This is a genomic window from Pseudomonas sp. OTU5201, from assembly GCF_038440135.1.
In the GTDB taxonomy this organism is placed as follows: domain Bacteria; phylum Pseudomonadota; class Gammaproteobacteria; order Pseudomonadales; family Pseudomonadaceae; genus Metapseudomonas; species Metapseudomonas resinovorans.
Genome location: NZ_JASATC010000029.1, coordinates 1 through 81,759 on the forward strand (window position 1 = coordinate 1; position 81,759 = coordinate 81,759).

The window sequence follows — 81,759 nt, forward strand, 5'->3', positions numbered from 1 at the left end:
CACCCCGTCGCGCCTTCGGGAGCGACATTGCTTCACCCCGGCACCCGCTCACAAGGCAGGTGCCGGTCGCAACACCGGAGGCCTTGCCTCCAGGCGGACCACCCTTACCGGGGCGGCCTCGCCCACTCTTCTATTCGACGGTTGGCCATCATTCACTGACGGCAAAGGGGGCACGCCACAAGCGTGCCCCCTTCTTTTTGTCCGCCAATTTCCAGCATCTCGACCCTTGTGGTCGCGAATTCATTCGCCCGCCAGGTTTACGTAATGCCCGTCACTCACTTCCCGCCGAGGATCAGGCAGGTGGTGGAGCCGGTCGCGTAGAGCTTGCCATCCACATCGTAGATGCGCCCCTCGGCCAGGGCAGTGGTACGCCCCACGTGGATGATCCGACCCTCGGCGCGTACCGGCCCGGTTTTGGTGGTGAGGGCACGGATGTAGCTGATGCGCAGGTCGGTGGTCGTGTAGCCCTGCCCCCTCTCCAGATTGGCGTGAATGGCACAGCCCATCGCCGAATCCAGCAGCGTCGCAGCGTAGCCGCCGTGCACCGAGCCGATGGGGTTGTAATGCTGCATCTGCGGCACGCCCTGGAAGATGAAGCAATCCCTTGACCATTCGATGGGCACAAAACCCATCAGCTCACCGATGGGTGGCGCCGGCAACTCGCCCTGACCGATGCCGTCGAAGAACTCCAGGGGGCTCAGCGTCGCCACATCCGCGATGCTCATGGTACCGGGCTTGAGGCGGGCACGAATCTCGGCTTCCGCCGCCAGCCAGGCTTGCAGTTTTTCTTCGCGGGTCAGATCACTCATCGGACTACTCCTGGGTCACTCGAACAAATTGAATGTCGACCGTAATATATATGATCCAAAAAAAACTGGAACGCCCATTCGGAAGTTCCGGTCCGGTTCAGAGATTCATCTGCTTGGCGATGATCTCGTTCATGATCTCCCGCGTACCGCCACCGATGGAGAGAATGCGATTGTCGCGATACAGCCGCTCCACCAGACTTTCGCGCATGTAACCCATACCACCGAGAATCTGCACGGCGTCATAGGTGAGGCGGTCAGCGATATCAGTGGCAAAGTTCTTCGCCATGGAGATTTCCTTGATCACGCTCTTGCCCACCGCCATCTTCGCGGCTTGGCGGTAGGTGAACTCACGGGATACTTCCAACTGGGTCGCCATTTCCGCCAGACGATGCTTGAGCACCTGGAACTTGGCGATCGGCTTGCCGAAAGCCTCACGCTCGCAACCCCATTTGAGGGATTCCTCCAGTGCAAGCTGGGCCGTCATGTTGGCCATGATCGCCAGCGCCAGGCGCTCGCTCTGGAAGTTGGCCATGATGCAGGCGAAGCCCATGTTCTCCATGCCGATCAGGTTCTCCACTGGCACCATGCAATCGTCGAAGAACAGTTCGGCAGTGTCCGAGGCCCACCAGCCCATCTTCTTCAACTTGCGGCCAACGGTGAATCCCGGCGTGCCCTTCTCCACCAGCAGCAGGCTGACCCCACCGAAGCCTTCGCCACCGGTGCGCACTGCAACCGTGTAGTAGTCGGCACGCACACCGCTTGTAATGAACGTCTTGCTGCCAGAGACCCGGTAGAAATCACCTTCCCGCACGGCACGGGTCTTGAGACTGGCCACATCCGATCCACCCGAAGGCTCTGTCACCGCCAGCGCCATGATCTTCTCGCCGGCCAACACCTGGGGCACAACGCGCTCACGCAGCTCGGCGCGCCCCCACTTGATCACCGGAGGCAGGCCGATATCCAGGGAGCCCAATCCAGCCACCAGCCCCCCGGAACCACAGCGCATCAACTCTTCGCTGGCTGCCACCTTGGCGAACAAGTCACCTTCATGGCTGCCACCGAACTGCTCCGGGTAGCCGATGCCGAGGATTCCGGCTGCACCGGCCTTGAGGTAAAGCTCGCGGGGAAACTCCTCGGCCTCTTCCCATTCGGCGATGTAGGGCAGGATTTCCCGCTCGACGAAGCGGCGCACAGAGTCCCGAACCAGTTGATGGGACTCGTCGAAGTATTCCTGATAGGCAGGCATGGCAAGACTCCCCGGTAAGATCCGTCGAACTTACCGAGCGCTTGCTTGGTTAGCAAGATGGGAGTTGCGCCATCGATCCGGCCGTATCGGCCTCGACGCCCCGCGGATCAGAGCCCGATTGGACGACGCCCGGCCAACGCATGGGCCAGGGTGCCGCCATCCACCAGCTCCAGCTCGCCCCCCAGCGGCACGCCATGGGCGATGCGAGAAACGGTGATGGACTTGGGCGCCAACAATTGGGCGATGTAGTGGGCGGTGGCCTCCCCCTCCACGGTGGGGTTTGTCGCCAGGATCACTTCAGCGAACTGGCCCGCCTCGATGCGCGCAATCAGCTCCGGGATGCCAATCGCTTCCGGGCCAAGGCCATCCAGGGGTGACAGATGCCCCTTGAGCACGAAGAAGCGGCCGCGATAGCCGGTCTGCTCCACCGCGAATACATCCAACGGCCCCTCAACCACGCAGAGCAGAGAATCATCGCGACGCGGGTCGACGCACTGCGGGCAGAGCTCATCCTCGCTCAGGGTGCGGCACTGCTTACAATGGCCGACCCCTTCCATCGCCGCCGTCAGCGCCTGCGCCAGGCGCAGCCCGCCGATGCGGTCGCGCTCCAGCATCTGCAGCGCCATGCGTTGCGCCGTCTTCTGGCCCACACCGGGCAGGATGCGCAAGGCGTCGATCAGTTGGCGGATCAGCGGGCTGAAGCTCATGGGAGTCTCGGGATGGATGGAAGTGAGATGTAGGGTGCGACCAGCGTAGCCACTGCATCAGAGCAGTGGCTCGCCACATGGCCACTCAGAAGGGCATTTTGAAGCCGGGGGGCAGCTGCATGCCGGCAGTCATGCCGGCCATTTTTTCCTGGTTGTTCTGCTCGATCTTGCGGACCGCATCGTTCACCGCAGCAGCGATCAGGTCTTCAAGGATTTCCTTGTCTTCCTGCATCAGGCTGTCGTCCAGGGAGACGCGCTTGACGTCGTGACGCCCCGTCATCACCACACTCACCAGGCCAGCACCGGACTGGCCGGTGACTTCGGCATTGGCCAGCTCTTCCTGCATCTTCTGCATTTTTTCCTGCATTTGCTGGGCCTGCTTCATCAGGCCTGCCATGCCACCTTTCATCATGGTGATTGTCCTCAGCGGTCAAGTGGTTCAATGGTGTCGGCGCGCACCTGGGCGCCGAACAGTTCGATCATTTTCAGCACCAGCGGATCACTGGCAATGGCCGCTTCGGCCTGGCGCTGACGAGCGGCACGTTTACGAGCTGCGGCCTGGGCCGGGGTTTCCTGCTCGGGACGACGCACTTCAACTTCCAGCTTCAGAGTACGCCCGTGGTACTGGTTAAGCGCGTCGTTCAGACGACGCTGCTGGTTGGCATTGAACAGTGCGCTCTGCGCAGGGTCCAGGTGCAGGCGCCAGACGTCACCGTCCACCGCCACCAGGGTGCAGTTGGCGCCAATGTTGCCGGTCATGCCCGACAGACCAAGACGCGGGAACAGGTCCAGCCACTCGGCGGCCAGTCCCGTGGCCGGCTGCGCTGCAGGCAGGACCTCCGGTACTGCGGCAGGTTCTTCCGACGGGCCGAAGTCGTCCATGTAGGCAATGCTCTCGGCGTCCGACTCGTAGTAGTCCTCGTAGTCACCGAGCGGGGGTTCGTCTTCGGACTCATCAGCCGTTGCAACCACCTCGGACTGAGCGACAGGCTCGGGCACAACGGGCGCCGACTCAGCCACGACCTCCGATTCGGATTCAGGCAGGGGCTCGACAGAGGGCGCCGCTGCCACTGAGGTGGATGGCTCGTCCCAAGGCAGGTCGACCACCTCGGCTGGGACTTCAGCCGCAAGCGTGGGCGCATCTACCGCGGGTTCCGCAGCCGGCTCGGCAGCGGCTTCAACGATAGGCTCAGCAACGGGTGCCGGCGCAATGGCTTCCGCCACGGCAGTCACGACAGGAGCCGCGACCGCCGGAGCGGGCGCAAGCGTTTCGATTGCCGGAGCCGGAGCCGGAGCCGGAGCCGGAGCCGGAGCCGGAGCCGGAGCCGGAATAGGCTGACTGGCCACCGGTGCCGGCGCAACGACGGGAGCAGGTGCTTTTACGGGGGCGGGTTGCGGTGCGGCAACGGCCACCGGAGCCAACGAAGCGGCTCCGGCCACTGGGTTCGTCCGGGGATCAACCGTGGCCTGGCTGATCCCCGGGTCCTTTAGCTGGACCTTGGGTGTGCCCTCGGCATCCGCTGGGCGGAACGCCAGCATGCGTAGCAGCACCATCTCGAATCCGCTACGCGGATCTGGCGCCAATGGCAGATCGCGCCGACCGATCAGGCCCATCTGGTAGTAGAACTGCACATCCTCACCGGGCAACGCCTGGGCAAGCGCCAGCACACGCTCGCGGTCACCCTGGCCGTTGTCGACGGCATCCGGCAGCACCTGGGCGATGGCCACGCGGTGCAGCACATTCAGCATCTCGGAAAGCACGCCATTCCAGTCCGGCCCCTGCTCAGCCAGATGACGCACCGCCTCCAGCAACGCGCGGGCATCGCCCTGCAGCAATGCATGAAGCACACCGTAAACCTGGCCGTGATCAAGAGTTCCGAGCATGGCGCGCACATCAGCAGCCAGCACCTTGCCTTCGCCGAAGGCAATGGCCTGGTCGGTGAGGCTCATGGCGTCACGCATCGAGCCATCGGCGGCGCGGCCCAGCAGCCAGAGCGCGTCGGCCTCAAAGGGCACATTCTCGGCGCCGAGTACGTGGGTCAAGTGCTCGACCACGCGCTCTGGCGGCATGTTCTTCAGAGAGAACTGCAGGCAGCGCGAGAGGATGGTGACCGGCAGTTTCTGCGGGTCAGTGGTGGCCAACAGGAACTTGACGTGAGGCGGCGGCTCTTCAAGGGTCTTCAGCAGTGCGTTGAACGAGTGCGTGGAGAGCATGTGCACTTCGTCGATCAGGTAGACCTTGTAGCGACCGCGGCTGGGCGCGTACTGCACGTTGTCGAGCAGTTCGCGGGTGTCTTCCACCTTGGTGCGGCTGGCGGCGTCCACTTCGATCAGGTCGACAAAACGCCCCTCATCGATCTCACGGCACACCGAACACTGGCCGCACGGCGTGGAGCTGATGCCGGTCTCGCAATTCAGGCACTTGGCGAGAATACGCGCGATGGTGGTCTTGCCCACGCCGCGGGTACCCGTGAACAGGTAGGCGTGATGCAGGCGCTGGTTGTCAAGGGCATTGATCAAGGCTTTCAGCACATGAGTCTGGCCGACCATTTCGCGGAACGAGCGCGGACGCCACTTACGTGCAAGAACCTGATAACTCATTGAAAACCATCGCGTCTGGAGAGCAGAAGGCGCTAATGCTAGCGGAGCGATGCGTAAATTGCATCCGATGCGAACGGCGCCCTGTTCAATCAGCGTGGCAACAGGCATTGTGGAGCACCGCCCAACCAGACGAGGGAGCCCGATGCGCTCATTTGTCCTCGCCCTTCTCCTCTGCTGGAGCACCTTTGGCAACGCCGCACCGGCACCGCTTCGCTTTTCGGCAGTGGACAGCTGGGCCATGCCGCTCGCAGAGTTCGAGGACAACCGCCTGGTCGGCGGCATCATTCATGATGTGATCGAACGCCTGGTTCAGCGACTCGATGTGCCGGCACAAATCCAGGTCCTGCCGCGCAACCGCGTTGAGCTAGCCCTGTCGCAAGGCGAGATCGATGTGCGCTGCTACATCAGCCCGAAATGGATCACCCACAGCGAGAACTACGTCTGGAGCGTGCCTTTCATCCAACAGCGCGATCTGATCGTGGCCCGCAAGGGCAGCCCGCGACTGACCAGTCCGGACGCGCTGTCCGGGCTAAGCGTCGGCACCGTACTGGGTTACACCTATCCGCGCCTTCAGCACCTGATCGACCGGGGCGCCCTGCATCGCGACGAAGCCCGCAATCAGGAACTGGTGCTACAGAAGCTGCTGGCCGGACGCTATCGGTTTGCAATGAGCAACGAACTGGCCCTGAACTGGTTCAACCGGGACCTGCCTGACAGCGACCGCCTTGAGAACGTCGCCACTCTGGAAGAGGAGCCCGTGAGCTGCCTGGTACGCAATGACCCGGACCTGCCAACGCAACGCATTCTGCGCACACTGTTGCAGATGAAGGAATCGGGGGAGATCGAAGGGATTTTGGCGAGCTACCGCTGAGATTCGGTAGCTGGGAAGAATTGGAGGTGACCCCACCAGCCACACCCCGGCACACGATTTCACCGCTGCGGCTGCTCCCTTCCGGGCCTGACCGGGTTCACGGCTGATCGTTGCGGGGGGACCGGCAGGGCCACCATCACGCCGCTCGCCAGATCGGCGAGCCGCGCCATTGTACCGGCTCTTCGCCAACTTACAACCGGTAAAACCGGTTTCCTTACAAGCACTTGCAGATCAGACCCGGAAACGCCCCACCAACTGTGCCAGGCCGCTGAAAAGCTGGGAGAGGTGCTGGCTGGCCTGGGTACTCTGTTCCGAGGTTTGCGCCGCCTCGTTGGAGAGGTCACCGATATCGCTGATGTTACGGGCGATCTCTTCGGTGACACCCTCCTCAGCTCTTCGCAGGCGGTGGCAATCTGTGTAGCCATGTCGTTGATCCGCTGAACCGAGTCGCCCGTATCGGACAACGCCTGGCCGACACCTGCCGCGTCCGCTGCGCTCTGGGCGTTGCGTGCCACCTCATGCACGGCTGCGCTCATTTCAGTGGCGGCGGTGCTCACTTGGTCCACCGCGGCATGCTCACTGCTGATCAGGCGGTCGTTGGCCGCCGCGAGCCCGGCAAGGCTGCGCGCGGAATCGGCCACCTCCCCGGTTACCCGACTGACTTCACGAATCAACGGCTGCAGCTTGTCGATGGCGTCACGCGGCCTCGAACTGGCGCTCGCTGTCGCCGAAGCTGAGGGCGCTGGCCGCTGTCGGGTCCTGGGCCGACAGCGCAACCACGCGCTGTGAGGTGGCCCTCCATTGGGAGTAGCCACGGTCGAACTGGGCGACCAACTGCTGGGCCTCGACGCTGGTGTCCATGGCAGCGTACTTGTGCACGCGATCCTAGGCCTGCTGCAGGTTCTCCGCATGATCCGCCTTGAGAGCCTGCATGCAGAACTGCGGCCATCAGCATCTGTAGACGTCGGATTCGCAGCAACGGTGACGACCTATCGCCGGTTGCGATAAGCGAGTAAAAGTTGCGTCAAATCGACGCAAACCCTGGGTTCGCGCACAGGAGCGCCGCACCTTTTGTGCTAGCTTGCTCACCGGTTGCGGCCTGCCCCCTACAACCTCGGCCGCACTTCCAGACGCACCGCTTGTCTCATCAGGGCCGGCGCGACCGGCCAGGCCACAAGCCAGACACTCATTGAATGGAGCAACACCATGGCACTCACCAAAGACCAGTTGATCTCTGACATCGCAGAAGCTACCGACACCACCAAAGCCGCCGTACGCGCCGTGCTGGAGCAACTGGGCGAGATCGTCAGCGACTCACTGGAAAACAGTGATGAGATCACCCTGCCGGGCATCGGCAAGCTGAAAGTTGGCGAGCGCCCCGCTCGCACCGGCCGCAACCCGCAGACCGGCAAGGCCATCGAGATCGCCGCCAAGAAGGTGGTCAAGTTCGTACCGGCCAAGGCCCTGACCGACGCGGTCAACAAGTAATAAAAAAGGGGCAGGCCCAAGGCCTGCCCCTTTCCTTCCAATCCCGTCTCAGGGCATCGCGACCGGTCGGCCGTCCACACCCGGCACGACGGCCACTGGCTCACTCACCGTCGAGTTGCTCCCTACCCCGCGCAGCCGGCGAATCTGTTGGACCCTGTTGAGGTTGTCCCAGGCGGTGTCGTAATGCGCCGGCGACTGTTCGATAGCAGTGCGGAAGAACTGCTCCGCCTCCTCCAGCTTGCCCTCCACCAGGCAGATATAGCCAACGTCATTGCTCGCCTCGGCCGGTTTCTCCACCTGTTCGAAAGCCGAGATGGCTTCCTCATAACGCCCCATCCGCGCCAGCAGCAGCCCGTAGTTGCGCCAGAGCGACTTGTAGGACGGATCATTGCTGATGCCGCGCTTGTAGGCCTGCTCGGCCTCAGGCCACTTGCCGCCCAGATAGTAGGAATAACCCAGGCTGTTCTGCACCAGCGCCGAGCGGGGGTCGATCCGCACGGCCAGGCGATAGAAAATCTCGGCCTGGGAGAAATCGTTGCGCAGGTCGGCCAGCACGCCGAGCCCGTTGTAGGCCTTGAGCGGCGACTTGCTGTCGACCTTGAGCGTCGCGGCATCGGTCAGACTGACCTCCGGCTTGCCTCCCAGGCGGCGCTGATCCTCACCCACTACCTTGAGCAGAAGTTCCTGGGCCCGTTCGTGTTGCCGCAGCGACAGGTTCAGCAGGCCCAGTTCCGTCATCGCATCGACGTTGCCGGGCTCATTGGCCAGCACCTCGTTGAAGGCCATTTCCGCCAGTTGGTGGTTGCCACGTTCCTTGTGGATCCGACCGACCCAGACCAGGGCCTGATAACGCTTCGGATCCAGTTCGAAGGCACGCAGGTATTGGAACAGGGCCAGGTCCAGATCTCCGCCCTGGTAGGCCCGGCCCGCCATCAGCATGGCCTGGTCGGGGGAGTTGATTTCCTTCTGTACCTGATAGAGCACGGAATTGTCGCCGCTGTAGACCGAGCGCATCCCGCTCACGCTCTCGGGTCCCATGGACTGACATCCGGACAGTACGGCGATCATGACCAACAGCAGGCTGATTCTGTTCATGTCATAGTTTCCCTAAAGCTTTCATAACCCCAATGATTGCGGGACCAATGGCCACCAGGAAAAAACTTGGCCACAGACAAAAAGTTAGCGGGAAGATCAGTTTGGTACCGATTTTCGCTGCTTTCTCTTCCGCCGCCTGGCTCCTCTTGTCACGAAACTCCTCGGCGTAAATGCGCAGGGTATTGGCAATACTGGAGCCGAAACGAATGCTCTGGGCCAGTAGACTTACCAGTCCCTGCACTTCCTCCAAACCGGTTCGGTCGGCCAGCAGGTTGAGCGCCTGGGCACTCGGGATGCCCGCACGAATTGCCGCATTGACCAGTGCCAACTCTTCGGCCAACTCAACTTGGCTCACCGTCATTTCTTCTGCCACCCGCTCGATGGCCTGGGGCAATGCCAGCCCTGATTCCACGCAAACCACCATGAGATCCAGGGCATCGGGAAAAGCAGCACGCAGACGATTCAGCCTTGTCTCTTTGCGCTTATCGACGTACACCGCCGGCGCCAACCACCCAATGCCAGTGGCGCCTGCTGCCAACGCCAAACCAAGCGTCAACGAGACTTTCGGCAACATGGGCAATGCCAGCACCGCAATCACCAGAAACGACAGCGGCAGTATCAGGCGAATAGACCAGTAGATCTGTGCTGCCGAAGGCGAGCGGTAGCCGGCGTGCATCAGCAGGATGCGAGTGGCGGAAAGTTTGCTGTCTTCGACGGATACAAAGCGCTGCCCGACCTGCTCCAGCAAGAGTTGCAGATTGCCGGGAGGGCGCTGGCCAGCGGACTGACCACCATGGCCTCGCTTGAGCAACGCCAGACGGCGCTGCACCGGGTCCCGCAATCCCAGAACCAGCAAGCCCACGGTGACCAAGGCAAGCACTGCACTCAGCCCAATCGCGCTGACGAACAGTAGACGAGCCAGTTCCTCGCTGCCCACTGAACCCCTGATCAAACCAAGTAGGTAGTCCATGACGTACTCCATCCAGCTCGCGAGTAAAACTCACACCTGGATACGAATGATTCTGCGGATCCAGAAAATTCCCAGCAACATGGCAAAGAATGCCGCCATCACCAGTTGCTGGCCTATGTTTTCCTTGATCAGCCTGGGAATGTAATCGGGAGTCGTCAGGATGATCATGATGGTCAAAATGAACGGAATCGAAACCAGCACCCAGGCCGACATACGTCCCTCTGCGGAAAGGGTCTTGACCTTGCGCTGAAAGCGAAAACGCCCGCGAATCAGGCCACTCAGCCGCTCCAGCACCTCAGTCAGATTTCCGCCAGTTTCGCGGTGAATCAAAATCGAGGTCACCAGCATCATCACGGTCATGCTCGGCATCCGTTCCAGCAAACCGAGCATGGCCCGGCGCACATCGTTGCCATAGTTGATATCGGCGAAAGTCAGGCCGAACTCCTGGGCAACCGGCCCCTTATGCTCCTCCGCAACCAGATTCAGCGTCTCGTTGAACGGATGCCCGGCGCGCAGGGCGCGGCACATGGCATCCAGGGCATCTGGCAAGCCTTCCTCGAAAGCGGCGAAGCGCTTGTTCCGGTCGCTGGCGACCTTCAGGATGGGCAGCCAGAACACCACTGAAGCCAGAATCAGCGCCGCCCACCAGAGCTTCATCAGAAACCAGAGGCCGAGACCGGAGCCAATCGCCAAGAGCAAGCCCAGCATCAGCACTTGGTATGCACGGTGGTCAAGGCCCGCCTGCTCGATCATCCGGGCCAGACGCTCCATGAACGGCAGTTGCTCCAGCGCCGCTTCAAAAGGCGACAGCCGCTTCAGGTACTTCCGCCGAAGCACGGTCTGCATGTTCGGCAGGTTGCTGGCATGCTCGAGCAGATCCAGCCGCGAGCGAATACGCTTGCGCACCTTGCTCGCCTCACCGAATACGGGCACTACCAGCCCTTGGCTGAGCAGGAACACGGCAACGAACACCATCCCCAGAAAGGCCAGGATGAACTCGGAGGGAATCTGGCTCATGTTCGCTAGGCCTCCATCCATTCGGGACGAAACAGATTCAATGGCAACTCGATGCCACGCTTGGCCAGCACATCGCGGAACGCCGGAACCATGCCGGTTGGCCGGAAGTCCCCCAGCACCTCGCCATGCTCGCCCATGCCGCGACGCTCGAAACCGAAGATCTCGGTCATGGTGATGATCTCGCCTTCCATGCCGTTGATTTCCTGCACGCTAACCAGGCGTCGCCGACCATCCTCCTGGCGTTCCAGTTGGATCACGACATCGATTGCCGAGGCGATCTGCTGGCGCAGGGCCTTGATCGGGAAAGTGGCGCCAGTCATGGACACCATGTTCTCGATCCGCCCCAGAGCGTCGCGCGCGGTATTGGCGTGGATGGTGGTGATCGACCCGTCATGGCCGGTGTTCATCGCCGTCAGCATGTCCAGGGCCTCGGCGCCACGGACCTCGCCGATGACGATCCGGTCGGGGCGCATCCGCAGGCTGTTGCGCACCAACTCGCGCTGGCTCACCTCGCCGCGGCCTTCGATGTTCGGCGGACGGGTTTCCAGGCGCACTACATGGGGCTGCTGAAGCTGCAGCTCAGCCGAATCCTCGATGGTAACGATGCGTTCGTTGGACGGAATGAAACCTGACAACACGTTGAGCATGGTGGTCTTGCCGGTACCGGTACCACCAGAGACCAGCACGTTCATCCGACCGCGTACGATGGCCTTGAGCACCAGAGCGATGGCCGGCGTCAGGGTACCCATCTGGATGAGACTCTCGGTATTGAGCAGGTCGACCGCGAAACGGCGAATGGACATGCTCGGCCCATCGATGGCCAGCGGCGGGATGATGGCATTGACCCTGGAACCATCCTTCAAGCGTGCATCCACCAGCGGCGATGACTCATCGATGCGCCGCCCCAGGCTGGAGACGATACGGTCGATGATGTTCAACAGATGCTGGTCATCGCGGAAACGCACATCGGTACGCTGCAGCTTGCCTTGGCGCTCGACGTACACCGAAGCATGTCCATTGACCAGAATGTCGGAGACACTGTGGTCCGCCAGCAAGGGTTCCAGCGGCCCCAGACCGAGCACCTCATCGGTGATCTGCTTGATGATCAGCGGACGGCAATTGGAGCTCACCGGCGCCGAGTGCTCATCCAGCAGGCGCAGGCATATTTCGCGAATCTGCCGCGCCGCCTCCACCGGTTCAAGGGAGTCCAGCAGGGACAGATCCATGACCTTGAGCAACTGCTGGTAGATCTTCTCCCTCCACTCCGTCTCCACCGGGTTGAGCTGGGTTCTGGTCTCATAGACTGCGTCTGGAGCAGTGACTTCCCAGGCCATCTGCGCGCTGGCGGCCTTCGGCCCCTCGTCATCTGAGTCCCGCTGGTCACTATCGGCTTTCTTGGCAGCCGGCTGGCGCAGGCGATTACGAAATTCGCTGAGCATGATTTATCCCCTGAACAGTCGGCCGAAAGTACGTTTCAACAGGCCTTGCCTGGCCGCCTCGGTACCGAGCAGTTCCTGGCTGAGTTCACGCATGGCGAGGGCGACCGGCGACCGCGGCGAATGGAGCGCCAGGGGTACACCGGTGTTCTGGCTCTCGCTGACAACTGCATAATCGTTGGGCAACTTCTGCAGATCCGAACAACGCAGCGTCTCGGCGATATCCTTGAGAGTCACAGGCGCAGTCTTGTTGTAGCGATTGACCACCACCTGCAAGCGGTTGCCCTGCACCCCGAGATCGTCACGCAGGATACGTACAAGGCGGTTGGCATCCTTAAGATGGCTCAGGCTTTGCTGCACCACGACGTACACCCGATCGGCCTGTTCCAAGGTGACGCCGGTGATATGGTCGATCTGCCGCGGCAGGTCCACCACTACCCAGTCGTAGGTGCTGCGGGCCAGGCCCAGCAAGGTGTCCAGTTGCTCCAGGCGCACATCCTGAGACAAGCAAAGCTCGCTTGAGCGCCCCCCGAGCACATGCAAGCTGGGACTGAAGTGGCTGCAGAAACCGCGCAACGCCACACTGTCCAGTTCATCGACCTGCTGTAGTACGTCCAGGTGACTGTGCGCAGTTTGCACATCTAGGTAATGAGCCACACTGCCGAACTGCAGGTCCATGTCCAACAGCAAAGTGCCCTTGGACGCCACACTGAGCTGCTGGGCGAGGTTGCAGGCCAGCAGGGTGGCGCCGGACCCGCCCTTGGCGTTGATCACCGCAACCACCTTGCCGCCAGTGCCCGAATTGGTGCGAGCCTCCGTCAGCATGCGCCCGAGGGCCGCCACCAGTTCCTCCTCGGCCACTGGTTCCGGCAGGAAGTCGCGGGCACCAGCCTGCATGGCCAGGCGCATGCCTTCCCTTTCGTTCAACGGGCCGCAGACCAAAAGCGGTGGTCGCTCCTGGGCCGGACGCTGCAAGAGCGCTGCGAGCTCCTCTCGCCACAGGTGGCTGACCCGCAGCAGCAGGAAATCGGGCATCTGCTCCAGCCCATAGAGCGGATCGGTGTGGCCATTGGTCACCAGTCGCGTATTCACCAGCAAGCCGGGAATCCGCTGGCAGCAGCCCTGCAGATGACGCAGGGCGGCCGCGTCGCGGCTGCTGATCAGCAGACGCAGGCCCTGCCGATTCGTAGAAGCGGTAACGGGAACTTCCCGACTGTTCAACATGGCGTGATCCCCGGCGAAACCCCCGATTCTGCGTGGCGGCCAAGGCTTTCACGGGGCAGGATCGACCTGAAGACCGGGAGCGTGATGGTGCCGCCGACCACTGGAATCATCAGATCGAATGTGAAGTTCTCCACCCGCAGTTCCACATAGCGGATGGCCAGAAAGCCGTTGAGGCTGACCAGGTTGTCTGGGCTGACCACTGTCGCGCCATTCTCGTCTAGGTAAGTCAGAGTCAGGTCGGCGGTCCCGAGGTTGCCGATCAGGCTGCTGTCGCCAGCGTCAGTGGCAGCGTTGTAGATTGCCCGGCGCAGGATCACCGGATCGCTGATATCGCACACCGCCGCCAGCCGGGCTCCGCGTCGCACGCTTTCGTTAAGGGCGTTGACGGTGAAATACAGCCGGCCGAACTCCAGGACGGCGAACAGCAGGATGAACAGCAGCAGTCCGATGATGGCGAACTCAACCACGTACACCCCGCGCATGCGTCTCGCGTTCATCACAGGGCCCTCATGACGGTAGTGGCAACCAGGGGAAATCCCAGCGATACACCATCACCTAAAAATGCTGGAATGCCGCCCCCCAGGACGGGCACGAAGCTGTAGCTGGTGCTGACCTGGACATGAGTCGTGCCCACGGCCGTGACCTGTACGTTTCCAGTGGTCAGACCGGGAACCAGCGGCTGGCCGTTCGCAGGAACCACCGGCAGACCGTACACAGCGAGGTTCTTGGCTTCGGTCTGCAGGTCAGTGCTCAGTTCAACGGTGCCCAAGGTCGGATTCCAGGCCTTGCCCGCCACGTAGCGCACCGCGTCGCGATTGGCCTGCAACAGGCTGTTGTACTGGAACAGCAGACGACCGAACTCGGCTATGCCAAACAGCAGCAGCAGCAGCAGCGGCAGGGTGATGGTGAACTCCACCATGGCCACCCCCCGCTGGGACTTCGCCCCTTTGCATGCAAGACGTTCCATGACACCTCCTACGAATCGCTGCTGGGTGTCTGGCTGTTGTCGATATAGGTCTTGTACAGCTGGATGATCTGCGGCCCAACATCGTCGGTCGGGGTCGGGCCGGCCACGTTGTCGCCTTCGCACTCCTCGATGAACTGTCCGAAGATCTGCGCCTCGTTGCCCTGCTGGGCGACCGTCTGCAGCAGGAAGAAACAGGCGAAGCCCAGCACCGGCACCGTGGTCTGTCCACCGGACTCGCCGTCGCAGTTGCCCACCACTATCTTCATCATCCGCCGCTCGAAAACGCCATTGGGCTGGCAACCGCTGGGGCAGTTGGCGACGCTTTCCACCCAATCGTTGTAGTCCTGCAGGGCGGAGGTGGCAGTGGACAGGTCGCCGCCATTGGAGTTGACCGGCTGGCCCTGGTATTCCACCTGGGGCGGCGAAGTGCTGTCGTTGTAGGTCATCTTCGGGTTGCTGAAGCCGGTCACCAGGTCCGGTGGATAGGACGAGGCACTGTTGCCCATGGGGCCGGTGTAGACGCCGAAGCGGGTGTTCAAGCCCTGGGCTACCGGCCCCACGGAATTGCCGGGCTCGGTTTCCACCTCATTGCCAACGGTGTTGCACTGGTCGATGCCGCCGGCCAGCGCATTGCGGATATCCGCCGCCCCGGTGTTATTGCCCAGGCGGATCAACTGGAAGTTGCCCGGGCCTATGGCCGGCGCATTACCGGCAGCGCTTTTCAGAACTTCGACGTCGCCGAATTGGTAACCCCAGAAGAGGCCGGTATCGGGGTCATAAGCGTTTGGGTCGCCGCAGACCATCAGGGGTGCGATATCACAGGGACTGCTGGGACTGGGCCCAGCCGTTGCAATGGCAGCCACCGCCTTCTCCGGAGCGTCACCATCTCCTGTGGCCTGGAGGATGCCCCAGAAGAACCCGGTCAGCGGATAGTCCGGCACGGATACCCGCACGTAACGCGCATTCGCCGGCCCCGGAAAGGCGAAGGGTCCGTATACGCTGCTCGACAACTCCACCACCGCGAACCCGGCGTTGGCACTCATGGCCTCGGCCAGTTCGCCGTTACCCAAAGCCGCTGCGTTCAGACTGAGGGTGGCAAGCGCCGCCTCCTTGGTCAGGGTCGAAGCGTTGCCCGACCCCATTACTTGCTGGAGCGTCTTGGCACCGCTCAAGGCTGCCGCATCCACCGCATTCTGCAGCCGGGTCTTGTTCAGCAGCATATGACTGCCGTCCAGTGCCAGTGCGGCCATGGCCAGTATCGCTAGCAGGGCAACGACCACCAGCACCAGGACCGCGCCCCGTTGACGCCTCGGCGGCGAAGAGAACGACTTTTGGATACGCGGGGACATGGTCAGGCCCTCAGTTGTCGATATTGATCTCGATCGGCTGGCCGATCTGTTTCCCGTCGCCGGACACTCCCCGATAAGCATCCATGGCATTTTCGGTTACCTGGCCGTCCCTGCCGACAGATGACACCTCAGTGCCGGGGTTGGCCGCCCTCTCCTTGTTGGCGATTTGCTGATAGGTGGTCTGGTAAACGCTGTATCCCAGGGTTCCGACGCGACCTTCCTCGTAGCTCATGACGCATCCGCAGGACAGCGCCATCAGGCAGAGCGGAATGATCAGTTTCATGGGCATGCCTCCGGTTACTTGAGATCGTGGCCGAAACGGCCTTCGCTGACGCCGAGGCTGACCGGCACCGGCCTTCCCGGCTCGCGCCCCTTGGTCTTGCCCAGCAGGTAGAAGTCCAGGTCGCTTGGCTCGACGAACTTCTCGGTGGGCAGGCGCACGGTCTTCGCATCCACGGGCTTGGCGAGATGCGGCGTGACCAGGATTACCAGTTCGGTTTCGCCGTTCTGGAAGGACTGACTGCGGAACAGGTGCCCCAGGACAGGAATGTCGCCCAGGCCCGGGAAGCGGCTGACGAAGTCGCGGGTGTTCTCGCTGATCAGGCCGGCAATGGCGATGGTCTGACCATTGCCCAGTTCGACAGTGGACTCGGCGCTACGCTTGGTCAGCGAAGGAATGATCTGGGTGACGCCGTCGCCCAGGACGCTTTCCAGCCCGGTATCCAGAGCCAGGGCGTTGGCGTTGGACAATTCGCTGACCGAGACATTGAGATTCAGGTTGATGCGCCCTTCATCCAGCACCACCGGAAGGAACTTCACACCTACCCCGAATTCCTTGAACTCGATGGTGATGCCGTCATCTTCGGTGATCGGTACCGGGAACTCGCCACCAGAGATGAATTCCGCCTGTTGCCCGCTCAGGGTGGTCAAAGTGGGCTCGGCCAACACCTTGGCCGAGCCGTTGTCCTTGGCCGCCTCGAGCACCACGTTGAAAAGGAAGTCGTCCGAGAGGAACTGGCCGAAGAAACCCTTGCCATTGCCAAACAGCGTGGCCGGGTTGACGAAGCTATCCTTGTCAAAGCCCAGGCCCTGGCCGTTATTGAATCCCCCCGTGGACCAGTTGCCGCCCATATGCAAGGCGTTGAAGCGTACGTCGAGAGTCTTGAGCAGATTGCGCTGAACTTCCGCCACCTTGACCTCCAGCATCACCTGCTGGCTGCTGCCGACGGTGAGCAAGTTGATCACTTCCAGGGACTGGGTAGGTGCGGCCTCAGCCCTCTCCCCTTCTCCCTGCACCACACTGGCCGTCTGGGCGGCATAGCTCTTGGCCACCTTGATCGCGGTATCCATCATTGCAGCACTGCTGACGTGGCCACGCAGAACCAGTGAGCCCTGGGAACTGAACACCTCGATGCGCTCGTTGGGCATGAGCTGGTGCAACTTTTCCTTCACGCCGCCGAGGTCATGCACCACATCCAGGTCGAGGCTGTCGATCAGTCGATCGCTGTTGTCCCAGAGCAGCACGTTGGTGCTGCCGAGGGAACGACCCAGGAGGTAGAGCTGGTTCGGGCTGGTCATGAGCAGGTCGGCCACCTCGGGATTGCCCACCGAAATGCGCTTGACCGGCGCCCGGGTGGTGAGGATGCGTGCCTTGTAGATCGGCACCTGGATGCGGCCGGTGTTGCCGAGCGCCATGGGCGACGCCATCACCGGCGGCTGCCCGGCTTCCAGGGGTGCAGGTTGCAGGGTCCAGGCCAGCAGGAGTAGCGCCAGGAATCCAAGTTTCCGAATGCTTTGCATAACACTCTCCTCGTCTGACTGGTCACTGACTGCGCCATCTTTGCGCCGTCTGGCGAAAGGAATGACCTAGAGCTGAGCCTTCGCTACTTTCACTTCGGTGCCACGGATGATGATCACGCCGTATTCGCCGTTGCTGCGGCGCACCATGGGCCTCGGTGCGACCGGTGCGGGCGCTGGGGTCGCCGGCTTCGCTACAGCAGCGACCTTTGGTTCGGGTTTCTTCTGATCGTCCAGCGGATTGCGCAGGGCCAGTTGCAGACGGCCTTCGCTCATGGCCTTGACCAGGATTTCAGCCTGCTTGGGCGTCATCTCCAGGGTCACGGCACGTACCACCACCGGCTGGGTCTTATCGGTACTGGCGGTCTGGTCGACCGCCAGTACCCGCAAGTCTTCGAGGATGGTCTTGGATTCGGAATCGGTACCGCTGCCACCCACCTTCTTGGTGGCCAGCACATCGACGCGATTGCCCGGCAGCAGGAAGCCGCCCACCCCCACCACATCGTCCACCCGCACCGAGACTGCGCGCTTGTCCGACTCGATGAGCGAAGCAAGGGTGCTGCCGCCCAGGTGCTCGGCCACTCGCGCTTCCCGCAGGATGTCGCCGCGCAGCATGGCGAAGGTGGCGATCTTGCCCACCACCTTGTCGGTGGCATCGAAGGAATCGTCTGGCACCGTGCCCTTTGGCATGCGCACCAGGGTGACCTGTTGCGCCTCGATCATCTGGCCGAAGGGAATCTCCACCGTGGCCACCACCACGGATTGCAGATTGTCGTCGGGGCTGGCATTGAGCCGGGCGCTGAGCCAATTGTTGGCCATCCAGGCGGCGCCCAACCCGAGGATCAGCGACAGGGCAATCAGGGTGAAGGTTCGAGCACTCATGTCGGCGTCTCCTTATCCAAGGCTTTCGAGCTGGACGAAATAGTTGTGCCAGGCCCACTCCAGGTCGCGGGGCGACAGGGGTCCCGATTCGCCCAGGTAGCGCTGGCGATCCTGGGCCATGCCGAGCAGGTCGCGGGGATGACAAGGCACCAGCGGCATCCCCTGATCCTCGTAAAGCCCCTGCAGCACATAGCGCAGCAACACCGGGTCAAAGGCGATGCCCAGGCGCTCGGTTTCCTGGTGCCAGATGCGTCCGTACTCCTCCGGCTGCAGGTAGGTGAAGTGCAACTTGTAGCCAATGCGCCGAAGGAAGGCTTCGTCAGCCAGTTCCAGCGGATTGAGGTTGGTGGAGAACACCAGGATCAGGTCGAAGGGCAGCTCGCAGTGACGCCCGCCGCCCAGGTTGAGGAAGTCGCGCTTCTCTTCCATGGGCACGATCCAGCGATTGAGCAGTTCGGCCGGCGCCATGCGCTGACGACCCATGTCGTCGATGATGAACAGGCCGTTGCTGGCCTTGAGCTGCAATGGGGCCTGGTAGAGACGGGAGAAGGGGTCGTAGCGGATATCCAGCTGCTCCATGCTGAGCTCGCCACCGGTGATCACTATGGGGCGTTTGCAGCACAGCAGGCGGCGGTCGATTCCCTGGTCCAGCAGCAATTTGTTCTGCTCGCCTTCATCCAGGCGCTGGTGGACCTGCGGGTCGAAAATCTCGATCACCGATTCGTTCACGACAATCGCGTACGGGACCCAGATGGCTTCGGCGAAGAGCCGGATCAGGCGACTGCTGATATAGGTCTTGCCGGTACCCGCGGGCCCATAAATCATGATGGCGCGCCCGGAATTCATCGCCACGCCCAACTGGTCCAGCATGCTGTCCGCAAGCACCACGCCATGGAAGGCGGTGTGCATGTCGCGGGCGGTGATGCGCCCGTGGTGGATGGTTTGCACCTTCAGCAGGGAACGATAGGCGCTGACCGGAAAGGGCGCCGCCCCCAGGTAGCCGCTGCGCGAGAGGGCGTCGCGCGCCGACGCACGACCACGCTCGGTGAGCCCGTAGCGCAGGGCCTGCCCACCTGTCTGGCCGAGCACCTCGATGCGGCCATCCTTGCGCAGGAACGCGAGAATCTCCTCCAGCACGGCGCCGGTCAGCGCCAGCCGCTCGACCAGGCGCGCCATGTCCAGTACGCCGGCATCATGCAGGTGCTTGCAGACCAGGTCGCCGAGAAAATTGTCCGCCAGGCCGGTCTCGCGGATGGTACGCGGCTGCGGCGCAAGCCGCTGTACGGCCTCTCGCTCGCTGGGATAAGCATTGCTGTCGCTGATGGCATACATGACTAGGCTCCCTCAGCTACAGAAGAATGGCGAACCACCACAGGCCACTGGCCAAGGTGCCGAGCAGGATCGCAACCGAGTAGGGAAATGCTTGGCCTGCTACTTCGTCCGCCGCTGGCGCGATATAGGCTCGCGTCCGAAACATCACTCCGTAGCGCGCCACTGTCTGCGGCAGTTGACCACGGACCAGGACAATCAACAGACCGCACAACCCTCCAGCCACCAGACAGCTAAGCGCCGCCGAGAGCGCTGCAAAGGGAGTGAGGAACGCACCGACCATGGCCATCAGCTTGACGTCGCCGGCGGCCATTCCTCCCACCGCATACAGAGGTAGAAAAGCGGCGAAACCTATCGACAGCCCCAGCCCTCCATTACCTAGCCCGGCGAGCCCGTCTGCATAGCTCTGGCCGGCCAGCCCCAGGGCGATGCCCAGGAGAACCAGGAGGTTGGGAATGCGGTGGCGGCGAAGATCGCACGCCACCGCTACGCCCAGCAGCCCGAGCAGTACAACTGCAAGGATTTTCTGCTCCATGGACATCGCTGCATCTCCCGCCAACTATGGATGTGCTAGCAGCCCGTCGTGCCGTTGCCACTAATACAAGTAGCAAGCCTGGTGACTTCGGTCGTTACGGCAGTTCCCAAGCCGGTGAAGGCAATAATTACCGCCCCGGCGACCAAAGAACCGGCCACGGCATACTCCACGGTTGTAAGACCGGCTTCATCCTTAACGAACTTCACCACCGATTGTTTAATCGCTTCAAAAGTCATTTCGCCCACCTCACTCAGGTTGTATCCACAGGATCAGCGGGTAGTTCTCGCCCCGCCTGAGTCCACCCTAGTCATCCCCAAAAGTGGGGGGTTAGGAGTTTTTTGCGGATCGCTAGGACTTTCTTGCACGCTTCCGCAGTGCGGGAGGCAATGAGCTCAAGCCCAGCAAGGGCGAGGCTTCCAGCCAGGTAACTGGTCGGGTGACGAACGGTCGCGCGGGTACGGAAGCCGCGAAAAATGGGGCACCCACTTATGGGTAGAACGGTGTTGCAGGAAACAGGGCCTGCTTATAGGGATTGGTTCTTTGGCGTAATGGCACAGTGACAATACTGCAGCTCGGGAAACAACAATAATTGGGCGCAGGGTTAGAACATGCAGTCGAACTCCGCCGTAGAACCAGTGCTGCTCTGGCTCGACCTGACTCGTGACAGGTCGACGCCCGCACTCATGTCACAATTCGGGGGACGCTGCGAATGCCGGCTGGCAGAGGGCCGCGCCGGCGTAACAAAGGAACAGCTGCGCCAGATCGACATGATCTGCGTGCATTTCGACCGCCCCGATGCAAGCGGGCTCAACCTGCTGCTGGAAACCAAGCGCACCCACCCCTCCATCCCGATCACCATGTTCACCGTGCAGCACTCGGAGGAGCTGGCGATCTGGGCAATGCGGGCGCGAGTCTGGGAGTTCGTGGTACTGCCCTTGGCAGTGGAGGAGCAGAATCGCTACCTCGAAAGCCTGCAGCAACTCTGCGAAGTACGCCGAGCCGTCACCAGCCTGGGCCGCAAGCCTCTGCTGGCACGCAACCCGCCACTACCGGGCAGCATTCGCCTGACCACCAGCAACCAGAAGCACAAAGCCCTGAGCAAGGTGATGCCCTACATCGAGCAGCACTTCCGCGAAAGCGTGGACCAGAAGGAGTTGGCCCAGCAATGCGGCATGACGCCCTTCCGCTTCAGTCGGCTGTTCAAGGAGGTCAACGGCGTCGGCTTCATGGAGTACATCCTTGGCAAGCGCATGGACTTCGCCAAGCACCTGCTGGAGAACAGCCAGATGCCGGTGACCAGCATCGGCTACGAGGCCGGCTTCAAGGACCCGTCTTACTTCGCCCGCGCCTTCAAGCAACTGGCCGGCTGCAGCCCCAGCGAATACCGCCAGAGCGTTCGCACGGCCACGGCGACCGCCACGTCCTCCGCCGAAGCAGACCAGACGGCGCTGGGCATCGGCGCCTAGGTCTCAGCCCAGCCGCGCCAGTTCAGCGAGGAACTGCTCCTCGTCCAGCACGCGTACGCCCAGCTCATTGGCCTTGGCCAACTTGGAGCCAGCACCGGGTCCGGCCACCACGCAATGGGTACGTGCCGACACCGAGCCCGCCACTTTCGCCCCAAGCGCCTCCAGCTTTTCCTTGGCAACGTCCCGGCTCATGACTTCCAGGGTGCCGGTCAGCACCCAGGTCTGTCCCGCCAACGGCAGCCCATCCACGGTCTTCTTCTCGCTTTCCCAGTGCATGCCAAAGTCGCGCAGCTGCGCTTCGATTGCGCGGGCACGCTGAACGCTCTCCTCCGCCACGAAGAATTCGCGCAGGGCCTGTTTGGCCTTTTCGTTCAGGCCTTTCATCACACTCAGGTCCAGCCAGTCGCGACTAAGGGCAATCAGTCCATCCAGGTTGCCAGTCTTTTCAGCCAGGTTTTTCGCACCTGTGGTCGCGATACCTGAAATGTTGAGCTTGTCGATGAAGCCGGCGAAGGTTGCGCACGCGGCAAATTCCGGACTCAGATCACCCTCCTCCTGCAACTCGATGCCGCGCGCCATCAAGTCGCCGATCACCTTCTCGTTATGAGCATCGGCGAAGAACGCGTGGATTTCGTGGGCTACCTCCAACCCCACGTCAGGCAGGTAGGTGAGCACGTCAGGCAGTGCCCGCTGAATGCGCTCCAGAGAACCCAGGGCGCGCGCCAACAGTTTGGCGGTTTCCTCCCCCACGTCCGGGATACCCAGTGCGTAGACGAAACGCGCCAGTGCGGGCTTGCGGCTGTCGGCAATCGCGCCCAGCAGGTTGCGGGTGGAGAGGTCAGCGAAGCCTTCCAGCTCTATCACCTGTTCGTACTTGAGGGTGTACAGATCAGCCGGCGAGGCGACCAGCCCGGCGTCCACCAACTGCTCGACGATTTTGTCGCCCAGGCCTTCGATATCCAGGGCGCGGCGCGAGGCAAAATGGATGATCGCCTGCTTCAACTGGGCACCGCAGGCCAGACGACCGACGCAGCGATAGATCGAGCCTTCACTGGTGGTTTCCTTGCCCTTGGCGCGCTTGACCAGTTGGGTACGCTCGACCGCGGAGCCACATACCGGGCATTGCTGAGGAACATGCACGGGTCGCGCATTGGGAGGGCGACGATCCTGAACCACCTGCATCACCTGCGGAATCACGTCGCCAGCCCGGCGGATGATCACGGTATCGCCGATCCTCAGGTCCAGGCGCGCGACTTCGTCCATGTTGTGCAGCGTGGCGTTGGAAACGGTGACGCCGGCCACCTGCACCGGCTTGAGGCGAGCGACCGGTGTCACGGCGCCCGTACGACCGACCTGGAACTCCACATCCAGTAGTTCGGTGAGCTCTTCCCGGGCCGGGAATTTGTGAGCCAGGGCCCAGCGCGGCTCTCGGGCGCGGAAGCCCAACTCGCGCTGCCAGGCCAGGTTGTTGAGCTTGTAGACCACGCCATCGATCTCGTAGGCGAGACTGTCGCGGCGCTCGCCGATATCGCGGTAATAGGCCAGGCAGCCCTGGGCACCCGTGACCAGTTTCAGCTCACGACTGATGGGCAGGCCCCAGCCCTTGAGCGCCTGGAGTATGGCGAACTGGTTATCTGGCAGCTCGCCCTCCACCCGACCGAAACCATAGGTACAGAACTCGAGCGGGCGACTGGCGGTGATCTTCGAGTCCAGCTGACGCAGACTCCCAGCGGCGGCGTTTCGCGGGTTGGCGAAGGTCTTGGTGCCAAGTTCCAGGTTGCGGGCGTTGAGCGCCTCGAAGCCGGCCTTTGACATGAAAACTTCACCCCGCACCTCCAGCACGGCGGGCCAACCCTCGCCCTGCAGCTTCAGCGGCACGTTGCGGATGGTGCGCACGTTGCTGCTGATGTCCTCGCCCGTGGTGCCGTCGCCGCGAGTCGCCCCACGCACCAGCAAGCCGTTCTCGTACAACAGGCTTACGGCCAGGCCGTCCAGCTTGGGCTCACAGGTGTACTCCACTTCCGGGCCACTCCCGAACAGGTCGCCGCCTGGCAGCAACTCACCCAGCCCTTCGCGCACCCGTCGATCGAAGTCCAGCAGATCCTGCTCCTCGAAGGCGTTCCCCAAGCTGAGCATGGGCACTTCGTGGCGCACCTCGCCGAAGGCCGACAGGGCCGCACCGCTGACCCGCTGGGTCGGCGATTCCGGGGTCACCAGTTCAGGGTGCTCAGCCTCCAGGACCTGCAGCTCACGAAACAGGCGGTCATACTCGGCGTCCGGCACACTGGGCTCATCCAGCACGTAGTAACGGTAGTTGTGCGCATCCAGCTCGGCGCGCAGCGCGTAGATGCGTTCGGCAGCGGTTTGGGCATCGATCATGGTTCAGGCTCGTTCTCTTGAAACAAAAAGAGCAGCCGGGGCTGCTCTTTCGTTGACTGCGCGCTGAATCAGCGCTTATGGGTCAGGTGCTTGCGCTCGAATTCGACGATGCGCTGGCGGTAGTGCTCGATGGTCTGGGCAGTCATCACGCTGCGCTGATCATCCTTCAGCTCGCCGTTCAGCTCCTGGGACAGCTTGCGGGCGGCGGCAACCATCACGTCGAAGGCCTGCTTCGGATGGCGCGGGCCCGGCAGACCGAGGAAGAAACTCACGGCACGGGTACTGAAGTGGTCGATGTCGTCCAGATCAAAGGTGCCGGGTTTGACACCGTTGGCCATGGAAAACAGCACTTCGCCATTACCGGCCATGCTTTCGTGGCGATGGAAGATGTCCATGGCGCCAAAGCGCAGACCGCTTTCCAGGATGTTCTGCAGCAGAGCCGGTCCCTTGAAGCCAGCTTCGTCGCGTGCAACGACGTTGATTACCAGGACTTCCTCAACCGGAACTTCCGGGGTCTGCAGCTGCGGATGGGGCTTGCCGTTCTTTTTCCCTTCATCAACCGGGTTGAGCAAGGTCGGCACCGGCTCGTCGAGGTTCAGGTCGCCCTGTTGCGGCTCGCCGCGACGCTTGCCGGCCTCGCGGGCGCTCAGGGAAGGCAGGTCTTCCTCGTCCAGAGACGGCTCCTGATGAGCGCGATCCTTGACCCGCGCCGGGCCAAGCAGGTTCGGATCGTCATCATCGCCAGGGACATTGGAAAAACTGCGATCCAGTCTGAATTTGAGTTTCCCCTTGCCGCCACTCATGCGGCGCCAGCCATCGAACAGAATGCCGGCGATTACGATGATGCCAATGACAATCAGCCACTCGCGCAGACCGATATCCATGTAGTCCTGTGTCCCCTAGTGAAAATGCAAACAATGGTGAAGAAAGGACATCCCGTCCCCTGAAACGTGGCACCCAACTCCATGTTCTGAATGGCGTTTTCCACGTGCGACAAAATTGGGCATAAAGCTAGCACGACCAGCCCAGCAGAGAAACCTCTGATAGAGGCTTACTCCGATGCCAACGCGAATTTGATCTCCAGACCCATCTGGAGTTCGCATTCGACTGGCTACTAGGCCTCAACCATCGACATCGCCTCCTCAACATCCACCGCCACAAGGCGCGAGCATCCGGGCTCGTGCATGGTTACGCCCATCAACTGGTCAGCCATTTCCATGGCGATCTTGTTGTGGGTGATATAGATGAACTGCACCTTCTCGGACATTTCCTTCACCAGACGCGCATAACGGCCGACGTTGGCGTCGTCCAGCGGCGCATCCACCTCGTCCAGCATGCAGAATGGCGCCGGATTGAGCTGGAATATCGCAAAGACCAGGGCCAGCGCGGTAAGCGCCTTCTCACCGCCGGACAGCAGGTGAATTGTGCTGTTCTTCTTACCCGGCGGCCGCGCCATGATGGCCACACCGGTGTCCAGCAGGTCTTCGCCTGTCAGTTCCAGATAAGCATGGCCACCGCCGAACACTTTCGGGAACAGCGCCTGCAGACCGGCATTGATCTGGTCGAAGGTTTCCTTGAAGCGATTGCGGGTTTCCTTGTCGATCTTGCGGATGACGTTTTCCAGCGTCTCCAGGGCTTCCACCAGGTCGTCATTCTGCGCATCCAGATAGCGCTTGCGCTCGGACTGCTGCTGGTATTCGTCGATGGCCGCGAGGTTGATCGGTCCGAGACGCTGGATGCGCGCCGCCAGTCGCTCGAGCTCCTCCTCCCAGGCACTTTCGCTGGCTTCAGCCGGAAGCGTGGCGAGCACTCCGTGCAGATCGTAGCCGTCTTCATGCAGTTGATCCTGCAGCGTCTTGCGACGAACCGTGAGGGCCTGCCATTCCAGACGCTGTTGCTCCAGTTGGCCACGCAGCAATTGCGCCTGCTGCTCGGCCTGGGTGCGGCGTTTTTCGGCGTCGCGCAGCTCACGATCGGCATCCTCAAGGGCCAACCTTGCCAGCTTGAGCTCTTCCTCTACGCCCAGGCGCTTGTCCAGCAATTCCTCCAGCTTCAGGCGCAGCTCCTCCAACGGCGCAGCGCCCTCCTCCAGGTTCAGGCTGAGCTGTTCGCGGCGCTCGTTGAGGCGTTCGAATTGCAACGACAGGCGTTCCAGGGCCTGACGCGTCGAATCATGCTGCGCTCGCAGCGAGCCGACGCGTACCGCCAGTTGATGGGCATGATCCTTGTGCTGGCGAGCCTCCTGGCGAATCCGGTCGAGACGCTCGCGCAGGCTGTCGCGCTCGGCGAGCAGTTTCTCGCGCTGCTCGGTGTCGCTGGCCATTGCGTCCAGGGCGTCCTGCAGGGTCAGGCGCGCCTCGCCCAACTGCTCGAGCTCCAGGGCGCGCTGCTCGTCCAACTCCCGGACTTCGTCTTCCAGGCGACGACGGCGCAAGGTCAGTTGCTCCACTTTCGCCTGCTGGGCGGACAGGCGAGCCTTCAGTTCGCCCAGGCCGCGCGACTCTTCCTGCAACAGACGGCGCTGCTGCTCGCGGGACTCCTCCTGCTGGCGCTGGCTGTCGCGCAGCTGGTGCAGGCGTTCTTCCAGCTGCTCCAGGGCGGCTTCGCGCTCCTCGCGTTCGGCATGCAGACGTTCCAGCTCCTGGCCGCGGGCAAGCAGGCCGCTCTCCGCTTCACTGGCGCGGCGAACCCGCAGGAAGTTGCGACCGACCCAGTAACCGTCACGGCTGATCAGGCTTTCGCCCTCGCCGAGCGTGCCGCGCTGGGCCAAGGCCTGATCCAGGTTCTCCACCGGCAGGACCTTGGCCAGCCAGGGCGCCAGATCAATGGGCGCCTCAACCTTCTCCAACAGACTGCCGGGGGCTCGCACCCCGCCCCTGCCGGCGCTGGCCAGGCGTAGCTCGCCTTGGCTGAAGCCGGATAGATCGAGTCCGGTGAATTCCTCCAGCAACACGGCCTGCAGATCGGCGCCGAGCACGGTTTCCACCGCCAGCTCCCAGCCCTGCTCCACCCGAAGGCCTTCGGCCAAACGCGGACGTTCGGACAGCTGCTGTTCACGAAGCCATTCGGCAGCGCCTTTGCCAGGGTTAAGTGCGGCCTGTTGCAGGGCTTCCAGCGAAACGATGCGTCCATTCAGGCGCTGCAGCTCGCCCTGGGCTTGCTGCTGGGCCTGGTTGGCCTGCTGCAACTCTTCACGCAGCTCGTCCAGGCGTTCCGCCAGGCCTTGTTCGGCGACTTGGAGTTCTTCCAGGCGCATTTCGCCTAACGCGAGCTCCTCGCTCAGCTCCAGCACTGCCGCATCTTCCGGATCAGCGGCCAGTTGAGCACGCTCATCGCTCAGGCGGCGCTCGCGCTCCAGCAGGCGCTCCAGGCTCTGCTCCAGCTGCTGAATACGCGACTGCTGCACCTCAGCCTGGCGACGCGGCTCAGCGCTGCGCTGGTTAAAACCATCCCACTGTTCCTGCCAGGCGTGCATGCCCGTTTCGGCTTCCTCCAACTGGGCGGAGGCTTCCTCCGCAGCGGCAGCGCTCATTTCCTGTTCAGGGCCAAGCGTGTCCAGCTCTTCGCTCAGCGTGGCGAGCAAGGTGCGGTCGTGGCCCAGGTGGGACTCAGTTTCCTGGCGCGCGCGCTCGGCTTCGCGCAGGTCGTCCTGCAGCTGACGCAGGCGCTGCTGGCCGTGCTGGATGCTCTGCTCCACGCGGGCGATATCGCCACCCACGGAGTAGAAGCGGCCCTGCACCAGATTGAAGCGTTCGGACAGTTCATGATGCCCGTCACGCAGACGCTCGATGCTCGCGTCGGCGTTGCGCTGTTCGGCCACCAGGGCCTCGAAGCTGACTTCCTGGTTGCCGATCACTGCCTCGCGCTGGCCGACCTGGTCGTTCAACGCCCGCCATTTCAGGGCGGCGAGCTGGGCCTTGAGCTGACGCTCCTCGGCCTTGTACTCCTGGTACTTCTCGGCGGACTGGGCCTGGCGATGAAGGCGCTCCAGCTGGCGCTCCAGTTCCTCACGCAGGTCAGTCAGGCGCGCCAGGTTTTCCTGGGTGCGGCGGATGCGGCTCTCGGTCTCGCGGCGGCGTTCCTTGTACTTGGAAATGCCGGCCGCTTCTTCGATGAAGTTGCGCAGGTCCTCGGGCTTGGCCTCGATCAGTTTGGAGATCATCCCCTGCTCGATGATCGAGTAGCTGCGCGGCCCCAGGCCGGTGCCGAGGAAGATATCGGTGATGTCGCGACGGCGGCACTTGGTGCCGTTGAGGAAGTAAGTGTTCTGGCCGTCGCGGCTGACACGACGGCGAATGGAAATCTCGGCGAAGGCGGCGTATTCGCCTACCAGGCTGTTGTCGGAGTTGTCGAAGATCAGCTCGATGCTGGCCTGAGCCACCGGTTTGCGGGTGTTGGAGCCGTTGAAGATGACGTCCGTCATCGACTCACCGCGAAGGTTCTTCGCCGAACTCTCACCCATTACCCAACGAACGGCGTCGATGATGTTCGACTTTCCGCAACCATTGGGACCGACCACGGCCGCCATATTGCTGGGAAAGCTGACGGTGGTCGGGTCCACGAAGGACTTGAACCCGGCCAGCTTGATGCACTTCAGCCGCATCGGCGCGCTCCGCTCAACGCTCGGCCAGGGCCGCGAGCACCAGCTCGCAGTTCTGTTTGCCGTAGCCCAGCAGTACTTCGCGAATCTTCGCCTGGTCGCGACCGACCACGGCCATCAACAGGTCGTCGAAAACCGCACCGAACTGGCTCATCTGGCCACGGCGGCGCTCCAGGGCGATGTAGTAGGTACGCGCGATGGCCGGCTGCAGGTTGTCCAGGGTCTGCTGCAGGTAAGGGTTATCAGCGAACGGATAGGCCGCCTGCATGATGGCGAAGCTGGAGTCGACAAACGCCAGGATGTCTTCACGCTCGCGCGCTTCTGCCAGGCGCTGCTGAATAGCTCGAAATGGCGCGAGATCTTCCTCAACGCGCCAACGCTCGGCAACGGCGTAACCCAACAAGATGTAGAGCTCCATCACGAGGGTATAGAGGCTGCGTACATGCTGCTGCGTCAGCTCAGACACCTGGGCACCACGGCGCGGCAGGATGGTGATCAGGTGGCGACGCTCGAGGATCAGTAGCGCCTCGCGCACTGAACCCCGGCTGACATTCATGGCCTGGGTGACTTTCTGTTCCTGGATACGCTCACGCTCTTTCAGCTCGCCGCGAATGATGCGTTCGGCCAAATGGCGGGCAATCTGCTCGGAGAGGCTGTCCGGTGCCTTGAACGTCATGGTTTTCCTTTGAACTGGGGAACATTGTGCGCTGTGTCGGAGCTTTCCAAGCCAAAGCTCCGGCGCTGACAGTACTACGGGTACAGGCAGTGGACGCAAGAGCAAAAAGGGGAAATGTCCGACTCTGCCGCAGGACGCTGGCAGGCGGCGAAGTCTACCACAAGGCATGAGGCAGCTCGTGTAGGGGCGAATTCATTGGCTATGTCGGCATTGCGTGTGCAGGCAGCTGTATCGCCCGTAGAAGCTGGCTTGCCAGCGAATGGCCCCGTTTCGCTGGCAAGCCAGCTCCTAACAAGGCTCTTGGCCGGATGGGGAATTTCTCGCAACAGCTAACGCAGATATAGCGAATTCATTCGCCAAGCAGGCCAAAGGCCTGCCCTGGGACCTGTCGGGGCCGCTTCGCAGGCGTTGGCGCATGAATTCGCCCCTACAATTACTGGTAATACGAATTGCGCTTGAACCTTGAGACAGAGCCGGTACGGCGGGCTAATAACCGAAAGAGATGAAGATTTCCTGACTTTTGAGTCAAATATTTATTGACCCAAAAGTCAGACGCCTCTAAATTTGCCCCCATACGAGCCCTCGTAAAAACAATAAAGTGCCTGGAGGTCGTCCTTGATCCAGTTTTTACTCAATCGGGAGCTGCGCACCGAGCAAGCCCTCGATCCCAATGTCACGGTGCTCAACTACCTGCGTGAGCATGTCGGCAAACCCGGTACCAAAGAAGGCTGTGCCTCGGGCGATTGCGGTGCCTGCACCGTGGTTGTCGGCGAGCTGGACGGGGACCGCGTCCGCTATCGCACCCTCAACTCCTGCCTGACATTCGTGTCCTCGCTGCACGGCAAGCAACTGATCACCGTGGAAGACCTCAAGCACCAGGGCCAACTGCACTCCGTGCAACAGGCCATGGTTGATTGCCACGGTTCCCAGTGCGGCTTCTGCACCCCCGGATTCGTCATGTCGCTGTTCGCGCTGCAAAAGAACAGCAACGGCTTCGACAAGGCGCAGACCATGGAAGCCCTGGCCGGCAACCTGTGCCGCTGCACCGGCTATCGCCCGATCATCGACGCCGCCGAGCAGGCCTGCTGCCAGAAGCAGCCGGACCAATTCGATAATGCCGAAGCGCAGACCGTCGCCCAGCTGAAGGCCATCGCCCCGCGCGAAACCGCCGAGTTGAACAGCGGCGACAAGCGCTGCCTGGTGCCGCTGACCGTGGCAGACCTGGCCGACTTCTACGTCTCCAACCCGCAGGCCCGCCTGCTGGCTGGTGGCACCGACCTGGCGCTGGAAGTCACCCAGTTCCACCGTGAGCTGCCGGTGATGATCTACGTCGGCCACATCGACGCCATGAAGCGCATCGAGGAGAACGGCGACTTCATCGAGATCGGCGCAGCCACTCCGCTGTCCGACTGCTACGAAACCCTGTCCCGCGAGTACCCTGACTTCGGCGAGCTGCTGCACCGCTTCGCCTCCCTGCAGATCCGCAACCAGGGCACCCTGGGTGGCAACATCGGAAACGCCTCGCCCATTGGCGACGCCCCGCCGCTGCTGATCGCCCTGGGCGCCGAAATCGTTCTGCGCAAAGGCAACCAGACCCGCATCCTGCCGCTGGACGAATACTTCCTCGACTACAAGGTCACTGCCCGCCAGGATTCCGAGTTCATCGAAAAGGTGCGCGTGCCCCGCGCCCGCAAGAACCAGGCGTTCCGCGCCTACAAGGTGTCCAAGCGCCTGGACGACGACATCTCCGCTGTCTGTGCTGCCTTCAACCTGGTGATCGAGAACGGTGTGGTACGCAAGGCCCGAGTCGCCTTCGGCGGTATGGCCGGCATTCCCAAGCGCGCAAGCGCCTGTGAACAGGCCCTGATCGGCGCCTCCTGGTACCCAGGCACTGTCGAGCGCGCCTGCGAGGCCCTCGCCAAGGATTTCACCCCGCTCTCGGACTTCCGCGCCAGCAAGGAGTACCGCCTGCTGACCGCGCAGAACCTGTTGCGCAAGTTCTTCCTCGAACTGCAATCCCCAGAAGTCGAAACCCGGGTGACCGCGTATGTCTAACAATCACCATCACAAAACCCAGGAAGAACTGGCGGAACTGTTCCGTGCCGATATCACCACCGGCGTCGGCCGCAGCGTCAAACACGAGAGCGCGCCGAAACATGTGACCGGCGAAGCCGTGTACGTGGATGACCGTCTGGAGTTCCCCAATCAGCTCCACGTCTACGCACGTATGAGCGACCGCGCCCACGCGCGCATCACCCGAATCGATACCACGCCCTGCTACCAGTTCCCGGGCGTGGCGATTGCCATCACCGCCAAGGACGTGCCCGGCCAGTTGGACATCGGCCCGGTGGTCGCCGGTGACCCGCTGCTGGCAGACGGCAAGGTCGAGTATGTCGGCCAGGTGATACTGGCCGTCGGTGCCGACAGCCTGGAGACCGCGCGCAAGGCCGCCATGGCAGCCATTGTCGAGTTCGAGGACCTGGAGCCCGTGCTGGACGTTGTCGACGCCCTGCGCAAGAAGCATTTCGTGCTCGACAGCCACCAGCACAAGCGCGGGGACTCGACCACTGCACTGGCCAATGCGAAGAACCGCCTGCAAGGTTCCTTGCACATCGGCGGCCAGGAACACTTCTATCTGGAGACCCAGATCTCCTCCGTCATGCCTACCGAAGACGGCGGCATGATCGTCTACACCTCCACCCAGAACGCCACAGAAGTCCAGAAGTTGGTCGGCGAAGTGCTGGGCGTGCCGATGAACAAGATCGTCATCGACATGCGCCGCATGGGCGGCGGCTTCGGCGGCAAGGAAACCCAGGCCGCCGGCCCGGCCTGCCTGTGCGCCGTGATCGCGCACCTGACGCGGCGCCCGACCAAGATGCGCCTGCCGCGCATGGAAGACATGTCGATCACCGGCAAGCGCCACCCCTTCTACGTCGAGTACGACGTGGGCTTCGACGACAACGGCCTGCTCACCGGCATCGAGTTGGAACTGGCCGGCAACTGCGGCTACTCGCCTGATCTGTCTGGCTCCATCGTCGACCGCGCGATGTTCCACTCGGACAACGCCTACTTCCTCGAAAACGCCACGATCAATGGTCACCGCTGCAAGACCAACACTGCCTCGAACACCGCCTACCGTGGTTTCGGTGGCCCGCAGGGCATGGTCGCGATCGAAGAGATCATGGACGCCATTGCCCGCAGCCTCGGCAAGGACCCGCTGGAAGTTCGCAAGCTGAACTACTACGGCAAGGACGAGCGCAACGTCACCCACTACTACCAGACCGTCGAGCACAACATGCTCGCCGAGATGACCGAAGAGCTGGAGGCCAGCAGCGAGTACGCCAAGCGCCGCGAAGAAATCCGTGCCTTCAACGCCAAGAGCCCCGTGCTGAAGAAAGGCCTGGCGATGACCCCGGTGAAATTCGGCATCAGCTTTACCGCCACCTTCCTCAACCAGGCCGGCGCGCTGGTGCACGTCTACACCGACGGCAGCATTCACCTGAACCATGGCGGTACCGAGATGGGCCAGGGCCTGAACACCAAGGTCGCCCAGGTCGTGGCCGAAGTCTTCCAGGTCGACATCTCGCGCATCCAGATCACCGCAACCAACACCGACAAGGTGCCCAACACCTCGCCGACCGCGGCATCCAGTGGTACGGACCTGAACGGCAAGGCCGCACAGAACGCGGCCGAAACCATCAAGGGGCGGCTGGTGGAGTTCCTCGCCAATCACTTCAAGGTCACGACCGAGGATGTGGAGTTCAAGAACGAGCAGGTGCGTGTGCGCGACCGCTACCTTTCCTTCGAGGAAATGATTCAGCTCGCCTACTTCAACCAGATCTCACTCTCCAGCACCGGTTTCTACCGCACGCCGAAGATCTTCTACGACCGCGACAAGGCCTCCGGCCGCCCCTTCTACTACTTCGCCTACGGTGCAGCCTGCGCCGAAGTCCTCGTGGACACGCTGACCGGCGAGTACAAGATGCTGCGTACCGACATCCTGCATGACGTGGGTGCCTCGCTGAATCCGGCCATCGACATCGGCCAGGTCGAAGGTGCCTTCGTCCAGGGTATGGGCTGGCTGACCATGGAAGAGCTGGTCTGGAACGCCAAGGGCAAGCTGATGACCAACGGCCCGGCCAGCTACAAGATCCCGGCCATCGCCGATATGCCGATCGATCTGCGAGTGAAGCTGGTGGAAAACCGCAAGAACCCCGAGCAGACGGTGTTCCACTCCAAAGCCGTGGGCGAACCGCCCTTCATGCTCGGCATTGCCGTCTGGTGCGCCATCAAGGATGCCGTGGCGAGCCTCGGGGACTACAAGGCGCAGCCGCAGATCGACGCGCCAGCCACCCCTGAGCGCGTGCTCTGGGGCGTCGAGCAGATGAGGAAGCTGCAGCAGCCGGCCCAGGCCGCCGCTCAGGCGGAGACCGAGCCTGCGTAACCCGTAGGAGCCAGCTTGCTGGCGATAGCGATTCGCCAGCAAGCTGGCTCCTACATAAATAAAACGGTGCAGAACAATGACAACATCCACCGATCGAACGAAGACGACGCAGCCGGAAAACGATCCCGTGCTGCTGGAAACACTGCCGGCCCCGGTGCGTCCCAAGGACGACTGGCGGCTGTCGCGGACCACCAGGCCACTGCGTAGCTGGAGACTGAGCAAATGAGTTGGATCAGCGCCCTCGCCGACCTGCAGCAACGCAGTGAACCCTGCGTGCTGGTGACCATCATCGAGGAGCGCGGCTCGACCCCGCGCAATGCCGGCTCCAAGATGGTTGTCACTGCCGAGCGTATCTTCGAGACCATCGGTGGCGGTCATCTCGAATTCAAAGCGATGGAGATCGCCCGCGAGATGCTCGAAAATCGCAGCCAGGACACCCGCCTGGAGCGCTTCAGCCTTGGCGCCAGCCTCGGCCAGTGCTGCGGCGGCGCCACCGTGTTGCTGTTCGAACCCATGGGCCAGCCCCAGGCACACATCGCCGTGTTCGGCGCTGGCCACGTCGGCCGTGCGCTGGTTCCGCTGCTCGCCAGCCTGCCCTGCAAGGTGCGCTGGATCGACTCGCGGGAAAATGAGTTCCCGGAGCACATTCCGGCCGGCGTGGAGAAAGTGGTCAACGAAGACGTGATCGACGAGATCGCTGAGATGCCCAAGGGCAGCTACTTCATCGTCATGACCCACAATCACCAGCTCGACCTGGAACTGACCGCCGAAATCCTCAAGCGCAACGACTTCGCCTACTTCGGCCTGATCGGCTCGAAGACCAAGCGCGTCAAGTTCGAACATCGTCTGCGCGAGCGTGGCTTCGCCGCCGACACCGTCCAGCGCATGCGCTGCCCGATGGGCATCCAGGACGTCAAAGGCAAGCTGCCGATCGAGATCGCCATCTCCATCGCTGGTGAAGTCGTCGCCACCTACAACGTCAACTTCGGCCAGGAAGTGAAAAAGGGCGAGACAGTCGCCAAGCTGATTCCTTCCTCCCGCCGCGAACAGGCCTGAGTTTTTTCCTCTTCCTTGGGAAGTGGATGACGCGTAGTGCCGGGTGGGGGGAGCCGCGTGACAGGGCGCCCCCCACTTCGGCCCCTCCCCTTGGGCGAGGACGCAAGAATCGTAATGCTAACGAACGAGACTGACATGACCAGCCACGTAACCGCCTACCGCTCCGCCATCCTGCACAGCATCGCCGACCCTGCCCTGGTGGGCGTCGAGCAGTCCTACCAGTATTTCGACGACGGCCTGCTGGTGGTGGAGGACGGTCGCGTCAAGGCCCTGGGCGAAGCCAAGTCCCTGCTGCCAGGCCTGGATGCCAGCGTCGAAGTGCACGAGTATCGCGATGCCCTGATCACCCCCGGCTTCATCGACACGCACATCCACTTCCCGCAGACCGGCATGATCGCCTCCTACGGCGAACAACTGCTGGACTGGCTGAACACCTACACCTTCCCCACCGAAAAGCAGTTTGCCGACAAGGCCCACGCTGCTGACGTTGCTGGCATCTTCATCAAGGAACTGCTGCGCAACGGCACCACCACTGCCCTGGTGTTCGGCACTGTGCACAAAGAGTCGGTGGACGCCTTCTTCGAAGCCGCGCAAGCGCTCAACCTGCGGATGATCGCAGGCAAGGTGCTGATGGACCGCAACGCCCCGGACTACCTGACCGACACCGCCGAATCCGGCTATGCCGACAGCAAGGAATTGATCGAGCGCTGGCACGGCAAGGGTCGCCTGCACTATGCGGTCACCCCGCGCTTCGCCCCCACCAGCACCCCGGAACAGCTGGAGCTGGCCGGCAAGCTATATGCCGAGTACCCGGGCCTGTACATGCACACCCACCTGTCCGAGAACCGCAAGGAAATCGAGTGGGTGAAGGAGCTGTTCCCGGAGCGCAAGGGCTACCTGGACGTCTATGACCACTTCAAGCTGATCGGCGAGCGCTCGGTATTCGCCCACGGCGTGCACCTGTGCGATGACGAGTGCAAACGCCTCGCGGAAACGGGTTCGGCGGTAGCGTTCTGCCCCACCTCCAACCTGTTCCTCGGCAGCGGCCTGTTCGACCTGCAGAAACTGGAAGAGTACGGCGTGCGCGTGGGCCTGGGCACCGATGTCGGCGCCGGCACCAGCTTCTCCCAGCTGCAGTCGCTGAACGAGGCCTACAAGGTCATGCAATTGCAGGGCAAGAAGCTCGACCCGTTCAAGTCCCTGTACCTGGCCACCCTCGGCGGCGCCCGCTCGCTCTACCTGGATGACCGGATCGGCAACTTCCAGAGCGGCAAGGACGCTGACTTCGTGGTCCTTGACTACAAAGCCACCCCGCTGATGGATTACCGCCTGCAGCAAGCTCGCAGCCTCGAGGAAAAGCTATTCGCCCTGACCATCCTCGGCGACGACCGTACCGTGAAGGAAACCTTCGCCGCCGGCCGCAGCGTGCATCAACGCAGCTAATGCTCGCATGATGAAAAGAACCCCGCTTCGGCGGGGTTTTCTTTGCGCTCCTAACAGAGAGCAGAAAGCCCCGCATGTGCGGGGCTCAATCGTCAGGCTGGCTCAGGCGCTGCGAGGCGTATTGCGGCCCGGCTTCTTCTTGGTCTGCAGCAGGTGCGAGAACACTGCGTGCAGGTCATCAGAAGCGCCGCCTTCGTCCAGATTCAACTTGTCATCGATGTGATCCATGTGATGCATCATCAGCATCACGGCGCGCTCAGCGTCGCGCGACTCGATGGCGTCGATCAGACGATTGTGTTCATCGAAGGAACAGTGGGAGCGGCTACCGCTCTCGTACTGGGCAATGATGAGCGACGTCTGGGACACCAGACTGCGCTGAAAACTCACCAGCGGAGCGTTCTTCGCCGCCTCGGCCAGCTTCAGGTGGAACTCACCGGAAAGACGGATGCCAGCACCACGGTCGCCACGAGAGAAGCAGGCCTGCTCCTCGTTGACCATCTGCCGCAGCTCCTGCAACTGCTCGGCCGTGGCATGTTCAACCGCGAGCTCGGTAATGGCTCGCTCCACCAGGCGGCGGGCGTAGAAAATCTGGCGGGCTTCCTCGACGCTCGGACTGGCGACGACTGCACCGCGATTCGGCCGCAACATCACAACGCCTTCATGGGCGAGGCGCGACAGTGCGCGACGGATGATGGTGCGGCTTACGCCGAAGATCTCGCCCAGGGCCTCCTCGCTCAGCTTGGTACCGGGCGCGAGGCGCTGCTCGAGAATGGCATCGAAAATATGCGCATAGACAACATCGTCCTGCGTGCCGCTGCGGGTGCTTTTGGCGGTGCGCGGCTGCTTCTTGAGTGGCTGCAACTGTTCGTTCATGGGGGCTCGCGTCAAAGGGATTCGGCGGTCTTCCAGGGCCCTTTTTGCCCCTCTCCGCCGGGCTGAGCAGGTGTGTCAGCGAGGGAAATCAGGGAAAAAGCGAGTGATATTGTACACAATCATCCAGCCTTGAACAGTTTCGACGCAGCTCAAGCCTCGTTCCTGACCAGTTGCACAGGTTTTTCCGGTACTTCTGGAATGGCTCAGGTCGACGAAGGCTAAGGCGACAAAAAGACAGATTCCCCTACATTTTTTTGTCATAAGCGCGATTGCACCAGTGCCATTCCGTACTTTGGCGCTTCCTTCCCTTTCCTGCTCCCGCACAAGCCACCCTTTCTAACTATTTGTTTTTAAACGTTTTCCTTATTTATCAGATCGCGAATTGTCGCAGCAAAATCCGCCCTTTCGGTCAGCTTTAACGAATTAGTATGATTTTTCGAACATTGAAAACATTATTTGTTTTTTTTGTATACAAAGGCATAATCGCGCCGTGACTTCCTGACCCTGCGGTCAAGTATTAAGGGGAGTGCACCACTCACGCCATCCGCCTCAGTCAGTCCGGAGCCCACTCCAGGCTCTGGGTGAACAAAACAAAAGAGATGAGGAGTACCACGCTGTGGAAAGCATCAAACAACAAGAACAAGGAACGTACGCCGCAACACCGCCCTCCAATGGCCTGCTTGAACGTCTCTTCAAGCTCAGCCTTCACGGCACCACCGTGAAAACCGAACTGGCTGCAGGCCTGACCACCTTCATCACCATGGCCTACATCATTTTCGTCAACCCGAACATCATGGCCGATGCCGGGATCGATCATGGCGCGGCCTTCGTTGCTACCTGCCTTGCCGCAGCCTTCGGCTGCCTCCTCATGGGTCTTTACGCCAACTGGCCGGTGGGTCTCGCCCCGGGCATGGGCCTGAACGCCTTCTTTACCTACACCGTGGTCAACACCATGGGCTACAGCTGGCAGATCGCGCTTGGCGCGGTGTTCCTCTCCGGCGTGCTGTTCATGATCCTCACCTTCTCGCGCATCCGCGAATGGCTGCTCAACAGCATCCCAAGCAGTCTGAGGTTCGCCATGGGCGCGGGTGTCGGCCTGTTCCTCGGGCTCATCGGCCTGAAGACCGCCGGTATCGTGGTTGCCCATCCGGCCACCCTGGTGCATATCGGTGACCTGACCTCCCCCGGTCCGCTGCTGGCCGCCATCTGCTTCCTGATGATCGCCGTGCTGGAATACCGCCGTATCTTCGGCGGCATCCTGATCAGCATCCTCACCGTCACCCTGGTCGGCGTGGGTCTGGGGATCGTCAAGTTCGGCGGCGTGTTCTCCATGCCCCCGAGCCTGGCCCCGACCTTCATGGCCATGGACATCACCGGCGCGTTCGACGTGACGATGGTCAGCGTGATTCTCGCCTTCCTCTTCGTGCACATGTTCGACACCGCCGGCACCCTGATGGGCGTGGCCCAGCGTGCCAACCTGGTACAGGAAGACGGCCGCATCGAGAACCTGTCCAAGGCCATGAAGGCAGACAGCGCCTCCAGCGTGTTCGGCGGCGTGCTCGGCGTACCGCCGGTCACCAGCTACGTTGAGAGTGCTGCCGGCGTGGCCGCTGGCGGTCGCACCGGTCTGACTGCCGTAACCGTGGGCATCCTGTTCATCGCCGCCATGTTCTTCGCCCCGCTGGCCGGCATGATCCCCGCCTACGCCACTGCCGGCGCACTGATCTATGTTGCGATGCTGATGATGGGCGGCATGGCCCACATCGACTGGAAGGAACACACCGAGACCATTCCGGCCATCGTCACCGTGATCATGATGCCGCTGACCTTCTCGGTCGCCGACGGCATCGCGTTGGGCTTCGTGACCTACGTCGTAATGAAGGCCTTCACCGGCAAGTACAAGGATGTGTCGGTAAGCCTGTATGCGCTCTGCGCCATCTTCGTGGCGAAGTTCATCTTCCTGTAACCGATCAGCCACCGCGATACCGAGCCCTGTCGCAGTGCGACAGGGCTTTTCATTTCTACCTGATGAATGATCTGGCGCCAGCCTGGCGGATTTCCGCCTCACGCAGGCAGCAAGCCGGCGGAAACCCGCCATTAAGTTCCCTCATCACCTCCCTTCAGTGCCCACCGCCCCCTGACAGTAGCGGTTTGCAGACTGCTGGCACAGTGCTTGCCGTGTGATCAGCAAGCGAGCCAACAAGAACAAGCCAAGCCGCATTTTCACGATCCAACCGACCAAATCGCGGTTGCCGCCTAGACTCCTTCTTGTTGCCTCGCTCGGACCGCCCGTGGCCGTCCGGACCCGATCAAGAACAACAAGAGGATGCTTCAATGTTCAAACCTGCTCTGAAAGCGCTCGCCTGCGCCCTCGCACTGGGTGCCGCCGGTCTGGCCCAGGCCGCCGATCCCATCGTGATCAAGTTCTCCCACGTCGTGGCCGAGCACACCCCTAAGGGGCAAGGCGCATTGCTATTCAAGAAGCTCGCGGAAGAACGCCTGCCAGGCAAAGTCAAGGTAGAGGTCTACCCCAACTCTTCGCTCTTCGGTGACGGCAAGGAAATGGAAGCCCTGCTGCTGGGCGATGTGCAACTGATCGCCCCGTCCCTGGCCAAGTTCGAGCAGTACACCAAGCAGGTGCAGCTGTTCGACCTCCCCTTCCTGTTCAACGATATCCAGGCCGTGGATCGATTCCAGCACAGCCCCGAAGGCCAGAACCTGCTCAAGTCGATGGAAAGCAAGAACATCACCGGGCTGGGTTATTGGCACAACGGCATGAAGCAGCTCTCGGCCAACAAACCCCTGCGCGAACCGAAGGACGCTCGCGGCCTGAAGTTCCGCGTGCAGGCCTCCGCCGTGCTGGAGGAGCAGTTCAAGGCCGTACGTGCCAACCCTCGCAAGATGAGCTTTGCCGAGGTGTACCAAGGGTTGCAGACCGGCGTGGTCAACGGTGCCGAGAACCCCTGGTCGAACATCTACTCGCAGAAGATGCACGAGGTGCAGAAATACATCACCGAGTCCAACCACGGCGTGCTCGACTACATGCTGATCACCAATACCAAGTTCTGGAACGGCCTGCCGGCGGATGTTCGCTCCGAACTGGAGAAGATCACCGTGGAGGTGACCAACGAGGTGAACAAGCAGGCCGAGGCGCTGAACCAGAGCGATAAGCAGCGCATCATCGATGCCAAGACCAGCGAGATCATCGAGCTCACTCCCGAGCAGCGCAACGAATGGCGCGAGGCCATGAAACCCGTGTGGAAGAAGTTCGAAGCTGAAATCGGTCCTGACCTGATCAAGGCCGCTGAAGCCGCCAATCAGGCCCAGTAAAACGCCCAGTCCGGGGTTGGCGGTTTTCCGCCAGCCCCGAACAAACGACGCTTCTGCCATCGGGAGATGCCATCCATGAACGCTCTGCGGCGCGTCTGGGACCACTTCGAGGAAGGCTTCATCGCCTTCCTCCTGGCGGCCATGACGCTGGTGACCTTCGTCTACGTCATCCTCAACAACCTCTACACCTTCTTCTACAACCTGGCCGACCGCTGGGAAGCCGCCAGCGAAGCACTCTTCGGCATCGGCGACAGCATCCTTGCCATGGCCCAGGCGATGACCTGGAGCAACTCGCTGACCAAGGCGCTGTTCGCCTGGCTGATCTTTTTCGGCCTGTCCTACGGCGTGCGTACCGCTGGCCACATCGGCGTCGATGCCCTGGTCAAGTTGACCACCCGCCCGGTACAGCGAGCCCTGGGAATCATCGCCTGCTTGTGCTGCCTGCTCTATGCGGGACTGCTGGCTGTCGCCAGCTTCGAGTGGGTGCAAACCCTCTTCACGGCAGGAATCGGCGCTGAAGACCTCGGCCACTATGGCGTCCAGCAATGGCACATCGGCCTGATCGTGCCCGTGGGATTCGGCCTGGTCTTCATCCGCTACGCGGAAATTTTCGTTCGTATCCTGCAGAACCGGCAGACCGGTCTAGGCCTCGCCGATGAGGCTGCCGAAGCGCTCAAGCTGACCGAGCACGACGAGCCACAGCACAAGGAAGACAAGCAATGACTGTCCTGTTTCTCTTCTTCCTGCTCTTCCTGTTGATGTTCATTGGCGTGCCCATTGCCATCTCGCTGGGTCTTGCGGGTTCGATGACCATCATCCTGTTCAGCCCGGACTCCGTGCGCTCATTGGCGATCAAGCTATTCGAGACGTCCGAGCACTACACCCTGCTGGCAATCCCCTTCTTCCTGCTGGCCGGGGCCTTCATGACCACCGGTGGCGTCGCACGGCGCCTGATCGACTTTGCCAACGCCTGCGTCGGCCACATCCGCGGCGGCCTTGCGATTGCCGCGGTGCTGGCCTGCATGCTGTTCGCCGCGCTTTCCGGCTCCAGCCCGGCCACAGTGGCCGCAGTGGGATCCATTGCCATCGCCGGCATGGTGCGCTCGGGCTATCCGCAGGCCTTCGGCGCGGGCATTGTCTGCAACGCCGGCACCCTGGGCATTCTCATTCCGCCCTCAATCGTGATGGTGGTCTACGCCGCCGCCACCGAAACCTCGGTGGGCAAGCTGTTCATGGCCGGCGTGGTCCCAGGCGTCATGCTTGGCTTGGTGCTGATGGCGGCGATCTACGTCATCGCCGTAAAAAAGAATCTGCCGGCGCTGCCACGCGCCACATTCCGCGAATGGCTGAACGCCGGGCGCAAGGCCCTCTGGGGCCTGCTGTTGATGGTGATCATCCTGGGCGGCATCTACAGCGGCATGTTCACGCCAACCGAAGCCGCGGCCGTGGCAGCCGTCTACTCGGCCTTCATTGCCCTGTTCGTCTACAAGGACATGAAGCTGAGCGAAGCGCCGAAGGTGCTGCTGGAGTCCGGCAAACTGAGCATCATGCTGATGTTCATCATCGCCAACGCCATGCTCTTCGCCCACGTACTGACCACTGAGCAACTGCCCCAGCAGATCACTGCATGGGTGATCGATGCCGGCCTGACACCAGTAACCTTCCTGCTGGTCGTGAACATCGTGCTCCTGATTGCCGGCGCCTTCATGGAACCCTCGGCGATCATCCTGATCCTGGCCCCGATCCTCTTCCCCATCGCGATGAAGCTGGGCATCGACCCGATCCATCTGGGCATCATCATGGTGGTGAACCTGGAGATCGGCCTGGTAACGCCACCCGTAGGGCTGAACCTCTTCGTCACCTCGGCCGTGACCGGCATGCCGCTGACTTCAACCATCCGCGCGGCGATGCCTTGGCTGATGATCCTGCTGGCCTTCCTCATCCTGGTCACCTACGTACCCTGGATCTCCCTGGCCCTGCCGAACTGGCTGGGCATGACCTGATCCCTTGCGCATCTCCCCGTGATGCGTTTCAGCCCGGCCTTGCGCCGGGCTTTTTTGTTAACACAGTCAGCACTTCCTGCAGACGAAAAAAAGCCCGCAGTGTGAACGGGCTAGAAAGACTCCAGTGAGTCGAGGGTAACGAACTAGCTACCGCGGTAAGTGGAGTAGCTGTAAGGGGAAATCAGCAGCGGCACGTGATAGTGGTCCTGCTCGGAGGAGATGCCGAAGCGCAGCACGACCACGTCGAGGAAAGCCGGCTCGGCCAGCTGAACGCCACGTGCGCGGTAGTAGTCACCCGCGTGGAAATGGATCTGGTAGACGCCGCTCTGGTAGTCGGCACCCTGCAGCAGAGGCGCATCGCAGCGGCCATCGTCATTGGTGGTGGTGGTGGCGACCAGCTCCAGACCCGCGTTTTCTACGCGATAGAGCTCGATCTTGATGTCACGGCCAGGGCAACCGTGGGCGGCATCCAGTACATGCGTGGTCAAACGTCCCATTGCTCGCTGGGCGTTCTTCGGGCCGATGCGCTGGCCGCGATCGAAACGCCACACCTCCTCTGCTTGTTCATATCGGTGCGTGGTCAGGGCTGAGGCCCCGGTACGGTGCGCAGAATAACATGCGCCCGAGAGAATGTAAGACATAAATAAGAAGAATTGTACACAATCACAACACCAAATCCCGCCAAGCCAGCGTTGCACCAAAGCCATTCTGGATTTACGCGTACCGTCCACCCAGCGGGCCTTACATCGAATCTACCTGACCATACGGGCAGGTTTCTTGCTAGATGCCTGGATAACGAATCAGGTGATATTTTGATTTACAAAACACAAGACAGTTTGTATACAATCACCACATCCACGATCGCGCACCATTCCCCAGGCTGTCGCTGATCGTCCAACAGACACGAAAGGAAGACTGCAGTGAGCGCTGAGTACCCACGCGACCTGATCGGTTACGGCAACAACCCTCCCCACCCGCATTGGCCGGGTGAGTCCCGCATCGCCCTGTCCTTTGTCCTGAATTACGAGGAAGGCGGCGAACGCAATGTGCTTCATGGCGACAAGGAGTCCGAAGCCTTCCTGTCCGAGATGGTGGCCGCCCAACCACTACAGGGCGCGCGCAACATGAGCATGGAGTCCCTCTACGAATACGGTAGCCGCGCCGGCGTCTGGCGCCTGCTAAACCTGTTCAAGCAGCACGACATCCCGCTGACCATCTTCGCCGTTGCCATGGCCGCACAGCGCCATCCGGACGCGATCCGTGCCATGGTCGAGGCCGGCCACGAGATCTGCAGCCACGGCTACCGCTGGATCGATTACCAGTACATGGACGAGGCCCAGGAGCGCGAGCATATGCTCGAAGCCATCCGCATCCTCACCGAACTGACCGGCGAACGCCCAGTGGGCTGGTACACCGGCCGCACCGGTCCGAACACTCGCCGCCTGGTGATGGAAGAAGGCGGGTTCCTGTATGACTCGGATACCTACGACGACGATCTGCCCTATTGGGATGCCGCCAGCACAGCTGAGAAACCGCACCTGGTCATCCCCTACACCCTCGACACCAACGACATGCGTTTCACCCAGGTGCAGGGCTTCAACAAAGGCGACGACTTCTTCGAATACCTCAAGGACGCCTTCGACGTGCTCTATGCCGAAGGCGCGGCTGGCGCGCCGAAGATGCTCTCCATCGGTATGCACTGCCGCCTGCTGGGCCGCCCGGCACGCCTCGCCTCCCTGGCACGCTTCATCGAATACGTTAAGGGCCATGAGAAAGTCTGGTTCGCCCGCCGCGCCGACATCGCCCGCCACTGGCACGCCACCCACCCTTTCAAAGAGCAAGCGAAATGAGCCGCTTCCAGACCCTGACCCCGTCCACCCTGTCCCGCGGTGCCTTCGTCAAGGCGTTCGCCGACATCTATGAACACTCGCCCTGGGTCGCCGAGAAAGCCTTCGACCTGGGCCAGGACGCCCACATCGACGACATCGACGGTCTGCACCAGCGCATGGCCGACCTGTTGCTCAGCGCCAGCCATGAAGCCCAGCTGGCACTGATCAATGCTCACCCGGACCTGGCCGGCAAGGCCGCCGTCCGCGGCGAGCTGACCGAAGCCAGCACCAGCGAACAGGCCGGTGCCGGTATCCACGAGTGCACGGCTGAAGAGTTCGCGCGCTTTACCGAACTGAACGACGCCTACAAGGCCAAGTTCGGGTTTCCTTTCATCATGGCGGTGAAAGGCAGTAACCGGCACCAGATCCTGTCGGCCTTCGAGGAGCGGATCCACAACACTCCTGAAGCCGAGTTCTCCAGGGCGCTGGCCGAGATCAACAAGATCGCGCTGTTCCGTCTGCAGCAGATGTAAGCCGCAGGCGCACCGCACCTATTCGAAACAAGGTGGACTGCGGTCCACCCATCGGCTCTCCAGCGGTACCGAGAGCTACGGGGGGAGGATGGAATGACCACCGCCCCCACCCGGCCCCTCCCCCCGGGGGATGGGAACCAGCAACGAACAAGTAGAACAGCCATGCGAACCCTGAAGATCGAGCCCCTGACCAAAGAAGCCTTCGCCCCCTTCGGAGATGTGATCGAAACCGAAGGCAGCGAGTACTTCATGATCAACAACGGCTCCACCCGCCGTTATCACAAGCTGGCAACGGTCGAGACCGCCCAGCCCGACGACAAGGCGATCATCAGCATCTTCAGTGCCGAATCCCTCGAGATGCCCTTGCGCATCCGCATGCTGGAACGACACCCGCAGGGCAGCCAGGCTTTCATTCCGCTGCTCGGCAATCCCTTTCTGGTCGTGGTCGCGCCACTTGGCGATGTACCTGTACCGGGTTTGGTCCGTGCCTTCATTTCCAATGGCAGGCAGGGCGTTAATTACCATCGCGGCGTCTGGCACCACCCGGTGCTGACGATCGAAAAGCGGGATGACTTCCTGGTGGTTGATCGCAGTGGTTCCGGCAACAACTGCGACGAGCATTACTTCACCGAGGACGAACAGCTCCTCCTCAACCCCCACCACTAATAAGAGAAGCCCAACGATCGGCGTGCCGGTCGGCGGGAAAGAGGTAACAACTGTGGAAGCACATTTGACCGAATGGCTGAACCTGGGCATTCGCTGGGTTCACATGATCACCGGTATCGCCTGGATCGGCGCATCCTTCTATTTCGTCTGGCTCGAGAACAACCTCAACCGCGCCAACCCGCGCGACGGTCTGTCGGGTGATCTCTGGGCCATCCACGGTGGCGGCATCTACCACCTGGAGAAATACAAGCTCGCCCCGCCAAAAATGCCCGACAACCTTCACTGGTTCAAATGGGAAGCCTATTTCACCTGGCTGTCAGGCGTCGCCCTGCTGACCGTGGTGTTCTACCTGAATCCAACCCTGTACCTGATCGCCCCCGGCGTGGATATCGCCCCGGCTGCCGCCGTCGCCATCGGCATCGGCTCGCTGGTCGCAGGCTGGTTCATCTACGACTTCCTCTGCGATTCGCCGCTGGGCAAGACCCCCGCCCTGCTCGGCCTGATCCTCTTCGTGCTGGTGATCGGCGCGGCCTGGGGCTTCACCCAGGTATTCAGCGGTCGTGGTGCCTACATTCATGTCGGCGCCCTGATCGGCACCATCATGGTGGGCAACGTGTTCCGCATCATCATGCCGGCGCAGCGCGCCCTGGTTAAGGCGATCGAAGAGAACCGCACCCCTGACCCGACCCTGCCGGCCAAGGGCCTGCTGCGTTCGCGCCACAACAACTACTTCACCCTGCCGGTGCTGTTCATCATGATCAGCAACCACTTCCCGAGCACGTACGGCAGCCAGTACAACTGGCTGATCCTGGCCGGGATCGCGGTGATCGCAGTGCTGGTGCGCCACTACTTCAACACCCGCCATGAGAGCAACAAGTTCGCCTGGACCCTCCCCGCCGGCGCCCTTGGCATGATCTGCCTGGCCTTCGTCACCGCGCCGAACTACAAGGCCGCCGAACCGAGCCTGGCCGTAGAACCTGCACACCAGGAGCATGCTGCTCCGGCAACCAGCACCAGCGCTGCCCCGGCCAGCGCCGAAAGCAAGCCGCAGGCTGCCGCCCCGGCGCAATCCGCTCAGGCCGCCCCGACCCAGGTCAGCGCCAGCGGCAATGACTTCGGCAAGGTCCACAGCGTGATTCAGGAACGCTGCACCGTCTGCCATTCCGCCAAGCCCACCAGCCCGATGTTCACCTCGGCACCGGGCGGCGTGATGCTCGACACCCCGCAGCAGATCCAGATGCTCGCACCGAAGATCCAGGCTCAGGCAGTCGCCAGCCAGATCATGCCGCTGGGCAACATCACCCAGATGACCCAGGAAGAGCGCGACCTGATCGGCCGCTGGATCGCACAAGGCGCGAAGACCAACTAAGCGTCGCCCCTGCAAGCAAGACCACGGCGGGTGGTGACCCCAAGCACCGCCCGCGCTTCAAGCCTGCCCCAGGCAGGCTTTTTTTCTTCCAGTAGTACCCGCAGTACCCCTGCCAGGTGTCACCCACCCGGCCAGCAACATGAATACCCGGCAAGCCGCACCCACGAAGTGCGGTACTGCCAAGCGACTTACAAGAACAAAAGCGCCCGAGGTGTTGCATGACCACTCCGACAGAGCGAGAGATCGCCCTTTCGCCCGCTGACCAGCGCCTGCCCCTGATGCAATTGCTGCTTGTCGGCTTCCAGCATGTCCTGCTTATGTACGGCGGCGCCGTTGCCGTACCCCTGATCGTCGGCCAGGCCGCCGGTCTTTCCCGTGAAGAAATCGCCTTCCTGATCAACGCCGACCTGCTGGTTGCCGGCATCGCCACCATTGTGCAATCCATCGGCATCGGCCCGGTGGGCATCCGCATGCCGGTGATGATGGGGGCCAGTTTCGCCGCCGTCGGCAGCATGGTCGTGATGGCCGGCATGCCCGGCGTCGGCATCCAGGGCATCTTCGGCGCCACTATTGCCGCCGGCTTCTTCGGCTTGCTGCTCGCCCCCTTCATGTCGCGCATCGTGCGCTTCTTCCCGCCGCTGGTGACCGGCACTGTGATCACCTCCATCGGCCTCACGCTCTTCCCGGTTGCGGTCAACTGGGCGGGCGGAGGCAACACGGCCACGCAGTTCGGCGGGCTGGAATACCTGTCCATCGCGGCCCTGGTACTGGGCACCATCCTGCTGGTGAACCGCTTCCTCAAGGGCTTCTGGGTGAATGTCTCGGTACTGGTCGGCATGGCGCTGGGCTATGCCCTGGCCGGCGCCTGCGGGATGGTCAACCTCGACGGCCTGGACGAAACGCCCTGGTTCCAGATCGTGGAACCCATGCACTTCGGCATGCCGAAGTTCGAGCTGGCCTCCGTGTTGTCCATGTGCCTGGTGGTGGTGATCATCTTCGTCGAGTCCACCGGCATGTTCCTGGCCCTGGGCAAGATCACCGGCCGCGAGGTCTGCCCCAATGCCCTTCGTCGGGGCCTGATGTGCGACGCTGGCGCGTCCTTCCTGGCCGGCTTCTTCAACACCTTCACCCATTCGTCCTTCGCCCAGAACATCGGCCTGGTGCAGATGACCGGCGTGCGCAGCCGCTACGTGACGGTCGCAGCGGGCGCCTTCCTCATTGGCCTCAGCCTGCTCCCGAAGGCCGCCTTCCTGGTAGCCTCGATCCCGCCGGCGGTGCTGGGCGGCGCGGGCCTGGCGATGTTCGGCATGGTGGCAGCCACCGGCATCAAGATCCTTCACGAGGCCGACATCGGCGATCGCCGCAACCAGTTGCTGGTCGCCGTGAGCATGGGCATGGGCATGGCACCGGTCGTACGCCCCGAACTCTTCGCACAGCTCCCCCACTGGATGGAGCCCATCACCCACAGCGGCATCGCCATGGCCACCGTTAGCGCCCTCACCCTGAATCTGCTGTTCAACATTCTCGGGGAGAAGGATCGCAGCCGGCAGTGCGTCGCCCACTGACCTGAAGTTGCTCCCATCCGGCCGTTCCCATGAGGTGCAGCCGGACTTCAACAGCCCGCTTACCCGGCGGGCTCTTTTAACCTCCGAACCCTATGACGGCCGCCTTCGCGCGCTGCCGTTGAGGGGAAGGCTTTTCCGCTTTCAGCTCAACAACAAAAAGAAGGAGTACCCGAATGCGTCGTTACACCAGTCTGGCGCTTGGCGCCGCCTTGATGGCCGCGGGCCAAACCGGCTTCGCCACGGAGGACGGCAAGTTCTTCGAGTGGATGAACAACAGCGTCGGCTTCCGCTACGGCCAGCAGTTCACCAATCCGAACAACCCGAACAAGTTTGCGAAGCGGGCCTACAGCTTCACCCATGCCGATGGCTACCGGTACGGCAGCAACTTCTTCAACCTCGATGTATTCCTCTCCGACAGTCGCGACCCGCGCAAGGGCACCGATCACGGAGGCAGCGAGGTCTACGCGATCTACCGCCATCAACTGTTTGCCTCACGGGTATTCGACCAACCGTTGGGGACCGGCCTGATCAAGGACTACGCCTTCACCTTCGGCTTCGACGCCAGCCGCAACAACAACCTGGCCTCGGCCAAGAAGCGCGCCCTGGTGTTCGGCCCGACCCTGAAGTTCAACGGTGCCGGCGTGCTCGACCTGAGCCTGATGTACTACCGGGAGAAGAACCACTCGGGCATCCCCACCGCCAAGCATCCGAACCACACCTTCGACGCCACGTACATGGTCAACCTGACCTGGCTCAAGCCCTTCCAGCTCGGCGAGCACGACGCCAAGTTCCAGGGTTTCGTCAACTATGTCGGTGAGAAGGGCGAGGACTACTTCGACAAGGACACCGCACCGGAAACCCTGATGCGCACATCGCTCATGGTCGCAGCCATGCCGGGCGCCAAGCGCAAGCCGAACCTGTGGTTGGGCGTCGGCTACGAGTATTGGCACAACAAATTCGGCGTCGACGGCGGCCGTGGTAGCCGCACCTCGACGCCGACGGTGAACCTGGAATTCACCTTCTGAACCGAGTCTCGCCGAAAGGCGTTCATTCCCCTTTGCGACCCGGAGGGAGGCCGATCGCCGAGACAGCCGATTGATTCGAGACGAGCCGTACAGCGGCTCCCGGCCCGTTACACCGGGAAATCCGCAGGCCCGAATCGCCATCGATGCAGCTCCCTCTTTGCAGCGAAAGGCTTGTGCCATGGATTGGCTCTCCTCCCCTTTCAACCGTGGGGATGGCGCATTGCGCCTCCCCCGGTCTTTTTTCCTGATGAATCAGAAGTGCACTTTGACCAGCAGGCTGGCGGTGTTCTGGTCGGTGCCATCGAGGATCACGTCACCCAGGAAGCTGTCGTTGTCGATACCGTACTTGTCCTTCCAGTAGTCGTATTCGAAACCGACGTAGAGCTGCTTTTCACCCCAGCCCATGGCCTTGCCCAGGTCGTACTTCACCTGCGGGTTGAAGTGCAGGTTGGCGTGGTAGGTGCCGCGGCTGTTCTCGTCGTTGTCCACCACCCAGTCCATGAAGCCATCGATCAGGATGTCGGAATTGCCCACGGGAATGGTGTAGCTCCACACCGGGGTGATCTGCCAGACGTTGTCACCCGGACGGCTGCCGTCTGTGGTGCGGTTGTAGAAGTTGACCTGGAAGAAGTCGAAGCCAGGAATGGCCAGGTCGAAGCCCGGGCCGATCAGGTAGGACTCGACATCCCCTTCACCGAACTCGTAGGTCATGGCCAGCAGTACGTCGGTAACCGGACCGAACTGGATCTTCTGGTCGAAGATCTTGCCCAGCGACAGTCGCGGCTGGAATTCACCGTAATAGGTGTTGTCGCCAACGAGGTCGTCCTTGTCACCGTTGTAGTAGATCTTGTCGAGGAAGAAGAAGTTATCGCCGTACTTCCAGCCATCCGCGTGCTCGAAGGTCACCGTCTGCTGGATCTCCGGGTTGATCTTGAAGTTCTGGCCGTAGAGGTAGCTCAGGCTGTTGTTCTGCCAGAACAGCAGGTCACCGGCGATCGCCTGGCCGCCACCAAGCAATCCGGTCGTGAGGGCAAGGCAGTGCGGCAGATACTTGGCATTCATGGTTTTTTCCTTGTTGTAGTGGGTTTCAGGTTTTTCCGCCCCGCGCCCACCCAAAGACCGCCCCGGGCATCAGGGCAGGCTGCGGGCAGGTTCGGGATTGGTGGGGGTTGCGCGCGCCGAGCGTCAGCCGGTCAGTTCGAGGCTGGGGTGGCGGGCGGGGCTGGACGGGCTGTCTTCAGCGTTGCGCTGTTCGGCTGCGTCCGGGGCGTTCCGCTGGACCTCGCTCATCGAGGCCAGGGGTTCGAGTACGTCTGCGCTTGCGTCTGTAAGGACGAGGCCGGGCAGTCCGAGCAGGCCGCCAACAATCAGCGTCGACGCAGCAATGCCGGAGAAGCAGGCAGATAGTCGGCCGATAGCTGTGAAGCGGGAGTACCTCGTCCCTGGGCGATCCTCCAGGTAGTGACAGAGGTCGGAGCGAACCCCGGAAATGTCGGATGAACTCATGGGTAAAGCCTGCCTATTGTTCTTGTCGGTCGTTGGCTTACACGGGTGCCGATGAACACCCCATGTAGTTACTTCATCAGAAAAAGCTGATCTTGAGGTCAGGATTTTCCGAATTATATACACGCGGCGAACGTCACAAACAACACTTTCTTTCAGAATTGTGTACAAAACAGCTTGAAGAACTAACCAAACAGCCTTCCGAGCGTTCTGCCGCGGCACTTCCAGGCGAATTGCAGTCAGGGGTTTTCCTTGTCTTTCTGGCGTTTCAAGAAGTCGATCTTCCACTGCTCCATGCCGAGGTATTCGGAGTCCAGGTTGGACTCCACCTGGTAGCGCGCCTTGAGCGCATCGACTGCCTGCCGGTGCTCAGTGAGGAAGCGATCAAAGCGCGCTATCAGCTCCGGATACCTGAGGCTGGAGAGATTGAAGGTTCCACGGGTGTGGGGCAGGTTCGGATCGAACACCAGGGCACCGGGGCGTGCACGGATGTTGTCCAGGTAGTAGGTGGCGACCACGACGTTGTAGTAGGCACCGTCCGCCTGCTGCTTCATTGCCTGCTTGATCATCTGGCCCAGATCGGCGCTGCGCACCACCTGGGTCTGACCGCCATCGATACGGTCCTGGTAGGTCCAGGGCGTCCAGCCATCGACCACCGCCAGCCTCGCCAACTGATCGATTCCCTTGCCCTGCCGCTTGGGCGCCACCAGCACACCGTCAACGTACTGCACCACCGGCAAGCTGTAGGCGATGTCCTTGTTGCCCTTCAGCTCACTGGCCCACTTGGCGTTATCCGGGTACTTGAAGTCGATGCTGCCATTGAGCAGGTGCTGAGTGAGTTGATTGACCGGCAGTGCCTGGTACTGAATGTCCAGCCCGGCTTCGCGCGCGAACAAGTCGAGCACATCACGGGCAAAGCCCTGGTACTCGCCCTGATCGCTGATCCAATAGTGGGGTTGAAAGGACTGCTTTTCGACACCTATTACGTAGGTCTGCGCCAAGGCGCCATTCGCGGACAACAGGCCGGCAGCCAGCCAGCCGAAAACCTGAGGTTTCATGACCTTCTCCTTGTTCTCATGTGGGCACGAACAGAAAAGGGACGCAGCACCCGGCCACGCCCCCATCAGGACGATTTACTCGCCCAGTACCAGTTGCCGCGCCAGTTGGTTGTGGCGTTCCAGCACACGCGGCAGGTCGACGGTGACCAGTTGGCCGTCGCGTACCACGACCTTGCCGTTGATCACGCTGGTGGAAACCTGGGTCGGCGTGCAGAACACCAACGCCGCGAGCGGATCATGGAGGGCGCCGGCGTAAGCGATATGGTTGAGGTCGAAGGCGACGAAGTCGGCCGCCATGCCCGGCGCAAGCGCGCCGATGTCGTCGCGATTGAGCACTTTGGCGCCACCCAGAGTGGCAATTTCGAGCGCCTCGCGGGCGGTCATGGCGTCGGGGCCGAAACCAACCCGTTGCAGCAGCAGTGCCTGACGCACTTCACCGATCATGGTGGCACCATCGTTGGACGCAGAACCGTCCACGCCCAGGCCGACCGGCACACCGGCATCGCGCATGCGACGAACCGGCGCGATACCCGAGGCCAGGCGCATGTTCGAGCAAGGACAGTGCGCAACGCCCGTGCCGGTGCGGGCGAAAAGCTCGATGCCATGCTCGTCGAGTTGTACGCAGTGGGCGTGCCAGACATCGTGGCCGACCCACCCCAGGTCTTCGGCATACTCAGCCGGCGTCATGCCGAACTTCTCCCGGCTGTAGGCAATGTCGTTGACGTTTTCGGCCAGGTGGGTGTGCAGCGATACGCCGTACTGGCGCGCCAGCACAGCGGCCTCGCGCATCAGGTCGCGGCTCACCGAGAACGGCGAGCACGGCGCCACCACCACCCGCAGCATCGAGCCATGGGACGCATCGTGGTAGTCCTCGATCAGGCGCTGGGACTCCTTGAGAATGTCAGCTTCCTTCTCCACCACCGAATCCGGCGGCAGGCCGCCCTGGCTGCGGCCAACGCTCATGCTGCCGCGCGCGGCATGGAAGCGCATACCGATCTCGCCGGCGGCGTGAATGCTGTCATCCAGCTTGCAGCCGTTAGGGTAGATGTAGAGATGGTCGCTGGAGGTGGTGCAGCCGGAAAGAATCAACTCGGCCATGGCGGTCTGGGTCGAGACGCCAATCATCTCTGGGGTCAACCGCGCCCAGATTGGATAGAGGTTGGTCAGCCAGTTGAACAACTCGCCGTCCTGGGCGGCTGGCACCACTCGCGTCAGGCTCTGGTACATGTGGTGGTGGGTATTGACCAGGCCAGGAATGACGACCTTGCCCTTCATATCCAGCACTTCGTCGGCGGCCTGAGGCAGCTCACTGCTCGGCCCGACCTGAACGATGCGATTGTCCTCGATGAACATCCCGCCCTGCCGGATCTCCCGGCGCTGGCCGTCCATGGTCACCAGTAGGTCAGCGTTCTTTACCAGTAGCGTCTTGCCCATGCGTGTTCTCCTTCGCCCTAGCGGGCGCTCTTGTTATCAGGATCTGATCAGAAAGGAATCGAGGCCCCTGGGGCACCCTGGCAAGGCACTTCATCGAACACAGCAGGTTTCCTGCGGCGAGCTGAAGCCACGCAGCCAGGGCTGATCCAGGGAACCCGATCAGCCGCCGGTCATGCTCATGAAGCGCACCACTTGCACCTGCTGGTCCGCTTCGAAGAAATGCCGCTCGGGCTTGAGCCTGAGCGCCTCGATCAGCGCCGCCCGCAGCCGTTGGTGGTCACCGGGATGCCGCCGGATCAGCGACTTGAGGTCCAGCGCGCCTTCGTGGCCAAGGCAGAGCACCAGTTTGCCTTCGGCGGTGACGCGCACCCGATTGCAGTCGCCGCAGAAGTTGCGGCTATGGGGGGAAATGAAACCGACCTGGGTGCCGCTGCCGACCACCTGGTAGTAGCGCGACGGCCCGCCCGTGCGATAGCTGCTGGGCAGCAACTCGAAGCGTTGCTCCACCCGCTCGCGCACATCGTCCGAAGTACACAACGTGACCTTGCGCTCGTGACTGGAAACGCTGCCCAGCGGCATTTCCTCGATGAAACTGATGTCCAGGCCGCGTTCCACAGCGAAGGCCACCAAGTCCTGGACTTCATCGTCGTTACGGCCTTTCTGCACGACAGTATTGAGTTTGATGCGACGAAAGCCTGCTGCGCGAGCCGCGTCGATTCCGGCCAGTACCTGCTCCAGGCGGTCACGGCGGGTGAAGGCGGCGAAGCGTTCGCGCTTCAGGGAATCGAGGCTGATGTTCAGGCGAGTGACCCCAGCCCGGCGCAAGTCGGCAGCCATCTGCCCGAGCTGGGAACCGTTGCTGGTGATGGCCAGGTCTTCCAGTTCCTCACGGGCGCCCAGACGCGCCAACAACGAGGTGAGACCCTTGCGCACCAACGGCTCGCCACCGGTGATGCGGATGCGCGAAACCCCGAGGCCAATGAACGCATCGGCGACGGCATAGAGCTCTTCGAGGCTGAGAATCTGCGCGCGGGGAGCGAAGACCATGTCCTCGCTCATGCAATAGGTGCAACGAAAGTCGCAACGGTCAGTGACCGAGAGGCGCAGATAGGAAATTCGACGCCCGAAGGGGTCGAGCAAGTGGTTGTCTTGCATGGGGTGAAGTCTGCCGCAACACGCACCGGACAGGGCTCCGGTGAAATGGACGGATGCCGAATGTAAACAGAAGATATGAATTTTGTATACAGGAAATTCATCCAGTGTCTCGCTTGAGGGCCTCGCAAAGCGGGTGATAACATGCCCGACCTCTCGCCGGCCGGCCTTCCTGGCGCCCGGGCGAGCCAAAAAAGGAGCCGATGTGAGCAGTATTCGCGAGCGCAACAGAGACCTGATCCTGCGCGCGGCCAGCGAGGAATTCGCCGACAAAGGATTCGCCGCCACCAAGACGAGCGACATCGCGGCCAAGGCCGGCCTGCCCAAGCCCAACGTCTATTACTACTTCAAGTCGAAAGAGAACCTCTACCGCGAGGTGCTCGAGAGCATCGTCGAGCCGCTTTTGCAGGCGTCAGCGCCGTTCAACCAGACCGGCCACCCCTTCGAGGTGCTAACCGCCTACATTCGCTCTAAGATCCGCATCTCCCGCGACCTCCCTTACGCCTCCAAGGTCTTCGCCAGCGAGATCATGCACGGTGCACCACACCTCTCGCCCGAACAGACCGAGCAGCTCAACCTGCAGGCCAAACACAACATCGAATGCATCCAGCGCTGGATCGACCAGGGCCTGATGGCCAAGATCGACCCTCATCACCTGCTGTTCAGCATCTGGGCCGCGACCCAGACCTACGCTGACTTCGATTGGCAGATATCTACTGTTACCGGCAAATCCAGCCTCAGTGATGCCGACTACGATGCCGCCGCGGAAACCATCATCCGCCTGGTGATCAAGGGCTGCGAGGTCGAGGAAAAGGTTAAGGCCAAGAGCGCCTGATACCTCGAAACCCTGTAGGGTCGAATTCATTCGCCAAGGGCTGCGCAGCGGCCCCCTATCCTTCCCTTGCCGACATCCTGACAATCCTGCGGGTTGTTATCGCGAATAAATTCGCTCCCACAAAAAGCATTTCGCCCCCACAGGGTAGGTGCCGCTTGGCACCCGCCCTGTGGGGGCGAATTCATTCGCTGAGGGCTGAGCAGCAGCCCCTGTCTCGTATCAGGCCGCGCCTGCGTCCGCCTGCAGACCCAACGCCTCCACCGCACTCACCGCACACTGCTCATCGATATCCGAAGTATCACCGCTGATGCCGATGGCGCCGATAACGGCCCCCTGACCATCGCGGATCAGCACGCCACCTGGCGCCGGTACAAGATTGCCGTCGGCGAGGTTGTTCACCGCACCAATGAAGGCTGGGCGCTGCTGGGCGTCAGCGGCGATCAGGCGCGACCCCTTACCCAGCGCCACGGCGCCCCAGGCTTTACCGATGGCGATCTGCGGGCGAAGCATGCTGGCGCCATCCTCGCGCTGCAGGGTGATCAAGTGCCCGCCGGCATCCAGCACAGCGATGGTCAGCGGCGCAGTACGCAGCTCCCGACCAACGGCTAGGGCGTGATTGGAAATGCTCACAGCGGTTTCCAGGGTCAGAGTGGTCATTTTCAAGCGTTCCTCGTGAGTGGTTGAACCTTGTGCGGCGTCGTCCGGGCCAGGGCTGGCGCACTCCTGGGGCCACGCGGGCATTTTCCAGCCCGTCCTGCGACGCATCCGAAAGCTGTAGCCCACTATCCCATCGAACACAAAAAAATCAACACATAGATACAATCATATTATTTTTTGTATACAGTATTTCCGTCTGCGCTTTGAGTCTCCATGGTGAGGCCCGTGAAACGGGTGTTTTAAAAGAGTCACCACCCTGCGACCTTTAGCCTCACAAATAGCCTTGACCCTTCAGTCAGGTGCTGAATAGAATCCAGTCACGTAGCTTGTATACAATTTTCACAAGAAAGAGGCACAAAACATGGCCAAAATGAGAGCAATCGAGGCTGCCGTCCTGGTGATGCGCCGCGAAGGCATCGACACCGCGTTCGGCATTCCCGGCGCCGCCATCAACCCGCTGTACGCGGCCCTGAACAAGATCGGCGGCATTGACCATGTACTGGCCCGTCACGTCGAAGGCGCCTCGCACATGGCTGAGGGTTACACCCGCACCAACGCGGGCAACATCGGCGTCTGCATCGGCACTTCCGGCCCCGCCGGCACCGACATGGTCACCGGCCTGTACTCGGCATCCGCCGACTCCATCCCAATCCTCTGCATCACGGGCCAGGCTCCGCGTGCTCGTCTGCACAAGGAAGACTTCCAGGCCGTCGACATCACCAGCATCGTCAAGCCGGTCACCAAGTGGGCGACCACCGTTCTGGAACCGGGCCAGGTGCCTTACGCCTTCCAGAAAGCCTTCTTCGAGATGCGCAGCGGCCGTCCCGGCCCGGTGCTGATCGACCTGCCGTTCGACGTGCAGATGGCTGAAATCGAGTTCGACATCGACGCCTATCAGCCCCTGTCGGTCAACAAGCCGGCGGCCAGCCGTATCCAGGCCGAGAAGGCCCTGGCAATGCTGAACGACGCCGAGCGTCCGCTGCTGGTAGCCGGTGGCGGCATCATCAACGCCGACGCGTCGGACAAACTGGTCGAGTTCGCCGAGCTGACCGGTGTTCCGGTAATCCCGACCCTGATGGGCTGGGGCACCATTCCCGATGACCACCCGCTGATGGCGGGCATGTGCGGCCTGCAGACCTCGCACCGTTACGGCAACGCCACCGTGCTGGAATCCGACCTGGTATTCGGCATCGGCAACCGCTGGGCCAACCGCCACACGGGTTCCGTCGACGTTTACACCCAGGGCCGCCGCTTCATCCACGTGGATATCGAACCGACCCAGATCGGCCGTGTATTCACCCCGGATCTGGGCATCGTTTCCGACGCTGGCTCTGCACTGGACGCATTCCTCGAAGTCGCCCGCGAGTGGAAAGCCGCCGGCAAGCTGAAAGATCGCAGCGCCTGGGTCGAATCCTGCCGCGAGCGCAAGCGCACCCTGCAGCGCAAGACCCACTTCGACAACGTGCCGGTCAAACCGCAGCGCGTGTACGAAGAAATGAACGAGTTCTTCGGCAAGGACACCTGCTACGTCAGCACCATCGGCCTTTCGCAGATCGCCGGCGCACAGTTCCTGCACGTCTACAAGCCGCGCCACTGGATCAACTGCGGACAGGCGGGCCCGCTGGGCTGGACCGTTCCGGCAGCCCTGGGCGTGGTCAAGGCCGACCCGACCCGTCCGGTCGTGGCACTGTCCGGCGACTATGACTTCCAGTTCATGATCGAAGAGCTGGCCGTGGGCGCGCAGTTCAACCTGCCCTACATCCACGTACTGGTGAACAACTCCTACCTGGGCCTGATCCGCCAGGCGCAGCGCGGCTTCGAGATCGACTTCTGCGTGCAGCTGTCCTTCGAGAACATCAACGCACCGGAACTCAACGGCTACGGCGTGGACCACGTCGCAGTGGTCGAGGGCCTGGGCTGCAAAGCGATCCGCGTGTTTGACGCCAACGACCTGCAGGCCGCTTTCGCCAAGGCCAAGCAACTGATGGAAGAGTTCCGCGTGCCGGTCGTGGTCGAGGTCATCCTGGAGCGCGTCACCAACATCTCCATGGGTACCGAGATCAACGCCATCAACGAGTTCGAGGAACTGGCCCAGCGCGGCGTCGACGCCCCGACCGCCATCTCGCTGCTGGATTGATCGCTCTGACTCCCCTCTCCCATTGGGAGAGGGGCCGGGGGTGAGGGATGTTCGAGGCGACTCGGTGCACCCCTCCCCCAATCCCTCGCCTATTCGTGGTGGGAGAGGGAGCTAGATTTGAGGAGACATTCATGCCCCGTTTTGCTGCCAACCTCTCCATGCTGTTCACCGAAGTGGACTTCCTGGACCGTTTCGCCGCTGCTGCCGAAGCCGGCTTCAGCGGTGTCGAATACCTCTTCCCCTACGACTTCCCGGTAGAGGAAATCCGTGCCCGCCTGGATGCCAACAAGCTGGAGCAGGTGCTATTCAACCTGCCCGCCGGTGACTGGGCAAAGGGTGAGCGCGGCATCGCCTGCCACCCCGACCGCGTGGAAGAATTCCGCGCTGGCGTGGACAAGGCCATCGCCTACGCCAAGGTCCTGGGCAACTCGCAGATCAACTGCCTGGCCGGCATCCGCCCGCAGGGCTTTGACTGCGCCACCGTCGAGCAGACCTTCGTGGAGAACCTCAAGTTCGCCGCCGAGCAGCTCCAGGCCGCTGGTATCAAGCTGGTGATGGAAGCCATCAACACGCGCGACATCCCCGGCTTCTACCTGAACAACACCAAACAGGCCCTGGCCATCCGCGAGAAAGTGGGCAGCGCCAACCTGTTCCTGCAGTACGACATCTACCACATGCAGATCATGGAAGGAGACCTGGCGCGCACCGTCGAGTCCAACCTCGCTGCGATCAATCATGTGCAGCTCGCCGACAACCCGGGCCGCAACGAGCCGGGCACCGGAGAGATCAACTACCGCTTCCTCTTCCAGCACCTGGACCGCATCGGCTACCAGGGCTGGGTCGGCTGTGAGTACAAGCCGGCTACCACTACCGTTGCCGGCCTGGGCTGGCTGAAAACCCATAACGCCATCTAAGAAAGAGGTACATCACATGGCCAAGATCGGATTCATCGGCACCGGCATCATGGGCAAGCCCATGGCTCAGAACCTCCAGAAAGCCGGCCACACCCTGTTCTTCTCCGAGCACTTCGACAAGGCCCCGGCCGACCTGCTGGGTGACAACGGCATCGGCCTGGCCAACCCGAAAGAGGTTGCCCAGGAAGCCGAGTTCATCATCATCATGGTTCCGGACACCCCTCAGGTCGAAGACGTACTGTTCCGTAAGGACGGCGTAGCTGAAGGCGTAGGCGCTGGCAAAGTCGTGATCGACATGAGCTCCATTTCCCCCACCGCGACCAAGACCTTCGCCGAGAAGATCAAGGCCACCGGTGCCGCCTACCTGGATGCCCCGGTTTCTGGCGGCGAAGTAGGCGCCAAGGCCGCGACCTTGAGCATCATGGTCGGTGGCTGCCCGAACGCCTTCGAACGCGCCCTGCCGCTGTTCCAGGCCATGGGCAAGAACATCACCCGCGTGGGTGCCAACGGTGACGGCCAGACTGCCAAGGTGGCCAACCAGATCATCGTCGCCCTGAACATCCAGGCGGTTGCTGAAGCCCTGCTGTTCGCCGCCCGTAACGGCGCCGACCCGGCCAAGGTGCGCGAGGCCCTGATGGGCGGCTTCGCCGGCTCCAAGATCCTCGAGGTCCATGGCGAGCGTATGATCAAGGGCACCTTCGATCCGGGCTTCCGTATCAGCCTGCACCAGAAAGACCTGAACCTGGCACTGTCCGGCGCCCGCGAGTTGGGCCTGAACCTGCCGAACACCGCCAACGCCCAGCAAGTGTTCAGCACCTGCGCAGCGCTGGGTGGTAGCAACTGGGACCACTCCGGCCTGATCAAAGGCCTGGAGCACATGGCCAACTTCTCGATTCGCGAGGAGTGATGTTTCGTAGGACGGGGCGGACGAAGCACTGCCCATCGAGCCGGCAGCTCCCGCGATGGCCAGCGCCCGCCCTCCCCGTCCTACGACCCCTTTCGACCCTCCTGATCCGCGGTGACACGGCGCCAAAGATCAGGAAGGTCGATTCCAGTCCCGAGCCGCTGTACGCGGCGGCTCGGGACTGAAATCGGCCTGAAGGCCAGGCATTGCTGATGCCTGGCACGCAGCACACAAAGGACCCGTTCAAGAGCGAGCGAGCTAGAGAAGAACAAGGCGAGAATGGCTGAAGACGCGGAGTTTACGAGCGGTAAATGAGCAGTCCGAAGCCATTTCTCAACGCAGTTATTCCGACGCGCAGCCAATCTTGAGCGGGTTCCAACAAGAATCCAGCGCCCCGGAGCCTGCCATGCCCCTCGATCCCAAAGCCTTCCTGCGCGACCTGTTCGCCACCGCCATCGCTGCTGCCCACCCCCGCCAGGTGCTGGCTGATCACTTGCCCGCCGATCGCTCCGGCCGCGTCATCGTCATCGGTGCTGGCAAGGCCGCTGCCGCCATGGCCGAAGTGATCGAACGTGAGTGGCAAGGCGAGATTTCCGGCCTGGTAGTGACCCGCTACGGCCATGGCGCCAACTGCAAGAAAATCGAAGTGGTCGAGGCCGCCCACCCGGTGCCCGACGCCGCCGGCCTGGAAACCGCCCAGCGCGTACTTGAGCTGGTCAGCAATCTCAGTGAGTCCGACCGGGTGATCTTCCTGCTCTCGGGCGGCGGTTCTTCCCTGCTCGCCCTGCCCGCCGAAGGCCTGACCCTGAAAGACAAGCAGGCCATCAACAAGGCCTTGCTGAAATCCGGCGCCGCGATCTCCGAGATGAACTGCGTGCGCAAGCACCTCTCGGCAATCAAGGGCGGTCGCCTGGCCAAGGCCTGCTGGCCGGCCACGGTCTACACCTACGCGATCTCCGACGTACCGGGTGACGAGGCTACGGTGATCGCCTCTGGCCCGACCGTGGCCGACCCGACCACGTCAGCCGAGGCCCTGGCAATCCTCGCCCGCTACGAGATCGACGTACCGGCCCACGTGCGCGCCTGGCTGCAAGACCCGCGCTCGGAAACCGTGAAGCCGGGCGACCCATGCCTTTCCCGCAGCCACTTCCAGTTGATCGCCACCCCCCAGCAGTCTCTGGATGCCGCCGCTGAGAAGGTCCGCGCCGCCGGCCTCACTCCGCTAATCCTCGGCGACCTGGAAGGCGAATCCCGCGAGGTGGCCAAGGTTCATGCTGGCATCGCCCGTCAAGTGGTGCTGCACGGCCAGCCGATCACGCCGCCGTGCGTGATCCTCTCTGGCGGTGAGACCACCGTAACCGTGCGCGGCAACGGTCGTGGCGGGCGCAACGCCGAATTTCTGCTCAGCCTGACCAACACCCTGAAAGGCCTTCCCGGCGTCTACGCACTGGCAGGCGATACCGACGGCATCGACGGTTCGGAAGACAATGCCGGCGCCATCATGAGCCCCGAAAGCTTCGCCCGCGCCGCCAAGCAGGGCCTTTCCGCCAGCGACGAACTGGACAACAACAACGGATACGGGTATTTCGCCGCCCTCGGTAACCTCATCGTCACCGAACCCACCCGTACCAACGTCAACGACTTCCGCGCCATCCTGATTCTCGAGAGCCCTGAAAATGACGCCTGACAAGAAAGTAAAAATCCTCGCCACCCTCGGTCCGGCGATCAAAGGAATCGACGACATCCGCCAACTGGTGGAAGCCGGCGTCAACCTGTTTCGCCTGAACTTCAGCCACGGCGAGCACGCCGACCATGCCCAGCGCTATCAGTGGGTGCGTGAGGTAGAGCGTCAGCTCAACTACCCCATCGGCATCCTGATGGACCTGCAAGGTCCGAAGCTGCGCGTAGGCCGCTTCGCCGACGGCAAGGTCAACCTGGAGCGCGGCCAAACCTTCCGCCTGGACCTGGATAACACCCCGGGTGACGCACGCCGGGTAAATCTGCCCCACCCTGAGATCATCGCAGCCCTGGAACCCGGCATGAACCTGCTGCTGGATGACGGCCGCCTGCGCCTGCAGGTGACCGCCAAGCAGTCCGACGCCGTAGAAACCACCGTGATTGCAGGCGGCGAGCTGTCCGACCGCAAGGGCGTCAATGTGCCGGAAGCGGTGTTGCAGCTTTCCCCGCTGACCGCCAAGGACCGCCGTGACCTCGATTTCGGTCTGGAGCTTGGTGTGGACTGGGTGGCCCTGTCCTTCGTACAGCGCCCCGAAGACATCGTCGAAGCCCGCGAGCTGATCCAGGGGCGCGCCTTCCTCATGGCCAAGATCGAGAAGCCATCTGCCGTGGTGCATCTGGAAGAGATCGCCCGCCTCTGCGACGCCATCATGGTTGCCCGTGGCGACCTCGGCGTTGAAGTGCCGGCCGAGAATGTGCCGCGCATCCAGAAGGACATTATCCGCACCTGCCGCCAGCTTGGCCGGCCGGTGGTGGTGGCCACCCAGATGCTGGAATCCATGCGTTTCTCCCCGGCACCGACTCGCGCCGAGGTGACCGACGTGGCCAACGCCGTGGCTGAAGGTACCGACGCCGTGATGCTCTCCGCCGAGACCGCTTCTGGTGACTACCCGCTGGAAACCGTGCAGATGATGAGCAAGATCATCCGCCAGGTGGAGAACGGTCCGGACTTCCAAAGCCAGCTCGACGTTAGCCGCCCGCAGGCCGAAGCCACCTCCTCGGACGCCATCAGCTGCGCCATCCGCCGCATCAGCAGCATTCTGCCGGTGGTTGCCCTGGTGAACTACACCGAGTCCGGCAGTTCCAGCCTGCGCGCTTCCCGCGAGCGGCCCAAGGCGCCGATCCTCAGCCTGACGCCGAATCTCCACACCGCGCGTCGCCTGACCGTGGCCTGGGGTATCTATTCGGTCGTCAACGAACGCCTGCACAAGGTCGAGGAAGTCACCAGCACCGCGCTGGAGATCGCCCAAGCCCAGGGCATGGCCAAGCGCGGCGATACAGTGGTGATCACCGCCGGTGTTCCATTCGGTCAGCCCGGCAGCACTAACAGCCTGCGGATCGAAACCCTGAACTGATGTAAAGCACGCTGAGCGACGGGGTCCAAAGAGAACCCGCGCTCCCCGCACCGGCCTCGATACCGGGCGTTAACAGAAATCCCATCTGGCCACCACCAGTTAGTCGGCGCCCTTTCACCGGGGCGCCTCTTTTTACAAGCTGCCATGTATCGACTGCCTCTACGACCCGAAGTCCGTAGCTGGGCGACTGCCCAGTTGAACGGTTTCAGCCAGATATTCCTCCAGCGCCACCCCGGTTGCGGCGCGCTGATCCTGCTCGCCATCGCCGCAGGCGCCCCCAGCCTGCTGGGGGGTGCCCTGCTCGGTGGTGCCGCTTCCTGGCTTACGGCCGTGCGCCGTCGCTTTGCCCCTGAAGACATTGAGGCCGGGCTCTACGGCTACAACGGTGTCCTGCTCGGCCTACTGCTCAGCGCCCGCTTCGAGCCTTCGCTCTACCTCGCGCTGCTGATCCTCTGCGCCAGCGGTCTGTCCAGCCTGCTGCTCAACCCCCTGCTCAAGGCGACGCGCCAACACAATTGGCTGCCGGCCTACACCTCGCCTTTCGTCGGCCTCGGCTGGCTGTTGCTGACCCTGAGTGGCCCGCTGGAGCTGACGCCTTCCCTTGAAGCCACCGCAACGCTGCATCCTGGCTGGATCGACACGTCGCTGGCGTTCGTGCGGGGCATCGGCCAGGTAATGTTCCTCGACCAACCCCTCGCCGGAGCCCTGGTGCTGGGCGCGCTCTTCCTTGCCGGTTGGCGGGTAGCGCTCTGGGCGCTGCTGGGCTCGATTACCGCGCTGGTTCTCGCCTTGCTTCAGGGCATGCCGATGCAGGCGGTACTGAGTGGCCTGTTCAGCCTCAATGGTGCGTTGATCGCTTTGGCCCTGGGAAAAGATCTGCGCCGTCCCTGGTGCGCGCTCGCAGGCATCCTGCTGGGCGTGACGCTGCAACCCGGTTTCGAGGCCATAGGCCTGCCAGCCATGACCGCCCCCTTCATCCTTGCCTGCTGGCTGGTGTTGGCCACCAAGCGGATGATCGGACTGGCACAGCCTGCACCGTCGCGGACGTTGTAGGCGCGAATTCATTCGCTATGTCTGCGTTAGCTGTTGCGAGGGACTTACCATCAGTCCAAGAGTCTTGTAGAAGCTGGCTTGCCAGCGAAACGGGGCCATTCGCTCGCAAGCCAGCTCCGACGGGCAATGCAGTTGCTTGCAACACGTAATGCAGACAAAGCCAATTCATTCGCCAAGCTTGCCGGAGGGCTGTCCATCGGGAGCCCTGAATGGACTGCATCCGATCTATGGAATCTCCCCGAATGAAAAAGCCCGGATCAAGTCCGGGCTTTTTCATTCAGGCTGACGCGTTTCAGGCGATCTTCGCGAGCAGGTCGCGCGCTTCCTGTTTCTGCTGATCGTCGCCTTCGCTGATGACCTCGTTGAGGATGCTGCAGGCCGCTTCGATACTGCCCTGCTCGATATAGGCCAGCGCCAGATTGAGTTTTATGAGGTTCTCCTGGCGAGCATCCAGCTTGTCCAGATCGTCCAAGCTGGCGATAGGGTCGACGAACTCGGCGGTGAGTTCGTCCAGGCTCTCAGCCTGGGCAAGTTCCGGCAACTCGCCGAACGGGCTGAGGGTGTCGGCATCCAGGGTCAGCTCGTAGACTTCCGGCAGCTCCTGAAGGTTGGTGGGGAAGCCCACGTCCTCGTCCACCGTCGGGAAGGCCTGGACCACAGGCGCCTTGCGCTTGGGTAATGCGGTCTTGAAGGGGCTGACCTGTTCCCAGTCGGCATCCAGCGGATAGCCGTCGAAGTCCGATTGCAGGCCATCGATTGGCTCGTTGCTTGCTGCTGCCAGGGTCGGTGTGGCTTCGTCCAGCACGAATACTGGATCTGTCGAAGCAGCCGCCGACGCCACGCCGACGTAGCGGGCACGAATGGCGGCCAGTCGATCTTCATCCGCGTGCAGCTCGCGCAGGGCCGCCTCTTCAAGGGTGAAGGCCACCGGCTCATGCAGCTCGCCAAGCACTTCCAGCAGGCGATAACGCAGCTCCAGGCGTTGAGGCTCCTGGGCGACAGCCGGGCGCAATACGGCCAAAGCTTCCCGCCAGCGGCCATAGGCGATGTAGATGTTGGCGCCCTCCAGGGCATCGGAGTGGGTCTTGGTACTTGGCACCGAGACAACCTGCAACGGCGCAACGGCGGCCGCGGCGAACACCGGAGCGGGGGCGACAGGTTGCACGTCCTGATGACGATGCTGGAAGGCCACCTTGGCCTTGCCTGTGGTCTGGGCTTCTTCCAGCTCCTGTTCCTGGGCTTCGCGACGGGAGCGACGCAGCAGCACCCAATCCAGCAGGAACAACAGAACCAGGCCGGACACCATGATCGCCCACCAGAAGGGGCTGATGCCGGAGCTGTTCTCCTGCACCGGCATCGGCGCGGATTGCTCGGCAGCCTGGGCGGAAGGGATCATTGCAGGAGCCGGGGACGGCTGGACTTGCGGTGCCTCGATAGCTGGAGCGGTGGTGATTTGCTGGACCTGGGTCTGCAATGCCGACATCTGCTGATCGCTGCCACTCAATTGCTGTTGCATGGCCTCAAGCTTGGCCTGCAACTCAGCAATATGCTGGCGCAGTTCAGCGCGCTCGGCGTCACCCTCGGCAATGCTGGAATCAACCCGCTGTTGGGCCTGGTTCAATGCTTCCAGGGTCGGACCGGACGGGGCCACGACGGCAGGGACTGGTGCCTCGCTCGGCGCGGCAGCCGGGATTATGGCGACAGGTGCCGGGGCACTGGCCAGCACGGCACTATCCGGCAGCAGCAGCGATTGGCCGGCATGGAGCAAGTTGATATCACCACCGGGGAAAGCCTGGGGATTCAGGGCGTAAATGCCGTCCAACATCTGCTGCTGGGTCACACCACTGCCCGAACTGAGTCGCTTGGCGATCAACCAAAGGCTGTCACCCCGTGCAACCTGGTAGTACTTGCCCAGCTTGGCGACAGGTGTCGACTTGGGTTCTACCGGCGCCACGCTCGAGGTTGCAACAGGCACCTCGCGGACTGGGTTGATCGGCGCAGCATTGGCGGTATAGGCGGAACCGGGCGGGTCCAGCAGCAAGGTGTATTCGCGCAGCAGCTTGCCATTGGGGCGGGCCACTTCGACGATGAAATTCAGATAGGGCTCTCGAACCGGCTTGTTCGACACCACACGGATGCGGCTTCCCGAGCCACGGATCATCGGACTGAAGCGCAGGTCGTTGAGGAAGATGAAGCGGTCGACACCGGCACGCTCGAAATCGTCGGCGGACGCCAGCCTGACCTTGATCTCGCTGTCATTGAGGTCGCCGACCTCAAACAACTCGATTTCGGCATCAAGTGGTTGGTTGAGGGCGGAGTGCAAGGTGATTTCGCCTAGCCCCAGCGCGGGCACCAGGCCTGAATAAAGTGCAGAGCCAGATGCAAGCGTCAGAAGGAGCTTGTGAACCCTTGCCATACGTCCTCCCCGGTCATTCGCACTCACGAATCACGCCTCTGATGTCCCGCCCGGGCATCCTCGAAACGTCGTGAAAACCTTGACCTCAAAACAACAATGATAGCGGGATGCCGCTCCCTATCCATCCCACTCAAGACCCATGGCGCCGGGCTTCTCGCTCCCTTGCCCGTCGTAATGGCAGCTGGCCACAGATCTGCGTTGTAGCTTACTCCACAATCCACAGAATTTCGCTATTGGGCTTGACAAATTTTTCGTCGTGCGATTTGCAACCTCACCTCTTTGCAGGACGCACGCCTCGCGCCGGCACTGCCGCCAGGAGGAAAAGCAGCGCAACCAGCCAGAAACTCTGCTCGAACGCGAGCGCTTCGGCCACGGCATCGCTTCCTTCGGCAGTGTGGCGCCACTCCAGGAAGAAGGTAAGCAGGTTGACCCCGAAGGCGCCTCCCAGCTGGCGGACGAACGTGATGGCGCCCGCGCCTAGGGCCAGTTCTTCCGGACTGAGGACATCCAGCGCCCCTGTGCTCATGGCCGGCAACAGCAACCCGAGCCCAAGCCGGCCAACACAGGCCCAACCACAGAGCGCCAGGAAGGATGTCCCCTCTCCCATCAGACCCAGTGCGGCCGAAGAGAGAGCGAACACCAGCAGGCCCACGACCAGCATGAAAGCAGCCGACAGACGGTCGCTGGCCCATCCACCGAGAAAAGATGCCAGCCCCAGCACAACGCCGGTCGGCAGCAGCAGGAGACCGGCCTGACCCGCGCTGTAACCCTCCACGGTTTGAAGGAAGAGCGGGATCAGGTAGGTAGACCCGTACAACCCCAGACCGAGCACCAGGGCGACCCAGCTGGCATTGCGGAACGCAGCATGGCGCCAGAGCTGCAGCGGCAGCAAAGGCTTCTCGCAGGCACGGCTGCGGTGCAGGAAAGCCGCGGCACATACCAGGCCGAGCGTCCCCGTCAACCAGGTGCTCGGCGCCAGCCAGCCGAAGCGCTGGGCCTCGGCCAGAGCGCCGAGCAAGGCGAAGAGTGCGATGCAAAGGAGGGCGAAAGCCCGCAGGTCCACGCCGGGTGTATTGCGGTCGCGAACACTGGGCATCAACCATTGCGCGCCCATTAGCGCCAACAAGCACAGCGGCAGCGGCAACCAGAACACCGCGCCCCAACCGAACTGGTCGATCAGATAACCGCCAATGGTCGGCCCCAACGTCGGCGCCACCATGATGCCCAGCCCATAGATCCCCAGGGCCAGGCCACGGCCCCCCTCGGAATAGACGCGGAAGATCAGCACCATCGCCAGTGGCTGAATGATGCCGGCACAGGCACCCATGACAATTCGCAGCGCAATCAGCTGCCAGGCAGAAGTAGCCACCAGCGCCAGAAGCGACGCCAGGCCGAACAAGCCGAGTCCGAGCTGCACCGTACGCCGCGCCCCCAGCCGCGCTTGAAACCAGGCCGCCAGCAGCAGGCCGGCCGTCATGGCTGCGAGGAATCCGGTGGCAAGCCATTGCGCCAGCGGCCGGCCGATGTCGAAGTCGTCCATGATCGCCGGCAGGGCGACGTTGATACTGGTGGAAGCAAGGATCATCGCCATGCTGCCGAGCATCAACAAAACCAGTAGCCATTGCGGATAGCGGGCACCGAAGCGCCCGTGCAGCGCCTCCAGGTCCTGCCCCATCAGAAGTTGTCCAGGTTCGCCAGTATCCGCGCGTGAACCTGCTGGCAATGGCGAAGTTCTTCTTCGTCGATACCGGCGAAGAGTTCCTGGCGCAATTGGCTGGAGATGGCTTCGATCTTCTCGATCAAGGGGCGAGCCGGCGGGCACAGGGCAATCTTCTTCGCTCGGCGGTCCTCGATGACGGCCATGCGCTGAATCAGGCCCTGAGCTTCGAGGCTGTCCAGCAGGCGGGCCAGGGTCGGGCCTTCGACGCCGACGCTCTTGGCCAGCTCACGCTGGGTGGGCAACTCTTCGAAACGAGATAGGTGCAGCAGCACCAGCCAACGAGCCTGGGACAGCCCGAGGCCGGCGAGACGACGGTCGAGCTCGGCACGCCAAGCGCGAGACATCTGCGCAAGCTGCATAGCGAAGCGGTGTTGATCGGGATAGGACATCGAAATTGACTCGGACTTCTTATACTAATAATTAGCCAGCTAATCATAGCCGAATGCCGCGAGCAAGCCCCCCTGCCCTACCACTTCACGTACTGGTCCTCGACGAAACCCCACATACGGGCGATTCGCACCGGCGGACGCCCGATCGGCCGCAGGGTGCCGCTGAAGCAGCCGAAGACCTGCTTGAAATTACTTGCAATGAAACCGAGGTTCAGCCGCTCCTGATGCAACCCCGCCCCCTCGAAAGTCAACGCCACCTGGCCATCATTCGAGGCGATGGTCCAGGCCTTGAGGGGCTGGTCACGATCGAAGGCGAAACGCACGGAATCGACTTTGAGCAGTTCCCCATCCAGCCAGAAACAGTTCTCGGTAAAACTGGTCTCGTTCACCCCGCAAGATAGGTTCAGTCCAACCCGAAGCCCATCGGCCAAGCCGGACAGGCAGGCCCAGTTCCAGTGGGTTTCCGGGCGCATATAACCGGCCGACCAATCGTGGTGGGCGAAGGCGCCGATCTGCCCGAGATCGAAGTTGCCCAGGGTACTGCTCACCTGACCCCGACAGGTGACACCCGCCACCTTCTGCGCATACACCCATCCATTCACTGCCGTCGGCGTGCAGATGCACATGGGCTGGAAGGCAGGCTCCCGCTCGCTGAATCGCGCATCGATGCGAGTGCCGTCATCCAACTCCACCAGAAGCCGCTTCTCCCCCGTATCGCCACGATTCTCCAGCCGCAGCAGGTTACGACCCTGGCGTAGCTTGCAGACCCCCTCGTCCGGCGTCTGGGAAAACGAGGTGCCCATCCCCAGCGGCAGCTTGAACTGGCGCTCGATCATGCGCCCACTGGCCGGATGGAAGAGATAGACGAAGCCGACCCCCACCAGGCTCAGGTCGGCCAGGGCGCAGCCGCCGATCAATTCGTTGCTGAGCAGGCCGAAATACTGGAACTGGTGGAAGCGGCGCCACTTGGCCAGCGCACCGAGGCGGCGCCCCATGGGCGAGCGGAAGTCGAAGTCGCGGTAGTTGATGACGCCCGGTGCGGCGGGAAAGATGCCGTAATGAGGTCGGCCATCGGCCTGGATCAGCTTGTCCATGCAGGTCGCTCAAGGCGGGAGGAGCGGCGATGCTAGCACCGGCCGCGGCCTTGGGCAGTCACGGCGCGCGCCATCCGGAGCGACGAATTGAGCTCTGCACGAAAAGTCGCCGAGCGAAGGCCAGGCCAGGCAAAAGTTGGTGAGGAAGCGGAGTTAACGACGGTTAATGAGAATTCCGAACCAAGATTTAACGACGCATGGCCGAGCGCAGGCAATTTTCGTCAGAACTCAGGCCACCACCCGATTGCGGCCGAAAGCCTTGCCCTCATAGAGCGCACGATCCGCGTGTTCATACAGCTCGTAGAGCTTGCCCAGTGGCATGCCTGGATTCGGATGAATGCAGGCAACGCCGATGGACATCGTCAACACCGGCGCGGTGGGTGACGCCTCGTGGCGAATGGACTGGCCCTCCAGTGCCGCGCGCAGTGTCTCGGCGCAGCGACGCGCCTCCTGTTCGCCGATGTCATAGAGCAGCACGGCAAACTCCTCGCCTCCCAGACGTACAGCCATGTCCAGGGGCCGGCGCGCGGTTTCTTCCAGCACCCGCGCCACTTGCTGCAGTACCTGGTCGCCAGCCTGGTGGCCGTAGCGGTCGTTGTACGCCTTGAAGTGGTCAACATCGCAGAGCAACAGCGCCAGCCCGTGCTTTTCGCGCTGGGCCTGGCGCCACAGGCGCTCCAGCTGACGATTGAAGCTGCGGCGATTATAGAGACCGGTCAGGCTGTCTTGATCCGCCAGGACCCGCATCAGGCGGCTGATGAGGAAGTGCTCGCGGGACTTGAATTCCAGCAAGTAGCAACCGACGGCGCCCGCCACATTGCCGAACAGCAGGAACAACAGGTTGCTGATCAATCGCGGCCAGGGCAGCCCGGCCCAGAGCTCCAGGCCCACATAGGCCAGCAGGATCACCAGCGAAACGCCCAAGGCCTCCACCAGCCGCAGCCCCACCAGGAAATAGGCAGCCATGCACACCAGCACCAGCCCTTCATAGGGGAATGACGGATCACTGCGATGGGCGATGGCTACCACCGCACCGGCGCCTATTCCCAGAGCACCGATACAGACCAGGCTCAGTGGCGCCAGCAGGTTGCGGTGGCGGCGCTGGAGCATCAGCACGCCGCACACCAGCAACAAGCCCAGCACACCCAGTCGCACGGCCAGCATCCACCAGCGCTCCTCGCTGCTGATCAGATAGAAATCGAGCACGGCGAACGCCAGCCAGATCAGCAGGCCGACACCCAGGGCAATGCGCTTGAGATCGAAATTCTCTTCGAGGAAATAGTCGCGGTACTCATGCTCCAGGGAGCGCGAGAAACGCAGATGCCGAAACCCCAGGGCCATTTGATCGGCGTAGGGATTGGGGCGGACGTCATTGAGCCAGGCAGTATTGCTGTAGGACACGTCTACCTCTTCTGTCGGAGGCCTCTGACGCACATTAGCCGGTCGTGCGCAGCGTCACAAGTTTGTCGCTCTATCCCGCCATATTTACGTCAGGCTCGAACCGATCAGGTCTCGAACTCCGCCTGCAGGGCCGCCCGCACGCAATGCAGCACGCCATCGGGCACCCGGCCTGCAAAGAGCTCGGCCACTTCTGCCACCGGCGGCAGCTCGCCTTCGCCGTCCAGGAAGGCATCCTGGATCTCGCCCAACAGCTCCTCCGGCAGGTCCAGCGCCTGCTCCAGGCTCAACTGCTGGCTGCCGATGGTTTCGGCCAGCAGGCTGTAGACATTCTTCTCGCTGCAACTGAGCTGACGGGCGATCTGAGCCGGGGTCATCCCCGCGCGGGCCAGGCTCACCAACTCGTGGCGCAGGTCGGCAACTGCCGGTGGCGCTTCCCCGGCACCGCTCAGTACCTCGAGGAAGGCCTCTCCATAGCGTTCCAGCTTGCGCGCACCCACACCGCTGACCTGGGCCATTTCGGACAGGCTACGCGGCTTGCTGCGGAGCATCTCCAGCAGTGTCGCATCAGGGAAGATGACGTAGGGCGGCACGCTGTGCTCTTCCGCCAGCTTGCGGCGCAGCGTACGCAAGGCTTCCCACTGCTCGCGCTCCTCGCCCCTCACCAGCTGGCTGGCAGCGCTGGCGGTTGGCTTAGGTGCCTTGGTCGACAGATCGCGGCGCAACTCCAGTCGCACCTCGCCGCGCAGCAGCGGGCGACAAGCCTCGGTCAATCGCAAGCCGCCGAAGCCTTCCAGGTCCACATCAGCCAGGCCGCGGGCGACCAATTGCCGGTAAAGGGTTCGCCACTCATTCTCAGACAGACTCTTGCCCATACCGAACACCGACAGGTGCTGGTGGCCAGAGGACCTCACCTTTTCGTTGTCACGCCCCAGCAACAGGTCGACCAGATGGCCGACGCCATAGCGCTGGCCGCTGCGGTAGATAGCCGAGAGCGCCTGGCGCGCCGGTTCGGTGGCATCCCAGGTCTGTACGCCGTCGGTGCAGATATCGCAGTGGCCACAGGGTTGGGGCAACTCCTCGTCGAAGTAGGTCAGCAGTGCCTGGCGGCGGCAGCGGGTTTCCTCACAGAGCGACAGCATGGCGTCCAGTTTGTGCTGTTCGATGCGTTTGTGGCGCTCGTCACCCTCGGAGTTGCTCAGCATCTGCTTGAGCAGCAGCACGTCCTGCAGGCCATAGGCCATCCAGGCATCCGCCGGCAAGCCGTCGCGGCCGGCGCGACCGGTTTCCTGGTAATAGGCTTCGAGGGACTTGGGCAGGTCCAGGTGGGCGACGAAGCGCACGTTGGGTTTATCGATGCCCATGCCGAAGGCGATGGTGGCGACCATGATCAGCCCTTCCTCATTGAGGAAGCGCTTCTGGTGGAACGCCCTCAGGTCGTTGGGCAGGCCCGCGTGATACGGCAGCGCCGGGAAACCCTGCTCGGACAGGAAGGACGCCACCTCCTCCACTTTCTTGCGCGACATGCAATAAACGATGCCGGCGTCGCCCCGGCGCTCGGCCAGGAAACCCAGCAACTGCTTGCGCGGCTGATCCTTGGCGACGATGCGATAAAAGATGTTCGGCCGGTCGAAGCTGGACAGGAAACGCTCGGCGTTCTGCAGGTGCAGTCGCTGGACCATCTCCTCGCGAGTACGCATGTCGGCGGTGGCGGTCAGCGCCATGCGCGGGACATTGGGGAACAATTCGGCCAACTGGCCGAGTTGCAGGTACTCGGGACGGAAATCATGCCCCCACTGGGACACGCAGTGGGCTTCGTCGATGGCGAACAGGCCGATCTGCAGCCGCTGCAGGAATGCCAACATTCGTGGCTGGACAAGGCGCTCAGGTGCGAGGTAGAGCAGTTTGATCTCGCCCCGGCGAATGCGATCGGCGATCTCCCGCTGGGCTTCAGCGGTCAGCATGGAGTTCAGCGCCACGGCCGGCACACCCAGTTCATCCAGGGTGGCAACCTGGTCTTCCATCAGCGCGATCAGCGGCGAAACCACCACTGTCAGGCCCTCGCGCAGCAGCGCCGGAACCTGGTAGCAGAGCGACTTGCCGCCGCCGGTGGGCATCAGCACCAGGGCATCGCCACCCGACGCCACACGTTCGATGATCGCGGCCTGGTTGCCACGGAAAGCGTCGTAGCCGAATACGTCTTTGAGGATGCGCAGTGCCTGATCGAGCATGGGGGTCTCCGGAACAAGCCGCGCATTATACGTCAGCCGCACCAGCAAAATGGCCACGCCCATCGCCCATCGCGCGTGCCTTTTGCCGCGGACCTCGCACTCGACTAGAATTCAGCGTCGTTTATCCCTCAAGGTAGTCCCACGATGTCCTTCGCTGCGCAATTGTCCCGCCTGCAAGCCTTTCTCGACGCCGATGACCTGCACGAGGAGGCTCTGGACTATGTGGCCACCCATGGCTACCTGACCGCCCTATCGATCTGCCCGGACCAGGTGCCCGAGCGTGAATGGATCGACGCCCTGTTCGCCGAGCCGCCGCACTACCGCAGCGACGCCGAGCGCGAAGAGGTCGAAACCACCCTGCTGGCCCTCAAGGCCCACATCGCCCGCCAACTGGCCAGCGATGAAGACCCCGAGCTGCCGTGCGACCTGGACCTGGGCAGTGACCCGGACGACTCCGATCTCCGCGGCTGGTGCATCGGCTTCATGGAAGGCGTGTTCCTGCGCGAAGAGGCCTGGTTCGAGAACGCCGAGGAAGAAGTCAGCGAACTGCTGCTGCCGATCATGGTGGGCTCCGGCCTGTTCGACGAGCAGCCCGAGTTCGCCGACATCGCCAAGGACCGCAACCTGGTGGACGAGATGATCGAGCAGATCCCCGAACTGCTGACCGCCCTCTTCCTGCTCTGCAACGCCCCGGAAGAAAAGCCCGCCCTGCTCAAGCCCCGCCACCACTAAGGCCAGGCGCGCATGGCGCACAGCGATATCCAGCAGCAGCGCCACCCGGCGCTGCGCATGGTCCTCCTGATCATTGGCTGGCTCAGCGTTGTGCTGGGCGTGATCGGCATTTTCGTGCCAGTGCTGCCCACCACGCCCTTCCTGCTGCTCGCCGCGGCCTGCTTCGTACGCAGCTCGCGGCGTTTCTACCTCTGGCTGGTGGAACACCCGAAACTCGGGCCCTGGATTCGCGACTACCTGGAAGGCCAGGGCATTCCCCTCAAGGGCAAGGTCTACGCCCTGGGCCTGATGTGGACCAGCATCACCCTCTCCTGCTTCCTCGTGCCCCTGCCCTGGGCCCGTGGCTTCATGCTCACCAGCGCCGTGCTGGTCAGCGTCTACATCCTTCGCCAGAAAACCCTGCGCAGCCACTGAAGCCCCGGCAGATCGCCGATTCCCGCCTAGACTCTGAGCATCCTGGGCGGAGAGACGGCTGATGCGGCAACGGTGGGCAGCAAAGGAACTGCGGAACCCCTCGTGGCTGGCATGGCAAGGCGGCTGCCTGCTCGCCGGTTTGCTGCTCTGCCTGGCCAGCGTGCTGGCCAACTGGGACTTCGAGCTGATCCTGCAGAACGCCTCGAAACGCTACGGCGACCTCGGCCCGGCCAAGGCGCGCATCCTCGCCTGGGGCGAGCTGATCCAGGGCAGCGCCGACCTGCCCGAGGCCGACAAGCTCAGCGCGGTGAACCGCTTCTTCAACCGCCAGATCCGCTTCACCGACGATATCCGCACCTGGCGCGAGAACGACTACTGGGCTACCCCGGTCGAGGCCCTGGTGAAGGGGGCAGGCGACTGCGAGGACTACTCCATCGCCAAGTACTTCACCCTGCGCCGGCTCGGCATCCCCGCCGAGAAGCTGCGCATCACCTACGTCAAGGCCCTGCGCCAGAACCAGGCGCATATGGTGCTCACCTACTACAAGACCCCGACCGCCGACCCGCTGGTGCTGGACAACCTGATCGGCGAGATCCGTCCCGCCTCCCAGCGCACCGACCTGCTGCCGGTGTATGCCTTCAATGCCGAGGGTCTCTACACCGGTGCCAAGCGCGCCGGTGATACCAAAAAACTGTCGCGCTGGCAGGACTTGCTGAAAAAGATGCGAGCCGAGGGCTTCGCCATTGGAGAGGGTTAGTTCATGTCGTTACTCAAGCAACTGTTCCTGGCCATCTGTCTGCTGCTCGCACTGGCCTTCGCCGGCAGCTTCCTCGCCGGAGTCGAAAGCTCCCGCGAGCAGTTGCTCAGCCAGTTGCGCTCCCATGCCCAGGACGCTGCGACGGCGCTTGGCCTGTCGATGACGCCCCATGTCGACGACGCAGCAATGATCGAACTGATGGTCAGCTCCATCTTCGACAGCGGTTACTTCGCCAGCATCCGTGTGGTGCGCATCCCCGATGGCGACGTCATTGCCGAACGCCGCACCACCACGACCAGCGAACAGGTGCCCAGCTGGTTCGCCCACCTGGTCGATCTGCGGCCCCAGGGAGGCGACGCGCTGATCATGCGCGGCTGGCAACAGGCGGCGCGGGTGGAAGTGCTCAGCCATCCCCAGTTCGCCCTGGCCAAGCTCTGGGACAGTGCGGTCGGCAGTTTGGCCTGGCTGCTGCTCTGCGGGGTGGTCAGCGCCCTGGTCGGTGCGTGGTTGCTGCGCACCCAACTGCGGCCGCTGGACAACATGGTCCAGCAAGCCGAAGCCATCAGCCGCCGAGAATTTCTAGCCCTGCCGAAAGTGCCGCGCACGCCGGAGCTGCGTCGCGTGGTACTGGCCATGAACCAGATGGTAGACAAACTGCGCAACCTCTTCGCCGAGGAGGCAGCGCGCAGCGAGCGCCTGCGCGAAGAAGCCTATCAGGACAGCCTCACGGGCCTGGCCAACCGTCGTCAGTTCGACATCCGCCTGGCCAACCAGTTGGTGCCCAACGACCAGAACGCCGCCGGCTACCTGCTGCTGCTGCGGGTCAACGACCTGGCTGGACTCAACCAGCGCCTCGGTGGTCAGCGCACCGACGCCTTGATTCGGGATATCGGCGAACTCCTCCAGGCACTTGAACAGAAGCGCGGCACCCCGGACTGGCTCGCCTCACGAAGCCGCGGCGGTGAATTCTCGCTGCTCGCCCCCGGTCTCAACGGCGAAGACATCGAGCACCTGACCGCAGAGCTCGCTGATCGCCTGGAGAACCTGCATGCCACTGGCGCCAGTGACCGCCGCCCGGTGGCCCTGCTGGGTATCGCCGCCTACCGACCGGGGGAAGACATCCATAAGGTCATGGGCCGTGCCGACCAGGCTCTGGCCCAGGCGGCGCAAAGTACAGACCGACCCTGGGTCCGCCTGGACGACTATGACGCTGCACCTGGCCAGAGCCTGCACGACTGGCGGGTCTGGATCGACGACGCACTCGACAAGGGCAAGCTGCGCCTCTACTTTCAGCCAGTGGGCCTCTGTACGAATACCGCGGAAATCCTGCACCACAAAGTGCTGGCGCGCCTGCTCGATCCTCAGGGCGAAGCCGTACCCGCCGGACGCTTCCTGCCCTGGATCGAACGCCTGGGCTGGGCTGCGCGCTTCGACCTGGCGATGCTGGAGCACAGCCTGGCACATCTGCAGCAGACGCCTTCTCCTATCGCCCTCAGCCTGTCTGCCGCCAGCCTGCGGCAGGGCGACAACCGCGAACGCCTGCTCGCGCTGCTGAAGAGCCATCCACAGCAAGCGGCGCTGCTCACGCTGGAACTGGATGAGCGCCATTTACCGCCAGCGAACGAGCTAGGGCAGATCTGCCAAGCGATTCGCGAAACCGGCTACAGCGTGGGCCTGCAGCACTTCGGCGGCCGCTTCAGCCTGATCGGCAACCTGGCCCACCTGGGGCTGGCCTACCTGAAGATAGACGGCACCTACATCCGCACCATCGACCAGGAAAGTGACAAGCGCCTGTTCATCGAAGCGCTGTTCCGCGCGACCAACAGCATTGACCTGCCACTCATCGCGGAAATGGTCGAAACCGAGGGCGAGCTGGAGGTGCTCAAGGAGCTGGGAATCCAGGGGGCCATGGGTCGCCTGATCGGCGCACCGGCGCCTTGGCATGAATAATCGGCCCTGCCTGTGATGATTGAAACACTCTGACTAGCCGGGTGAAGTGGCCGTTTCTGTAGCTGCTGAGCTTGCTAGCGCAACGATCGCGCTCGGACTGTTCGCGAGCAAGCTCGCTCCTACAGGTTCGGCGGTGAGCCCGGCGCAGGCGCACGAGCGTTGGCTTTGCACGCGTCCAGGTGCAGCCCCCTCAATACGGCAAGCGCGTCTCGTCCGGCACCAATCCGCCCAGTCCCTCAACCTGCGCACGGGCGTCGGCACGGTGCTGGAGCTTGTGACGAGCAGGCTCCGGTAGGTCGGTGTAGTTCATCAAGCCCCGGCTCACCAATACCTGCACGAGGTCCTCGATCACCCGCACCAATTCCAGGTCGGAATGCTGCAAGGACATCAGGTGGTCATGCAGGCTGCGTCATGCTCTCGAAGGGCTCGTGCTCCACCCGCAGCACTCTTCCTTTTTCGTCGCGTTGCACGAAAACCATGGTTCCCTCCCCCTCTGCCCTGCGGGGCCAGACCCGCCCTGGGGGCGGGCCTTCGCTACCGATCAGGCATCCACCTTCAATGAACCGTCATCGAGCATGTGCGAAATCACCGAGGCGGTATCCGGCGCGCTATACGCGGCCATCAGGTTCACCCCTTGCAGCACGATGGTCTGTCCTTCCCCGCCCGTCGCGGCCGCGTTGCTGTCTACCGTGATGGTGGTGTTGGCACCGAAGGCCATGGTCAGGTAATCGTCCAGGCTAGCTACATTGCTGTGCTCGCCACTAAGCAGTTGCGACAGGTCCAGCTTGTCCACCCCCGGGTTGAAGCCGGCGATGGTGGTGACGCCACTGTCGCCAGGCAACCACTTGAAGGTGTCCGTCCCGGCGCCGCCACCGAGCAGGTCGTCGCCGCCATTGCCAGCGAGGATGTTGTCGCCGTTGTTGCCGGTGAGCACGTCATCGAAGCGCGAACCCAGCAGGTTCTCGATGTCGATGAGAGTATCCAGGCCTCCGCCGCCGGTGTTCTGCTGGCCAATCAGAGCCAGATCCACTGCAACACCCACATTGGCGCCGTCGTAAGACACCGTATCGCTACCGGTCCCTCCGTCCATCACATCGTTGCCCAATCCCCCTACCAGCACGTCATCCCCCGCCATGCCGGAGAGATGATCACTGCCACTGGTCCCCTGGATCACATCACGGGTTGGGGTGCCTACGAAGGTGCTGCCCGCCTCCATCGTCACATGCAGCGACTGGGTCGAGGTGGAGTCACCGTCTGCGTCCTTGATACCCACCTGGAAGTCCAGTTCGGTATCGAGTGTATTGCTCTCGGCGGTGATGAAGCCGATATCCGAAACCTTGAGTACATCGTTATCGGTATCCGATGAGCCAAAGCTGGTTCCATTGGCTACATTCGAGGCGCCGCCGCCCCCGAGCGCCGAATTGAAGTTGATGGCACTGGAGGTGGTGATGTCTTCGACGCTGGTGAGTATCTGTGCGCCGTAAATCTGCCAACTCTCGCCGGACGCATTGAAGTCGTTGCTCTCGATGACGATGGCCCCGTCATTATTGCCCAGGGTGATGCCGTAGGCAGCCAGTGCCACACTATTGGCGGTCATGATGTCACTGTTGCTCACCACCAACGCTCGCGTGGTCTTGGTTCCGCCCGCACCGATCAGCTTGAGCACGACAACCAGGTCTTCATTGCCAACCCCGTCGAACTTGAGGAACATCCCGGCCGCTCGGGCAGACGGCTCGACGCCGAGGTTGCCCTTGGGATTCGAGGTGTAGAAGTTCAGGTCCAGCACTTCGCCCTTGCCCAATGTGTCTCCGCCCACGCCATTGTCCAAGTTGCTCACGCTGACCCATGAGGGGCTCTGGCTGAACAGCTCGCCTTGACTGAAGACCGACGTGTTGTCCGTGCCGGCCCGCAGGTTAGCTTCGTCGGTGCCGCTACCGGGCTCGGAGTAGCTGGTGAACTGGACGTAGAAATCGTTATTCAGCTCCACCACCGACACCGTCGGCTGGGTATTGTCCGGTACCGTACTGTTTACCTCGTATCCGGAGATGCTCAGCGATGTGCTGGTCTTGAAGATGGTGAAGCCCTGGATCGGCTCATTCAGCGACACCGTGTAGGTACCGTTGGTCTTATCGAACACCAGCGTACCGGCAGCATCATCGAGTGCTCCCGGGTTGGCCGGATTCGGCGCATACCGGAAGCTGATATCGAAGGTTGCTGTCGAGGCGGTTTCGGAAACCCAGATGACAGCAGTCGACGAAATAGCGCTACCGCCGACCGTGCCGCTGAGACTGATGGAGGTGAAGTCCGAGTCCGTGGCCGAGAAAGGCCCACTGCCGCGGGTATCCGCACCGGTGCTGTAATCGAAGACGCCAGTCGCTCCACCGGGATTGCTGCTATTCGAGTAGACCAGGTTCGAGGTGGCCAGGATTGTCGGAATATCGTCTTCCACCTGGATCAGCAGATCTCCTGCCAACGGCAGGTTCCCGCTGCCATTGCTCGCCTGGAGGGCCCCTGTCAGATTCAGAGTGAGAATCTGGTCGTCACCACCCGCGCCGCCGGGATGGTCCAGCGCGCCCAGCAAGGTGAAGGTGTAGCTGCCATCGCTACCCACCTGCAGGGTGAAGACGGTGTCCGCATCGGCCTTGGCGACCAGGGTGTCACCCTCGCGTGAGTAGGTGACCGCAACGCCATCGGACGTCAGCACGGGCATCGCCTGCGGGGTAGCGGTCACGCTGAACTGCGCGCCAACCGGGGTGCCGACCAGCAGCTCGCCGAGATTGCCGGTCACCACGGTCGTCTGCGCATCACCGTCGGTAATGCCACCGGGCAGCTCGTCCTCGTCCACGCGGCCAATCACTGGCGAAGCGTCTTCGATCCGCACCGTCAGCGAGGCGCTCGAGGGGTCGCCGTCCTTGTCGATGATGCTATAGGTGAAGGTCTCGCTGGCGTCGGCCAGCACATCGTTCGACGCGACGTAGCTCCAGGCGCCGGTGGTGAAATCGAAACTCAGCTTGCCGCCGCCAGGTGTGGTGATCGCACTCAGCACGTTGCCGGACAGACTGCCACCACTGCTCAGGCTTATGCTGCCGGCGCCATTCCAGGTGTAGGTGGCGGTACCGATCTGGATGGATTGGATGCGGCCCGCACCATCAGCACCGAAGGCATCGTCATCACCGCCCCCCACTGCGTTGTCGCTACCCAGCAGGACGTTGCCGGACACCACGTTGAAGTCCTGGCCACTGCCTTCGGCCACATCGGCACTATCGTTCTTCGCTTGCGGTGTATCGTCATCGACCTTGATATCCAGGGTGCCGTCGGTGGAGTCGCCGTCCTTGTCGGTAACCTGATAGGCCAGGGTAAAGAGCTGGTCGTTCTCCTGATCGCCCAGCGCATGCTGGATGGGTGCGAGCTGGGTCACCCCGTAGACACCAGTGGTGCTGTCGAGGGTTACCTCAATGACCGTGGTAGTGCCCTGTTTGATCAACAAGGTGGTGCCGGACTTCACATAGGTGAAGCCGTCAGGCGCGCCCGTGGTCAGCCACTGGACATCACCAGCGCCATCGGCACCGAAACCGAACCCGACGCTACCCGTGGCATTCGCCGAGTCAGGATCGTCGCCGGAGCCATTCGGAATTCCGCCAGGAAGGGCGTCGTCATCCAGTTGCACCATGACATTGCTGGTCACCGTCGGAGCGGCGTCGCGGAAGCTGATGGCGCAGCCCAGGTCGAGGGTCGCGCTGTCCTTATCGCCGTCGCCATCGGTAATGGTGGCGGTCAGGGTGATCAGGTCGGCACTGGAAAGACCAGCCACCTGGTCAGGGCCGCCGTCCGGCGAATGAATGATCGCGCGCTGCTGGTCCAGGGTTACCGTGCCATCGGCAGCCACGCTCAGGCGGAAAGCCACCTGCCCGCTGCCGCTGACCAGGCCGACGATGTCCGAACCAACCTTGGACAGCAGGATGCTGTTGCCCGTCGCGGTGTCCTTCAGCCCGCTGTCCACACCCGCAGATTTCACATCCAGGCTGTAGGTGATGGCGTTGCTGACGGCCGCTCCATCAGCGCCGAACACCGTCGTGAAGGCCCCGGCGAAGCTGGTGCTGGCATTGAGGCTAAGGTTGGTCTCGTCCACCTGCACGCCCAGGGCGCCCAGACTCTTCACGCTGATATCGGGCACGTCGTCGACGATGCTGACAGTCAGGGTGCCGGTGCCGGTGTTACCGTTGGCATCGACCACCTGGAAGGTGAAGGTCTCGGTGAACTGCAGGTTGTTGCCGTTGTTGCCCGGATTGACCTTGGGCGCGGAGAGCAAGGTATAGGTGTACGAGCCGTTGCTGCCGAG

67 protein-coding genes, 1 other RNA gene and 1 pseudogene are annotated in these 81,759 nt (G+C 62.4%); 28 read left to right on the forward strand and 41 right to left on the reverse strand.

Annotated elements, in window-relative coordinates:
* Positions 1-275: 275 nt before the first annotated feature.
* The 5 genes from AAHM40_RS17995 to dnaX form a co-directional block, all read right to left on the reverse strand.
* The gene (locus AAHM40_RS17995; RefSeq protein WP_342245858.1) at positions 276-809 is read right to left on the reverse strand and encodes a PaaI family thioesterase; all 534 of its coding nucleotides are present in this window, start codon (positions 807-809) and stop codon (positions 276-278) included.
* A gap of 97 nt (positions 810-906) precedes the next feature.
* Positions 907-2,055, reverse strand: a complete 1,149-nt coding sequence (locus AAHM40_RS18000) for an acyl-CoA dehydrogenase family protein (protein WP_342245859.1) — start codon at positions 2,053-2,055, stop codon at positions 907-909.
* 107 nt (positions 2,056-2,162) lie between these two features.
* Positions 2,163-2,762, reverse strand: a complete 600-nt coding sequence (gene recR, locus AAHM40_RS18005; protein WP_342245860.1) for a recombination mediator RecR — start codon at positions 2,760-2,762, stop codon at positions 2,163-2,165.
* Between the two features lie 85 nt (positions 2,763-2,847).
* Positions 2,848-3,174, reverse strand: a complete 327-nt coding sequence (locus tag AAHM40_RS18010) for a YbaB/EbfC family nucleoid-associated protein (RefSeq protein ID WP_009619439.1) — start codon at positions 3,172-3,174, stop codon at positions 2,848-2,850.
* 11 nt (positions 3,175-3,185) lie between these two features.
* Positions 3,186-5,363: a DNA polymerase III subunit gamma/tau gene (dnaX, locus tag AAHM40_RS18015; RefSeq protein ID WP_342245861.1), complete on the reverse strand. Its 2,178-nt coding sequence runs from the start codon at positions 5,361-5,363 to the stop codon at positions 3,186-3,188.
* 142 nt (positions 5,364-5,505) lie between these two features.
* Between dnaX and AAHM40_RS18020 the strand changes: the two genes are divergently transcribed.
* Positions 5,506-6,234: a substrate-binding periplasmic protein gene (locus AAHM40_RS18020; protein ID WP_342245862.1), complete on the forward strand. Its 729-nt coding sequence runs from the start codon at positions 5,506-5,508 to the stop codon at positions 6,232-6,234.
* A 30-nt stretch (positions 6,235-6,264) separates the two neighbouring features.
* Here AAHM40_RS18020 and ffs read toward each other — a convergent pair.
* Positions 6,265-6,361: signal recognition particle sRNA small type (gene ffs, locus AAHM40_RS18025), an RNA gene on the reverse strand.
* Positions 6,362-6,465: 104 nt separating this feature from the next.
* Positions 6,466-7,164: pseudogene (locus AAHM40_RS18030) on the reverse strand (hypothetical protein); the annotation flags it as partial.
* 258 nt (positions 7,165-7,422) lie between these two features.
* On the opposite strand from AAHM40_RS18030, the gene AAHM40_RS18035 reads away from it, so the two are divergent.
* Positions 7,423-7,722: an HU family DNA-binding protein gene (locus AAHM40_RS18035; RefSeq protein ID WP_256658019.1), complete on the forward strand. Its 300-nt coding sequence runs from the start codon at positions 7,423-7,425 to the stop codon at positions 7,720-7,722.
* Positions 7,723-7,770: 48 nt separating this feature from the next.
* On the opposite strand, the gene AAHM40_RS18040 is transcribed toward AAHM40_RS18035, so the two are convergent.
* The 14 genes from AAHM40_RS18040 to AAHM40_RS18105 all read right to left on the reverse strand — a co-directional run bounded on the left by AAHM40_RS18040 (position 7,771) and on the right by AAHM40_RS18105 (position 20,559).
* The gene (locus AAHM40_RS18040) at positions 7,771-8,817 is read right to left on the reverse strand and encodes a tetratricopeptide repeat protein (protein ID WP_342245863.1); all 1,047 of its coding nucleotides are present in this window, start codon (positions 8,815-8,817) and stop codon (positions 7,771-7,773) included.
* A 1-nt stretch (position 8,818) separates the two neighbouring features.
* A complete protein-coding gene (locus AAHM40_RS18045) occupies positions 8,819-9,787 on the reverse strand; it encodes a type II secretion system F family protein (RefSeq protein WP_342245864.1) in 969 nt (322 codons plus the stop codon).
* Between the two features lie 30 nt (positions 9,788-9,817).
* Complete coding sequence (locus AAHM40_RS18050; protein WP_342245865.1) at positions 9,818-10,804, reverse strand: type II secretion system F family protein; 987 nt, start codon at positions 10,802-10,804, stop codon at positions 9,818-9,820.
* A 5-nt stretch (positions 10,805-10,809) separates the two neighbouring features.
* Positions 10,810-12,243 carry a CpaF family protein gene (locus AAHM40_RS18055; protein WP_342245866.1) on the reverse strand — a complete coding sequence of 478 codons (1,434 nt, stop codon included), beginning with the start codon at positions 12,241-12,243 and terminating at the stop codon, positions 10,810-10,812.
* 3 nt (positions 12,244-12,246) lie between these two features.
* Positions 12,247-13,464: an AAA family ATPase gene (locus AAHM40_RS18060; protein ID WP_342245867.1), complete on the reverse strand. Its 1,218-nt coding sequence runs from the start codon at positions 13,462-13,464 to the stop codon at positions 12,247-12,249.
* On the reverse strand, positions 13,458-13,961 hold the full coding sequence (locus tag AAHM40_RS18065) for a TadE/TadG family type IV pilus assembly protein (protein ID WP_342245868.1): 504 nt from the start codon (positions 13,959-13,961) through the stop codon (positions 13,458-13,460). Before AAHM40_RS18065 ends, AAHM40_RS18060 begins: the two co-directional genes overlap by 7 nt.
* The gene (locus AAHM40_RS18070) at positions 13,961-14,431 is read right to left on the reverse strand and encodes a TadE/TadG family type IV pilus assembly protein (protein ID WP_342245869.1); all 471 of its coding nucleotides are present in this window, start codon (positions 14,429-14,431) and stop codon (positions 13,961-13,963) included. Before AAHM40_RS18070 ends, AAHM40_RS18065 begins: the two co-directional genes overlap by 1 nt.
* A gap of 8 nt (positions 14,432-14,439) precedes the next feature.
* Positions 14,440-15,780, reverse strand: coding sequence for a Tad domain-containing protein (locus AAHM40_RS18075; protein ID WP_342245870.1), 1,341 nt, complete (start codon positions 15,778-15,780; stop codon positions 14,440-14,442).
* A 10-nt stretch (positions 15,781-15,790) separates the two neighbouring features.
* Positions 15,791-16,063 carry a hypothetical protein gene (locus AAHM40_RS18080; RefSeq protein ID WP_342245871.1) on the reverse strand — a complete coding sequence of 91 codons (273 nt, stop codon included), beginning with the start codon at positions 16,061-16,063 and terminating at the stop codon, positions 15,791-15,793.
* 14 nt (positions 16,064-16,077) lie between these two features.
* Positions 16,078-17,580: a type II and III secretion system protein family protein gene (locus AAHM40_RS18085; RefSeq protein WP_342245872.1), complete on the reverse strand. Its 1,503-nt coding sequence runs from the start codon at positions 17,578-17,580 to the stop codon at positions 16,078-16,080.
* Between the two features lie 66 nt (positions 17,581-17,646).
* Positions 17,647-18,459: a Flp pilus assembly protein CpaB gene (gene cpaB / locus AAHM40_RS18090; protein WP_342245873.1), complete on the reverse strand. Its 813-nt coding sequence runs from the start codon at positions 18,457-18,459 to the stop codon at positions 17,647-17,649.
* 12 nt (positions 18,460-18,471) lie between these two features.
* Positions 18,472-19,791 (reverse strand): AAA family ATPase, encoded by a 1,320-nt coding sequence (locus tag AAHM40_RS18095; protein ID WP_342245874.1) that lies wholly within the window; start codon positions 19,789-19,791, stop codon positions 18,472-18,474.
* A 16-nt stretch (positions 19,792-19,807) separates the two neighbouring features.
* Positions 19,808-20,329: an A24 family peptidase gene (locus AAHM40_RS18100; protein WP_342245875.1), complete on the reverse strand. Its 522-nt coding sequence runs from the start codon at positions 20,327-20,329 to the stop codon at positions 19,808-19,810.
* A 29-nt stretch (positions 20,330-20,358) separates the two neighbouring features.
* On the reverse strand, positions 20,359-20,559 hold the full coding sequence (locus AAHM40_RS18105; protein WP_342245876.1) for a Flp family type IVb pilin: 201 nt from the start codon (positions 20,557-20,559) through the stop codon (positions 20,359-20,361).
* Positions 20,560-20,931: 372 nt separating this feature from the next.
* On the opposite strand from AAHM40_RS18105, the gene AAHM40_RS18110 reads away from it, so the two are divergent.
* Positions 20,932-21,789: a helix-turn-helix transcriptional regulator gene (locus tag AAHM40_RS18110; protein WP_342245877.1), complete on the forward strand. Its 858-nt coding sequence runs from the start codon at positions 20,932-20,934 to the stop codon at positions 21,787-21,789.
* A gap of 3 nt (positions 21,790-21,792) precedes the next feature.
* Here the strand turns inward: AAHM40_RS18110 and ligA are convergent, their stop codons facing one another.
* The 4 genes from ligA to AAHM40_RS18130 form a co-directional block, all read right to left on the reverse strand.
* On the reverse strand, positions 21,793-24,168 hold the full coding sequence (ligA, locus tag AAHM40_RS18115) for an NAD-dependent DNA ligase LigA (protein ID WP_342245878.1): 2,376 nt from the start codon (positions 24,166-24,168) through the stop codon (positions 21,793-21,795).
* Positions 24,169-24,236: 68 nt separating this feature from the next.
* Positions 24,237-25,052, reverse strand: coding sequence for a cell division protein ZipA (zipA, locus tag AAHM40_RS18120; protein WP_342245879.1), 816 nt, complete (start codon positions 25,050-25,052; stop codon positions 24,237-24,239).
* Positions 25,053-25,282: 230 nt separating this feature from the next.
* A complete protein-coding gene (gene smc / locus AAHM40_RS18125; protein ID WP_342245880.1) occupies positions 25,283-28,771 on the reverse strand; it encodes a chromosome segregation protein SMC in 3,489 nt (1,162 codons plus the stop codon).
* 13 nt (positions 28,772-28,784) lie between these two features.
* Positions 28,785-29,444 (reverse strand): GntR family transcriptional regulator, encoded by a 660-nt coding sequence (locus AAHM40_RS18130; RefSeq protein ID WP_342245881.1) that lies wholly within the window; start codon positions 29,442-29,444, stop codon positions 28,785-28,787.
* A gap of 615 nt (positions 29,445-30,059) precedes the next feature.
* On the opposite strand from AAHM40_RS18130, the gene xdhA reads away from it, so the two are divergent.
* From xdhA to guaD, 4 genes are all read left to right on the forward strand, one after another.
* Positions 30,060-31,499 (forward strand): xanthine dehydrogenase small subunit, encoded by a 1,440-nt coding sequence (gene xdhA, locus AAHM40_RS18135; protein WP_280283555.1) that lies wholly within the window; start codon positions 30,060-30,062, stop codon positions 31,497-31,499.
* Positions 31,492-33,888 (forward strand): xanthine dehydrogenase molybdopterin binding subunit, encoded by a 2,397-nt coding sequence (gene xdhB, locus AAHM40_RS18140; protein WP_342245882.1) that lies wholly within the window; start codon positions 31,492-31,494, stop codon positions 33,886-33,888. Before xdhA ends, xdhB begins: the two co-directional genes overlap by 8 nt.
* 222 nt (positions 33,889-34,110) lie before the next feature.
* Complete coding sequence (gene xdhC, locus AAHM40_RS18145; RefSeq protein WP_342245883.1) at positions 34,111-34,944, forward strand: xanthine dehydrogenase accessory protein XdhC; 834 nt, start codon at positions 34,111-34,113, stop codon at positions 34,942-34,944.
* Positions 34,945-35,079: 135 nt separating this feature from the next.
* Complete coding sequence (gene guaD / locus AAHM40_RS18150) at positions 35,080-36,387, forward strand: guanine deaminase (protein ID WP_342245884.1); 1,308 nt, start codon at positions 35,080-35,082, stop codon at positions 36,385-36,387.
* Between the two features lie 102 nt (positions 36,388-36,489).
* Here the strand turns inward: guaD and AAHM40_RS18155 are convergent, their stop codons facing one another.
* The gene (locus tag AAHM40_RS18155; RefSeq protein ID WP_342245885.1) at positions 36,490-37,260 is read right to left on the reverse strand and encodes a GntR family transcriptional regulator; all 771 of its coding nucleotides are present in this window, start codon (positions 37,258-37,260) and stop codon (positions 36,490-36,492) included.
* A 616-nt stretch (positions 37,261-37,876) separates the two neighbouring features.
* Here AAHM40_RS18155 and AAHM40_RS18160 point away from each other — a divergent pair.
* The 4 genes from AAHM40_RS18160 (at position 37,877) to dctM (ending at position 42,593) form a co-directional block, all read left to right on the forward strand.
* Positions 37,877-39,226 (forward strand): NCS2 family permease, encoded by a 1,350-nt coding sequence (locus AAHM40_RS18160; RefSeq protein WP_342245886.1) that lies wholly within the window; start codon positions 37,877-37,879, stop codon positions 39,224-39,226.
* Between the two features lie 368 nt (positions 39,227-39,594).
* Positions 39,595-40,590 (forward strand): C4-dicarboxylate TRAP substrate-binding protein DctP, encoded by a 996-nt coding sequence (gene dctP / locus AAHM40_RS18165; protein ID WP_342245887.1) that lies wholly within the window; start codon positions 39,595-39,597, stop codon positions 40,588-40,590.
* Between the two features lie 75 nt (positions 40,591-40,665).
* Positions 40,666-41,313, forward strand: a complete 648-nt coding sequence (locus tag AAHM40_RS18170) for a TRAP transporter small permease (protein WP_342245888.1) — start codon at positions 40,666-40,668, stop codon at positions 41,311-41,313.
* A complete protein-coding gene (gene dctM / locus AAHM40_RS18175; protein ID WP_342245889.1) occupies positions 41,310-42,593 on the forward strand; it encodes a C4-dicarboxylate TRAP transporter large permease protein DctM in 1,284 nt (427 codons plus the stop codon). The genes AAHM40_RS18170 and dctM overlap by 4 nt, the downstream gene beginning before the upstream one ends.
* Before the next feature lie 143 nt (positions 42,594-42,736).
* On the opposite strand, the gene uraH is transcribed toward dctM, so the two are convergent.
* Positions 42,737-43,090: a hydroxyisourate hydrolase gene (gene uraH / locus AAHM40_RS18180; RefSeq protein WP_028629749.1), complete on the reverse strand. Its 354-nt coding sequence runs from the start codon at positions 43,088-43,090 to the stop codon at positions 42,737-42,739.
* Positions 43,091-43,513: 423 nt separating this feature from the next.
* On the opposite strand from uraH, the gene puuE reads away from it, so the two are divergent.
* The 6 genes from puuE (at position 43,514) to AAHM40_RS18210 (ending at position 49,580) form a co-directional block, all read left to right on the forward strand.
* Positions 43,514-44,443, forward strand: a complete 930-nt coding sequence (puuE, locus tag AAHM40_RS18185) for an allantoinase PuuE (RefSeq protein ID WP_280283564.1) — start codon at positions 43,514-43,516, stop codon at positions 44,441-44,443.
* Positions 44,440-44,955, forward strand: coding sequence for a 2-oxo-4-hydroxy-4-carboxy-5-ureidoimidazoline decarboxylase (gene uraD / locus AAHM40_RS18190; RefSeq protein ID WP_342245890.1), 516 nt, complete (start codon positions 44,440-44,442; stop codon positions 44,953-44,955). The genes puuE and uraD overlap by 4 nt, the downstream gene beginning before the upstream one ends.
* Positions 44,956-45,117: 162 nt before the next feature.
* Entirely contained in the window at positions 45,118-45,621 is a 504-nt protein-coding gene (locus AAHM40_RS18195; protein ID WP_028629746.1) for an ureidoglycolate lyase, read from the forward strand.
* Between the two features lie 52 nt (positions 45,622-45,673).
* Entirely contained in the window at positions 45,674-46,990 is a 1,317-nt protein-coding gene (locus AAHM40_RS18200) for a urate hydroxylase PuuD (protein ID WP_342245891.1), read from the forward strand.
* Positions 46,991-47,208: 218 nt separating this feature from the next.
* Positions 47,209-48,555 (forward strand): nucleobase:cation symporter-2 family protein, encoded by a 1,347-nt coding sequence (locus AAHM40_RS18205; RefSeq protein ID WP_280283567.1) that lies wholly within the window; start codon positions 47,209-47,211, stop codon positions 48,553-48,555.
* 212 nt (positions 48,556-48,767) lie between these two features.
* The gene (locus tag AAHM40_RS18210) at positions 48,768-49,580 is read left to right on the forward strand and encodes a nucleoside-binding protein (RefSeq protein WP_446731591.1); all 813 of its coding nucleotides are present in this window, start codon (positions 48,768-48,770) and stop codon (positions 49,578-49,580) included.
* 252 nt (positions 49,581-49,832) lie between these two features.
* On the opposite strand, the gene AAHM40_RS18215 is transcribed toward AAHM40_RS18210, so the two are convergent.
* The 5 genes from AAHM40_RS18215 to moaA form a co-directional block, all read right to left on the reverse strand.
* Complete coding sequence (locus AAHM40_RS18215) at positions 49,833-50,642, reverse strand: outer membrane protein OmpK (RefSeq protein WP_342245893.1); 810 nt, start codon at positions 50,640-50,642, stop codon at positions 49,833-49,835.
* A 123-nt stretch (positions 50,643-50,765) separates the two neighbouring features.
* A complete protein-coding gene (locus tag AAHM40_RS18220) occupies positions 50,766-51,086 on the reverse strand; it encodes a hypothetical protein (RefSeq protein ID WP_342245894.1) in 321 nt (106 codons plus the stop codon).
* Between the two features lie 236 nt (positions 51,087-51,322).
* Entirely contained in the window at positions 51,323-52,141 is an 819-nt protein-coding gene (locus tag AAHM40_RS18225) for a substrate-binding periplasmic protein (RefSeq protein WP_342245895.1), read from the reverse strand.
* A gap of 75 nt (positions 52,142-52,216) precedes the next feature.
* Positions 52,217-53,575 carry an 8-oxoguanine deaminase gene (locus AAHM40_RS18230; protein ID WP_342245896.1) on the reverse strand — a complete coding sequence of 453 codons (1,359 nt, stop codon included), beginning with the start codon at positions 53,573-53,575 and terminating at the stop codon, positions 52,217-52,219.
* A 159-nt stretch (positions 53,576-53,734) separates the two neighbouring features.
* Positions 53,735-54,730, reverse strand: a complete 996-nt coding sequence (moaA, locus tag AAHM40_RS18235; RefSeq protein ID WP_342245897.1) for a GTP 3',8-cyclase MoaA — start codon at positions 54,728-54,730, stop codon at positions 53,735-53,737.
* A gap of 202 nt (positions 54,731-54,932) precedes the next feature.
* Between moaA and AAHM40_RS18240 the strand changes: the two genes are divergently transcribed.
* The gene (locus AAHM40_RS18240) at positions 54,933-55,562 is read left to right on the forward strand and encodes a TetR/AcrR family transcriptional regulator (protein ID WP_342245898.1); all 630 of its coding nucleotides are present in this window, start codon (positions 54,933-54,935) and stop codon (positions 55,560-55,562) included.
* A 219-nt stretch (positions 55,563-55,781) separates the two neighbouring features.
* Here AAHM40_RS18240 and AAHM40_RS18245 read toward each other — a convergent pair whose 3' ends face one another.
* Positions 55,782-56,219 carry a GlcG/HbpS family heme-binding protein gene (locus AAHM40_RS18245; protein ID WP_028629737.1) on the reverse strand — a complete coding sequence of 146 codons (438 nt, stop codon included), beginning with the start codon at positions 56,217-56,219 and terminating at the stop codon, positions 55,782-55,784.
* A 361-nt stretch (positions 56,220-56,580) separates the two neighbouring features.
* Here AAHM40_RS18245 and gcl point away from each other — a divergent pair, with 361 nt between their 5' ends.
* The 6 genes from gcl to AAHM40_RS18275 all read left to right on the forward strand — a co-directional run bounded on the left by gcl (position 56,581) and on the right by AAHM40_RS18275 (position 64,319).
* The gene (gene gcl, locus AAHM40_RS18250) at positions 56,581-58,356 is read left to right on the forward strand and encodes a glyoxylate carboligase (RefSeq protein ID WP_028629736.1); all 1,776 of its coding nucleotides are present in this window, start codon (positions 56,581-56,583) and stop codon (positions 58,354-58,356) included.
* A gap of 131 nt (positions 58,357-58,487) precedes the next feature.
* Positions 58,488-59,270: a hydroxypyruvate isomerase gene (gene hyi, locus AAHM40_RS18255; RefSeq protein WP_342245899.1), complete on the forward strand. Its 783-nt coding sequence runs from the start codon at positions 58,488-58,490 to the stop codon at positions 59,268-59,270.
* A 16-nt stretch (positions 59,271-59,286) separates the two neighbouring features.
* Positions 59,287-60,177: a 2-hydroxy-3-oxopropionate reductase gene (locus AAHM40_RS18260; protein WP_028629734.1), complete on the forward strand. Its 891-nt coding sequence runs from the start codon at positions 59,287-59,289 to the stop codon at positions 60,175-60,177.
* Between the two features lie 403 nt (positions 60,178-60,580).
* Positions 60,581-61,861 (forward strand): glycerate kinase type-2 family protein, encoded by a 1,281-nt coding sequence (locus tag AAHM40_RS18265; protein ID WP_342245900.1) that lies wholly within the window; start codon positions 60,581-60,583, stop codon positions 61,859-61,861.
* A complete protein-coding gene (gene pyk / locus AAHM40_RS18270; protein ID WP_342245901.1) occupies positions 61,851-63,266 on the forward strand; it encodes a pyruvate kinase in 1,416 nt (471 codons plus the stop codon). The genes AAHM40_RS18265 and pyk overlap by 11 nt, the downstream gene beginning before the upstream one ends.
* Positions 63,267-63,410: 144 nt before the next feature.
* Positions 63,411-64,319, forward strand: coding sequence for an urea transporter (locus AAHM40_RS18275; RefSeq protein ID WP_342245902.1), 909 nt, complete (start codon positions 63,411-63,413; stop codon positions 64,317-64,319).
* A gap of 292 nt (positions 64,320-64,611) precedes the next feature.
* On the opposite strand, the gene AAHM40_RS18280 is transcribed toward AAHM40_RS18275, so the two are convergent.
* The 6 genes from AAHM40_RS18280 to recQ form a co-directional block, all read right to left on the reverse strand.
* Positions 64,612-66,735 carry a FimV/HubP family polar landmark protein gene (locus AAHM40_RS18280; protein ID WP_446731589.1) on the reverse strand — a complete coding sequence of 708 codons (2,124 nt, stop codon included), beginning with the start codon at positions 66,733-66,735 and terminating at the stop codon, positions 64,612-64,614.
* 271 nt (positions 66,736-67,006) lie between these two features.
* Positions 67,007-68,410 (reverse strand): DHA2 family efflux MFS transporter permease subunit, encoded by a 1,404-nt coding sequence (locus AAHM40_RS18285; protein ID WP_342245904.1) that lies wholly within the window; start codon positions 68,408-68,410, stop codon positions 67,007-67,009.
* Positions 68,410-68,844 carry a MarR family transcriptional regulator gene (locus AAHM40_RS18290; protein WP_028629728.1) on the reverse strand — a complete coding sequence of 145 codons (435 nt, stop codon included), beginning with the start codon at positions 68,842-68,844 and terminating at the stop codon, positions 68,410-68,412. The genes AAHM40_RS18285 and AAHM40_RS18290 overlap by 1 nt, the downstream gene beginning before the upstream one ends.
* Before the next feature lie 77 nt (positions 68,845-68,921).
* Complete coding sequence (locus tag AAHM40_RS18295) at positions 68,922-69,938, reverse strand: DUF2804 domain-containing protein (RefSeq protein WP_342245905.1); 1,017 nt, start codon at positions 69,936-69,938, stop codon at positions 68,922-68,924.
* Between the two features lie 228 nt (positions 69,939-70,166).
* Positions 70,167-71,279, reverse strand: coding sequence for a GGDEF domain-containing protein (locus tag AAHM40_RS18300; protein ID WP_342245911.1), 1,113 nt, complete (start codon positions 71,277-71,279; stop codon positions 70,167-70,169).
* A gap of 164 nt (positions 71,280-71,443) precedes the next feature.
* Positions 71,444-73,567, reverse strand: coding sequence for a DNA helicase RecQ (gene recQ, locus AAHM40_RS18305; protein ID WP_342245906.1), 2,124 nt, complete (start codon positions 73,565-73,567; stop codon positions 71,444-71,446).
* Positions 73,568-73,711: 144 nt separating this feature from the next.
* Here recQ and AAHM40_RS18310 point away from each other — a divergent pair, with 144 nt between their 5' ends.
* The 4 genes from AAHM40_RS18310 (at position 73,712) to lapD (ending at position 77,420) form a co-directional block, all read left to right on the forward strand.
* A complete protein-coding gene (locus AAHM40_RS18310) occupies positions 73,712-74,299 on the forward strand; it encodes a YecA family protein (protein WP_342245907.1) in 588 nt (195 codons plus the stop codon).
* Between the two features lie 12 nt (positions 74,300-74,311).
* The gene (locus AAHM40_RS18315) at positions 74,312-74,713 is read left to right on the forward strand and encodes a YbaN family protein (RefSeq protein WP_036997579.1); all 402 of its coding nucleotides are present in this window, start codon (positions 74,312-74,314) and stop codon (positions 74,711-74,713) included.
* Positions 74,714-74,774: 61 nt separating this feature from the next.
* Entirely contained in the window at positions 74,775-75,470 is a 696-nt protein-coding gene (gene lapG / locus AAHM40_RS18320; protein WP_342245908.1) for a cysteine protease LapG, read from the forward strand.
* 3 nt (positions 75,471-75,473) lie between these two features.
* The gene (lapD, locus tag AAHM40_RS18325) at positions 75,474-77,420 is read left to right on the forward strand and encodes a cyclic di-GMP receptor LapD (protein ID WP_342245909.1); all 1,947 of its coding nucleotides are present in this window, start codon (positions 75,474-75,476) and stop codon (positions 77,418-77,420) included.
* Between the two features lie 190 nt (positions 77,421-77,610).
* Here the strand turns inward: lapD and AAHM40_RS18330 are convergent, their stop codons facing one another.
* Both AAHM40_RS18330 and AAHM40_RS18335 read right to left on the reverse strand, forming a co-directional pair.
* Positions 77,611-77,808 carry a hypothetical protein gene (locus AAHM40_RS18330; RefSeq protein WP_446731590.1) on the reverse strand — a complete coding sequence of 66 codons (198 nt, stop codon included), beginning with the start codon at positions 77,806-77,808 and terminating at the stop codon, positions 77,611-77,613.
* A gap of 153 nt (positions 77,809-77,961) precedes the next feature.
* On the reverse strand, positions 77,962-81,759 hold a 3,798-nt coding region (locus AAHM40_RS18335), incomplete at its 5' end, for a DUF5801 repeats-in-toxin domain-containing protein (protein WP_342245910.1).

Bases quoted from the DNA above. Each gene is read 5' to 3' on its own strand.
- AAHM40_RS17995 (WP_342245858.1), bottom strand. From the start codon at position 809: ATGAGTGATCTGACCCGCGAAGAAAAACTGCAAGCCTGGCTGGCGGCG.
- AAHM40_RS18000 (WP_342245859.1), bottom strand. From the start codon at position 2,055: ATGCCTGCCTATCAGGAATACTTCGACGAGTCCCATCAACTGGTTCGG.
- recR (WP_342245860.1), bottom strand. From the start codon at position 2,762: ATGAGCTTCAGCCCGCTGATCCGCCAACTGATCGACGCCTTGCGCATC.
- AAHM40_RS18010 (WP_009619439.1), bottom strand. From the start codon at position 3,174: ATGATGAAAGGTGGCATGGCAGGCCTGATGAAGCAGGCCCAGCAAATG.
- dnaX (WP_342245861.1), bottom strand. From the start codon at position 5,363: ATGAGTTATCAGGTTCTTGCACGTAAGTGGCGTCCGCGCTCGTTCCGC.
- AAHM40_RS18020 (WP_342245862.1), top strand. From the start codon at position 5,506: ATGCGCTCATTTGTCCTCGCCCTTCTCCTCTGCTGGAGCACCTTTGGC.
- AAHM40_RS18040 (WP_342245863.1), bottom strand. From the start codon at position 8,817: ATGAACAGAATCAGCCTGCTGTTGGTCATGATCGCCGTACTGTCCGGA.
- AAHM40_RS18045 (WP_342245864.1), bottom strand. From the start codon at position 9,787: ATGGACTACCTACTTGGTTTGATCAGGGGTTCAGTGGGCAGCGAGGAA.
- AAHM40_RS18050 (WP_342245865.1), bottom strand. From the start codon at position 10,804: ATGAGCCAGATTCCCTCCGAGTTCATCCTGGCCTTTCTGGGGATGGTG.
- AAHM40_RS18055 (WP_342245866.1), bottom strand. From the start codon at position 12,243: ATGCTCAGCGAATTTCGTAATCGCCTGCGCCAGCCGGCTGCCAAGAAA.
- AAHM40_RS18060 (WP_342245867.1), bottom strand. From the start codon at position 13,464: ATGTTGAACAGTCGGGAAGTTCCCGTTACCGCTTCTACGAATCGGCAG.
- AAHM40_RS18065 (WP_342245868.1), bottom strand. From the start codon at position 13,961: ATGAACGCGAGACGCATGCGCGGGGTGTACGTGGTTGAGTTCGCCATC.
- AAHM40_RS18070 (WP_342245869.1), bottom strand. From the start codon at position 14,431: ATGGAACGTCTTGCATGCAAAGGGGCGAAGTCCCAGCGGGGGGTGGCC.
- AAHM40_RS18075 (WP_342245870.1), bottom strand. From the start codon at position 15,780: ATGTCCCCGCGTATCCAAAAGTCGTTCTCTTCGCCGCCGAGGCGTCAA.
- AAHM40_RS18080 (WP_342245871.1), bottom strand. From the start codon at position 16,063: ATGAAACTGATCATTCCGCTCTGCCTGATGGCGCTGTCCTGCGGATGC.
- AAHM40_RS18085 (WP_342245872.1), bottom strand. From the start codon at position 17,580: ATGCAAAGCATTCGGAAACTTGGATTCCTGGCGCTACTCCTGCTGGCC.
- cpaB (WP_342245873.1), bottom strand. From the start codon at position 18,459: ATGAGTGCTCGAACCTTCACCCTGATTGCCCTGTCGCTGATCCTCGGG.
- AAHM40_RS18095 (WP_342245874.1), bottom strand. From the start codon at position 19,791: ATGTATGCCATCAGCGACAGCAATGCTTATCCCAGCGAGCGAGAGGCC.
- AAHM40_RS18100 (WP_342245875.1), bottom strand. From the start codon at position 20,329: ATGTCCATGGAGCAGAAAATCCTTGCAGTTGTACTGCTCGGGCTGCTG.
- AAHM40_RS18105 (WP_342245876.1), bottom strand. From the start codon at position 20,559: ATGACTTTTGAAGCGATTAAACAATCGGTGGTGAAGTTCGTTAAGGAT.
- AAHM40_RS18110 (WP_342245877.1), top strand. From the start codon at position 20,932: ATGCAGTCGAACTCCGCCGTAGAACCAGTGCTGCTCTGGCTCGACCTG.
- ligA (WP_342245878.1), bottom strand. From the start codon at position 24,168: ATGATCGATGCCCAAACCGCTGCCGAACGCATCTACGCGCTGCGCGCC.
- zipA (WP_342245879.1), bottom strand. From the start codon at position 25,052: ATGGATATCGGTCTGCGCGAGTGGCTGATTGTCATTGGCATCATCGTA.
- smc (WP_342245880.1), bottom strand. From the start codon at position 28,771: ATGCGGCTGAAGTGCATCAAGCTGGCCGGGTTCAAGTCCTTCGTGGAC.
- AAHM40_RS18130 (WP_342245881.1), bottom strand. From the start codon at position 29,444: ATGACGTTCAAGGCACCGGACAGCCTCTCCGAGCAGATTGCCCGCCAT.
- xdhB (WP_342245882.1), top strand. From the start codon at position 31,492: ATGTCTAACAATCACCATCACAAAACCCAGGAAGAACTGGCGGAACTG.
- xdhC (WP_342245883.1), top strand. From the start codon at position 34,111: ATGAGTTGGATCAGCGCCCTCGCCGACCTGCAGCAACGCAGTGAACCC.
- guaD (WP_342245884.1), top strand. From the start codon at position 35,080: ATGACCAGCCACGTAACCGCCTACCGCTCCGCCATCCTGCACAGCATC.
- AAHM40_RS18155 (WP_342245885.1), bottom strand. From the start codon at position 37,260: ATGAACGAACAGTTGCAGCCACTCAAGAAGCAGCCGCGCACCGCCAAA.
- dctP (WP_342245887.1), top strand. From the start codon at position 39,595: ATGTTCAAACCTGCTCTGAAAGCGCTCGCCTGCGCCCTCGCACTGGGT.
- AAHM40_RS18170 (WP_342245888.1), top strand. From the start codon at position 40,666: ATGAACGCTCTGCGGCGCGTCTGGGACCACTTCGAGGAAGGCTTCATC.
- dctM (WP_342245889.1), top strand. From the start codon at position 41,310: ATGACTGTCCTGTTTCTCTTCTTCCTGCTCTTCCTGTTGATGTTCATT.
- uraH (WP_028629749.1), bottom strand. From the start codon at position 43,090: ATGGGACGTTTGACCACGCATGTACTGGATGCCGCCCACGGTTGCCCT.
- uraD (WP_342245890.1), top strand. From the start codon at position 44,440: ATGAGCCGCTTCCAGACCCTGACCCCGTCCACCCTGTCCCGCGGTGCC.
- AAHM40_RS18195 (WP_028629746.1), top strand. From the start codon at position 45,118: ATGCGAACCCTGAAGATCGAGCCCCTGACCAAAGAAGCCTTCGCCCCC.
- AAHM40_RS18205 (WP_280283567.1), top strand. From the start codon at position 47,209: ATGACCACTCCGACAGAGCGAGAGATCGCCCTTTCGCCCGCTGACCAG.
- AAHM40_RS18210 (WP_446731591.1), top strand. From the start codon at position 48,768: ATGGCCGCGGGCCAAACCGGCTTCGCCACGGAGGACGGCAAGTTCTTC.
- AAHM40_RS18215 (WP_342245893.1), bottom strand. From the start codon at position 50,642: ATGAATGCCAAGTATCTGCCGCACTGCCTTGCCCTCACGACCGGATTG.
- AAHM40_RS18220 (WP_342245894.1), bottom strand. From the start codon at position 51,086: ATGAGTTCATCCGACATTTCCGGGGTTCGCTCCGACCTCTGTCACTAC.
- AAHM40_RS18225 (WP_342245895.1), bottom strand. From the start codon at position 52,141: ATGAAACCTCAGGTTTTCGGCTGGCTGGCTGCCGGCCTGTTGTCCGCG.
- AAHM40_RS18230 (WP_342245896.1), bottom strand. From the start codon at position 53,575: ATGGGCAAGACGCTACTGGTAAAGAACGCTGACCTACTGGTGACCATG.
- moaA (WP_342245897.1), bottom strand. From the start codon at position 54,730: ATGCAAGACAACCACTTGCTCGACCCCTTCGGGCGTCGAATTTCCTAT.
- AAHM40_RS18245 (WP_028629737.1), bottom strand. From the start codon at position 56,219: ATGACCACTCTGACCCTGGAAACCGCTGTGAGCATTTCCAATCACGCC.
- gcl (WP_028629736.1), top strand. From the start codon at position 56,581: ATGGCCAAAATGAGAGCAATCGAGGCTGCCGTCCTGGTGATGCGCCGC.
- hyi (WP_342245899.1), top strand. From the start codon at position 58,488: ATGCCCCGTTTTGCTGCCAACCTCTCCATGCTGTTCACCGAAGTGGAC.
- AAHM40_RS18260 (WP_028629734.1), top strand. From the start codon at position 59,287: ATGGCCAAGATCGGATTCATCGGCACCGGCATCATGGGCAAGCCCATG.
- AAHM40_RS18265 (WP_342245900.1), top strand. From the start codon at position 60,581: ATGCCCCTCGATCCCAAAGCCTTCCTGCGCGACCTGTTCGCCACCGCC.
- pyk (WP_342245901.1), top strand. From the start codon at position 61,851: ATGACGCCTGACAAGAAAGTAAAAATCCTCGCCACCCTCGGTCCGGCG.
- AAHM40_RS18275 (WP_342245902.1), top strand. From the start codon at position 63,411: ATGTATCGACTGCCTCTACGACCCGAAGTCCGTAGCTGGGCGACTGCC.
- AAHM40_RS18280 (WP_446731589.1), bottom strand. From the start codon at position 66,735: ATGGCAAGGGTTCACAAGCTCCTTCTGACGCTTGCATCTGGCTCTGCA.
- AAHM40_RS18285 (WP_342245904.1), bottom strand. From the start codon at position 68,410: ATGGGGCAGGACCTGGAGGCGCTGCACGGGCGCTTCGGTGCCCGCTAT.
- AAHM40_RS18290 (WP_028629728.1), bottom strand. From the start codon at position 68,844: ATGTCCTATCCCGATCAACACCGCTTCGCTATGCAGCTTGCGCAGATG.
- AAHM40_RS18295 (WP_342245905.1), bottom strand. From the start codon at position 69,938: ATGGACAAGCTGATCCAGGCCGATGGCCGACCTCATTACGGCATCTTT.
- AAHM40_RS18300 (WP_342245911.1), bottom strand. From the start codon at position 71,279: ATGGCCCTGGGGTTTCGGCATCTGCGTTTCTCGCGCTCCCTGGAGCAT.
- recQ (WP_342245906.1), bottom strand. From the start codon at position 73,567: ATGCTCGATCAGGCACTGCGCATCCTCAAAGACGTATTCGGCTACGAC.
- AAHM40_RS18310 (WP_342245907.1), top strand. From the start codon at position 73,712: ATGTCCTTCGCTGCGCAATTGTCCCGCCTGCAAGCCTTTCTCGACGCC.
- AAHM40_RS18315 (WP_036997579.1), top strand. From the start codon at position 74,312: ATGGCGCACAGCGATATCCAGCAGCAGCGCCACCCGGCGCTGCGCATG.
- lapG (WP_342245908.1), top strand. From the start codon at position 74,775: ATGCGGCAACGGTGGGCAGCAAAGGAACTGCGGAACCCCTCGTGGCTG.
- lapD (WP_342245909.1), top strand. From the start codon at position 75,474: ATGTCGTTACTCAAGCAACTGTTCCTGGCCATCTGTCTGCTGCTCGCA.
- AAHM40_RS18330 (WP_446731590.1), bottom strand. From the start codon at position 77,808: ATGTCCTTGCAGCATTCCGACCTGGAATTGGTGCGGGTGATCGAGGAC.